The following is a 112,938-nucleotide window of genomic DNA, read 5'->3' as shown; positions in this document are numbered from 1 at the left end:
GAGCTGATCTCCGACAAGGACGAAACGGTGTGTTCGATTTTCGACGTCGTCAAGCTAAAAAAGATGTACGGCAAGGAGCACCTGGGGATCGAGCGCAGCACCTTCTTGATCGATAAAGACGGCGTACTGGCCAAGGAGTGGCGTGGTGTCAAGGTACCCGGCCACGTCGAAGAGGTGCTGGCCGAGGCCCAAGCCCTCGACCCGCAAAGCGCTTAACCCAAAGCGCCCGCCAGAGGCTCTGGCGGGCGCTTACTGTGGCGTTTTAGAGCGGCTTCTGGACTGGCTTATAGTCTGCTTTCGTCCGTCACCATGATGCCAGGCTCCTCGAGCGCTTGCCGGGTATTGACGCGCCTGGGCCAGGCGTAGACCAGCGCTTTTAAAAGCGTGGCCAGGGGGATCGCGAAGAAGATGCCCCAAAAGCCCCAGATACCGCCAAAGAACAGCACGGCGACGATGATCGACACCGGGTGGATGTTGTTGGTCTCCGAGAACAGAATCGGCGAAAGCACGTTGCCATCCAGCGCCTGAATGATGGCGTAGGCGAGCAGCACGTAGGCGAACTGCTCGCCGATACCGAACTGAAAGCCCGCCACTGCGGCTACCGGCAGCGTGACCACGGCGGCGCCGATAAACGGCACCAGCACCGAAAAGCCGACCAGCACCGATAAAAGCGCGGTATAAGGCAGGCCAAACAGCGTGAAGGTGAAAAACGCCACCGTGCCCACGATGATAATCTCGATGGATTTACCGCGGATATAGTTGGCGATCTGGACATCCATTTCCCGCCAGATGCGCGTCAAGAGCGTACGCTTTTGCGGCAATAAAGAAAGAATGAAGCCCACCAGCTTGTCGCGATCCTTGAGCATGAAAAGCACCAGAATCGGCACCAGCACCAGGTAGATGATGATCGACATCACGTTACCCAATGAGGCCAGCGACAGCGTCAGCGCGCGCTGGCCAAGCTGGCTGATCTCGCGGCTGGCCACGCCCACCCAGCTCTGCATCTGGTCCGGGGTGATCAGGTTGGGGTAGCGAGCCTGAAGATCGTCGAGCCACGCTTGGCTGCTGGCGAACATGCGCGGCGACTCCTGCACGAGCCCCACCAACTGATTCCAGATCAACGGCATCAAAATGAAGGCCAGGGTCAGCAGCACGCCGATAAACGCCAAAAAGACGATGATGACGGCCAACAGGTGCGGCACGCCGCGGCGGGTGAAAACGTTCACCACGCCCTGCAGCAGAAAGGCCAGCACCAGCGCGGTGAAAAACGGCGCCAGCATACGGCCAAACCAGATAATGGCGGCAAACCCGGCGATCAGCACTAACAGAAGCACCAGGGCTTCTTCGTCCGAGAAGTAGCGTTCCACCCAGCTTTTCAGGATGTTGCGCATGGTCATATAGGCGAACTCTCTGCTTTGCGTATCCAAAAATGGTACTTATCGTCGCGCTGCTCGCGCTTGATAAGCCGGTGAGCGCTCTGCTCGGTGAACGAGGTGATATCCCGCCATGACCCCTGGTCGCTTGCGACGATTTCCAGAAGCTGACCGCTTTCGAGCGCCGCCAGCCCCTGCTTGGCTTTCAAAAGCGGCAGCGGGCAGGCCAGACCACAGGCGTCCACGAACGCGTCCGGCGCGGGTGCTTCGGGCGTGTTTTGATCCAACTCGTCATCACTGGCCATGGCGCCTCCCTTAAAATGCCTGGGCAAAGCTGGCATTGTGGCATAAACCTGGTTATCACTAAGCTTCGATTGCGTTTGATTTAACGGCACTTCCCCGCTCGAATCAATGTCACATCCACGTCCCCGCTTCCCCGAGCAGGTCTTACTAGAAGAGGATGCCATGCCGCACGTTCGTTTTCTGCCACGCTGGGCCCTGGCGTTTACGCTGGTACTGGCAAGCGTTCTTTTGCCCTCGCAAGGTCGAGCCTTCGACAACAGCCAACTGCCAAGTCTTGGCGGCGCCGCGCCCTCGGTCAGCCAGGAAGAGTTTCGCCTTGGCCGCGCCTGGCTCAGGCAGTTTCGCGCCCAGGCGCCGCAGTGGCAGGATCCGATCGTCAACGACTATCTGGAGAGTCTAGTGGCCCGGCTCACGCCTTACAGCCAACTGGGCGCTTTGAACACCACGACGGTGATGGTGGATCACCGCGCGCTCAACGCCTTTGCGGTACCCGGTGGCGTGGTGGGGATCAATTCGGGGCTATTTGCCTTTGCCGACGATGAAGGCGCTTTCGTCTCGGTACTCGCCCACGAGCTTGGCCACCTGTCTCAGCGCCACTACGCCCGCGGCTCCGAACGCGCGGGGCAAACCCAGCTACCCGCCATGGCGGGCATGCTGGCCGGCATTCTGATCGCCGCTAGCGGCGGCGGCGATGCGGGTATCGCCGCGGCCATGGGCTCCCAGGCCGCGGTGATCCAGGACCAGCTCTCCTACTCGCGGCGCTTCGAGCAAGAGGCGGACCGAATCGGCCTACAGGCCATGGCCGACGCCGGTTATGAGCCGCAAGCGATGGTGCGCATGTTCGCCTCCATGCAGCGCATGGCGCGCCTGCAGGGCGGCACGCCGCCGGAGTTTTTGCTGACCCACCCGGTATCGGACAGCCGCTTGAGCGACGCCCAGGCCCGGGTGGCCCAGCTCACCGTGGCCGACAGCTACCAAAGCGACACCCTCTACGACATGATGCGCGCCCGGGCGCTTTTGAGCATTTACGCCAATACCCCAAGCCAAGCGACCACGCGCCTTGAACAAGGCGGTGTCGAGGAGCCCGCGCAGCGCTACCTGGCGGCGTTGATCGACGCCCGGCGCGGCCAGGTGGACACCGCCCTGCAGCGCCTCGACCAGCTCGCCGCCGAGTATCCAGACTACGCCATGATCCCCGCTTCCGCCGCCGAGGTGGCCTTACAGGCCAACCGTATCGACGAAGCGATCACGCGCAGCGAGCGCTGGCTGCGCTTTATGCCCAACTACCTGCCCACCCAGTTGATGCTTGCCGAGGCGCAGCTTCAGCGCGACCCCCAGGCGGCGTTTTCGCTGCTTAGGCGCGTGACCGAGCGCTATCCGGAAAATCCGCAGGGCTTTAACCTTTTGAGCACCGCCGCCGGGCGTAGCGGCCATAATGGCTGGGGGCACTTGGCCCAGGCCGAGTATCTTCAACTGACCGGCCGGGTGGACCGCGGCATTCAGCAACTCGCGATTGCCAAAAACGTGGCCCAGCAGGAAAACGAGCCTTCCCTGGTGGCGTTGATCGACCAGCGTCGGGAAGCCTTCCTGGAGTACCGAGAGGCGCTCTCATCGTTTAACTGACCCACTGCCAGCCCGGCGAACGGGTACACAACAAAACGCCCCTGGCAGATAACTGCCAGGGGCGCTGAATTTGGTGGGTCGTGCAGGATTCGAACCTGCGACCAATTGATTAAAAGTCAACTGCTCTACCAACTGAGCTAACGACCCAAACTGCCAAGGGCACGATGTGCGCTATAGGGCAAGGCGTTCGATACTTCTATTGAGACTTTTAAAAGTACTGATACTTTCAAAAGGGCCAGCGCAGAATAGATGCCTTTGCGCCGGTGGTGGGTCGTGCAGGATTCGAACCTGCGACCAATTGATTAAAAGTCAACTGCTCTACCAACTGAGCTAACGACCCCCTCGAACGGATGCATATAGTACGGATACCCCAACGCTTTCGCAAGTACTTTTTATACTTTACCGATCATTAATCGCCACTTGCACTCTATTGTTCCAATATGACTGTCCCAATAGGAGTCAACAAGGATGAGCCTGCCTTAGCCACGCTTGGGTTTGGGCTTGCGCATCGCCTGCACCGGGCGGCGCTTGTGCTTGTCGCGGCTCCAGCGGTTTTTCTCGTCCGGGGTGAGCTCGGGCACCTTGCGCGCTTCGAGCTGGGCGAGCGTTGCCAAATCGTCGATTTCGTCCTGGTTGAGTTCGATCCACTCGCCGGCCTTGGCGCGCTTGTCCAAAAAGATATTGCCGTAGCGCACGCGCTTCAAACGGCTCACGGTCAGGCTCTGGGACTCCCAAAGACGACGCACCTCGCGGTTGCGGCCTTCCATGATCACCACGTGAAACCAGGTATTGATGCCTTCGCCGCCGAACTCCTGCACGTCGGTAAAGCGCGCCGGGCCGTCTTCGAGCATCACGCCGTCGACCATTGCCTTGATGTTCTCTTGCTTGACCTCGCCCATCACGCGCACCGCGTACTCGCGCTCGACCTGGGTCGAGGGGTGCATCAAGCGGTTGGCAAGCTCGCCGTCGGTGGTGAACAGCAAAAGTCCGCTGGTGTTGATATCCAGTCGGCCAATCGCGATCCAGCGCTCGCCCTTGAGCCGCGGCAGGCGCTCGAAGACCGTACGCCGACCTTCCGGGTCCTTGCGCGTGCAAAGCTCGCCTTCGGGCTTGTTGTACATCAAAACGCGCCGGGGCACTTCGGCTTCGGGGCGCAGCGAGACCGGGCGGTCGTCGAGGCTGACCTTATCGCGCTCTTCGACCCGGTCGCCAAGTTTGGCAACGTGGCCGTTGACCTTGACGCGGCCGTCACTGATGACGTTTTCCATTTCCCGGCGCGAGCCAAAGCCTGCGCGGGCCAGCACTTTTTGCAGCTTTTCGCTGCCGGGGGGTGGGGTTTGGTTATTCTGGCTCATGGTCGTCGGACCTCTTCTTCTCTGTCGTCGTGGGCTCGTCACGCTTTTTGGCCGCACGCGCCGCTAGCCGTGCCTCTAAATCGGCGAAGCTAAGCGGCGGGGTTAACGCCGTCTCGGCGTGGTGTGGGGTGAGAGCGCTCGTATCCTGAGCGCTCTCACCCGTACTGGGTGGCGCATCCTGCACGGTTTCCGGCGCCTCGTCCAGAGACTCGGACGTTTTTTCTGGCGCGGGCTTTTCGCTCCCCGGTGCGCTCGAATCCAGCGGTGCGTTTTCCTGCTCGGCCGGGGCGCTGGCGTCATCGCCGATGGCAAGCTCTTCCTGCTGGGCCTCCTCCTGCCGGGCTTCTTCCTGATGGACCAGGGCGTGCATCGGCGGCAGCGCGTCCAGGGTCTTCAGACCGAAGTCGTCGAGAAAGCTGCGGGTGGTGGCGTAGACCGCCGGGCGGCCCGGCACGTCGCGGTGGCCGACCACGCGAATCCAGCCGCGCTCCATCAGCGTGCGCATGATCGAGCTCGACACGCTCACCCCGCGCACCTCTTCGATATCGCCGCGGGTGACCGGCTGGCGGTAGGCGATCAGCGCCAGCGTCTCTAAAAGCGCTCGGGAGTAACGCTGGGGGCGTTCATCCCAAAGCCTGGACACCCACCGGGAAAGCCGCGGGCGAATGCGCAGCTGAAAGCCCGAGGCGGTTTCGACCAGCTCCAGGGCGCCTGCTTCGTGGCGCTCACCCAGGCGGCCGAGCGCCTCGCGTAGCGCCCGGGGGCCGGGGCTTTCACCTTCCATAAAGAGCGTTTCGAGGCGCTCGACGGACAGCGGCTCGCCGGCCGCCAAAAGCCCCGCTTCGATGATTTCGTCGAGGGTGGTGGTGGTCACGATGGATCCTCTTCAAAAGCGTCCTGGGCGTCATCGCCTGGCTCGAAGGCGGTATTTTCCTGCGCGTCGGTCAGCGCCGCCTGGCGGGCGCGAACGTGAATGGGCGAAAGTGGCGCGTTCTGCACGATATCGATCATGGCCTCCTTGGCAAGCTCCAGAATCGCCATGAAGGTGACCACCACGCCGCCGCGCCCCTCCTCCAGAGTGAACAACGCCTCGAAAGGCGTATAGCGCCCTTGAGCGGCGTCCTCTCCCAGAATTTCCATGATTTTCAGCATGCGCTCGCGGGTGGATAGCACCTCGCGGCCGATCTGGTGACTCTGGGTCAGCTCCGCGCGTTTCAGAATATGAGTGAGCGCGCCCAACAGCTCGTCGAGCTCGACGTCCGGGTGGATGACCCGGGTTTCGATCGGCGGCAGCCCCGCCTGCACGCTGAACCAGTCGCGGCCCACCCGGGGCAGGGTATCGAGGGTTTCGGCGGCCTCCTTGAGCCGCTCGTACTCCTGAAGGCGGCGGATCAGCTCGGCACGCGGGTCCTCTTCTTCCTCGCCCTCCTCCTTGGGCGGGCGCGGCAGCAGCGTACGCGATTTGATCTCGGCAAGCATCGCGGCCATCAACAGATACTCTCCGGCAAGCTCGATCTGCATCGCCTTCATCAGCTCCACGTACTCGATGTACTGGTGGGTAATGGTCGCCACGTTGACGGTCAGAATATCCAGATTCTGGCGGCGGATAAGATAGAGCAGCAGATCAAGCGGCCCCTCGAAGGCCTCGAGAAACACCTTGAGCGCCTCGGGGGGAATATAGAGATCCTCGGGCATCTGGGTAATCGGCTCGTCGAAGAGCCGACCAAGCGCCTCGACCATGGGCTCGTCGACCAAGGGCTCGTCGACACTCGACTGCTCGGCGTAATGCTCGTCGCTGGGCTCTTGCGTTTCGCTCACGCGGGGGGACCTGCCAGGTTAATGAACGGTTGGCTGGGCGGTCTTATCAACCGCTTTCTAAACGCCTGCACGGATAGTCGTATGGACGGTTGCATAGAGAGATTCATGGACATGCGCACAGTGTAACAGCGCGTGGGCTAAGGGGCATCGCCACCGGCGTCGGCGGCCTTGCGAAAGCGCCCCTGGTAGTCGAACAGCTTTTCACGAATCTGCCAGTGGCGGCCCACCTTGCGCCCCACCACGAAATCCGGGCGACGCAGCCGTTGGGCATCAACCGCGACCTCCTCGGCGGTGGCAGGCTTCCACTCGATGCCCGGAGCGCGCAAATGCTCGCGCAGAAAGCGCTGGTAAAAAGCGTGGCGCTGACCGGCGGTTTCGAGTGCGAACCACTCGCTCAGACTCAAACCGTCCTCATCAAAGTAGGTGGCCTTCAAACGCGGCAGCCCCCGGCCGTTGGTGGTCGCCTCGACCTGCATGCCGCTCACTCTTAACACCTTGGCATCCTTGAGCTTCAGCGCATCCTTGAGCTTGTCGTCGGCGTCGACCAGCAGCGTCTGGCAGCCGTTGCAGCGCCTGGCGGCAATGTCGTTCTCGGCGCCGCACTGCTCGCACACCTTGAAGCGAAAGCGAAAATCGCACTGTTGGCGTCGGCCCTGGTCGTCCTCGACCAACCCCTGGCAGCGTCGCCCGAAGTGCTCGATGACCAGCTCGCCGTCGCGCTTGCCCCAAAAGAGATTGGCGTGCTCGCAGGCCGGGCAAATCACCTGCACCGGCTCGCTGTCGCTATCGGGTCTGGGCTCGCCGACCTCCGGGGCGTACAGGTTCCAGGGGTTGCCGGCATAGTCGAGCACCAGGCAATCCTCCTTGCCCGGTGAAAGGCGAAGCCCCCGCCCGACGATCTGCTGATAAAGACTCACCGACTCGGTAGGCCGCAAAATCGCGATCACATCGACGTGCGGCGCGTCGAAACCGGTAGTCAGCACCGAGACATTGACCAGGTACTTGAGCGCGCGCGCCTTGAACGCCGCGATCAGCCGCTCCCGCTCCTGGGCCGGGGTATCGCCGGTGATCAGCGCGGCTTGTCCTTCGGGCAGATACCCCGTTACCTCCTCGGCGTGGGCGACGGTAGCGGCGAAGATCATCACGCCCTGGCGCGTCTCGGCGCGCTCGACGATCTGCTCGACGATGCCCGGCGTAGCGCGGCTCGCCGCCACCACTTCGTTGAGTGCGCGCTCGGGGAACTGGCCGCCCTGGGCTGGCACCAAACGCGAGAAGTCGTAGCCCTGAACAGCCATGTCGAGGCGTTCGGGCGGAGTCAGGTAGCCCTTTTTGACCATTAGGCGAAGCGGCTGCTCGAACACGCAGTCGGTGAAAAAGCACGCCTCACTGCCGCGCACCATGCCATGGTAGTGGCGGTGGTAGATAAACCCCTGACCCAGCCGATAGGGCGTGGCGGTCAAGCCTAGAATCTTGAGGTTTGGGTTCTGGCGCTGAAGATGGTCGATCACCTTGCGGTAGCTTGAATCCTTCTCGAGCGAGACCCGATGGCACTCATCGATCACCAGCAGCGTGAAGTTTTCATCAACGAAGGATTCGAGGTTGCGCACCACCGACTGCACCGAGCCAAACACCACCTGGCGGCTCGCCTCCTTGCGCGAAAGCCCCGCGCTGAAGATATCCGCTTCGAGCCCGTAGGCCTGGTACTTGGCGTAATTTTGTTCGACCAGCTCGCGCACGTGGGCGAGCACCAGCACCCGCCCCCGGGCAAGCCTTGCAAGTTCGGCAATCACCAGGGACTTACCACTGCCGGTGGGCAGCACCACCACGCCTGGAGCGCTTGTCCCGCGAAAATGTTCGATGACCCGCTCTACCGCCTGGCGCTGATAACCACGCAGTGTAGGAAGGGTCGATGCCGGGTTTTCAACCAATTAGTTAGCCTGCTATTGAACTTTTTGCCAAGATGTGAATCACACCATCAGGGAGACAGGGATAACATTTTTTAATTTCTTGCGGATGTAAGACGTCATGAAGGAGTATGCCATGTCTACCAACCACTTTAGCGCCGATTGCCCCTCCTGCGGTAGCCGGCTAAAGCGTTTACCCGCCACCCGCCGCAACACGGTCCACGTTTACTGTATGGACTGTGGTCACGACTTTGGTCGCTACGAAGCGATGGTCGAGCGCTATCAAAAGAGCCTGAGCCATCTCGAAGACGAGCTAGACATTGCAGGTGTTACCCGGCGCCAACACGCCCCATCCCAGCCCCTTGAATAGATGAGAGCAACAGGTTGACCGCTATTATGAACCGTCACGCCAAAGCGGTGACAGGAACGCATCCTGTCACCGCTTTTTTTACGCCTGAAACACCTTAACGCTCATTGATCAACGAGGGTCTAGCCAAGCCAGGTGCGCGCGTTGCGAAACAGGCGTAGCCAGGCGCCGTCCTCGGTCCACTCGCTGGGCCGCCAGGAGTTGGTGACCGCGCGGGTCACTCGTTCCGGGTGCGGCATCATGATCGTTACCCGGCCATCCGGCGTGGTGAGGCCGGTAATACCCGACGGCGAGCCGTTGGGGTTGGCCGGATAGCGCGTAGTGGCCTGGCCGTAGTGGTCGATATAGCGCAGCGCGATCTGGCTCGACGACTGCATCTGGCGCAGGTGGGCGCTATCACGAAATTCCGCACGGCCTTCACCGTGGGCCACGGCGATGGGCAGTGTCGAGCCTTCCATACCTTTGAGTAGAATCGAGGGGCTTTTCTCGACACGCACCATGGAGACCCGCGCCTCGAACTGCTCGGATTCGTTGCGCGCGAAGGACGGCCAGCTCTCGGCCCCCGGAATCAGCGGTTTGAGCTGCGAAAGCATCTGACAGCCGTTGCACACGCCAAGGGTAAAGGTGTCGTCGCGGCCAAAGAAACCGGCGAACTGCTCCCGGGCGCGTTCGTTGAAGAGGATCGACTTCGCCCAGCCGCCGCCGGCACCGAGCACGTCACCAAACGAGAAGCCACCGCAGGCGACCAGACCCTTGAACTCGTCCAACGACACGCGGCCTTCGAGGATATCGCTCATGTGGACGTCGACGGCCTCAAACTTCGCCTTGTCGAACGCCCAGGCCATCTCGACCTGGCCGTTGACGCCCTGCTCGCGCAGCACCGCGACCGCGGGCCTGGCGGTGTTGACGAAAGGGGCACTGATGTCTTCGTTCACATCGAAGCTGGGCGCGGCGCTGAGACCAGGATCGCGCACGTCCATCAGGCTGTCGAACTCGTTCTTGGCGCACTCAGGGTTATCGCGCAGCGCCTGCATGCGGTAGCTGGTTTCCGACCAAGTGCGCTGGGTCAATTGCCGCGTGGTTTCCAGAAGCGGCTCTTCGAACAGCGTGACCCGCACCTGGTCGTCGTAGCGCGGCCTTGCGATCACACCGCAGGTTTCGATACCCGCTACGGCGAACTGGGTGAGCACTTCTTCGGTGTGCTGGCGGTTGACCTGAATCACCGCGCCCAGCTCCTCGGAAAACAGCGCGTTGAGCGCCTCTACCGGCTCGTCGACCATCCAATCGAGCTTGATCTCGAGCCCCGCGTGGGCGGCAAACGCCATCTCGAGCAGCGTGACGAGCAAACCACCGTCGCTTCTGTCGTGGTAGGCCAGCAGCTTGCCATCGCGATTGAGCCCCTGGATCACTTCAAAGAAGGCCTTGATGTCTTCCGGGTCGTCGACATCCGGGCAAGTGTCGCCCAGTTGGCCATACACTTGGGCCAGCGCCGAGCCGCCCAGGCGGTTCTGGCCGCCGCCCAGGTCGATCAGGATCAGATCCGACTCGTCCTGCTCCATGTTGATCTGCGGGGTCAGGGTCGCCAGCGCATCGGTGACCGGCGCGAAGCCCGTGACGACTAGCGAAAGCGGCGAGGTAATGCTCTTCTCCTCCGCTTCACCGCGGGCATTCTCGCCCTGCCAGGCGGTGTGCATGGACATCGAGTCCTTACCCACCGGCACGGCGATACCCAGCGCTGGGCAAAGCTCCATGCCGACCGCGTATACGGCATCGAACAGCGCCTGGTTTTCGCCGGGACGGTCCGCCGCACTCATCCAGTTGGCGGAGAGCTTGATGTCCGAGAGTTTGCCGATGGGGGCAGCGGCCAGATTGGTGATCGACTCCGCCACCGCCAAACGGGCGCTGGCCGCCGCGTCGATCAGCGCCACCGGCGGGCGCTCGCCCATCGCCATGGCCTCACCGGCGTGGGTGTCAAAGCTTGCGGTGGTCACGGCGACATCCGCCACCGGCACCTGCCAGGGGCCGACCATCTGGTCACGGGCGACCTGGCCTGTGATCGAGCGATCGCCAATGGTGATCAGAAAGCTTTTCGAAGCCACCGCGGGCAGGCGCAGCACCCGGTCCAGCGCTTCGCGCAGGTCCAGGTTGTCGAGCATCACCCCGGAGAGCTCCGGGGTCTGCCGGGTGAATTCGCGCTGCATTTTCGGCGCCTTGCCGAACAACACGCTCATGGGCAGATCGACGGGCTTGCTCTCGAAGTGGCCGTCGCGCACTTCCAGGTGGTGCTCTTCCAGCGCCTCGCCGACCACCGCATAAGGGCAGCGCTCGCGCTTACAGAACGCCTCGAAGGTATCGAGGTCTTCCGGCGCCACGGCCAGCACGTAGCGCTCCTGGGCTTCGTTGCACCAGATTTCCAGCGGGCTCATGCCCGGCTCCGCGTTGGGTACGGCGCGCAGGTCGAAAAGCCCGCCGCGGTTACCATCCTTGACCAGTTCCGGCAGGGCGTTGGAGAGCCCGCCGGCGCCGACATCGTGAATGAAGCGGATCGGGTTTTTATCCCCCATCGCCCAGCAGCGGTCGATCACTTCCTGAACGCGGCGCTCCATTTCCGGGTTTTCGCGCTGTACCGAGGCGAAATCAAGATCCGCGCTCGAGGTACCGGAGGTCACGCTCGACGCCGCCCCGCCGCCCAAACCGATCAACATGGAGGGCCCGCCCATGACGATCAGCTTGCCCCCGATGGGAATATCGCCTTTTTGAACGTGCTGAGCGCGAATGTTGCCGAAACCACCGGCGATCATGATCGGCTTGTGGAAACCGCGGCGCTTGATGGTGTCACCGCTGAGCGTGTCCTGCTCGTAGGTGCGAAAGTAGCCGGTCAAATTCGGACGGCCAAACTCGTTGTTGAACGCCGCCCCGCCGATCGGCCCGTCGAGCATGATCGAAAGCGCCGACTGCATGCGCTCGGGCTTGCCGTAATCGAAGGCCTCCCAGGGCTGGACGAATTCGGGAATACGCAGGTTGGACACGGTAAAACCGGCAAGCCCCGCCTTGGGTTTACCGCCGATGCCGGTGGCGCCCTCGTCGCGAATCTCGCCGCCGGAGCCGGTGGCCGCCCCTGGAAACGGCGCGATGGCCGTCGGGTGGTTATGGGTCTCCACCTTCATCAGAATGTGGATCGGCTCCTGATGGGCACCGTATTGAGCGCGCTCGCCCGCCGCCCCGGTCAAGGGCGTGGGGAAAAAGCGCCCGGCCTGGCTACCCTTGATCACCGCGGCGTTGTCGCTGTAAGCCGAGAGCACGTTGTCCGGCGAAGTAGCGAAGGTGTTCTTGATCATCTTGAAAAGCGACTGAGGCTGCTCTTCGCCGTCGATCAGCCAGTCGGCGTTGAAGATCTTGTGGCGGCAGTGCTCGGAGTTCGCCTGGGCGAACATCATCAGCTCGACGTCGCTTGGGTTGCGGTTGAGCTCACCGAAGGCATCGACCAGGTAGTCGATCTCGTCGTCGGTCAGCGCCAGGCCAAGTTCCTGATTGGCCACCGCCAGTGCCTCGCGCCCGCCGCCGAGGATGTCCACTGCGCCGAGCGGAGCCGGGTCCAGCCGCGTGAAGAGCTTTTGGGCCTCACTGGCCTCCCACAGCACGGTTTCGGTCATCCGGTCGTGAAGCGCCTCGGCGATCAACGCTTTGCTCTGCTCGTCGAGTCCCTCGCCCCCCACGTGATACTCGATACCCCGCTCGATACGACGCACGCTGGATAGCCCGCAGCTATGCGCGATATCCGTTGCCTTGGTGGACCAGGGAGACTGGGTACCCAGCCGCGGGACGACCCATAGTCGAAGCGCGTTTTGGACCTCCTCGCCGGCGCTGAAGCTTCCGTAGTCCAGAAGACTGGCCAGACGCGTTTGTGCAAAATCCGTCAACGGCTCGGCGCAATCGGCAAAGTGGACGTAGTGGGCGGCCAGGGCCGTTACCTCGGGAACGCGTTCACGCAGCGCTTTTAAAAGCCGGTCATGACGGAAGGCAGAAAGGGCGGGCGCGCCTCGCAGTTCGAGCATATCTGGGGGCCTCTAAAGCTAAGAGAGTTCGAGCGGGAAATCACCAAGCCGCAGTGCGACAATCCCGCCATGATACTGGAAAGCGGCTTTGATACGAAATCGACAAGGTGACAGTGACTACCAGGCTGGGTATGGTGACTGCCTGTTTTACATCGACCACGCCCCATGCCGACACTCTATTGCCGACACTTTCTCACCTACTATCGCCTCTACTGGGCACTGCTCAGTATTGTATGGCTGGTAATGGTGCCCGTGACCGCCGGCAAAACGCCCCAGGAACACCTAAACCGCGTGCTAGAAAAGGATTTCATCACCGCGCATACCCGCACCACGCCGACCACCTACTACGAGGGCCGCCAGGGGCCCACCGGCTTCGAGTACGAGCTGGTGCACGCCTTTGCCGAGCACCTGGGCGTAAGCCTCAACCTTGACGCCCGCCACGCACCGGAAGAGGTGCTCGACGCCGTACGCGAGCGTGGCGACATCGGCACCTCGGCGCTGCCGCTCTCGCCATCGACCCCCGGCGTTCACTACACCCGGGCGATCATCGACATGCAGCCGCTGGTGGTCTACCGCCGCGGGCTGTACGCGATCAACACGCCCCAAGACCTGGTCGGGCTCGAAGTGGGTACGCTCAGAGCCACCGGCACCGAACGGACCCTGCAGGTGCTCGAAGACTCGGTGCCAGGCCTTGAATGGCAGGTGATGGACGAGAGCGAAATTGCCGAGCTGCTGGCAAGCGTCGAGTCCGGGAAACTCGACGCCGCGGTGATTTTCGACCATCAGTTTCGCGTCAACCGGCTGTTCTTTCCCAACGTCGAGCGCGGTTTCGCCATTGGCGAGCCGCTGTCCCTCGCCTGGGCGCTGCCCGCGGGCCAAGGGCTTGGCCTGCTCGACGCCGCCAACCGCTTTTTGGACGAGCAGCGCGAAAACGGCGTGCTGGATCGCTTGATCGATCGTTACTTCGGCCACGACGACTACCTCGAGTACGTCGGCACGCGCACGTTTCTGGGCCACCTGGACGAGCGTTTGCCCGAGTTCGCGCCGCTGTTCAAGCAAGCCGCCGAAACCACCGGTTTCGACTGGAAACTGCTGGCCGCAGTGGGCTACCAGGAGTCTCACTGGGACGCGGAGGCGGTCTCGCCCACCGGCGTGCGGGGCGTGATGATGCTGACCCACCCGACCGCCAGCGACATGGGCGTGCAAAACCGCCGCGATCCGGCGCAGAGTATCGACGGCGGGGCACGCTATTTGAGAAGCCTGGAAGAGCGCCTGCCCGACGACATCACCGGCGAAGACCGCCTTTACATGGCAATGGCCGCCTACAACGTGGGGCTTGGCCACTTGTACGACGCCCGCGACATTACCCGCCGACGCGGCGACGACCCGGACCTTTGGGCAGACGTGCGCAAGTCACTGCCGCTTTTGCAGCAGCGCCGATGGCACAGCCAGACCCGCTACGGGTACGCTCGGGGCGGCGAGCCGGTGATCTACGTGCGCAACATCCGGCGTTACTACGAAATGCTGAGCTACGTCGAGCGCAGCCGTCAGCAATTTTTCCGGCTGGACCAGACAGGCCTTGCCAGCACCGGCGCGCTGCCTTGACCATACCCCCCTCCCCGTCATCAGCCCGGAGAAGAGCATGATGCGACCCTTTTTGAATGTCACCGCCGGCCGCTGGGCCTTTGCCGCCGCGCTATGGATAGGCAGCACCCTGGCGCCCGCCGCCGCGTTTGAACAGGGCGAACCGGTCACCCCAGTACGCGTGGCGGACCGCGGCGAGCTGGTATTGTCAGATGGCGCCCTCAGGTACCAGGCCTGGGACAGCGCCGAGCTTTCCGGCCACGTGGGCGTGGTGCTTCACGTCGCGGGGCGGCTCTCGGCCAAGGATCTGAACACGCCGATCATCGAGGCGATCGAAGCCGCCGATTTTCCCAATGAGCGCTTTCAGACCACCACGATCATCAACACCGACGACGCGGTATTCGGCAGCGCCATGTTCGTACGCCGTAGCGTCGAAAGCAGCAAACGCGATGTCCCCACCGTTCAGTTCGTGGTGGACGAGTCGAGCGCGGTACAAAACGCCTGGAACCTGGAGCGCGGCGGCTCGGCAGTCGTGGTACACGACGATGCCGGGCGCGTACGCTTTGCCAAGGACGGCCCGCTGACGCTTTACGAAGTCAACCACGTCATGGAGCTTCTCCACGCCATGCTCGAGTAAAGCGGCATTGACTTTCCCGCCTCGCCCCTTGATGTTAAAACTCTTTTTACAATCGCAGTGGCGCTGGAAAGCCCCTTTGACCGGCGAACAGCGCGGGCTTCGCCTTTCACGCCCGCCACTGCCATGAACAATGAAATACCAGGGACCGCTTCCATGAACGCCGACGCCGACCAACTGTTACGCCATGAAGACGAGATCCAGGCGCTGCGCGAGTCGCTGGAGAAGCGCCTGGATCACTGGCTGCCCGAAGGCCCCGGCCAAGACCTGGTCGCCAACGCCATGCGCGAGGCCACGCTTACGCCGGGCAAACGGGTGCGTCCGCTGCTGTTACTTCTGACCGCGAAGGATCTGGGGGTGCAGACCGAGCTCGACGGCCTGCTGGATCTCGCCTGCGCGGTGGAGATGGTTCACGCCGCCTCACTGATCCTCGATGACATTCCCTGTATGGACAACGCCAACCTGCGCCGCGGAAGGCCCACCATTCACCGCCAGTTCGGCGAAAGCGTGGCCATTTTGGCCGCCGTGGCGCTTTTGAGCCGCGCCTACGCCATGGTGGCCGAAGCCCCGGGGCTTGGCGGCGAGCGCCGCGCCGCCGCGGTGGCGGCCCTGGCCCGCGCCGTGGGTCTGCAAGGCCTGGTGCAGGGCCAGTTTCTCGATTTGAGCGAAGGGGACAAGGCGCGGGATGTCGATTCGATCCTGACCGCCAACGAGCTCAAAACCGGCATGTTGTTCAACGCGACGCTGTCGCTTGCCACGCTAGCCGCGGATGCCGACGAAAGCGCGACCCACACCCTCGAGCTTTTCGCCCAGGAGCTCGGCCAGGCCTTTCAACTGATCGACGACCTGGCCGATGGGCTGAGCGGCACCGGCAAGGACACCCACCAGGACGCCGGCAAATCGACCCTGGTGGCAACGCTTGGCGAACGCGCGGTACGCGAGCGCCTGGACGACCACCTGACCCGCGCCGATACACATCTTCGCAGAGCCTGCCCAGCGGGCAGTCGCACCCGGCAGTTCGTCCACGCCTGGTTCACCCAGCAGCTCGCCGTACTCGGCTAGCGCGAGAGGGGGCACGCACCCATGAGCCATTATGCGGTCGTGGCACCACCGCTTTACAGCCACGTCAAAGCCCTCGAGGCGCTCAGCGTCCGGCTGATAGAGCGCGGCCACCGGATTACCTTCGTTCATCAAGCGGACGCCCGGCCGCTGATTGGCGACGAACGCATCGGCTTCGCCGTGGTGGGCCGTGAAAGCCACCCGGAAGGGCGTATGGCGCAAACGCTCTCGCGGCTCGCAAACCCCGGAGGCGTTGGCCTTTTTGCCATGATCCGCGACCTGGCCGCTACCACGGACATGCTTTGCCGCGAGCTTCCCGCCGCGCTCGAACGCCTTGGCGTGGACGGCGTGATGGCCGACCAGATGGAGCCGGCAGGCGCCATCGTGGCCGAAGGGCTCGGGCTCCCCTTCGTCTCGATCGCCTGCGCGCTGCCGGTCAACCGCGAGGCGCATCTGCCGCTTCCCGTCATGCCCTTTCGTTTTGCCGAGACCGATCAGGCCCGCAGCATGTACGCCACAAGCGAGCGTATCTACGACCGGCTGATGGGCCGCCACGCAAGGGTAGTGGCGCGCCACGCCCAGGCGTTTGGCTTGACACCGCGCCACGCGCTCCACGAGTGTTTGTCGCCGCTTGCCCAAATCAGCCAAACGCCGCTGGCTTTCGACTTCCCGCGTCATCGACTGCCCCAGACCTTTCACGCCGTCGGGCCGCTGCGCCTGCCCTTTGGGCCTTCGACGAACCGGCGGCTGGAGACGCTGGATTTACCCGAGCGCTTCGTGTTTGCCTCGCTGGGCACGCTGCAGGGCCACCGCATCCAGCTTTTTAAAAAAATCGCCCGGGCCTGTAAGATGCAAAAGGCCCCGCTTTTGATCGCCCACTGCGGCAAGCTAAGCGCCGCGCAAGAAGCAGCGCTTGGCGCGGCGGGCGCCACGGCGGTGGTCGATTTCGTCGACCAGGGCGCCGCCCTTGCACGCGCTGAGGCGGTGATCACCCACGGCGGGCTCAATACCGTGGTGGATGCCATCGAGCACGCCACCCCGATCCTTGCGGTGCCGCTGGCGTTCGACCAGCCCGGTGTGGCGGCGCGGGTGCTCTACCACGGCCTGGGCGAGCGCGCGTTCAGCGTCTCGCGCCCGGCCACCTTTGCCCAAAAGCTCGCGGCGCTGAAGACGGACCCGGCGTACAAAACGCACCTTGGCCGACTCCAGGCGCCGCTACGCGCCGCGGGCGGGGCCGAGCGAGGCGCCGCCATCACCGAGCAGGCGCTGTCCACCGGGCAGCCGGTTTTCGCGGAGACGCCCCATGCAGCAGTATGACCTCATTCTCATCGGCGCGGGCCTGGCCAACGCCCTGATCGCCTGGCGCCTGACCCAGCGCCAGCCAGGCCTTAAGCTGCTGGTCATCGAAGCGGGGGATACCCCCGGGGGCAACCATACCTGGTCGTTTCACGCGGGGGATCTCTCGAGTGAGCAGCACGCCTGGCTTGCGCCCCTGGTGACGTACCGCTGGCCCAATTACGAAGTGCGCTTTCCCGCCTTCGAGCGCACCCTCGAAAGCGGCTACCTGAGCATTACCTCCGAGCACTTTGCCCAGGTAGTGACCGACGCCCTGGGCGAAAGGCTCTTAACCGGCACCAACGTCGCAAGCCTGACCCCGCAAAGCGTAACGCTGGAAGACGCCACCGTGCTCGAGGCCCTAGCGGTGATCGATGGCCGCGGCCAGGCCAAAAGTGCGCACCTGAGCGTCGGCTTTCAGTCCTTCGTGGGCCAGCAGTGGCGCCTTTCAAAGCCCCACGGCCTGGCGCGCCCGCGCATGATGGATGCCGCGGTGGATCAGGGCAGCGGCTACCGCTTCGTGTACAGCCTGCCGCTTTCCGACGACACGCTTTTGATCGAAGACACCCACTACGTGGATGATAAAGGCCTCGACGCCCCCCGCGCCCGGGAGAACATCGCCCGCTACGCCAAGGCCCAGGGCTGGGCGCTCGAGACGCTGGAGCGCGAAGAGCTCGGTCATTTACCGATTACGCTCGACGGCGATATCGATGCGTTCTGGAAAGCGCTCGACGGCCAGCCCGTCAGCGGTTTGCGGGCCGGGCTTTTTCACGCCACCACCGGCTATTCGCTGCCCCACGCGGTGGCGCTTGCCGACCTGATCGCCGCGCAGAAAGACCTGAGCGCCGAGGCGCTTTCAGGGCTAATCGAGCGCTACGCCAGAAGGCGCTGGCGCGAGCAGCGGTTTTTCCGCATGCTCAACCGTATGCTGTTTCTGGCCGGCCGGCCGGAGCGGCGCTGGCAGGTCATGCAGCGTTTTTACGGGCTCAATGGCGCCCTGATCGACCGGTTTTACGCGGGCACGACCACCCTTTTCGACAAGGCGCGCATCGTCTCCGGAAAGCCGCCGGTGCCCATTCGAGAGGCCATCCCGGCCGTGCTTAAACAAACTCCTCGGCTGCGAGCCTTCAAAGATGACTAAAACGATCGTAATTGGCGCGGGCTTTGGTGGCCTGGCGCTGGCCATCCGGCTGCAGGCGGCGGGCATTCCGACGCTGTTGCTCGAGCAACGCGACAAGCCCGGCGGGCGGGCCTACGTCTACGAGGACGAAGGGTTCGTGTTCGACGCCGGCCCCACGGTGATCACCGACCCCAGTGCCATCGAGGAGCTTTTTAAGCTTGCGGGGAAATCCATCGAGGCGTACGTCGAGCTTTTGCCGGTCACGCCCTTCTACCGGCTCTGCTGGGAGTCCGGCGAGGTCTTCAACTACGACAACGACCAGCAAAGCCTCGAGACCCAGATCGAACACTTCAACCCGGCGGATGTCGAGGGTTACCGGCGCTTTCTGACTTACTCCCAAGCGGTGTTCGACGAAGGCTACGTCAAACTCGGCACGGTGCCGTTTCTCCACTTTCGCGACATGCTGCGCGCCGCCCCTCAACTGGCAAAGCTCGAGGCCTGGAAGAGCGTCTACGCCAAGGTGTCGACCTTCATCGAGGACGAGCATCTGCGCCAGGCGTTTTCGTTTCACTCCTTGCTGGTCGGCGGCAACCCCTTCGCCACCTCGTCGATCTATACGCTGATCCACGCGCTGGAGCGCAAGTGGGGCGTGTGGTTTCCGCGCGGGGGCACCGGCGCTTTGGTGCAGGGCATGGCGAAGTTCTTCGAGGATCTGGGCGGTGAAATCGCGCTCAACGCGAAGGTCGAGCGCATCGAGGCGGACGGTAATCACATCAACGCCGTCAAACTTTCTGATGGCCGCGAGATACCCGCCCGCGCCGTGGCCTCCAACGCCGACGTAGTGCACACCTACGAAAAGCTATTGGGCCACCACCCGGTCGGCGCCTCCCGCGCTAAAAAACTCAAGCGCAAGCGCATGAGCAACTCGCTGTTCGTGCTCTATTTCGGGCTCGACCATAACCACACCCAGCTGGCCCACCACACGGTCTGCTTCGGGCCGCGCTACCGGGAGTTGATCGACGAAATTTTCTCAAGCGACGGCCTGGCCGAGGACTTCTCGCTCTACCTGCACGCGCCGTGTGTCACCGACCCCTCGCTTGCCCCCCAGGGCTCGGGTAGCTACTACGTGCTGGCCCCGGTGCCGCACCTGGGCACCGCCAATCTGGACTGGGACGAAGAAGGCCCGAAGCTTCGCGAGCGCATCTTCGATTATCTGGAAAAGCACTACATGCCCGGGCTCAAAAGCCAGCTGGTGACCCATCGCATGTTCACGCCGTTTGATTTTCGCGACACGCTCAGCGCCCATCAGGGCTCGGCGTTCTCGATCGAGCCGATTCTCACCCAGAGCGCCTGGTTTCGCCCGCATAATTTGGACAGCAAGATCGACAACCTGTACCTGGTCGGCGCGGGTACCCACCCGGGTGCGGGCATTCCCGGCGTAATCGGCTCGGCCAAGGCGACGGCAGGCTTGATGGTGGAGAGGCTATCACTAGAGAAACCAGGCAATGAGTGAAGCGCTTCTGGATCACGCCACCGTCACCATGGCGGCGGGCTCGAAAAGCTTTGCCAGCGCCTCCCGGCTGTTCGATCCGCAAACGCGCCGCAGTGCGCTGATGCTCTACGCCTGGTGTCGCCACTGCGATGACGTGATCGACGACCAGACCCTCGGGTTCAACAACCCGGCAAACCGAGCCCAGGATAGCGAAGCCGAAAAGGCCGCAAGTGAAGCGCGCCTGACCGAGCTCAAGGCGCAAACCGAGCGCTCCTTTGCAGGCTACCCCATGAGCGAGCCCGCCTTCGCTGCCTTTCAGGAGGTGGCGCTGGCCCACGAGATTCCGCCGCGCCAGGCCTTCGATCATCTGGAAGGCTACGCCATGGACGTGCGCGACGAGCGCTACGAGACCCTGGACGACACCCTGCGCTACTGTTATCACGTGGCCGGCGTGGTGGGCCTGATGATGGCGCGGGTGATGGGCGTGCGCGACGAAGCCGTGCTCGATCGCGCCTGCGATCTGGGCCTGGCGTTTCAGTTGACCAACATCGCCCGGGATATCGTCGAGGACGCCGAGGCCGGGCGCTGCTACGTGCCCGCCCAGTGGTTGCGCGATGAGGGCATGACCCAAGCGGATATTCTCGACCCGGCTTACCGGGAGGCGCTTGCCCGCGTGGCGACGCGACTGATTCAGGCCGCTGAGCCCTACTACGCTTCGGCGCGCATAGGCATCCAGGCGCTGCCGCTGCGCTCGGCCTGGGCGATTGCCACCGCGCTCGGGGTGTATCGTAAAATCGGCGTGAAGGTGACAAGCGCCGGGGCGGGCGCCTGGGACCGGCGCATGAGCACCGGCCGAGGCGAGAAAGCGTCGCTTTTGCTATGGGGCGGGACTAGCGCGCTTGGTTCTCGCGCTCGGAAGGCGTCGCCTGAGCGCCCTTTGAAGCTTTGGCAGCGCCCGCGCTAGCTTTTTGGCCGTGGCGGCGTTTCAGCGTTCGTTCGAGCTTGTCGACCGGCGGGGCATAAATGAAGCCGAAGGAGACGCAGTCGTGGCGCCCTTTCACCGCGTGGTGCAGCCGGTGCGCCTTGTAAAGGCGCTTTAGATAGCCGCGCCGCGGGATGAGACTAAACGGCCAGCGCTTGTGTACCAATCCATCGTGAAGCACGAAGTAAATCATGCCGTAGGCGGTCATGCCCGCGCCAATCCACTGTAGCGGCCAGGCCCCGGCGGTGCCGAAGGCGATGAGCGCGATGGCCAACGCCGCCGCGACCACCGCGTACAGGTCGTTGAGCTCGAACCAGCCCGTGCGCGGTTCGTGGTGAGAGCGGTGCCACCCCCACCCCCAGCCGTGCATGATGTACTTGTGCGAAAGCGTGGCCACCACTTCCATGGCGGCGATGGTCGCGAGCACGATCAAAACGTTGAGTAGCACGTACATCTTGTCTCCCGGGAGAATCGCCTTTTACGCCTGGCGGCGGCGGGCGAAAAACGCTTTCAACAGCTTTTTGGAGGCGCCGGCCAATACACCGGCATCAACATCGACCTGATGGTTGAACCAGGGCTGGGCGAGCAGGTTCGCCTTCGATTCCACCATGCCGGTGCGCGGCTCGGCGGCGGCGTAAACCAGCCGCGTGATGCGCGCGTGGACCATGGCACCAGCACACATCATACAAGGCTCTAATGTGACATACAGGGTACAGCCGTCAAGGCGATAATTTTCCAAAGTGCGGCCTGCCTCGCGCAGCGCGCGAATTTCGGCGTGCCCGCTGGGGTCATGGCTTGCCACCGGGTAATTGTGCGCCGCGCCGATGATGTCACCGTTTGGGCCGACCACCACCGCGCCGACGGGCACCTCCCCCGCCGCCGCCGCCCGATGCGCCTGGTCCAACGCCCGGTGCATGTAAAATTCGTCGCTGCGCATGAAGGCGAACTCCGTTAAGGTAACCCGCAAATTGTTTAAGCGGCTAAATGTCACAGGATACCGAGAATGAACGATGCGCTGAAGACGCTGATCAACTTGCTGGAGCTCGAAACTCTGGAGGAGACGCTGTTTCGCGGCCAGAGCCAGGATCTGGGCTTTCCCCAGCTTTACGGCGGGCAGGTACTCGGCCAGGCGCTGGCCGCCGCGTCCCGTACCGTCGACGAAGGCCGCCTGCCCCACTCCCAACACGGCTATTTTCTACGCCCCGGCGACCCGCACCGCCCAGTGGTCTACCAGGTGGACAACGTGCGTGACGGTGGCAGTTTCACCACTCGCCGCGTCACTGCCATTCAAAAGGGGCGGCCGATCTTTTTCTGCAGCGCCTCGTTTCAAGCCCCGGAGCCGGGCTTTAGCCACCAGATCAGCATGCCCGAGGTACCCGGCCCCGAGGCGCTGATCGAAGAGGGCAACGTCAAGCACGAGCGCTTTCCTGGCCACCCGATCGAGTTCGTCCACCTGGACCATAACCCTACCCCCGCCACCCCGGCCGGGCGCGGCATGTGGTTTCGCATCAACGGCGAGCTACCCGATGACCCGGCGCTCCACCGCCATCTTCTCTCCTACTCATCGGACTTCAACCTGTTGAGCACCGGATTGATCCCTCACGGCGTCGAATTCGGCGACCCGAAGCTGCGTATCGCAAGCCTAGATCACGCGCTCTGGCTGCACCAGGATACCCGTCTCAACGAGTGGCTTTTCTACTCGATCGACGCGCCCTGGTCCGGCGGCGCCCGCGGTCTGGCCCGCGGACATATTTTCAACCAGCGCGGCCAGCTGGTCGCCTCCACCGCCCAGGAAGGGCTGACGCGCTACCCGCAGGAGTAGTAGAAATAGCAGAGAACAAAAAAAGCCCTCGTTTGCGTAATGCAGATCAGTTAAGCCTGGCTATCACCTGTGGGACGGAGCTTTAGCTCGCGACGGGTGGCTTGGCCAGGGCGCCTGACGGCGCCATTCGCCGAATTGTCGGACCACCGCTGAAGCGGGCTCCCCAACAACGAAATCTTGCATCCATCCCTTGTAGGAGCAGGCTTCAGCCAGCGATGCAGCGCAACGCGCTGCTGGGGTTGGTGATGATGGCAACCAAAAGTGCCGTCGCCACCGAAGGGCGGCTATCGCCGCCATCGCCCAATGGAATTGGGCTCCTACAATGGAGTCGTGCCCCATCCCTCGTAAGAGCAGGCTTTAGCCAGCGACGCAGCGCAACGCGCTGCTACAATAGATTTACCGCTCGTTGTGGGTAGGCAAAAGCCTTAACTGATCGGCATTACTCGTTTGCGGGCTTTAAAAGTTTCAAGCAAGGTCTTCAGGATTAGGACTACCAAGGTCTCGAGTAACCCGTAGAGGGGGTCTTTCGCCAGGGCCGGAAATTGCTCCTGCATTTTCGGCATTCCCGCATCCCTGGCGGTCAGATGGCGAAAGTAGCCTACAGGGAAGTATTCATGGCGCCCCCGCGTAGGGTTGCTCGAGATCGTCCAGATTGATGCGCTCAGCCGCCGTAAACGTTGTTGATCGTTTTAAGCGGGTAGTGCGCCGGGTAGGGCTTGCGGGCCACCCCCGAGTCCACGGCGGCCTGGGCCACCGCGGAAGAGACACGCTCCAAAAGGCGCACATCGACCGGGGTGGGAATGATGTAGTCGCGACCAAAGCTCATTTCGGTGAGCTCGTAGGCATTCAACACCTCCTCCGGTACCGGCTCCCGGGCCAGGTCTTTCAGTGCGTGCACCGCGGCGATCTTCATCGCCTCGTTGATGCGCGTGGCGCGCACATCCAGAGCCCCGCGGAAAATGAACGGAAAGCCCAGCACGTTGTTGACCTGGTTGGGGAAGTCCGAGCGGCCGGTGGCCATGATCACGTCCGGGCGCGCCTCGCGGGCCACGTCCGGGTGAATCTCCGGGTCCGGGTTGGTGCAGGCGAAAATGATCGGGTCCGCGGCCATCTTCTTGACCTGGTCGGCGCTCAAAAGCCCCGGACCAGACAGGCCGATGAACACGTCAGCGCCATCGATGGCATCATCCAGGGTGCGCATATCGGTATCGCGGGCGAACTCTGCCTTGTACTCGTTGATGCCGTCGCGCTCGGTGTGAATCACCCCGCGCCGGTCGAGCATCACCAGGTTTTCCGCTTTGGCCCCGCAGGAGATCAGCAGGCGCATGCAAGCAATCGCCGCCGCCCCCGCGCCCATGCACACGATCTTGACGTCTTCGATACGCTTTTCGGCGATATCCAGGGCGTTGAGCATGCCCGCCGCGGTCACGATCGCCGTGCCGTGCTGGTCATCGTGGAACACCGGAATCGAGCAGCGCTCGATCAGCGCTTTTTCGATCTCGAAACACTCCGGCGCCTTGATATCCTCGAGGTTAATGCCGCCCCAGGTATTGGCGATGCGCGCGACGGTATCGATGAACGCTTGCGGGCTTTCGGCCTCGACCTCGATATCCACCGAGTTGATACCGGCAAAGCACTTGAACAGCACGCCCTTGCCTTCCATGACCGGCTTGCTGGCAAGCGGCCCCAGGTTGCCAAGGCCTAAAATGGCGCTGCCATCGGAGATCACCGCAACCAGATTGCCTTTACCTGTGTAACGGTAAGCGTTTTCGGCGTCGCGAGCGATCTCGCGCACCGGCTCCGCCACCCCCGGGCTATAGGCCAGCGACAGATCGCGGGCAGTCGCAGTGGACTTGGTTAACTCGACCGAAAGCTTTCCAGGAATGGGTTTGGCATGATAATCAAGCGCTGCCTGCCGATTAGCGTCTGTCATGATGGGATTCCGTCATTCTAAAGTAGATATGTAACTTTAGAGTATAGAAAAACCCCTGGCGCCTCAAGGCGCAGTCAACTTTAAAAACGAAACAGCTTTTTAGCCCCACATTGGCTCATGATCGGGCTTTTTTACAGCCATTTGCTGCAACTTATACTCAACCCTTTTAACCATAACGCTTTACTTATAGATGCAGCGCAGCAATTCTGGAAATTAATTTCATTTTATCGCTCCCATAAAAAAACCCACGCGTGAGCGTGGGCTTTTTAGCGCCCAGCACATATGTGCCGGTAAACGGGCATTTAGCCGCGTTTGACGGCAGCGCCGAAACGCTTGTTGAAGCGCTCTACGCGGCCACCGGTGGTCGCTTGCTTCTGCTTGCCCGTATAGAACGGGTGGCAGTTGGAGCACACATCCAAAGAGAAGTCCTGACCAGAGGTAGAACCCACCTGGAAGGCGTTGCCACAAGAACACGTCGCGGTGACCGTGTTGTAATTCGGGTGAATACCTTGTTTCATCGTGAACCTCGCACGCTTATGCCGCCACCTGATCCGTTGCCAGGCACCGCATATGGGGTTGAAATAACTGCTAACCGGATCGCCGCATCACGCGTAAACCGAGTTGGTAAAACGTGTAGCGGGCGCATATTCTAGCAACTTTTTAAGCCGGAGGCCAATTGCCCGAACCCTTTTCTTCTGCCCCCACTTCCCAGGCGCCCAAGGCCCCCGGCGCGCTTGCCGTGGCGCTGCCCTCCCCGCTCAGGCAGCTTTTCGATTATTTGCCAGCGCGCCAAACGCCGGCCGGCGGCTGGGTGCCCGGTCTTCGCGTGCGCGTGCCCTTTGGCCGACGCGACGTGGTGGGCGTGGTCATTCAGGCGATAGAGCAAAGCGCGTACCCAAGAGAGAAGCTAAAGCCGATTTCCGAGGTACTCGACGATGCGCCGCTACCCGCGGACTGGCTGTGGCTTTGCCACTTTACCGCGCGCTACTACCAGCACGGCCTTGGCGACACCATGCAACTGGCCATGCCGGCCAGGCTCCGTCAGGGCTACCCAATGGCCGGGCGCACCTACACCCAGTGGCAGGCAGCGGGCGAGTCAGATCCCCCAACGCTTAAAAACGCCCCTAAACAGGCCGCGCTCTACGCGCTTTTGCGCCAGCACGCCCAGGGCCTGCCCACCCAGGCGATCAGCGCCCACGGCTACGCCAAAGAGCAGCTAAACGCGCTGGAGCGCAAAGGGCTGGTAAGCTCCCGGGAAATCGCCCGTCAGGCCGGGGCCGGCGCCCCCCAGGGGCTTCTGGCAAGCCCGGCACTACCGCTCAACCGCGAGCAGGCCGTGGCCCTTTCCGCGCTGCACGAAAACCTGGCAGGCTATCACCCCTGCCTGCTCGAAGGCGTGACCGGCAGCGGCAAGACCGAGATCTACCTTCAACTGATCGAGGCGATAGCGGCGAAGGGCAAGCAGTCGCTGGTGCTGGTACCGGAGATCGGCCTGACGCCGCAAACGCTTGCGCGCTTTAAAAGCCGTTTCAAGGTGGCGGTGGTGGCGCTTCACTCCGGGCTCAACGACGCCGAGCGTATGGATGCCTGGGAGGCCGCCGCCGATGGCCGCGCGCTGATCGTAATCGGCACCCGCTCGGCGATTTTCACGCCGCTTGCCAAACCCGGCGCGATCATCGTCGACGAAGAGCACGACGGCTCCTACAAGCAGCACGACGGGCTTCGCTACCACGCCCGGGACCTGGCCGTGGCCCGCGCCCACCACCACCAGATACCGCTTTTGCTGGGCAGCGCCACGCCGTCGCTCGAGAGCCTTCAACAGGCACTCACCGGACACTACCGCCACCTGCGTCTGACCAAGCGACCCAGCCGCCACCCGCCGGCCAAGCTCGAGCTTTGTGATCTTCGCCACCAGCGCCGCCAGGGCGGGCTTCTGCCCGGTGCGATCAAGTCGATCAAATCGACCCTCGAGGCGGGCAAGCAGGTGCTGATTTTCATCAACCGGCGCGGCTTCGCGCCCCGGCTTGCCTGCCACGCCTGCGGCTGGATGGCGGATTGCCAGCAGTGCGATGCGCGCATGACGCTGCACCGCCAGCCGCCGCTTCTGGCCTGCCACCACTGCGACAGCCGCCGGGCACTGCCGGATGCCTGCCCGGATTGCGGCAGCGGCGACCTGCGCGCGCTGGGTTCCGGCACCGAGCGCACCGAAGAGACCCTGCAGGGGCTTTTCCCGGACACCACGGTGTACCGGATCGATCGTGACAGCACCCGGCGCAAGGACAGCTTCGACCAGGTCCTCAAAGAGGTTCATCGCGGCGAGCCGTGTATTCTGGTCGGCACCCAGATGCTCGCCAAGGGGCACCACCTGCCCCACGTCACCCTGGTGGTGGTGATCAACGCCGATGGCGGGCTCTACAGCGCCGACTTCCGGGCGCTCGAGCATAGCGCCCAGCTTCTCGAGCAGGTCGCGGGCCGGGCCGGGCGCGCCGCACACCCAGGCCGGGTGCTGGTGCAAACCCTGCACCCGGACGACCCGCACCTGGGCCAACTGGCCGAACACGGCTACGGGGCGCTGGCGCGCAATTTGCTCGAGGAGCGAAGGCTTGCCAAGCTGCCGCCCTTTGGTTTCATGGCGCTTTTGCGCCTGGAGAGCCCTAAAGAGCAGGCCGCCCTGGCGCTGGCCCAGCAAGCGGCCCAGGCGCTGCGCCAGTGGTTGAAGGAATCCGGCGTGCAGGCGAACTGCCTGGGCCCGGTGCCCGCGCCCATGGAGCGCCGTCAAAATCGCTACCACATTCACGTGCTACTGGCCGCGAACAAGCGCAGCCAGCGCCACGCAGCGGCCAACTACCTGGTACAGTGGCTGGACGCCCATCGCGAGGCGCGCGGCGTACGCTGGTCGATCGATATCGACCCGCAAACGCTTTCGTAAGCGCCCACTTTTCAAGCATGGCGTCCCTCAAACGCAATACGGCTTTGAAACTGGGCGCCAATTGCCGATAATGGTCGCTTTTACTTTTTTGCCTGTTCACGTTTTAACGTCAAGCAACCGTTTCACGACGCACACGCCGCCACCAAAATCCCGGATATTCAAATGAAAGAGACGATCACTTCTTTGCTCCAGGGCGCGATCGACGCGCTTAAGCACCAAGGCGTGCTGCCCGAGGATCTTGCCCCGACCATCAAGATCGACCCGACGAAAGACAAGGCCCACGGCGACTACGCCACCAACCTGGCGCTGATGCTGGCCAAGCCCGCGGGCATGAAGCCGCGCGATCTAGCCGAGAAACTGGTCCAGGCGCTGCCCGAAAGCGAGGCCATTGCCAAAACCGAGATCGCCGGCCCCGGTTTCATCAACTTCTTTGCCGCCGCCGATGCCGCCGCGCAAATCATCGCCCAGGTGCTGGACGCAGGCGACGCCTTCGGGCGAAGCCTTTTGGGCAAGGGTGAAAAGGTCCAGGTCGAGTTCGTCTCGGCCAACCCGACCGGCCCTTTGCACGTAGGCCACGGCCGGGGTGCTGCGATCGGCGACTGCCTGTGCCGGCTTTTAGAAGCCACCGGGTATGACGTGACCCGCGAGTTCTACTACAACGACGCCGGCGCTCAGATTCAGAACCTGGCGCTTTCCGTGCAGGCGCGCGCCAAGGGGCTGGGGCCGGACGACGGAAGTTGGCCCGCCGACGGCTACCGCGGCGACTACATTTTTGATGTCGCCAAGGATTATTTGGCGGGCAAGACCGTCAGCGCCGACGACCGCGAAGTCACCGGCCAGGCCGACCCGGAGGATCTCGCCGCCATTCAGGCATTTGCCGTGGCCTGGCTTCGCCGGGAGCAGGATCTCGATCTCAAGGCGTACGGCGTCGAGTTCGACATCTACTTTTTGGAGTCTTCGCTCTACGAAAAGGGCAACGTCGAGGCCACCGTCGAGCGACTGATCGCCAACGGCCACACCTATGAAGACGACGGCGCGATGTGGCTGCGCACCACCGACTTCGGTGACGACAAGGACCGCGTCATGCGTAAGCGCGATGGCGGCTACACCTACTTCTTGCCGGACGTAGCGTATCACTACAACAAGTGGCAGCGCGGCTTCAAAACCGTGATCAACGAGCAAGGCGCAGACCACCACTCCACCGTGACCCGAGTGCGCGCAGGCCTGCAGGCGCTGGAGCTGGGTATTCCCAAGGGCTACCCGGATTACGTGCTGCACCAGATGGTGTTGGTGACTCGAAGCGGTGTGGAGGTAAAACTCTCCAAGCGCGCGGGCAGCTACGTGACGCTTCGCGATTTGATCGACGAAGTGGGGCGCGACGCCACGCGCTTTTTCCTCGCCGCGCGTCGCGCGGACTCCCAGCTCACCTTCGATATCGACCTGGCCCGCTCCCAGTCCAACGACAACCCGGTCTACTACATTCAGTACGCCCACGCCCGGGTATGCAGCATGCTGCGTAAGGCACAAAACGAAGACAAGGCGTTCAACTACGACCAGGCGCTTACGCACCTGGCGAAGCTCGATAGCGACCAGGAAAAGGCCGTACTGAACCGGTTGGCGCGCTACCCGGAAGTAGTCGAACAGGCGGCGCGGGCACGCGAGCCCCAGCAGGTTTCCCAGTACCTTTTGGACCTGGCCGGCGATTTCCACACCTGCTACAACGCGGTCAAAGTCATGGTCGACGACGACGCGCTTAGAAACGCCCGGTTGGCCCTTGGCCTTGCCACCCGCCAGGTGCTGCGTAACGGACTCGATCTAATGGGGGTTAGCGCCCCAGAGGAGATGTAAATGGCAAGACCGCGCAAACGGCCTACCCGCCGCGGAGCGACCAGCCAGCGTAAGGCGTCCAAAACCGAAGGCTCGGGGTTTAGGCTACCGGGCTGGCTTTGGGCGCTTCTCGGTATCGTGGCGGGCTTCTTTCTGGCCCAGCACCAGCAAGGCACCGCGCCCTGGCAGGCTCAGGAAGACACCCCCCAGGCCACGGTGCTGCCCAAGCCCTCGGGAAGCGAGGAGCGAAGCGCGGCGCGCCAAACCGAGGGCGAGGCCGAGCCCTCCATGCCGACCTTCGAGTTCTACACCCTGCTGCCGGAAACCGAGGTGATTGCGCCAGGCGTGACGCTGCCCTCGACGGTCAATCGCCCGGAGGCGCCGGACCCCGGCGAGGCAAGCAGCACGGATAGCGACCAGGGGGGCGATCAGATCGCCCAGATCATCGCCGCCAACACCCGCCCCCAGGAGCAGGCCAGCACCGACGCCGCGCCATCGACGCCGGCGACGAGCGCATCGCCCAACCGCTACATGCTCCAGGCGGCCTCCTTCAAGGAGCTCGGTGACGCCGAGCAGCTGCGCTCAAAGCTTCGCAATCTTAGCCTTCTGGCCCAGATTACCGAGGTCCAGGCAAGCGGCGACGTGTGGCATCGCGTCCAGGTAGGGCCCTACGAGGATACCCGGGAGCTCAGCCGCGCCCAGGACCTGATGGCGACCCAGGGGATCGAGCCACTTTTGATTCAGTTGCAAAACTAGCGCCGCTGCCCAGTACGTGTGAATCGGTACGCGTACACATAATCCCCGGCAGAACCTGACGCGGGCGGTTGATTTTTTATCAGCCGCCCGCATTTTGTTGTGAATCACTCGGGTTCTAACGTGCTTTAGTTGCGGCCGCCACGCGGCCGGTAAGTTATCGGGAGCCTTTGCTCTCTTAAGGAGTCATCTCCATGACCACGATCGTATCCGTACGCCGCGGAAATCATGTCGCCCTGGCGGGCGATGGCCAGGTATCACTTGGCAACACCGTTATGAAAGGCAATGCCAGCAAGGTGCGCCGCCTCTATCGGGGCAAGGTGCTCGCGGGCTTCGCCGGCGGCACGGCCGACGCATTTACCCTCTTTGAGCGCTTCGAAGCGCAGCTCGAAAAATACCAGGGCCACCTGACCAAGGCCGCCGTCGAGCTTGCCAAGGACTGGCGCACCGACCGGGCGCTTCGCCGGCTAGAGGCGCTTTTGGCCGTGGCCGATCACAGCGCTTCATTGATCATTACCGGTAACGGTGACGTCGTCGAGCCCGAGCGCGGCATCATCGCCATCGGCTCCGGCGGTAACTTCGCCCAAGCCAGCGCCCGCGCGCTTTTGGAAAACACCGAGCTCGGCGCCCGGGAGATCACCGAGAAATCGCTGCAAATCGCCGGTGACATCTGCGTGTTTACCAACCATCACATCACGCTCGAAGAGCTTGATTCCAACGAACGCTGAGGCACCCCATGACCCAGATGACACCCCGCGAAATCGTTCACGCGCTCGACCAGTACATCATCGGGCAGCAGGATGCCAAACGCGCCGTGGCCATTGCCCTGCGCAACCGCTGGCGGCGCATGCAGCTCGATACCGACCTGCGCCCGGAAGTCACGCCGAAAAACATCCTGATGATCGGCCCCACCGGCGTGGGTAAAACCGAAATCGCCCGGCGACTTGCCAAACTGGCCCGCGCACCGTTCATCAAGGTCGAAGCGACCAAATTCACCGAAGTCGGTTATGTGGGCCGCGACGTCGAGTCGATCATTCGCGATTTGATGGAAGCTGCGATCAAGATGGTGCGCGAGCACGCCAAGGAAGAGGTTGGCCATCGCGCCGAAGACGCCGCGGAAGATCGCGTACTCGACGCGCTGCTGCCGCCACCCCGGGGTCAGGAAGACAAGCCGCGCGACGACAACGCCACGCGCCAGTCTTTCCGCAAGAAGCTTCGCGAAGGCCAGCTCGACGATAAAGAGGTCGACATCGAAGTCTCCGCCCAGGGCCAGGGCGTCGATATCATGACCCCGCCAGGCATGGAGGAGATGACCAACCAGCTGCAGAGCATGTTCTCCAACATGGGCCAGCAAAAGCGCGAACAGCGCCGAGTCACCGTCAAGGAAGCGCTGGTACTGCTGCGCGACGAAGAGGCCGGCAAGCTCGTCAACGAAGAAGAGATCAAGGCGCGGGCGGTCGAGTCCGTCGAGCAGCACGGCATCGTCTTTCTCGACGAGATCGATAAAGTCGCCAAGGGCAGCGGCCAGTCAAGCGGCGGCGAAGTCTCCCGGGAAGGCGTGCAGCGCGATTTGCTCCCGCTGATCGAAGGCTCCACCGTCTCGACCAAGTACGGCATGGTCAAGACCGACCATATCCTGTTCATCGCCTCCGGCGCGTTCCATCTGTCGCGGCCTTCCGATCTGATTCCGGAGCTTCAAGGCCGCTTGCCGATTCGCGTCGAGCTCGATGCGCTGACGCCGAACGACTTTAAGCGCATCCTGACCGAGCCTTCGGCCTCACTCACTCGGCAATATCAAGCGCTGCTGGCCACCGAAGGGCTCGACGTCGAGTTCACCGAGGATGGTATCGCGCGCATCGCCGAGATCTCCTGGCAGGTCAACGAAGGCACCGAGAACATCGGCGCGCGTCGTCTGCACACCGTGATGGAGCGCCTGCTGGAAGAGGCCTCGTTCAGGGGCGGCGATATGGATAGCCCCCTGGTGGTCGATGCCGACTACGTCAACGCCCAGCTTGGCGAACTTGCCGTCGACGAAGACCTGTCGCGCTATATCTTGTAAGCGGCTGCGTTGAAGCGCTGGCCCAGGCCGCGCGGTAACATGCTTTTCAGGCGGGCCACCACACCCGCCTGTTTGCTACTTCAAAGGGAGATTGCCAATGGATAGCCCGATTCCCACCCACGTTCACTACCATAAGAAAAACCGCCTGCTGGAGCTGACCTACCCAGGCGATCTGCACTACCGCGTGCCGATCGAGCTTCTGCGCGTTTACTCGCCCTCCGCGGAGGTGCGCGGCCATAGCGCCGACAGCGCGGTGCTGCAAACCGGTAAGCGCGACGTGGGCTTGATGGATATCAGCCAGGTCGGCAACTACGCGCTCAAACTTCACTTCGACGACGGCCACGACAGCGGCCTGTATAGCTACAACTACCTTTACGAGATCGCCACCCACCAGGACGCCTATTGGGCCGAGTATCTACAGCAGTTGAGCGATGCGGGGGCCTCCCGCGAGCCGGCGAGCATTCAGTTCAAGGAACTATAGGGGTGACACCGGCCGATTTGGAAAGCCCGGCCGCTTCGAAAAGCGCGTCGAGACCTGGCTTTGAAGCGGCAGGCGCAGACAAAACGACAGAGAGAAGGCTACAATACAGCCAACCTATCAAGCGATGACAGACGCGTCATCGATGTCCGCCTCGAACTCGGGAGCCCGTCGCCTCATGAGCCCCACGGAAAAGCGCACCACCCATTTTGGCTACCAGGAAGTACCGCTCGACGAGAAAGCCTCGCGCGTGGCGGATGTCTTTCACTCGGTCGCCGCGCGTTACGACGTGATGAACGACCTGATGTCCTTCGGCATTCACCGGGTATGGAAACGCCTCACCATCGAGCGAGCAGGCGTGCGCCCTGGCCACAAGGTGCTCGATATCGCCGGTGGCACCGGTGATCTGACGCTCAAGTTTTCGCGTATGGTGGGTCCCCGCGGCAAGGTCGTGTTGGCGGATATCAACGCCTCGATGCTTAACGTCGGCCGCGACAAGCTCATCGACAACGGTGTCGGCGGCAACGTCGAATACGTTCAGGCCAACGCCGAAACGCTGCCCTTCCCCGACAACCACTTCGACTGCATCACCATCGCTTTCGGGCTTCGCAACGTCACCGATAAGGACGCCGCACTGCGCTCCATGGCCCGCGTGCTCAAACCCGGCGGGCGCCTTTTGGTGCTGGAGTTCTCCAAGCCCGATAACGCGCTTTTGAGCAAGGCCTACGACGAATACTCGTTCCGCTTTTTGCCGCGCATCGGTGAGCTGGTGGCCAAGGACGGCGAGAGCTATCGCTACCTGGCGGAGTCGATCCGCATGCACCCGGACCAGAAAACCCTCAAGGCCATGATGGAAGACGCGGGGCTTGAGCGGGTGGAGTACACCAACCTGACCGGTGGGATCGTCGCGCTACATCGCGGCATCAAGCTATGACCCTCAATACCGCGAAATGCCACGCTATAAAGCAACGTGCTCTGATTCGACGAGCACTCGTTCAAAGAACGCTGAGGTGAGCATGCGATTGACCCCGCCCCTGTTACTGGCCGGATGTGAACGCACGCTAAACGCTCTGCTCGCCCGCGACCCGGCAGCCCCTGGCCGTCTCGAGGCGCTGGCGGGCAGCCGTTTGCTGATCAGGCTCGAAAAACCGCACCTGACGCTTTTGCTTGCCTACCACGCCACCGGGGTCGACCTGCTGCCCGGCGACGATGTGCTCGAGGCAAGCGTCGATGCCACCGTCGAGCTGACCCCGGAAACCTTCTCCGAGTGGCTGAGCGGCGCCTCGATCGAGCGATTGATGTTCGACGGCAAGCTCGCCGTACGCGGGCGTTTGGGGCTTTTGGAAGCGACCCGGGATCTGTTTTTCGACCTGGATCTCGACTGGGAAGGTGAGCTTGCCACCTGGATCGGCGCCGCCCCCGCCCACTCATTTGCCGAAGGCATTCGCCGGCTGAGCCGCTTCGGGCTACGCGCCCGGGACGAGCTTTTGCAGGATCTTTCCGAGTACGTGTTCGAAGAAGCCCGGATGCTGCCCGGGCGCCATCAGCGCGATGTGCTGCGCGACGCGCTCACCGAGCTCGACATGGCCACCGACCGCCTGGAGGCGCGCCTTGATCGCCTTACACGGCGCCTGAACGCGAGCATCGTTCAGGAGCCCTGCTCATGAGCCTACGGCTTTTCAAAATCCTCTGGGTCATCGCGCGCCACCGCCTGGATACGCTGGTGCCCAAGGAGCGCTTATCGCTTTGGCTGCGCGTTTTGATGTGGTTTTTGCCGCTACGTCTGGTGCCGGTCGGCAAGCGCTCCCGGGGCGAGCGCTTGCGCCTGGCGCTGGAATCTTTGGGGCCGATTTTCATCAAGTTCGGCCAGATGCTCTCGACCCGGCGCGATCTACTGCCCGACGATATCTCTAACGAGCTCAGAAGGCTTCAAGACCAGGTGCCGCCCTTCCCCGGTGATTTAGCCGTGGCCCGGGTGGAAAAAGAGCTCGAGATGTCGCTCGTCGAGGCGTTCGCCGAATTCGACCGCGCCCCGCTTGCTTCGGCGTCCATTGCCCAGGTTCACGCCGCCACGCTTCACACCGGCGAAGAGGTGGTAGTCAAGATCATCCGCCCAAGCATCGATGCGGTGATGCGCCAGGACATGGCGCTGATGTATCAGGTGGCAAAGCTTGTGGCGCGGGTGCCCGAGGCCAAGCGCCTGCGTCCGGTCGAGGTGATCCGCGACTACGAATCGACCCTGTTCGACGAGCTCGACCTTTATAAGGAGGCCGCCAACACCTCCCAGCTCAAGCGTAACTTCAAGGACTCAGCGCTTCTATTCGTCCCCACCATCTACTGGCCCTTCACCCGGCGCAACGTCATGGTGCAGGAGCGCATTCGCGGCGTGCCGGTGGCGGATATGGACACGCTGATCAAAAACGGCGTCAATCTTAGAAAGCTCGCCGAGCGCGGCGTCGAGCTCTTCTTCACCCAGGTGTTTCGCGATAACTTCTTTCACGCCGACATGCACCCGGGCAATATTTTCGTCAACTGCGACAATCCGGAAGACCCGCAGTACATCGCCATCGACTGCGGGATCGTAGGAAGCCTCACCCGGGAAGACCAGGATTATCTCGCGCGCAACCTGCTGGCGTTTTTCCATCAGGATTATTACGAGGTAGCAGCGCTTCATATCGAGTCCGGCTGGGTCGGCGAGAATACCCGGGCCAACGAGTTCGCCGCCGCCATTCGTACCGTGTGCGAGCCGATTTTAGAAAAACCGCTCAAGGATATCTCCTTTGGCCAAGTGCTTTTGGGGCTTTTCCAGACCGCCCGGCGCTTCAACATGGAAGTCCAGCCGCAGCTGGTGCTTTTGCAGAAAACGCTTTTGAACATCGAGGGCCTGGGCCGCCAGCTCTACCCGGAGCTCGATCTTTGGAGCACCGCCAAGCCCTATTTAGAGCAGTGGATGAAAGAGCGCGCCGGGATCGGCGGGCTTTGGGAGTCGCTCAAACGCCAGGCGCCGGAGCTTTCCCACCAGTTGCCGGAGCTTCCCGTGCTCGCCCACCAGGCGCTTAGCCGCATGGAGCAGGAGCACCGCCAGCGCCACCTTCAAGCCAGCGCCATTACTCAACTGGATGCCAAATTCACCCAGCAGAAAAAGCGCCACCACCGCCTGCGTATTGGCGTGGCGCTTCTCGCCATTGCGCTTGCCTGGCAGCCCTTGGGCGAATGGGCGCTGGCCCAACCCTGGCAGGTGCTGGCCGCCGCCGGTGCAGGGCTTTTACTGCTTTTATGGCAGTAAGCCAGGCGCGCCAGGCTACACTTGAATCATACCCAATCGATGCGAACGCAGCGCCCGCAGGATCTTTAATCAACGCCCAAGGATTTCGATGAGCACCGCCAACACCACGCCCGTTCTGGACCAGCTAGCAAAGGTGCTGGAGCAGCGACGCCACGCCGCCCCGGAGCACTCTTATGTCGCCGCCTTGCACGGCAAGGGGCTCAACAAGATACTCGAAAAAGTAGGCGAGGAAGCCTTCGAGACCGTGCTGGCCGCCAAGGACGTCGAGACTGGCGGTGACGAAGAGCGCCAAGCGGTTATCGCTGAAACCGCCGATCTGTGGTTTCATACGCTGGTGATGCTCTCGCACCTCGAGCTCGACCATCAGCGCGTGCTCGACGAGCTCGCACGGCGCTTCGGGGTCTCCGGCCACGATGAAAAAGCGTCCCGATAGCGCTTAATCAGCGCTCTTTTCCCGCGTTTTACGCCCCGGCTTAATGAGGAAACGACTATGTTAGGTGGCATCAGTATCTGGCAGCTCTTGATTGTACTGGGCATTATCATTTTGATTTTTGGAACCAAAAAACTGCGCAACGTCGGCACCGACCTGGGCGGCGCGGTCAAGGGTTTTAAAAGCGCCATGAGCGAGGAAGAGAAAGAAAAATCCGCCGAGCGCGACGAAGCCGCCAAGGTGGCTCACGAAGAGCCGGGCAACACCTATGACGTTCAGGCCGAAGAGAAGCGCAAGGCCGAGGCCGAGAAGCGCTCTGAGGAGCGTCCCTAAGCCATGCTGGATATCGGCTTTCTCGAGCTCATGCTCATTGGCATCGTGGCCCTTTTGGTACTCGGCCCCGAGCGCCTGCCGAAGGCGGCGCGCACCACCGGTATGTGGATCGGCAAGATCAAGCGAACGGTATCCGGTATGCAGCGCGAAATCAGCGCGCAGCTCGAGGCCGAAGAGCTTCGCCAGAAGATCAGCGATCAGCAGAAAAAACTCGATAGCAGCCTGAAGCAGGCCAAGCGCGACGTCGAAAGCATCGCGAGTACCCCAGGGGCGCCGTCTTCTTCCGGCGCCCCAGGAAATGATACGGACAAGCGCGTTGCCAAGGCCGCCGCGCGCCTGGACGATGCGCTGGAGGAAGTCCACGAGAGCCCCGAGCCCTCCTCCCAGGCGAGTGCCGATGAGTCCGCGCGTCCCGAATCCGATGAGCTGAAAAAGGATAGCAACCCGTCATGAGTAAGCCGGGCGATTCAAACCAGCCGCGCGAGGATCTAAGCCAGGCACCGCTAATCGAACACCTGATCGAGCTGCGCTCGCGGCTGGTCAAGGCGGTGGCGGTGGTGCTGGTGATGTTCCTGGCGCTTTACGCCTTTGCCAACGATATCTACAGCTTCGTCGCCGACCCCTTGATCGCGCTGCTCCCAGCCGGTTCCCAGATGATCGCCACCGAGGTGGCCTCGCCGTTCCTGGCGCCTTTCAAGCTAACGCTCGTGGTCGCGGTCTTTCTGGCGATTCCGTTCGTGCTACACCAGGCCTGGGCGTTCGTGGCGCCAGGGCTTTACGACAACGAAAAGGCGCTGGCGATCCCCATTCTGGTGTCGAGCATTGCGCTTTTTTATGCCGGGGCAGCATTTGCCTACTACGTCGTGTTTCCGCTGCTGTTCGAGTTCTTTACCCAGACCGGGCCAAGGGACGTGGCCGTCATGACTGACATCAACCAGTACCTGAACTTCGTACTGAAGCTCTTTTTCGCCTTTGGCGTGGCTTTCGAGATTCCCATTGCGACGTTTTTGCTGATTCTCTCCGGCGCCACGACGGTTCAGAGCCTTTCGCAAAAGCGCCCTTACATTTTGCTGGGCTGCTTCGTTATCGGCATGGTGCTCACGCCGCCGGACATCATCTCGCAAAGCCTGTTGGCCATTCCCATGTACCTGCTTTACGAGGTGGGCTTGCTGTTTGGCCGGCTGGTGCGCAAACGCCAGCTCAAGGCCGAAGAGGGTAGCGAGAGCGAATAAACCTTTTCTTGTAAGCCTAAAAAAACCTCTGCACCCGTGCAGAGGTTTTTTGTTGGTTACTCGAGCATTTCGACGGTCCCAAAGGACGCTATTACTTGGCCTGATCCATCATTTCGTTGATACGTTCGACCAGCTTGAAAATGCCGGTGGCGGCTTCGCTGATGCGGCTCGCCTGCATGTAGGCGGGAGTGGTCACCACCTGATGCTCCAAATCGACGACGATATCATCGACGTCGCAGCTTTTGTGCAGCCCGCCCATGGCGCTGATCGCTCCGGCAACGCTTGGATCGCGCCCGATGGTGACCGAAATACCGTCGCCCCAAAGCCTGGAAACCAGCACCGGGGCGATGCACATAAGGCCGATCGGCTTGGCGTCCTCCTTGAACGCGCCAAGCGCCGTTTTCAGGCTCTCGAGCACGGCCATGGCGTCGCCCTGTTCGGCAAAGTCGGAAAGGTTTTTAGCCACGCCGAAACCGCCAGGCACGATCACCGCGTCGAAGTCATCGGCGTCGAGCTCGGTAATGGGCTGGATCTCGCCGCGCATCAGCCGCGCCGATTCCTCCAGGACGTTGCGCGTCTCGCTTTCTTCCGCCTTTTGGGTCAGGTGGTTGACGACGTGGTGCTGATCGATATCCGGTGCAAAGGCGCGGTACGCGATACCCAGCTGATCGAGACGCAACAGTGTCAGCGTGGTTTCATAAATCTCCGAGCCATCATAAGCGCCGCAGCCGGCCAGTATCACTGCTACTTTTTTGCTCATGCCCTAACTCCCCTGGTTGTTTTCGTAGTCTCGACAGCGAGCGACATAGTAAAGCCGACACTCTAGTCACTCTTCATCGGCTCCACAAGACGGCTTTCGCCTTAGAGTACGGCGCGGGTATTCGCGGCTGCCAAGCACCCGCTGAGTCCTGAGCAAAACTAGAGCGCTTGAACGCCGACAGTATTAATTTAAATTAACTCAAAACCAGGACGACATCGAACTGTCATCTTTATCCTGCAAAATCGAGCCCAACACACTAAGATCCAGGTAGGCGCTTACAACGCGTGATGCCCAATCTGCGGGAGATGTATGGAGATGCAAACGTCGGACTCTACGCCGCTTCAAAGTATTGAAGCATCCAGCGGTGAAGGCGAGAGCTTGCCCCTTCGGATCAACCGTACCCCGACCGGCGTTCAAGCCAAAGGTGGAGACGGGCAAACCGACCTGGACGACCCGGAGCTCTATTTCAACCGCGAACTTTCGCACCTGCAGTTCAACATTCGCGTGTTGGAACAAGCGCTGGACGATGCCCACCCGCTATTGAACCGGCTGATGTTTTTGCTGATTTTCTCCTCCAACATGGACGAGTTTTTCGAGATTCGCGTGGCCGGACTCAAACACCAGATTGCGCTGAACGACAACGCCACCTCCGCCGACGGCCGCTTGCCAAGGGCAGTGCTGAGCGAAATATCCGACACCGCCCACCGCCAGATTCGCCGCCAGTATCAGATCCTCAACAACACCTTACTGCCCGCGCTCGAAGCTCAGGGGCTACGCTTTCGCCGCCGCGACCAATGGAACGAGGCGCAGCAAGCCTGGGTGAGGGCGTATTTCGATCGTGAAATCATGCCGGTGATCAGTCCGATCGGCCTCGACCCCTCGCATCCGTTTCCCCGGCTAGTGAACAAGAGCCTCAACTTTATCGTCGCCCTCGAAGGCAAGGATGCGTTCGGCCGGGCCGGCGGCATGGCGATTCTGCCCGCCCCGCGCTCGCTGCCCAGACTGATCGCGCTGCCCAAGAAGCTCTGCACCGAAGGCTTCTCCGAGTACGTATTCCTCTCCTCGATGATTCACGCCCACGCCGAAGAGCTTTTTCCCGGCATGCGCGTGCTCGGCTGCTACCAGTTCCGGCTGACCCGCAACGCGGATTTGAGCGTCGACCCGGAAGAGGTGTCGGATTTGGCCTCGGCGCTGCGCGGCGAGCTTCTGGCACGGCGCTACGGCAGCGGCGTTCGCCTGGAGGTGGCCGACAACTGCCCCGACGACTTGACCAATTTTCTGCTGCGCCAGTTCGATCTAACGCCCGACGATCTCTACCGGGTGGAAGGGCCGGTCAACCTGACCCGCATGATGGCCGTGCTCGACGATGTCGACCGCCCGGAGCTAATGTACCGCCCCTTCATCCCAAGCGTACCCAAGGCGCTCAAGGAAGGGAGTTTGTTCAGCGCGATCAGCCAGCAGGATATTCTGCTGCACCACCCCTTCCAGGCGTTTTCGCCCATCGAGGATTGGCTACGCGAGGCGGCGCGGGACCCGGACGTACTGGCAATCAAGCAGACGCTTTACCGCACCGGTGCGGACTCGTCGATCGTCAGCGCCCTGGTGGACGCGGCAAGCCAGGGCAAGGAAGTCACCGTCGTGATCGAGCTGCGCGCGCGTTTCGATGAGGCCGATAACCTGCAGCTCGCCTCGCGCCTGCAGGAGGCCGGCGCCATCGTGATCTACGGCATCATGGCCTATAAAACTCACGCCAAGATGATCCATATCGTGCGCCGCGAGAAGGGCGAGCTCAAACACTACGCCCACCTGGGCACTGGCAACTATCACGCCAAAACCGCCAAACTCTATACCGACTACAGCCTTTTGACCGCCAATCAGGCGCTGTGCGCCGACGTACACCGGGTGTTTCAGCAGCTCTCCGGCATGGGGCAGACGCGCAAGATCGATACCCTTCTCCACGCCCCCTTTACACTACATCAACGTTTGATCGAAATGATCGACCGCGAAGCGCAGTTTGCCACCAAGGGCAAGCGCGGCCATATCATCATCAAGTGCAACTCGCTCACCGAACCCAAATTGATCAAGGCGCTCTACCGCGCCTCCCAGGCGGGCGTGGAGTGCGACTTGATCATTCGTGGCATGTGCTGTTTGAAGCCTGGCGTCAAGGGTGTCTCGGAGAACATTCGCGTGCGCTCTATCATCGGACGCTTTCTGGAGCATACCCGGGTCTTCTACTTTCACAACAACGACAAGCCCGAAACCTGGTGCTCGAGCGCCGATTTCATGCCGCGCAACATGTTCCACCGGGTGGAAACCTGCTTTCTCCTCAAGGACAAAAAGCTCGCTAACCGGGTACGCAAGGACATGGAAACCTACCTGGTGGATAACTGCCAGAGCTGGCTTTTGGAAAGCGACGGCGGCTACCGCCTCCAGGGCCAGGGCACCAGTGACGCCATCAGCGCCCAGGAAACGCTGTTGTACGCCTACGCCTCGAAAAGCTAGCCTTCGCCCTCTCCTTCGACGCCGCGCGGCTCTTCCAGGCGCGGTGTCGGCGCAAATATGAGACACTGCGACGAGGGAATCTCGAACACCGGGGTTCTCGCTTTAAACACGTTCACTGTCTTTTATAACCGCGAACCGAACCGTCAATGCTTGAACTACGTCATCTGCGTACGCTGGCCGCCCTGCGCGAAACCGGCTCGCTGGTCGAGGCCGCCGAGCGCGTTCACCTTACCCAGTCGGCGCTTTCGCATCAGTTGAAAGATCTGGAAAGCCGCGTGGCGAGCCCGCTTTTCGTGCGTAAAACGCGCCCGGTGGAGTTCACCCGGGCCGGGCTTCGCCTGTTGGCGCTGGCCGACGAGCTCCTGCCGGCAGTGCGTCGTGCTGAGCGCGACCTGGCCAGGCTTTCGGGTGCCGAGCAGGGCCGCTTACACATGGCCATCGAGTGCCACAGCTGCTTTCAGTGGCTGATGCCTACCGTGGACTACTTCCGCGATCACTGGCCGGAAGTCGAGATCGATATCCCGAGCGGTCATCACTTCGACCCGCTACCGGCCCTTGCCCGCGAGCAGCTCGATCTGGTGATTACCGCCGACCCACAGCCCATTGAGGGCATTCACTACGCGCCGCTATTTCGCTACGAGGGGCTTTTGGCCGTGGCCCGCCAGCACCCTTTCGCGCAGAAAGGCTTTGTCAGCCCCTTAGAGCTCGCCGAACAGACGCTGATTACCTACCCGGTGGAGCAGTCTCGGTTGGATGTGTTCACCCAGTTTTTGACCCCGGCCCAGGTACGCCCGAAGGAGATTCGCACCGCGGAGCTCACCATCATGATGATGCAGCTGGTGGCCAGCGGCCGTGGCGTTTGCGCGCTGCCCAACTGGGCGTTGACCGAATATCTGGAGCGCGACTACGTAAGCGCGGTGAAACTTGGTGAGGCGGGGATTTGGGGCACGCTCTATGCGGCGATTCGCGATGAGACGCGCCACACCCCCTGGATGCAGGATTTTCTGCGCACCGCGCGGGAAACGTCCTTCGCGGTGCTCAGCGGCGTCAAGCCGGCGGGGGGCGGCGAGGAATCAATAGCGTAAAGCGCGCCCCGCCAAGACTCGGGCTTTCATCGATGGTGACGCTGCCACCGTGGCCGGTCATGACCTTGTGCACGATGGAAAGCCCAAGACCGTAGCCGCCGGAGCTTCGCGCCCGGCTGTCGTCCAACCTGGCAAAGGGTTTGAAGATATCACTGCGTGCCTCCAGCGGCACCCCCGGGCCGTCATCTTCGACATCGATACGTACCAGGTGTGGCTCGTCGCAAAGACGAATACTGACCTGGGTGCGGCCATAGCGGCAGGCGTTACTGACCAGGTTTTGCAGCGCACGCTGCAGATAGCGCGGCTCGGCCAGAAGCTCGATCTCCTCGTGCTCTGTCTCAAGCTTGAGGCTAAGCGTTTTGTGCAGCGGGGTGAGCGCGTCGATGACGCGATTGGCCATGGCACAGCACTCCACCGGCACCATCTCCAGCGGGTCACCGTGGCTTGGCCCGCCGCCCAGACGCGCGTAGGTCAAAATCTCGTCGACCAGATCGTCGAGCTCGGCGATGTCGGCGTCGATCCCCTGCAGTTGACGGCGAATCGACGGCTCCTCGGTCATATCCTCGACCATCTGCACGGCAAAGCGTATACGCGCCACCGGCGTACGTAGCTCGTGAGACACCGCGCGAATCATCTCCTGCTGGCCTCTCAAGAGCGTTTGCACCTGGCTTGCCATGGTGTTGAAGGCCATGCCGAGCCGGCCCAGAAAATCGCCGCTTTCCACCTTCACTCGGGTTTCCAGCCGGCCGCTTGCGATACGCGTGGCGGCGAGTTCCAGGCGCGCCATGCGCGCTTCGATACTGCGCATGATGAGGTAGATGATGAGGCTCAGCACCACCATGACGCCGATGAGAAGCGATAAATGCAGACTCAGCGGTAGTGTATCCCGCCGGGTAATGGGGCCGGCTTTCAACCACTGCTCACTGCCCGGTATTTGATAAAGAAACGTGAGGGAGAGGTGCTCGGTGACCAGCCGTGTCACGACCCCGCCCCGGGCCAGTTGCTGGCGCTGGGCCGGGGTGAGGCCTTCGGGCAGTGTCGAGACGAGCGCCAACGGCCACCCCGGCAGATGCACATCGGCAAGCACTGACTGGCGCTGGGGAGCGGGCGTTCGTGCCAGCCACTCGCCCAGGGCCACCATGCTGCCCTGCCACTGGCGCTCGCTCCAGCCAATGAAAGTAGCGCTCAAGAGGCTATCCGACTGTGGGCGCTCATCGGGAATGCGCTGGCGAAGCCGCCAGGGGTTGGTCTCGATCAAAATATTACCCCGCGCCAGGCGGGCTTTCTCGAAATAGCCGAGTTCGGCATCGTTGACCGGTACCAGCGCCAGCTGCATACCGAACTGATGCGAGAAAGCGTTCAAACGCGCTTCTCGATTTTCCGGGGCAAGCTCGGCCAACTGCCGGGTCATTAGTGTCATCGGCAGGCTCGCCATCTTTTCGCGAAACTCTTCGCGGCGTACCTGTTCGATGAAGGTGCGCCCGCCGATCGTAATGACGAACACCACACAAAGCGCCAGGGCCAGCAACACGTAAAATCTAAAAAAAGAGCCGTGGCTAAGCACGCGCGGCATGGCTCCACCTCGATGGCGCTTTTGACCGGGTCTCGCGACGCTGCGATTAGCTATCCTTGACAAAGAGGTAGCCTTTGCTGCGCACGGTCTTAATACGGTGAGGCTGATGGGGGTCATCGCCGATCTTGGGACGAATGCGTGACACGCGCACGTCGATAGAGCGGTCCTGGCCGTCGTACTTGATACCCCGCAGGTCGCTGAATATCTCCTCCCGGGTCAGCACGGTGCCCGCATTGCTCGCTAAAAGCCAAAGCAGATCGAACTCGGCGCTGGTCAAGTCGATACGCTCCCCCTCGAGCCACGCCTCGCGGGTGGCGCTATCGATATCCAGATTGGAAAACTGCAGGCGCACCTCGCCGTTGGGGGCCACCGGCGCGTCGGCGCGGCGCAACAGGGCCCGCATGCGTGCCAGCAGCACCCGGGGCTTGACGGGTTTGGGCACGTAATCATCGGCGCCCATTTCGAGCCCCAACACCTGGTCGAGGTCATCGGTACGCGCGGTCAACATCATGATGGGCCCGGTGAAATTGGGGCGTACGCGCCGGCAAATCGAAAGACCGTCCTCGCCTGGCAGCATCAAGTCCAAAATGACAAGGTCCGGCTGAAGCTCCAGAATCCGCTCGACCCCTTTCGCACCATCGGCTTCGACCGTTACTTTAAAGCCGTTGTTGTCCAGGTATTCTCGGGTTAGCTCGGCCAGACGCTGGTCATCTTCAATAATCAGCACATGGTCTTGATCGGGATAGTCAGACATGAGCGGCTCCCGCTTCCTTTATAATGGTCAATAGCCTCGGTAACTTCATGGTATCTGATTAACGTGGCGAAGTGCTTAATGGTAACACTAGCTTACTCTTTATTAACGTTTGAAGGGCAAATTGCAAGAATAAATCGGCACCCCCGGAGAACCTGCCAGGCTGCTTTTCACTATTTTTAAGCGACGCACGCCGCTTGATTGTTGATGCGTAGCGCGCTAATGTTGAACTCGCGAGTTGTCAACCATCTTTTGACATGACAGGAGAAGGCGATGGGCGATCAAAAAACCAAAAGCGTCATAAAACGCGTCTACGTACCCACTCAGGTGCGCGATTTACCCAACGGCGAAAAGCTGACGATCCCCGGGCATTACAAGGCGCCGCCCGCGAGTGACGAAAGCGGCGAAGACTAGCGAAGCGCTTTTAAGCGTTACAAGACACGCTTTTAGAATACAAAAAAAGCAGGCCCAAGGCCTGCTTTTTTATTTCGCTTAAACCGGCTATCCCTTGGGCCCCAACACGAACCAGATAATCAAACCGATTAGCGGGAAGAAGAGTAACACCAGAATCCAGATCAGCTTGGCAAGGCCGCCAGCCGAACTCTTGGCGACTTTAACAATGGCCCAAATGACAATGACAAGCCAGATAAGGCCTAACAGGCCGCCTACTTCAATTCCCATAACAACTCTCCTTGGTGTGCCGATATCCTTACATTACGCGCTCAGCATAGCACTTCCTGGACAACATGCGAGCGTTACTGAGGCGGCAATCGCAGCAGCATTTCGCCGTCCGCTATTTCGATACTAAGCAGATTCAAAAAGCTCATGCCCAACAGGACGGTATCGCGCTCCATACCGCGGCTGATCGAGCCCTGCACGTTACTGGCGCGTAGCCCGCCAAGGGACACTTCGTCGAGCTCGGTTAAATTACCCTGTACCCGGCCGTTGGCCGTGTTGAACCAGGCGCTGCGCCCGGGCTCAAGCGACAACCTATCGGCGAGCTCGTGGGGCACGGCCACATAGGTGGCGCCGGTATCGAGCAGGAAAGTCACCGGCTCGCCGTTGATCTGGCCGGGGGCCTCGAAATGGCCTGAGCGGTTGCGCTTGAGCCGCACCGGCGCCCCCTCTGTCGAGGTATCCATGATATGAGCGTTGGGAGTGGTGAGGTTTTTGAAACCGCCGTCGATAAGCCAGGTGCCCGCCCCGATCAAGGCTACCCAAAATAGCAGCATCATCACGATGCCGCCGCGCTGTGTGTTTAGCGATGTCATACACCCTCTCCGCCCGTTAGGTGCTTTCCCATGCAGTCGCCGCCTCGCGGCCGCGGCGCTCGTTCACGCCTGCACAAATCAGCATCGCCATGATGAACAACCCTACACATAATAGAATAGAGGCCTGCAAACCAATCAACGTTTGCAACACGCCCAGCAGCACGATGCCCAGCACCCCGGCCAGCTTGTTCGCCAGGCCCCAGAAGCCGAAAAATTCCGCCGACTTGGCAAGCGGCGAGAAAACCCCGACCAGCGCGCGGCTGGCGGACTGGCTCGACCCCAGGCTCAGCCCCGCCAAACAGCCCACGTATAAAAAGACGTATTGCGCCTGCCACTGCCAGCCAAAACGCGCGTTGGCCCATTGGGTAAGTTCTGGCGTCGCCCAAATCGCCAGAATGGCCAGGACCCAGAGCGCCAGGGTCATCTGGTAGGTGCGCTTGGCACCCAGCTTATCCTGAATAAAGCCGAACCCCAGCGCCCCCGCCGCCGCGGTGAGCTGCACGACGATGAACATGATGTTGCGTACCCCTTCGTCCCAGCCGATCACCTGGGCGCCATAGATGAACGCAAACGCGATGATGATGTAGACCCCGGCCATCGAGAAAAGCAGCGACACCAAAAAAATGGTCAGGTCCTTGAAATAGCGAAGCTCCTTGAAGGTAGACGTCAAGCGCCCCCGCGCGATCCGCCAGTACGATACGCCCTTCTCTCGGGGCTCACCCCGCTCTTTTAACCACAGGAAAGTAGGAATGGCGGCTACCAGGAAAAATCCGGCAGCGAACGGGCCGACCCAGCGAATACGCTCGAAATTCTCAAGTGTGGCTTCGCCCAGCACCAAAAGCGTAAATCCCGCGGCGAATAGCCCGCCAATATAGCCAAGCGCCCAGCCAACCCCGGAAATTTTACCCAGCGCCGAGGGCGGGCCGAGTTCGGGTAAAAACGCAGCAATGAACGATTCACCCATGGAGTAGGCGTAGTTGGAGAGTATGATCAGCAAAAGCCCCGCCACCACGTAGCCGGGTTCGACGAAATAGAGCATGGCGGTCGTGGCGATCGTCGCCAGGTAACTTACCAGCAGAAAGCGCTTTTTTTCGGCCCGATAATCCATGATGGCCCCGCTAAGCGGCGCGGTAATCACCACCATCAGGTAGCTGGTGGCAAGCGCCAGGCTCCATAAAAAATTGGCCAGTCGGAAGTTGTCACCGCGATCACCAACGATCACGGTAGTAAAAAGCTCGCCGAAAACCACCGTGATAATCAGCAGCGTATAGGCCTGGTTGGCAAAATCGAACATCGCCCAACCAAATATCTCGCGCCGGGAGGCGTAGGCCGCTGCGCTTTTTACGGGTTCAGAGGACATAGAAGCTCTCGTGCAGATAGTGCATCAAAGGGGCCAGCTCGACTACATTAACGCCTAAGCCAGTAAAAGGGGGATGACAGGGGGTGAAAGTTACTCTAAATTTTCCTGGGAGTTACGTTGGGGTATCTGCGCATGACGCATGAATTCGCCGTCAAAAAGCATTCAATAGCCAAGGGCGCATTGCGGGTCGCGGTGCTTATGGGGGTAAGCGCATCCTTTGCCGATACGTCCCCCTCCCTCGCTGCCTTTAGCTATATTACCGAAGAGTATCCCCCCTATAACTATGTCGAACAAGGTGTTGCAAAGGGTCAAACGGTCGATCTTTTAAAGCGGCTGTTCAACTACTCTCAAACACCCTTCGAATACGCCGATATTCACAGTTACCCGTGGATAAGAGGCTACAACATGGCGCTGCAAACGCCCAACACAGTGCTTTTCTCGACCAATCGGACGCCCTCGCGCGAGGCGCTTTTTCACTGGGCCGGGCCCATCGCCATCGACCAGGTCACGCTGATCGGCCATGCCAGCAAGCCACTACGCATCGAGGAACTGAGTGACGCCATCGCGCAAAGCCTCAGCGTCGTGGTAATCCGGGGCGATATCGGTGAATTGAGCCTGACGGAGGCGGGCTACCCGGAAACGCTCATTCACCATGCGCTGGATAACCAGAGTGCGCTCAATATGCTGATCAATGAACGGGTCGACCTGTGGGCCTATAGCGCAAACGTGGTCGACTGGATCGTCGATCACGAGGGCTACCGGCCTGCCACTTTGATCCCGGTTTATACCTTGAGTCGCTATCCGCTCTACTTCGCGATCAACAAGGAGAGCGACCCGGCGCTGACCGAATATTTTCAAACGATGCTGCTTGAGCTAAGTTCATTTGATATTCCGTCGCCGGTATATGAGGATGAGTAACCGCTGGCTCCCATATTTTTCACCTGTACTCGTTATGATCATTGTGATGTTTTCAAGCATGAAGGTGACGGCGAGCCCGGCGCCCTCCTACCTCTTGACGATTAATACCGAAGAATATCCGCCCTTCAACCATGGCCTGGGTGGCGACATCCAGGGTTACGCGACCGAGCGCTTACAGCAGGCGCTCGAACAAACCGGGATCGAGGCCCGGTTTTATCTGCTTCCCTGGGCGCGCGCCTATACCGAAGCGCGGCTTCGCCGCGACCACTGCGTTTACTCGACCACGCGCACCCCCCAGCGCGAGGCGCTTTTTCGCTGGGCGGGGCCGCTGGCGGCGAACGAGTGGGCGGCGTTCGCGCTCGAGGGCCATGCGGGCGAGTTAATCCGCCTTGAGGACCTGGCCGGCCTGCGCGTCGGAAGCTTTCGAGAAGATGCCGTGGGCGACTACGTCAAAAGCCAAGGTATCGACGTTATAAGAGCGCCCAGCGAGCGGGTCAACATCGCACGGTTGGAAGCCGGTTTTTTGGATGTGATCGTTTCCGGCCGGACACCGGGGGAGTTCATCGCCCAGGATGAAGGCATCCCGCTCGTTTACCTGTTTAGCTTTGCCCATGTGCCGCTTTATCTGGCCTGCAACCCAAGCGTCCCCCGCCAGGTAATGGACAAAATCCAGCACGCAATAAGGGCGCTGCCATGAACACCCAAAACCGGCTCATCAAAGGACGCTTGACCTTGAAGCAAGCGCTTTTGACGCTTCTCATCGCCACGCTGATCAGCCTGGTCGCGGGCAGCCTCGAGCTTTGGAGCCACGCTAAAGGTATGCGGGCCAGCATCGAACAACGCACCCAGCAGCAGCTTGCCATCATCAATGGCGCGGCGGCGGAGGCGGCGTTTCAGCTCAATCCCCAGCTTGCCGAGCAGATCGCACGGGGGCTTTTCAATGATAGCGATGTCGCTCGCGTGGTCATCGAGGATGATTTTGGCCGTAAGCTGGCCGAATTCGAATCGCCCACGCTGCCGTCCGGGCGCCTTGGGCAGGCGCTGTTTGGCGATATACTCAACTACCAAGAACCGCTTCGTTATCACATGGGCGAAACCGTGCCGGCCTCACAGGTCGGGGAAATCCGGCTATCGCTGGACCAGCATTATCTAACGGCCCAGTTTCTCGCCCGAGGCTATCGTGTGGTGGGTATCAGTATCGTCGAAGCCTTTTTACTCAGCTCGCTGTTTATCGCTTTTTTCCATATTTTCATCACCCGGCCGCTTTTGAAGGTTCACGCCGCCATCACCCTGACCGACCCGGCCTTTCCGGCCCAGTGGCCCAAGCCCACGCTGCGCGGCCATCGAAACGATGAGCTGGGCCACCTGGTCGAGAGCATGGATCACCTGCTGCGTGAGTTTCAGCGCGGTCTGGAGCAGCGCGACCACCTGCATCAGCTCTCCCGGCACGACGGCCTGACCGGTATCGCCAACCGACGCTACTTCGACACCTTTCTGGCCAGCCACTGGGAGAAATCCCTCAAGGCGGAAGAGCCTATTTCGGTGATATTTGTCGATATCGACCGTTTCAAGGCGTTCAACGACTACTACGGCCACACCATGGGCGACGATACACTCAAAAGCGTTGCCCGCGCGCTTAGCCGCTGCATCGATCAAGAAACCGACCTGCTGGCGCGCTACGGAGGCGAAGAGTTCGTTTGCGTACTGCCGGCCAAGGATATTTATCGCGCCCTGAGCATCGCCAATCACATGCGCCAAGCGGTACTGACGCTGGCCATTCCCCACGCCCGTGGCCAGGATAGCGTGCTCACCGTGAGCATCGGGGTGGCCTGCGCCCTGCCCACCAACGACAAAACCGCCAGTCAGCTGCTAAGCGAAGCCGACGATCGGCTTTACCATGCCAAAAACCGTGGCCGAAATCGCATAGAAGCCTTCGACCCGGTTTAGACACGGCGTTTGAAAGGTCAAGCATGCACTGAGTGAACGAGCCATCGGAATGCACGAGAAACTCACTGCGAGACATTAAAAAAGGGGCGCGTAATGCGCCCCTTTTGTTGGCTGAGTCTCGTCCTCGTCAGGTGAGCAGCCAGTGCGCCAAAACGGCGGACAAACCGATCACCAGCGCCGTCAGGACCGCCACGATGACGATCAAATCCAGCCAGCGGTCGAAGACAGCCCCACATCGACCGAGGCCAGCCCCTTTGGGCTGACGTCGCGTTGCGCCTTGGCGCGGTCGAGCCATTAGCGCTTACTCCCTCTTTAGACGGTTTACAAAATACCTGGGTAAAGTCTAGTCCTTGATGCGCCGATTGACCACGAGCGGTGCACGCCGCAAGCGTTCCTGCTCGGCATCGCTTAGCTCGCCGGCCTCGAAAGCGTCCGCGCCGACCGGGGTATCGCCGTGGCGACGATAGAGCTGGGTCAACATAGAGCGACGATCCGCCTGCAGCTCACGAACCAGCACGAACACCATCAGGTAAAGAATGAACGTAAAGGGAAGCGCTGCCAACACCGCTGCCGACTGCAAACCGGTCAAGCCCCCCGCCGCGATCAGCGTAAGGCAAATGGCAGCAATCAATACGCCCCAGATCACGCGCTTGTAAAGCGGCGGATTGATCGAACCGTTGTCGGTCATCTGCGCCACAATATAAGAGGCCGAGTCCGCCGAGGTCACCAAAAAGATAAAGATCAGCAAAATGGAAACGAGCGAGAGCACGCTGGTAAAGGGCATCAGCTCGTACATCTCGAAAAGCGCCACGGTGATGTTATCCTGGGTCGCCGCGGCCAGACCGATATTGTCGCCATTGATCTCCATGGTGAGCGCGGCGCCGCCAAACACACCGATCCACAAACACGCCAGCAGCGGCGGCATGATCAGCACGCCGAACACGTACTCTTTGATGGTGCGCCCGCGGGAAACGCGCGCCACGAAGGTGCCCACGAAGGGCGACCAGGCGATTACCCAGGCCCAGTAGAAGATCGTCCACTCGCTGGCCCACTCGTTGCTACTATAAGGTGAAATGCGCAGGCTCATGCCGATGAAGTTCTGCAGGTAGTCGCCAATGCCCAGCGTAATGGTTTCGAGGATCGCCACCGTCGGCCCGGTAATCAACACGTAGAGCATCAGGCCGATACAGATCGCCAGGTTCAAATTGGAAAGGCGCTTGATGCCTTTATCAAGCCCCGCCCAGGTCGAAAGCATGTAGGCGCAGAACATGACGGCAAGAATGATGAACTGCCAAAGCGTACCTTCGGGCACGCCAAACACCGCGTTCAACCCGCCGTTCATTTGCAGCACGCCAAGCCCCAGCGAGGTCGCCACGCCCATGACGGTCGCGACCACGGCGAACACATCGATCCAGGAAACATAGGAGCGCAGCCGCGGCTTTTTGGCCACCACCGATGAAAGCACCGACGATACCAGCCCCGCCTGGCCCTTACGAAACTGGAAATAAGCAATGATCAGCCCGACGACCGAAAACGCTGCCCACTGATGAATGCCCCAGTTGAAGTAGCTGTACTGGATCGCGTAGCGCGCGGCGGCCTCGGTCTCGGGCTCGAAATCGCCGTAGGGCACCTCGATGAAGTGACTCATGGGCTCGGCCATACCGTAAAACACCAGCCCAACGCCAAACCCCGCCGCCAGCAGCATGCTGATCCACGAGAAAAAGGTATAGTCGGGGCGGCTGTCCTGGGGGCCCAACCGCACCTTGCCATACTTGCTCAGCGCCAGCCCGAACAAAAAGATGACGAACCCGAACACCGAAATCAGATAGAACCAGCCCAGGTGCTCGGTCACCGCACCGAGCGCGGCCTCGGCGCCGTTACCAAAATTTTCCGGAAACGCCGCGCCGATTATCACCAGTGCAAAGATGATAACGGCGGAAGCGATGAATACCGTTTTGCCTTCTTTACGCGCCATTTGATCTCCTTATTCTCCCGGATTTGAATCATCCCCATTCAGTGTTTTAACCCTTGCAGCTAACAGGGTCTAAAGCAAGCGCCGCGCCAGAAGTGAACTCGCCCTACGCGCTGTGTTCCAATGTTTGCAAAAGATGGGTTGCAAAGACCGATAGCCAAAGACCGGTTGCCAAAGATCAAGGGAGTCCCTCATGCGCCACCCTCATCGTGATTCGCAAAACGCTGCCTGGCAGGCCGCCCATCAGTGGCGTGCCAAAGCGGCCAATACCCAACCCAACGGCCTTTTAGGCACCCTGAAGCTTGCCCTGGTATGGCTGGCCTTCGGCGCCTTGATGATCGTTGGCGTGGTGTTCGGGCTGGTCTTTTTACTGATCGGCTGGGCCTTGATGCCATTGATGCGCTACAAGATGAAAAAGCGTATGGATCAGATGCGCGCCGACCAGGCCCAGGATATTGGCGGCAGCGCTGGCGGTTCTTCTCACGCCCAGGACACGCGTCATGGCCACCAGGACGCGCTCGAAGGCACCTTCGAGGTCAAGGAGAAACGCTAAACCGGCGCATGGATGAAGGCGAAGGTAACGCCCAACACCACCGGCATCACGACCAGACTCCCGAGATTTCCGATCAGCACGATAGAGGCCACCTTTTGGGGTAACAGGTCGTACTGTTCTGCTACCAGGTAGTTCAGCACCGCCGGGGGGAGTGCGGCGAAGACTAAAAGCGTTGCCAGTTGAAGGGGCTCCAGGGGTAGCAGCCACATCAGCGGCAGCGCGATCACAAGTCCCGATAGCGGGCACAAGACCGCCCCTAAAAGCCCGGTGCGCCAGTCGCCAAGATCCACCTCCAGCAACCGCACGCCCAGCGCGAAGAGCATCAATGGAATGCACACCCCGCCCAGCATGTGCATGGCGTCCAGCAGCCAGCCCGGCAGCGCGATATCGCCCACGTTGATGAAAAGCCCCGCTACGCTGGCCGCCACGATCGGCATTTTGAGCATGCGCCAAAGTGACGTACGCGAATCGAGCATGTAGAGCCCCACCGAGAAGTGCAGCAGCATCTCGACGATGAACACCACCACCGCCGCCGGCAGCGCCGCCTCGCCAAAGGCGAACACCAGAAGCGGTACGCCCATGTTGCCCGAGTTATTGAACATCATCGACGGCAAGAACACCTTGCGGTCAAGATTTAGCCACCGGGCCAGTGGCCAGAGCACCACCCCCGAGCCAAGCACCACCAGCGCTGCCGCCCCGCCAAGCCAGGCGTACTCGGCCAGCGGCGCCTGGCGGTCCGCCAGCACGGCAAACACCAGAAGTGGCACGAACAGCTCCATATTGAGCGTGTTGAGTGTTGCGATATCCGGCGTGCGAAAGCGCCCGTAAAGCGCCCCCGCCGCGGCAATCAGGAAAACGGGTAATAGCGTGGCAAGGATATGGCCGGTCATGGATCGCTACTCAAGGTGCTAGCCCAAAAAGCGTTGCCAGAGCGCAGAAACCGCCTCGCGGTGCTGGGTAAACGGGTCAGGGTCGGCCACGGGTTTGTCGCCGGTCAGCGCGGCGCGGTGGGTGCGGCTTCGGTAGGCAAGGTAAGCCTCTCGAAGCGCGCCCGCCTCGTCGTTGCTGATATAACCGTGCTCGGCCAGCGTCTCCAACAGTCGAATATTGTCGCGGTAGGTGGCAAGCTCAGGCGTCTTGTTCGAGAGCGCCAGCACCCCGTACTGGCAGAGAAACTCGATATCCACCATGCCGCCGGCGTCCTGCTTCAGATTGAAGGTCGTGGCGGCCTCCTTCGGCCCGGGCCTTGTCGCCAGGTGATCGCGCATTTTCTGGCGCATGCCCACCACATCGCTTTTGAGCGCCTCGCCTTCGCGGGGCTGGGTCAAAAGGCCTGCGCGCAGCGTCTCGAACTTCTCTGCAAGGGCGGCGTGGCCCGCCACGACCCGGGCGCGCACCAGTGCCTGGTGCTCCCAGGTCCAGGCGTTTTGGCGCTGATACTCGCCGAAGGCGTCGATGGAGGTGACCAAAAGCCCGGCGTTGCCCGACGGGCGCAGGCGCATGTCCACCTCATAAAGGCTGCCAGCCGGGGTGGTGGCGGTCAAAAGGTGAATGATGCGCTGACCAAGGCGCGTGTAGAACACCGGCGTATCCAGCGGGCGGGCCCCGTTGGTGGCGCCGCTGGTGTCGCTGTCGTGGAGAAACACCAGGTCCAGGTCGGAGCCGTACCCCAGTTCGATGCCGCCGAGCTTGCCGTAGCCGATAATCAAAAACGCCGGTTCATGCTCACTCAGCCCAGCGGGCACGCCGTGCTTGCGCGCCACGTGCTTCCAGGCCATGGCCAGCACCGCCTCCAGAATCACCTCGGCGATGTAGGTCAGGTAGTCGCTCACCTTCATCAGGTGGCGGGTGCCGGCGATATCCGAGGCGGCGACGTGCAGCGTTTTGGCGTGCTTGAACACGCGCAGCGCCTCGAGCAGGGCCTCTTCGTCGTCCTCGGGCAACCGGTTCAGCGTTTGGCGAAGCTCATCGCTTAGCGCCGTCTTATCCGCCGGGGTGTAGAGCGTCTCCGGCGTTAGCAGCTCGTCGAGCAAAATCGGGTAGCGCGCCAGGTGCTGGGCGATCCAGGGACTGGGAGCGCAGAGGTGCATCAGGTGCTCGAGGGCGTGGGGGTTTTCCCTTAAAAGCGCCAGGTAGGCGGTGCGCCGCAGGACCGATTCGATCAACGGCTGCACCCGCTCGAGCGCCGTGTCTGGCGTGTCGTGCTCGGCCACGGCGTCGAGCAGCAGCGGCATCAGCGCGTTCAGGCGCTCGAAGCCGATACGCTGCATGCCCTGTACCTGGCGGGAGTGATAGAAGTTCTCCAAGCGTTTGAGCACTTGGGCCGGTTCGGCAAAGCCCGCCGTGTCCAGCTGCGCCAGGGCCTCGTCCTCCTCCAGCTCCCCGCGCCATAAAAGCCGCCACTGTTCGAGCTCGACACTGGTGCTGCTCTCGTCGTCCACCTCGCCTTCCGGGTCGGCGATGACCGCGTCGAAGTGGCGGCGCACTCGTTCCCGCGCCGCGTCCAGCGCCTCGACGAGTGCTGCCCAGTCTGGTTTCTTCAGGGCGTAGGCCACGCGGGTTCGCTCGTCGTCATCGTCGGGCAGCATCTGGGTCTGGCGGTCGTCGAGCGCCTGGATGGCGTGCTCGACGTCGCGTAAAAACGCGTAGTCGTGTAAAAGCTCTTCGACGACCGCTTCGGGCAGCAGGCCAAGCGGGGGCAGCTCGCTCAGCGCGCGGGCAAGCGAGGCGACCTGTAGTTCGGTATCGCGGCCACCGCGAATCAGTTGAAACGCCTGAACGACGAACTCCACCTCGCGAATGCCGCCAGGGCCGAGCTTGATATTGCTCTGCATGCCCTTGCGCTTCACTTCCCGGTTGATCATCGCTTTCAGCTCTCGAAGCGACTCGATCGCGCCGAAATCCAGGTAGCGCCGGTAAACGAAGGGACGCAGGCTTGCCAGCAGCGCCTTGCCGCCTTCGACATCCCCTGCGACCGGGCGCGCCTTGAGCATCGCGTAGCGCTCCCACTCGCGCCCCTGGTCCTGGTAGTAGCTCGACAGCATAGCGAAGCTCCCCACCAGCGGCCCGCCGTCACCCAGCGGGCGCAGGCGCATATCCACGCGAAAGGCGAAGCCGTCCCGGGTGAGTGCATCGAGCGCAGCGATCAGGCGCTGACCCAGCTTGGTGAAATACTCCTGGTGCTCCAGCGGCTTGCGCCCGCCCTGGGTCTCGCCCTTTTCCGGAAAAGCAAAAATCAGGTCGATATCCGAGGAGAGGTTGAGCTCGCCGGCCCCCAACTTGCCCATACCCAGCACTACCAGCCGCTGCGGGCGGCCATCGGTGCAGGGCGCGGGGGTTCCCCAGCGCGGGGCGTAGAAGGTTTCCAGCCAGCCAAGCGCCCCCTCCAGGCACACCTCGGCAAGCCAGGCAAGCGCCTGGGCGGTTTGCCACATGGCGTAATCCGCCGGCCGATTGAGATCGCGCCAGATAATCCCGAGCATGCGCGCGCGGCGAAAGCGGCGGATGACCCGGTGCATGGCTTCTTCGTCTTCGGCGCCGGCCAGCGCCTTTTCAAGCCAGGCCTGCTGGGTGGCTTTATCCGGCGTGGCGTCGAACTCGGCGTTGTCCATCAGCTCGCCCAACCATTCGGGGTAGCGGCCAAGGGTTTCACCGGCGAAGTGGGAGACGGTGATCACGCGATAAAGCGCGGCCAAAAGCGGCTCATCGAGCGCCTCGAAGGCGCGCGACGGGAGGGGTTTGTCGGTCATCGAGGCGACGTTGTCCGCCTTATCGAGCGCCTCCGTCAAACTCGCCAGCGCCTGCTCGGCAAGCGGGGTGAGCGCCTCGGGCGCCTGGGATAAAACCGCTGCGTTCCACTGCATAGCCACCTCGTTGCCTGTCCGGGTACACCCCGGCGCGTTGTTAAGTTTGCGCGTTAGCCGGCCAGTTTCACCCAGCCCAGCACCCCCCAGGTAAGCCCTGCCATGATCAGCGAGAGCATGACCGCCGCGGAGCCGATATCCTTTGCGCGGCCGGAGAGCTCATGATGCTCCGGGCCGATGCGGTCCACCACGTTCTCGACGGCGCTGTTCAAAAGCTCGACGATCAGCACCATGAAAAGGCTGCCCACCAACGTAAGCCAGGCCATGGCCGTATCCGCCAGCCACCAGGCAAGCGGTAGCAGGACAACGCAGATCACGACTTCCTGGCGAAAGGCCGCCTCGTTGGTAAAAGCCGCCCGCAGCCCCTTCCACGAATAGCGCGTGGAGTGGACCAAGTGAGTTATTCCGGTATGGCGTGGCTTCATGGCGTGAGTTTCACCTGCTAAGCGTTGTTAGTTTGCCATTATCATGGCATCCAAATCCTGGGAGAGCGGGTCGAGCACTGCCGACCAGCTTAAATAAGGCGTCGAGCCGGTGCCATTCACCAATACGCTAAACACGCCCCAGCGTCCCTGGGCGGTACGAAAGTAGCCTGCCGCTGCGCGTACCGCAAACGGCTCGTTCAGCGTGCCGGTCTTGAGCATCACGCTGTTCTGGAAGGCTGAAGAGCCCCGGCGTATAAAGCGCATCACACCGTTTTCCGGCGACTGAAATGCCGCCACGAAGCTTGGAAAGAGCGCGTTTTGATTGAACATCGCCTCGAGCATGACGGTCGCGCCGTGGGCGGAGATGCGATTGCCGGTAGTCAGGCCGCTGCCGCTGTCCATGGTCAGCGGGCCGTGGCCGGGAAGGCTTTGGGCAAAGACTTCGATCGCCTGCCCGGCCTGGCCAAGCTGCGCCTGGGGTGTTTCCACCAGGTTGAGCGCCAGCACATCGGCCATGTAGTTGTTGGAGTAGTTCATGGTGCGCAGCAAAAGCTCCTGCAACGGCTTGCTGTCCACCGCCGCCAGCCGGCTCGCCCCCGCCGGACGGCTAGAGGTCACCTGCCAGGGGTCGCGCACCGTCACGTCCGCCTGATTGAGCATACTCAAAAGTACCTGGGCGGTCTGCGCCGCCGGGTCGCCAGCCCCACGGTAGATATCCTGGGGCGAGGCGTTGGTGGAGATCTGCCCGGTCAGGCGCAGTACGTCGCCGCGCTCATCAGAAATACGCACGGCGCCAATTTCGGTGCCGCTATTGGCGGGCACGGTGCGTACCTGGTTGTCGATCGTGATCAGCGGTGCGGGGCTATCGCAAAGACCGGTGCGCGCCGGCGTATTGGCGCTTGCCCCGGGGGCCACGTTCACACACCAGGTGCCAAAATTGACCCCGGCCGAGGTGAGCGGCGCGCTATAGGCGTTGGTCACGCGGGTTTGCGCATTGCAGCGGTCGGTCGTGGCGCAGGTCACCGGCCCAAAGCGCCATTGGCTGACGACCAGCGCCCCATCGACCTCTTGAACCCCGGCCAGTTTCAAACGCTGCACCAGTCGCCACAGGTCTTCGCTGGTCAGCCCCGGGTCGCCGCCGCCTTCGAAAATCAGGTCGCCGCGCAGCACGCCGTTATCGATCACCCCGCTGCTGACCAGCGCCGAAGTAAAGCGGTGCTGGGGGCCAAAGCGACTAAGCAGTGCCGCGCTCATGTACGCCTTGGTGACCGAGGCCGGCGAGAGCTGGCGGTCCGGGTCGATACTGCCCAGCACCCGGTCGGCATCCGGCCCTAAAAGGCGTGCCTCGGCGCTGATCGAAAAGCCCTGCTCGCGAAGTTCGCTCAGGCGACTAAAGTCCGCCAGCAGCGGTTGACTGAACAAAAGGGCCGCAGCGGCAACGCCCGCGGCCCGCGTTAGGCACCGCCTCAATGGTTTGCAACGACTCACACTCACCTACCTTATTACTCGTTCGTTTGAAAAAGACCCGCTGTCACGCCCCGCCGGTCGAGGTATAGAGCGTCAAAGCGCCGTCATGCGCTTGCCTTCTGTCTTTCGAGTGCGCACTCGAGTCGCCAAAGCGGCTGGCCGCTCTGCGCGTACTTGGCTTCGAACGGCGTCAGGTACTCCTCGCCAAGTACGACCGGCTCGACCCGCGCCTGGCACCCGGTGGCCAGCATCACGCCACAAGCGAACTCCTCGATGTAAATCTGCCAGTTGGAGCGCACCTCCAGCCGTCCGCCCAGTGCAAGGGCGGTGGGAAACACCGGATGGCCGTGCCAGCGCATTTTCAAGTGCGCCGCCTTGGGGTAAGGGTTCGGGTAGAGCAGATAGTGGCGTGCCGGCGCCCACCCCGCCGCCAGCGCCAGCCGCCAGAAATCGACCAGGTCCGCGCGCACCAGCAGGGCGTTGGCGGGCAGCGCCCCGTGCTCGCGCCCCAGCCGGCTTTCGCTGCGATCCACACCGATCACGACGTGATCCGGGAACCGCGCCGCCAAACGCCGTGTCGAAAGCCCGACACCGCAGCCGGCATCGAGAATCAAGGGGGCATTGGCCCCCGCGTACCAAGCGTTGGCAGTCTCGAACGCCTGGCGGCTATGTTCGGCCACGGGCTTTTGAAGCGGATGCGCCAGGGCGCGCTCTACCCGGCGCTTTAGATCCTTGTGCGGTCCGGTTTGGTTGGATGTAACGACTCGAGACGCGTGCTGCATGCCAGCCTCTGATGGAAAAACCATGATTCTATCAGTCTCTGGCGCGCGCGGCATGACGCCATTGCACCCCCGGTGCTATGATCATGCCTTTAAATTGTATGGCGCTTGGCATGGGTGTGTTCGACTACCCCCGCTTACGCTAACGTTACCTAATTATCGCACCACGAGGAATCCGGCTTGTCACACTTACCGGTAATTGTCGGCATGGGCGGCATCAATCCTGCTGGCAGAACCTCGGGCCATCAGGCCTTTCGCCGCACCGTGCTTGATGCGCTACCCGCTGAACAAAAGCGTCACACGCTGGAAGGCCTGGCGGCGCTGATGCGCTTGGCGATTCACACCGAACAAGGCTGGCAGGACGCCCAGGGGGCCCCGCTCGAGGAGCCGGCCGAGGCGCTTGCCGAGCAGGTTCTGCGCCATACGCTGATTCGGCGTAACGAAGACCCGCGCTTTTTAGCCCCGGGCCTGCCCGCTGGCCGCCAAGCCGATATGGCCCTCGATGCCCCGTTACGTTTCACGCTGCGCCGCCGCCAGCTACCGGAGAACCTGCCCGCCGACTGGACACTCAGCCCCGCCGAAGATACCCGTCACGTCAAGGTGACCGTGCCCGGTGGCACACTGAGCGCCCTACTGCCCGATGCCCAGATACCTAAAGTCGTTGCCGCCGCGCAGCTACCGGCGGGGTTCGACCCGGCCAGCCTCTATCGTAGCGTGCACCACCCGCGCGGGCTCGCCATGGCCATTTTTGCCGCCAGCGACTGCTTGGGCGCAAGCGGGCTCGACTGGGAGAGCCTGCGCGCGCGCCTGGACCCGGATAACATCGCCGTTTACGCAGGCAACTCCATCGGCCAGCTGGACGACGAGGGCTGGGGCGGGCTAATGAAAAGCCTGGTGACCGGCAACCGTGCCACCTCCAAACAGATGCCTTTGGGTTACGGGCAGATGCCGGCGGACTTTTTGAACGCTTACGTGCTGGGCAGTGTCGGCAGTACCGGCGCCGCACTTGGCGCCTGCGCAAGCTTTTTGTACAACCTGCGATTGGGAATCCACGATATTCGCGCCGGGCGCGCCCGGGTGGTCATGGTCGGCACCTCGGATGCGCCGATCACCCCGGAAATCATCGAAGGGTTTCGCGCCATGGGGGCGCTGGCCGACGACGCCGGCCTCAAGGCGCTCGACGCGCTGACGCTTTTGACCGACGCCGACTACCAGCGCGCCTGCCGGCCCTTCGCGCAAAACTGCGGCTTCACCATGGCCGAGGCGAGCCAGTTCGTCATGTTGATGGACGATAGCCTCGCCCTCGAGGTCGGCGCCAATATTTTGGGCGCGGTGCCGGATGTATTCGTCAACGCCGACGGCTTCAAGCGCTCGATCTCCGCGCCGGGTATCGGCAACTACATTACCCTGGGCAAGGCGGCGGCGCTGGTGCGCGATATGCTGGGCGAAAAGTCGCTGGCGACGAGAAGTTTCATGCACGCCCACGGCACCAGCACGCCGAAAAACCGCACCACCGAGTCCCACGTGCTCCACGAGATCGCCCGGGCCCACGGTATAGAACAGTGGCCGGTGGTCGCGATCAAGGCGTTTATCGGTCACTCCCAGGGTTCGGCGGCCGGCGACCAGCTGGCAAGCGCGCTGGGCAGCTTCAGCCACGCCCTGCTGCCCGGCATCCCGACCCTTGACGCGGTGGCCGACGATGTCTTCGCCGAGCGGCTACGCTTTTTCAAGGAGCCGATCGCCTTCGAGGCGGACGCCAGCTTCATCAATGCCAAGGGCTTTGGCGGCAACAACGCCACCGGCGTGGTGCTTTCACCAGGCGTCACCGAGCGCCTGCTGACCCAGCGCCACGGCGAAGCCGCGATCAGCGCCTGGAAAAAGCGCCGCGAGGCGGTCAACGCCACGGCCCAAAGCTATCTCGACCGGGCCAGCCGCGGGCAGTTCGCGCCGCGCTACCAGTTTGGCGAAGCGGTGCTCGAAGGCCCGGAACTGGACATCAGCGCCGAGCGCATCCATATTCCAGGCTACGCGCAGCCGGTCTCCTTGAAAGCCGACAACCCCTTCGGCCGGCTCGACGACCAGGAGAGCTTTTAACATGAGCGCCGAGCACCCGACCATCGCCGTTTATCCGGGCACCTTCGACCCCATCACCAACGGCCATTTCGACCTGATCGAGCGCGCCGCGCGCATGTTCGACCAGGTCATCATCGCCGTGGCGGCAAGCCCGGGCAAGACGCCGGCGCTTTCGCTTGAAAAGCGCATCGAACTCAGCGAGGCGGCCTGCGCCGAGCTTGGCAATGTCTCGACGGTCGGGTTTTCGTCGCTTTTGACCACCTTGATGGGGGAGCTGGATGCGCGCATCATGCTGCGCGGCATTCGCGCCGCTTCCGACTTTGAGTACGAGCTGCAGCTTGCTAACATGAACCGCGCGCAGAACCCGGAACTCGAAAGCGTTTTTCTCACGCCGGCGGTGGAAAACTCCTATATTTCGTCGACCATCGTACGTGAAATCGCAAGGCTCGGCGGCGACGTCTCGGCTTTGGTGCCATCGGCGGTCGTCGACGCACTACGCGAGCGCTACGCCAACGCGCGCTGAAGCCCTCTGCTTCACCCTGATGCGCGGCAAGCGCGCCAGGGAATTCGCCATTCAAGAGGTAATAGCCATGGCCCTGATGATTACCGACGAATGCATCAACTGCGACGTCTGCGAACCGGAGTGCCCCAACGATGCGATTTCACCAGGTGACGAGATCTACGTGATCGACCCTGGCCTTTGCACCGAGTGCGTGGGCCATTTCGACGAGCCCCAGTGCCAGCAGGTCTGCCCCGTGGATTGCATTCCGCTCGACCCCGAACGCCCGGAATCCAAAGAGCAGCTTTTGAAGAAGTATCACATCATCACCGCCGCCTAAGCCGCCCGTGCGCATCTGGGCGCTTGCCTGGCCCATCATCCTTTCCAACCTCACCGTCCCGCTTTTGGGGCTGGTGGATACCGCCGTGGTCGGCCATCTGCCGGACTCGCGCTATCTGGCCGCGGTAACCTTGGGCGCGACACTTTTTAGTTTCCTTTATTGGGGCTTTGGCTTTCTGCGCATGGGCACCACGGGGCTCGTCGCCCAGGCCATCGGCCGCGAAAACCCCTCTGAGGTCAAAACCCTGCTCGGCCAGTCGCTTTTACTGGCGTTTTTTATTGGCGCCCTCCTGCTGCTGCTGGGCGCGCCCTTGATCGATTTAGGGCTTTGGCTTTTGGATGGCAGCGAGGACGCTCAGGCGCTGGCCCGGGAGTACGCCGAGATCCGGCTTTGGTCGGCGCCGGCGGTGCTCGCCAACTACACGCTGCTGGGCTGGTTTTTGGGCCAGCAAAATGCGCGCGTCACGCTGATGATGCTGGTGCTGACCAACAGCGTGAACATTGTGCTCGATCTCTATTTCGTGGTCGGGCTGGGCATGACCAGCAACGGAGTGGCGCTCGCTAGCGTCATCGCCGACTACAGCGCGCTGGCCTTCGGTAGCTGGCTGGTACTGCGCCAACTACGCCTTTTAAAAGGCGCCTTCGATCGCGCGCGCCTTTTAACGCTTCACGCCTACAAGGCGCTTTTTAGCGTTAACGCGCATCTGTTCGTGCGTACGCTTGGGCTTTTGTTCGCCACGGCGTTTTTTACCGCCCAGGGCGCCCGCCAGGGCGATACGGTCCTGGCGGCCAACGCCGTGCTTTTGCAGTTCATCATGATGACGAGCTACGCCCTGGACGGCTTCGCCCACGCCGCTGAATCGCTGGTGGGCCGGGCCTTCGGCAAGCGCGACTGGACGCAGTTTAGCGCCACGGTGGGCGCGGCGGCGCGCTTTTCGTTCTACACTGCCGCATTGGCAGCACTTGCCTTTGCGCTGTTTGGTAATGCGATCATTGCGCTGTTGACCGGCCTTGGCGAAGTGCGCGCCGCCGCTGCCGTGTATCTGCCCTGGATGGTCGTCATGCCGTTGATTGCGGTGTGGAGCTACCTGCTCGACGGCGTGTTCATCGGCACCACGGCGGTGCGCGAGATGCGCAACAGTATATTTATCGGCCTGTTGGTCTACCTGCCCGCCTGGTGGCTTTGTCAGGGGCTTGGCAACCACGGGCTATGGCTTGCCTTCACGCTGTTCATGCTCACCCGCTCGGCGGTGCTGATCGGCTACTACGTGCACTACCGCCAAACGCGCTGGCGAAGCGCCGACGCCTAACATTGATCCATTGGTGGGGATGAAAAAACCACCCCGGGCTCGTATATTGAGCACGCGTTCCCAATAACGAATAAAGCGAGCCTCCCATGCTAAGGTTTATCTCCAGACCCGCGGTCAAGCTGGTCGAGCGCTATTTGCCCGACCCCTATATCTTCGTTTTGCTGCTCACCTTGATCACCTGCGTCGCGGCCATCGCCGTAGAGCGCCAAACCCCGCTTGCCGTGCTGCGCATGTGGGGCGACGGCTTCTGGGGGCTTTTGACGTTCTCCATGCAGATGCTTTTGGTGCTGGTGACCGGCTTCATGCTGGCGAGCTCACCGCCGGTCAAACGCCTGCTTCAGCGTCTGGCGGGCACCGTCAAAAGCCCGGGCGGCGCCATCATCCTGGTCACGCTGGTATCGCTTGCGGCCAGCTGGATCAACTGGGGCTTCGGGCTGGTGGTCGGCGCTTTGTTCGCCAAGGAGCTCGCCCGACTGATCAAGGTCGATTACCGGCTGCTGGTGGCCAGCGCCTACTCGGGCTTCGTGGTATGGCACGGGGGCCTGGCGGGGTCGATTCCGCTGACCATCGCCACCGAAGGCCACTTCTCCTTTGAGCAGATCGGCGTGATCGGCACCGGTTCGACCATTTTCGCCCTCTTCAACCTGGCCATCGTCGTGTGCCTGTTCATCGCGATTCCGCTGATCAACCGGCTGATGCTGCCCGCCGACCAGGAGAGCGTGTACGTGGACCCGGCGCTTTTGGACGACGAGCCGGAAACGACCGCGCGCACCACCCGCCCCGCCGAGAAACTCGAAAACAGCACCTGGCTTGCCCTGCTGATGGGCGTGCCTGGCCTACTGTTTTTGCTGGATCATTTTCTGCTACGCGACGGCGGCCTCAACCTGAACGTGGTCAATTTCCTGTTTCTGTTTTTGGCGATCGTGCTGCACCGCACGCCGCGTAACTTGCTCACCAGCCTGAACGAGGCGATCAAGGGCGGCGCGGGGATCGTCATCCAGTTTCCGTTCTACGCCGGCATCATGGCGATCATGGTGGAGTCGGGGCTGGCCCAGAGCCTGTCGGAGTGGCTGGTGTCGTTTGCCAGTGCCACCTCGCTGCCGTTCTGGTCGTTTATCAGCGCCGGTATCGTGAACATTTTCGTGCCCTCCGGAGGCGGGCAGTGGGCGGTGCAGGCGCCGGTCATGCTGCCCGCCGCCGAGGCACTGGGCGCGGACGTTGCCCGGGTCGCCATGGCGGTCGCCTGGGGCGATGCCTGGACGAACCTGCTGCAGCCGTTCTGGGCGCTGCCGGTACTCGCCATTGCCGGGCTCAAAGCCAAGGACATTATGGGCTTTTGCCTGGTTCAGCTATTTTTAACCGGCGCGATCATCTCCATTGGGCTGGTGTGGTTTTAACCCGCTCCGTTCGATGCGCGGCCCACAGTCGAACGGGTACGCGCTTTTCAGATTTTAAAGAAGGCTTTTGTATGACGGATACCCAACGCGCCGACGCCACGGCCCTGCCCGGTCAGCGCGAGCTTTCCATGACGGTGCTAATGACGCCGGACATGGCCAATTTCAGCGGCAAGGTACACGGCGGTGCTATTCTCAAAAAGCTCGACGAGGTGGCCTACGCCTGCGCCAGCCGCTACTCCGGCCACTACGTCGTCACGCTCTCCGTCGACCAGGTGCTTTTCAAGCAGCCCATCCTGGTCGGCGAACTGGTGACGTTTTTGGCCACCGTCAACCACGTGGGCCGTTCCTCGATGGAGATCGGCGTGAAGGTGGTGGCGGAAGATATCCGCGAAAAGCTGATCCGCCACACCAATAGCTGCTACCTGACCATGGTGGCGGTCGACCCCCAGGGCCAGCCCGCCACAGTGCCCCCACTTTCGCTCGATACGCCGCTTCAGAAGCTGCGCTTCGAGAAGGCGGCACTGCGTAAAAAGCTGCGAAAACAGGCCGAGCAGGAAGAAAGGCTCGCCCAGCAACACCTAAGCGACGAGTCCTAGCCCGTTTTTGACCACTACTGAAAGGAGTCTTCATGCTGGCCAGAGAGCGCCACCCCCAACTACCCAAAGCCGTGGAGTACGCGCACATCGGCTGGGATTTTTTCATTCTGGCCGTGGTGATCGTCAACCTGGCGCTGCTGCTGTTCGACTCGCTTTTTTTGCTGGACTGGTTTCGCCAGGGCCTGGAAAGTACCGCCCCCGGCTTTCACGACGCTTACCAGCGCACCATCCATAGCCGGTTTTTCGCCATCGACCTGGTGTTCGTCACGATATTCGTGATCGACGTGCTGCTGGGTTGGATCGCCGCCGTCGTCGAGCGGCGCTACCACCGCTGGTTTTTCTACCCGTTCATCCACTGGTACGACGTGCTCGGCTGCATTCCGCTGGCGGGCTTTCGCTGGCTGCGCGCGCTCAGGCTTTTGTCGCTGATCAACCGCCTGCACCGGCTGGGTTTGATCAACGTGCGCAACTGGTCGAGCTTTCAGTTCGTGGCCAAGTACTACGACATCCTGCTCGAAGAGCTTTCCGATCGTATCGCGCTGCGCCTGATGGGCAACGTACAGCAGCAGATTTTGGCGGCGGATTCGCTCACCGAGCGGCTGGTGGACCGGGTGATCATGCCCCGCAAGGCCGAGCTGATTCACGAGATCTCCCAGCGGCTGGAATCGACCGTGGGCAAGGCCTACGAGCAAAACCGCGCGTCGATCATGAGCTCCATCGATGGTTTGATCACCCGCACGCTCAACGAAAGCCCGGAGATTCAGCGGCTCAACCGTCTGCCGATGGGCGAAGCCGCCTCCAGCGCCATGCAGGCCTCGTTAAGCGGCGTGGCCCAGCGGCTGGTCGACGAGCTGGCCCTCGGCATTCACTCGTCGGATTTCCGTCAGCTCGTCGAGCGCACCGCCGAAAGCGGGTTTGAGAGCTGGCTTACCGTGGACGAAACCAGCGCCTACGTCACCGAGCAGGTGCTCTACGACATGCTGGAAATGCTCAAGGAGCAGGTGCGCCGTCAGCGCTGGAAAGACCGCTACGACTAAACGAGCACATTCGAACTACCCGCTAAGCGCTTCACACGACAAGGCCCGAAGAGATGAACAGCGAACTACTTTTACTACTAGGGCCGGTGGCGGTTTTCATTGTGTCGATGACCCTGACGCCGGGGCCGAACAACTTGATGCTGACGGCCTCCGGGGCGAACTTCGGCGTTCGCCGAACCGTGCCCCATATGGGGGGAATTCTGGGAGGATGCTTCGCCCTTTATGTGGCCATTGCACTGGGCCTGGGCGTACTCTTCGAGCGTTTTCCGATTTTGCAGATCACACTGCGCTGGGTGGGGAGCGCCTACCTGCTCTACCTGGCTTTCAAAATTGCCACGGCGCCCCCGCCGGATTTAACGGACACGCGCACCAAAGGAGCGCCGCTGACGTTTTGGCAGGCGGCGCTGTTTCAACTGGCCAATCCCAAGGCCTGGGTACTGGGGCTTGCGCTGATTGCCGGATTTCTGCCCGACAGCGGCTCCACGTTGATTAATGCGGTAATACTGGTGGGCTTTGCCGAGTTCGTGGCCATGCCCTGCTTGCTGTTGTGGGCGGTCTTTGGCGTGGCCATCGGGCGCTTTATCAAAAGCGACGGCGCCTGGCGGGCGTTCAATATCACCATGGGGGTTCTAACCGCCGCCTGTGTGGTGCTGATTTTGCGCTAGGCGCTCATTAACCGCAGCGAAACGCGCTGATACGCCCGGCCTCATCGACTTCAATGTTGAGCCGGTCCGGACGATGATCCATCGTGGCCGAGCTGTCCGGCGTGAGCACGCGAACGTCGCTCGCGCCGCTTTCGGCCTGCAGTTCGCGGGTGCGCGCATCGGTTAACTGCTCGCCCGTTACCTGGTCGAGTCTGGCAATGTCGCACTCGCCCCTAGGGGCGGTTTCGCTTACCCGCGGCGGCGGCGGCGCGCTAACGTCCGGGCTTGTGGGCGCCTGGGCGACGCCGGTGCTGGTCGCGCAGCCACTGAGAAGTACCGCCAGCGCCAGCGCGGCGGAACCGGTTTTGCACAATCGATTAACGCTTAACATGCCACTTATCCTTGTGAGTGCGTGGTGAACGGGCCGCGGCGTTCGAGTTGCACAACGGCCTGACATAAAAAAGCAGGCGAGAGAGTATCTCGCCTGCTTTTCGAACCCCGCTCGATCTTATTCGGCGGCGTCTTGTACGGCCTGGCCGCCCGCTTGAACGTCCTGGCCTGCACCTGACATGGTGTTGCAGCCTGCCAGAGTGGCGGCGCTAACCAGTAGAATGAAGCTCATCGCGATTAGTTTTTTCATCGTGTTCTCCTTAACATTTATGGGCCGGGGAAGCCTTCGCTTTAATAGGTAACGCAGGCATTGTGTTAGCGTAACAGCGTTTGGGCCATCGTGCCCGTTTAACGCACCGCCGCTCACCCGAATTAGATAGCAGTTGCCATGCTAGTCGTCAACATTTGAACCTGGAGCCCGCCCATGAGCACCTTTACGCTAGACCCTCGCCTGGCCGCCGATACCCTGGCGTTGGCCGACCTGCCGCTTTGCCGCGCCCTGTTAATGAACGATGCCCGCTACCCTTGGGTGATTCTGGTGCCGCGCTACGAGAGCGCCTGTGAAGTCTTCGAGCTAAGCGCCGAGGACCAAACCCGGCTTTGGCAGGAAGCGACGGCGCTGGGCAAAGCGATGAATAGTGCGTTCAAGGGCGACAAGCTCAATATCGCAACGCTTGGCAACGTGGTAAGCCAACTGCACGTTCACCTGGTAGTGCGCTTTGAAAGCGATGAAAGCTGGCCAGCCCCGGTATGGGGCAGGGGTGAAGCCGTGCCCTACACCCCAACCCAGCAAAGCGAGCGCCGCGAGCTGATTTTGGCGCATATGGACAAGCTCACCTTCTAAATCAGGGCGAGGCGCCAAAGGGCGCGGCGCTGCGCGAGGCGGGTTCGCTAAAAAGCGGCGAGCTCGCCGGCTGGTTAAACCCGGCAACCGAAAGCGACACCCCCAGCAGGATAATCACCGCGCCCCCTGCAAAGGCCGCCCAGGCCGCGGTTTTTTCCAGCACGCTTTGGCGCGACTGACGCTTGAGCCGCCGCGTGGCCCAGCCGCGAGCGAAAACGCTTGCCAAGGCCAACGCCGATACCGTCATCCCGGTGCCGACGGACATCGCAACGACCGCCGTCACGCCCACGTAAAACTGCCCTAAAAGCCCCGCAGCGCCCAGCAAAAGCACCGCTCCGGAACACGGGCGCATGCCGATCGCGCCCACGGTCATCAGCGCGGTGCGCCAATCGAGCGCCTGGTCGGGTTCGATATGATGCGCCCCGCCACAGCAGTGGTGGTGGTGGTGATGCGCCGGATCAGGTGTCGAAGACGGTCTTAGGCTCAAGGGCGAGGCCGCGACTGGCGCAAACGTCGCGCGCGGTGGCGCTTGATAGGCGTGGCGCAGTTGGCGGAGTGCCCGAACGCACAGCCATAAGCCCAAAAGCGCCACCAGCGCAAAGCTTGCCTGCTCGACCCAGACCACGCTGCCCATCGCCTGACGGGTCACGAAGCCAAACCCCAACACCAGCACCCCCACCATCGCGATGGCGGTGACGCCTTGCAAAAGCGATGCGGCGAAGGAGAGCCCTAGTGCCCGACGGGTCGCCCCGCCGTGGGAGGCGAGATAGGTGGCCAACACCGCCTTGCCGTGGCCCGGGCCCGCGGCGTGGAACACGCCATAGCCGAAGCTTACGCTCAAGAGCGTAAACCACGCCGAGGGCGAAGGCGTACGAGCAAGCTCGGTGACCGCCAGGGTGAGCGAGCGGTGCAGACCGCGCTGCCAGGCAAGCACCTGCAGGCTCGCGCCCTGAAACCAGCCGTACGCTGCGTAGGCTGCCAGCGCCAGGCAGACGGCCAACACCGCCGCGCCGAGGATTTTTTTCTTCGAAGAGGGCTTTTGTACGGCGGGGCTTTTGAAGGTGACATCACGCATGGCTACGACTCGGTGCAGTTAACGTGGCCGGTTTCAGCAAAAAAGCGTCCCAGATCGGGCTCGCCCTGCTCGCCCTTGTCCAGCAACGCGGCCTGTAGCACAAGCTCCGGGTCCGGGTCGGCGGGGGTTACGCTCAAATCGCAGGAAAGCTCACCGGCGAGCGCGAGCGCGCTTTCTGCGGGGGCGCCGTTTTGCTCCTCATGGACCACTTCGATGTAATAGGTCGGATCGAAAATCTGATACTCGAGCAGCGCGCCGTCGAGCGCCACCGGCTCCGCCAGGGGCAGCGTGAACATGTACACCAGCCGCTCGTTGCGCTTGAGGGTGGTGTACTCGCTAACCTCGCCAAGCGCCTGAGGTTCGCCATCGACCCAAAGCTCGGTGAAGTACCCCTGGGCTTCGAGATTATCGCGTATGTCCTGGCCCAACTGATCCAGCCCCTCCTCGAAACTTGCATCCTCCACCCGAGAGAGCTCGTCGAACACGATCAGGCTATAGAACGGGTCCATCCGCCAGGTCTGGCTGAGCGCCGTGGCCCGGCCCTGCTCGTCGGTCAAAACGTTCACGCTCAGGTCGATCCACCCGTGGGGGTGCGCCTGGGCGCCGGGGCTGGCAAGCACGCTCAGCGTAAAGGCCAGGGCGCCAAGCCTCGCCGGGCGTGTCGCCCAGCCGCCCAGTCGGTGCAAAATGCTCAAGGGGCTTCTCCCAGCCGCTGCTGCAGCTCGACAAGCCAGGGGTCGAGCAGGTACGGCGCCAAGGGTGTGGCGCCGCGCAGTGCAGAAACACGTACCTGGCTTGCGGTCCCTAGCGGTTCGACCTGCAGCATCAGGCGATACTCCGGCCAGCGAGCCAACGCGCCTTCCGCCCGCCCCAAGGCCAAATCGGCGTGGCGGATCACGTAGCCCTGGGCCACCATCAAATCCACCGCCTCGCGGAAGGTGCGCTCCGGCGCGGCGTTAAAGCGAAGCTCGCGCGGGTCGACCGGCTGGGTAGTGGCGCACCCGGCAAGCGCCAGGGCGCAGAACATCAGGGCGGGCGCTGCGAAAGCACGGCGAAAAAGCATCATAAGCGGCTCCCGGAGCGCTCGAAGGCGGGCAGCGCCGACTGAAAGCGCCGGCAGAAGTCGTCGTTGCTGGCGGTGCGCGATTCGCGTACATCGCGCACATGATCGAAGCGGCGAATATCACGGGATATACGCACGTGGTCGTTGTGGACCAGCACGCTCACCCGCTCGCTTTCGATGGGCTGCTGACCGATACCGATACCGGTGCCCACCCCAAGGCCGACCGAGGAGCCGCGGCCGATCCCCAGGCCGCCAAACAGGCGCACGCCGGAGCCGTAACGGTAGCCATCGTAGGCGTCGTAATAGCCCACCAGCTCCCGCTCCTTGCTAGCGCTCACCAGGCCAAGGGTGGTATCCGTCGTATCGAGCTCGAAGTCCCAGTTTTCCAGAAGCGCCACGCTCTGGATCACGAGATCCTGCGCGTCGGCGCCCTGGGTTGGAAAGTAGCACGCCGGCGCCGGTGCCGGTTCGGCGCGGGGCAGCTGATCCGGCACGGTCTGACAGCCTGCCAGCGCCATTAAACAGACGACCCCGATCGGTAGTGACTTCATGGGTGCTCCCTCGGCGTTCAAACCGGCTCTTGTAGGGTTGATAACGCAAGCCCTGGTACCCAACCTAGTGCCACGTTAAGCTCAGGCCTTAATTTCTCTTCCAAGACAAACAATTCATCATAAGGTTTTATGGAGGCTGCGTCATGAAGGTTGTGCTCTGCCCCGATAGCTTCAAGGATGCGCTGAGTGCCGAAAAGGCCGCCCAGGCCATGGCAAAAGGCGTCCGCAAGGCGTGCCCCTCGGCGACCGTGCACGCTTGCCCGCTCGCCGACGGCGGTGAAGGAAGCCTCGACGCACTGATTGCCGCCACGAATGCCAGCCGCTGCCAAATCGAGGTACACGACGCCCTGGGCCGACCCCGCCTGGCCAGCTGGGGCTGGCTCGCTGGCGAGCGCACCGCATTTATAGAACTGGCCGAAGCCAGTGGCTTGCAGCACTTGACCCCCCAGGAGCGCCGCGCCCTGCACACCAGCACGTTTGGCGTGGGCGAGCTTTTTCGCGCCGCCCTGGACGCCGGCGCCGAAAAAGCTTTGCTACTGCTGGGCGGTAGCGCCACCAACGATGCAGGCGCAGGGATGCTCCAGGCGCTGGGGGCGGTCCTTAAAGATGCCAGCGGGAAAACGCTGGCGCCGGGCGGCGCCGCGCTCGCCTCGCTCGACACCCTGGATCTGTCCGGGCTCGACCCGCGCCTTGAAGCGCTCAGTGTCGAGGCGGCAGTAGACGTGGATAACCCGCTTTTAGGCAGCCGCGGGGCAAGCGCCGTTTTCGGCCCGCAAAAAGGCGCCACTGAGGCGGATGTGGCCAGCCTGGATAAAGCGCTCGAGCGCTTCGCCGACGTTAGCGCGGCGGCGCTGGGGGACGACCATCGGGCGCTTCCCGGCGCCGGGGCCGCGGGCGGCATGGGCTTTGCCGCGGCGAGCTTTTTGAAGGCCAACCTGAAGCCGGGTATCGAGATCATCATGGCCCAGGCGAACCTGTCCGCGCTGATCGAAGACGCGGATTGGGTGATCACCGGCGAAGGCCGCCTGGACGGCCAGAGCCTGGCGGGCAAAACGCCGATTGGCGTAGCCCGGGCCGCCCGGCCGTACGGCAAACCGGTGGTGGTGCTAGCGGGCAGCCTGGGTGAAGGCTGGCAGGCGTGCCTCGAGGAGGGTGTGACGGCGGCCTTCGCCCTGGCCGACGGCCCCATGACGTTAGAGGAGGCGCTGGCGCGCACCGCCGAGCTTTTGAGCGCGCGCTGCGAAAGTATCACCCGGCTCTACTGCGGCGCCCCGGCGGTTGAAAAATAGCCTGGCCGCCTGCACTTAACAGGGTAGAGGCGGCGGTGATATCGCCACGCTATGACCGCGATACACAAAACCCGTTTTATCGCGCCACTGGCCTTCGCTACTCTAAGTTCCAAGAAGGTAAGCGCCACGAAGGGCCGAGCGCCCAGGAACGGTTTCACAGTACGGTTTTACAGAAAGGAGTCTTTATGTCCGAGTTCAACAGCATTGGTCTACACGAAGGTAGTGCAAGCCAGCTGGCCGAGAAGCTTAATCATCTGCTCGCCAACTACCAGATCTTCTACATGAACGTGCGCGGCTACCACTGGAACGTCAAGGGCAGCGACTTTTTCCAGCTTCACGAGAAGTTCGAGGAGCTCTACACCGACCTGCTCACCAAAGTAGACGAAGTCGCCGAGCGTATTCTGACGCTGGGCCACAAGCCGGTCCACGCTTACAGCGACTACGCCAAGCTTTCGCGCCTGGAGGAAGACAAGGACGTACACGATGGCCAGGCCTGCGTTAAAGGCGTGCTGGACGGCTACCAGACGCTGATTGCCCTGCAGCGCGAAGTGCTGGCCCTGGCCTCCGATGCCGACGATGAAGGCACCGCCGCCCAGGCCGGCGACTACATCCGCGAGCAGGAAAAAACCGTGTGGATGTTAAACGCTTATTTGAGCAAGTAACCCGCACCGCATCACAAAAACGGCGCCTGTAGGCGCCGTTTTTGTGAGTACCACCAGCACTTCTGGAACACCGAAGTAGTTAGCGCTTTTCAGCCAACGCCTCGGTAAAGGCGCGCAGCATTTTCCAGAATTCCTCGACGGAGGCGAGTTCGACCCGCTCGTCCGGCGAGTGGGCGCCGCGAATCAGCGGTCCAAACGAGATCATGTCCAAATGCGGGTACTTGCTACCCAGGATGCCGCACTCGAGGCCTGCGTGAATGACCTTCACCGCGGGCTCGACGCCCAACAGCGCCTGGTGGCGCTCCTTGAACGTGGCCAGCAGTTCACTCTGGGGGTTGGGCGCCCAGCCGGGGTAGCCGTTTTCCACCCGGACACGCGCGCCCATGAGCCCGAACAGCGCACTGAAGCGATCCGCCAGCGCCGTTGTAGCGCTGTCGTGCAGCGAGCGCACCAGCGCACAAAGATGCAGCCGCCCATCTTCCAGGCTGAGTACGCCCAGGTTGTTCGAGGTCTCGACCACGCCCTGAACGTCCGCGCTCATGCGTTCTACCCCACAGGGGGCGGCGTAAAGCGCGGCCACCAGCATGGCGCTGGCATCGCGGGTCAGCGGCTCTTTAGCGCTATCGCCTTCGACCTGTTTGGCCTTTAGCGAAAGGCCAGGGTCACCGCTACCCAGCTCCGCTTTCAGAATGTCTGCGAGCTTTTCCACCTTACCAAGTGCGGCGTCCAGCTCATCGGCGGGCAATGCTACAGTGGCAAACGCCTCGCGGGGGATCGCGTTTCGCAGCGTGCCGCCGCGGTAGTCGATCAGCCGCGCATCGAGAATATCCAGCGCCCGCAGCGCGCGCACCAGCAAGCGGTTGGCGTTGCCCAGCGGCTTGTGAATGTCTATCCCCGAGTGGCCACCTTTAAGCCCGGTCAGCGAAAGCTCGATCACCGCTTCCTCTTCGCGCAGGGCGCTGCCGGGCAGCTTGGCATCCACCAGCACGTCCGCGCCGCCGGCGCAGCCGATATACGCTTCGCCGCGCTCTTCGCTGTCCAGGTTCAAAAGCAGCGAGCCTTCGAGCCAGTTCTCGTCCAGGTTCAGCGCGCCACCCATGGAGCTCTCTTCCTCCAGCGTGAACAGCGCCTCCAGCGGGCCGTGGGTCAGGGTGTCGTCTTCGAGCAGCGCCAGAATCGCCGCCACACCAAGCCCGTTATCCGCCCCCAGGGTGGTGCCATCGGCGTGTAGCCAGCCGCTTTCGACGTAGGTGCTGATCGGGTCTTTAGTGAAATCGTGCGGGGTGTCGGCGTTGGCCTGGGCGACCATGTCCAGGTGGCCCTGAAGGATCACGCCGGGGGCGCTTTCAAAGCCCTGGCTTGCCGGCTTTTTGATACGCAGATTACCGAAGCTGTCGCGATCGGACGTCAAGCCAAGCCCCGCCGCCCAGGCTTCGAGCTTTTCGACCAGTGCGGCCTCGAAACCGGAGGGTCTGGGCGTATTACACAGCGTACGGAAGTGGCGCCATACCAGCGTAGGTTCAAGCGAGTCCAGATGTGCGTTCATGATAGCTCTTTGTGATTCATAACCGTCCTACTCTACCGCTCCCGCTCGTCGGGGAAAAGAGCCCACTCGGCCAGACACCGAACCGCCGCCCGAAGCGCCCGGTTCGCCTCCCGCGGCGCGGGGGCGGGCAGGCGGTTTTGAAACGCCCACGCGGTCAGGGTTTCGAGGGCGTGGGTTGCATCCGAAGGCGCGCCCGGCTTTGCTTGCTCGGCGCTTGCCAAACGCGCCAGCAACGCAAGTGCGGGCCGGGCCAGCGCCGGGTCGCGGTGGGCGTAGGCCACGTCCCGCACGTCCTGGCGCTGCTGCGCATTCAAAGACGCAGGCTTTAGCGCACCGAGCAGTAGCACCACGACATCCGGGGCGAGCTTTGGTAGCTCAAACGCGAGCAGACTTTCAAGACCCGCGCTAAAGGAGGCGTCGAGCTCCTTTAGCACCGCTTCGCCTTCCGGGTTGAGCGCGCGCGCCACCATCACCGCGTACTCGCCGGTGGAGACTTCGCGGGTAACGCCCAGCCGCACCGGTTTGAACCCCAGCGCCCGCCAAAAGCGTAAAAGTGAGGCCTCGGCACCGAAGGTCGCCCCATAAAGTGCCAGGCCGCTTTCCCGCGCGGCCGCGATATCCGCCTCGATCAACGCCCGACCCAACCCCTCACGCCGGCGCTGCGGGTGAGTGGCAATACGCGCGACCCGGCGCCAGCGGGCGATGAGTGCGCCGCGGCTGCCGCTGTGGGCGGCCAGCGACTGCGCGAGCAGGTGCCCGCGCGGGCGACGCTCGCCCCGGGCGACCTGGTCGGCGAGCTCGGCCTCGAAGCCCCCTTCTTCCCGGGTCACCAGTACGGCCTGGGGCGCGGCGCCCTCGCCCATCATACGAAAGCCGGTGCCCGGGCCGTCCATTAGCTGACGTAAATCATTGGGCGTGGTGCGGTAGTGCGACTGAACCAGCAACCCGAAGAGGGTTTCCATCAGCACCGGGTCGCGGGAAAGCATTGGCTGGGTGAGCGCCTGGGTCGCGTCAGGGGCGCCACGCTGGAGCCTGGGAAGCGGCGCGTCCAGCAGCAGCAGTTTTTTCAGCACCGCTTCCAGCGGGTCCTGGGCGGCCCAGCGCACCGGCGCATCCAGGCGCACCTCGCGCCAGAGCGGGGTTTGGCGCTCGAGCACCTCGCGAAAGCGCAGCGCAAAGCCGCGCCCGGAACCTTCGTAGCCGTGCACGGTGGTGGCAAACGCAATGCGCGGAAACGCCTCGAGCCACTGGGCCAGCAGCCCGGCGGGGATCGCCGCCGCTTCATCCACGAGCAGGTAGCAGCCATCGCCGCCAAGCACACCGTCGCTTACCTGCTCGCCGAGTGCCTGGGGCGTCAAGTAGCGCACCGTTTGCCCGCCAGGTAGTTCGAAGTGCGCAGGCCCTTGCCAGCGCCCCGCGGGGCAGAGCGCGCCGAGCCGCTCGGTGAGGCTGACGATAGCACCAAGCGACGGCGCGGTAACGACGATGTCGTTTACGCCGCTTTGCAGCAGCCGCGCGCAGGCGATGCCCAGCGCCGCGCTCTTGCCCCGGCCGCGGTCGGCGGTAATCACCAGCGGTCGGCGGCGCTTCAAGCGGGTAATGAGAGAAGCCACCCGCGCCTGGTCCGGGGTTTGGCAGGCCGGGTCTTCCACATAGTGCGGGGCGGGTGGTACCGGGCCAAGCCGGGGCAGCCAGGGCCGGAGCGCTACCGGCCAGCGGACGACATCAGCAGAGGCCGTCAAAATGCCCGCCAGTCGCTGAAGGTAGTAGGCGCTCAGCCCCTGCCAATGCCAGGGGTGGTCGGTAAAGCGGGCGTAGTCCGGGTCCGGCGCGCGGCCCCAGTCCGACGGGGTAATCAGCACGCAAAGCCCGCCCACGGTTAACGTGCCCGCCAGCACGCCGAGCGCGTCCGGGTCGAAGCCCTGAGCTCCGCTTGCGTCAATCACCACCAGCTGGTGCTCGCCCCCCAGCCGGCTGCGCGCTTTTTTGTTGGATAGCGCCGCGACCGGGGCGTCTTCCGGGCTTGCCACCCAAAGCGGCGCGTGCCAAGCGTGGGCCTGCCAGAGCGCCAGCGCCGCTTCTCGGCACGCGCTAGTCTCGCCGTGAAGCCACACCAGCTGGCGCCAGCGGCGGCGCTTCAGGCGTGTGGCGTGGGCGGCCACGACCTGGGCGCAGCGCTTGGAAAAGGGGGCCGAAGCATTAGCGGAGCGCTCTATCATGGAAGTTCCTGAACAGGTGGGTCTGGGTCGTTAAGCGCCGGCGTAACCGGTTCTGCAACGTAAGTCCTAACGCGACGCCTGCCCCGGGAATACACTTTCAACGCGGCAAGACCGGCTTTGAGCGTCTACCACCAACGGCTATGGCGCGCGGGCCCGGGGAGTATGCTAGCTTATCGCTGTAGCGCACCCAAGTTGACGTATACGTAAGGCTGCGTTGGTTTTCCTGACCGTTTACCAATACCAACAACATCACACGCTAAGGAAACTCATCATGACGACGATCTCTCGTTTCGCCCTAAGCGCGCTTGCCACCGGCGTGCTCTTCGCCTCCACCGCCCAGGCCCAGGAGCAGTGGACCATGACCTCCACCTGGCCGGACAACCTGGACCTGATTCAGATCGACCGCCATTGGGTGGAGCTGGTCAATAGGCTTGCCGGCGAGGAACTACAAATCAATTTTCGCGCCGGCGGCACCCTGATGCCCGGCACCGAGGTGTTCGATGCCACCGAAACCGGCAGCATCGAGGCCGCCGGCGACTGGCCGGGCTACTGGGCAGGGCTCAACCCGGCGTTTTCACCGCTTGCCACCACTACGAGCCTGTTCAACGGCGTCGATTACCTGAACTGGATTCAGCAGTGGGGCGGGCGTGAGCTCTACGAGGAGATCTACGGCCAGTTCAACATGATGTACCTGCCCTACGGCATCACCAACAACGAATCCGGTTTCATGGGCCGCACGCCGATCGCGAGCATCGCGGACCTTGAAGGTAAGCGCCTGCGACTTTCCGGCCGCGACCAGGGGCGCGTGCTCGAACGCTTGGGCGGCTCCCAGGTGACCCTGGCCGGCGGCGAGGTGTACCAGGCCATCGAGCGCGGCGTGATCGACGCCGGCGAGTTCTCCACCCCCGGGGTGGACTACAAGGCGGGCTTTTCCGAGGTGGCGGACAACTGGGCAACGCCTGGCTGGCACCAGTCCGCGAGTGTGTTCGGCGTGATGATCAACATGGAGGCCTGGAACGCGCTCGATGAGACGACCCAGGAAAAGCTGCGCATCGCCGCCGACGCCACCATGGCCTGGTCGCTGGCCTGGTCCGAACGCGCGTCCAACGAGGCGACCCGCCAGTTCATCGAAGACGGCGTGACCATCAATCAGTTCTCCGAGGAGGACCTGGCGCGCATTCAGGAGGTCACCAACGAGGTGATCGTTCAGGGCGCCTGCGAGAACCCGGACCACGCCAAGGTCTACCAGTCGATGGTGAGCTATCTGGAGGACTACGCCACCTGGCGCGATGTGTCCGCGCCGTTCAACATGAGCCGGACCATGGAGAGCCTGCCGTCGCTTTCAGAGATCGAAGCCTGTCTATAAGACAAGCCGTATTCGCCGCCCCGCCCGGGGCGGCTTTCGAGCTGATTGCGGAGAATCATTATGCACGCCATTGCCAAGGCGATCGATGCGGTGAACGAGGTCTTCGGACGGCTTATCGCGCCGCTGATTGCCGTGATTACCTTGATCGTTCTTTATGATATCGCCTCGCGCTTTTTCCTGGGCCGGCCCAGCGACTGGGCGTTCGACGTCACCAAGATGCTGTTCGGCGCCCACTTCATGCTGATGGCCGCTTACGGCTTGAAACACCACGCCCACGTCGAAGTAGACGTACTCAAGCGCCTGCTCTCGCTAAAGCGCCAAGCGGTGCTGACCCTTCTGGGCTATGCGATCTTCTTCGTGCCATTCATCTGGATGCTGTTGAAATACGGCTGGCTGTTTTTCGAGCGCTCTTTCAGTCGCGGTGAGACGACCTACGGCATGGTGGCCATTCCCGTCTACCCCATCAAGGGCGTGATCGTGGTGGCCGCCGTACTGATACTGCTGCAGGCCATCGCCATCGTGCTGCGCGCTTTCATCGCCCTGCGTGAGGAGAGGCGCTATGAACCTGAGTCCTGAACTGTTGGCGCTTTCGATGTTCGGCGGGCTGTTGGTTGGGCTCTTCATGGGCCACCCGCTGGCCTTCGTGCTGGGCGGAGTCGCGGTGATCGGCGCCTTTCTGGGCCCCGGTGAGCGGGTGTTGGGCACGCTGATCAATAACATCTTCGGCAACGCCATGGACAACTACGTGCTGGTGGCCATTCCGCTGTTCGTGCTCATGGCGCGGTTTCTCAACGACTCCGGCGTCACCGAGCGCATGTTCGACGCCATGCGGCTGCTTCTAGCCAACCTGCGCGGGGGGCTTGCGCTAACCGTGGTGATCGTCTCGATATTGCTGGCGGCGACCACCGGCATCGTCGGCGCCTCGATTGCGGTGATGGGCATGATCGCACTGGTGCCGATGCTGAAATACGGCTACAACAAGGAACTCAGCGCAGGCGTCATCATGGCCAGCGGCTGCCTGGGGATTTTGATACCGCCGAGCATCATGCTGATTCTGATGGCGAGCTACTCGCCTGTCTCGGTCGGTGCGCTTTTCGCCGGCGCTATGGTGCCCGGCGTGATGCTCGGCGTGATGTACGCGCTCTATGTGTTGCTCGTTTGCCACTTCAAACCCTCTTACGGCCCGCCTGTGCCGAAGGAGGAGCGCGACGAGGTCAGCACGCCCGAACTTCTCAAGATGCTCGGCAAGTACGTGGTGCCGCCCATGGCGCTGATTCTGGGCGTGCTCGGGGCGCTTTTTACCGGTATTGCGACGGCCACGGAAGCCTCGGCGATTGGTGTCTTCATCGCCTTTCTGCTGTTTTTGATCTTCGGCGATCGCAAGCTCTCGACTTGCTATCGCACGCTGATCGACGCGGGCAAGACCACCACCATGGTGATGCTGGTGCTGGTGGGCGCCACCGCCTTTACCGGCGTGTTCTCCCGGGGCGGCGGCATGCAGGTGATACAGGACTTGCTGCTGGCGATGCCCGGCGGCACGACCGGGGCGCTGATCATGATGTTTTTGCTGGTGTTCGTGCTGGGCATGTTTCTGGACTGGACCGGCATCGTGCTGCTGAGCTTTCCCATCATGCTGCCGATCATCCAGCAAATGGGGATCGATCCGCTCTGGTTCGTGGTGATGGTCGCCGTGGTGCTACAAACCTCGTTTTTAACACCGCCTTTCGGCTACGCGCTGTTTTATCTTAAAGGCGTCGCCCCGCCCGGGGTGGAGATCGTCGATCTCTACAAGGCGGTGATTCCCTTCTGCGCGCTGATTCTAATCGCCTGCCTGCTGATGGCGTTCTTCCCGGTGCTGGTGACGGGGCTGCCGAGCGTAATGATCGGTTATTGAGCTACGTACCGCCGCCCAGGATAGGCGGCGGTAATTCGGGGTCAGTGGCTAGTGCGCCTCGTCCCAGTTGTCGCCGGTTTCGGCCTCGACGATCAGCGGTACTTTCAATTCCGCCGCGCCTTGCATGCGTTTTTGCACCTGTTGGATGAACGACTCTACCTGGGCCTCCTTCACCTCGAACACCAGCTCATCGTGTACCTGCATGACCATCAGCGCGTCGAATTCACCCTCGGCGAGCCAGGCGTCGACGTCGATCATCGCCTGCTTGATGATGTCCGCCGCGGTACCCTGCATGGGGGCGTTGATCGCGGTGCGCTCGGCGCCCTGGCGGCGGTTGCGGTTTTGCGAGTGGATCTCTGGCAGGTACAGGCGCCGCCCCAGTACGGTCTCGACGAAGCCGTCTTCACCGGCCTGGGTGCGAATGCGCTCCATATAGCGCGCCACGCCCGGGTAGCGGTCGAAATAGCGGTCGATGTAGGTCTGCGCCTGATTGCGCTCGATGTGTAGCTGCTTACCCAGCCCCCAGGCACTCATGCCGTAGATCAGCCCGAAGTTGATCGCCTTGGCGCTGCGGCGCTGCTCATTGCTGACTTTATCAAGCGCCGTGCCGAAGACCTCCGCGGCGGTGGCGGTGTGGATATCCCGGTTTTCGGCGAACGCTTCCAGAAGGCCCTTGTCCTCGGAGAGATGCGCCATGATGCGCAGCTCGATCTGTGAGTAGTCGGCGGCGACGATCTTGTAGCCGGGCCGGGCGACGAACGCCTGGCGAATCTTGCGCCCCTCTTCAGTGCGAATGGGAATGTTCTGCAGGTTCGGGTCGGAGGACGATAGCCGCCCGGTGGCGGTCACCGCTTGGTGGTAGCTGGTATGCACCCGCTTGCTCTGCTTGTTGATCAAGCGTGGAAGCTTATCCGTGTAGGTGGATTTGAGCTTGGAAAGCCCGCGGTGCTCCATGATCACCTTGGGCAGCGGGTAGTCCAGCGCCAGCTCCTCGAGCACGGCTTCCGCCGTAGACGGGGCGCCCTTCGGGGTTTTCTTGAGCACCGGGATTTTTTGCTCATCGAACAGGATCTCGCCGAGCTGCTTGGGCGAGCCCAGGTTGAACTCCCGACCGGCAAGCTCGAACGCCTTTTGCTCGAGCTCGCGAATGCGCGTGTCGAGCTGCTGGCTTTGCGTGTGAAGGCGCTCGTCATCGATGGCCACGCCGTTGCGCTCGATGCGCGAAATCACCTTGATCAGCGGAAGCTCCAGCCGGTCGAGCACCTCGGCCAGGCGGCCCTCTTTTTCGACCAGCGGGCGCAGGGTGTCGTGCAGGCGCAGGGTGATGTCCACGTCTTCGCAGGCGTAGGGCGCGGCTTCTTCCAGTGCGATCTGATTGAAGGTGAGCTGCTTGGCGCCCTTGCCGGCGATCTCCTCGAACGAGATGGTTTTCTCGCCGAGGTACTTGAGCGCCAGGGAATCCATGTCGTGGCGGGTGGCGGTGGAGTTCAGTACATAAGAAGCCAACATGGTGTCCGCCAAGGGGCCGGCAACTGAAATGTCGTAGTTGGCGAGCACGGAGATATCGTACTTCAGGTTCTGGCCGATCTTGACGGTTTGCGTACCTTCCAGAATCGGCTTCAACGCGGCGAGTACATCACCCCGGTCGAGCTGGGCCGGGGCATCGAGGTAGTCGTGGGCCAACGGTATATAGGCCGCCTCCCCCGCCTGCAGGCAAAGACCCACGCCGACGATCTCCGCCTCCATGTAGTTAAGGCTGGTGGTTTCCAGATCGAAACAGAACCGCTCGGCGCTTTTGAGCCGCTCGAGCCACGCATCGAACTCTTTTTGGTCGGTGATGACGTGGTCTTCCCGCGCCGCGCTGGGGGTGGGTTCGGCCTCACTCACCTCATGCGGGGCAGGCGAGCCGCCTTTCACGTCGTCGACGCCTTCATCCTTGCCCTCGAGCAGCTCCACCAGCCACTGCTTGAACTCCAGCATCTGATAGAGCTCGGTGAGCTTTTCCCGGTCCGGGTGGGCGATGTCCAGGTCATCGAGGCCCACCGGCAGCTCACAGTCGGTCTTGATAGTGGCGAGCTGGTAGGAAAGGTAGGCCTGGTCGCGGTGCTCCTCGAGCTTTTTGTGCAGCGTCTTGGCGCCGCGAAAGCTCAGCGTCTTGATCTTATCCAGATCACCATAAATGGTGTCGAGCCCGCCTTCCATACCCTGCAAAAGGCCGATGGCGGTTTTCTCGCCCACCCCGGGTACGCCTGGGATGTTATCCACCTTGTCGCCCATCAGCGCGAGAAAATCGATGATCAAGGACGGCGGCAAGCCGAACTTGTCTTCCACGCCCGCCACATCCAGCGTTTCGTCCTTCATTGTGTTGACCAGGGTGATGTGGCCGTTGACCAGCTGGGCCATATCCTTGTCGCCGGTGGAGATCACCGCGTCGCGCCCGGCTTGTGTTGCGTGAAAGGCGAGCGTGCCGATCACGTCGTCCGCCTCCACACCTTCGATGCACAAAAGCGGCAGACCCAGCGCTTTGACGCAGTCGTGCAGCGGCTGGATTTGGCCGCGCAGGTCGTCCGGCATGGGCGGGCGGTGGGCCTTGTACTCGCTGTACATCTCGTCGCGAAAAGTCTTGCCGGGCGCATCGAACACCACCGCCATGGGGCTTTGGGGGTAGTCCTTGATGAGCCGCTTGAGCATGTTCAAAACGCCCTTCACGGCGCCGGTGGGCTGGCCGTTAGAGGCATTGAGCGGAGGCAGCGCGTGAAAGGCGCGGTACAAATACGAAGAGCCATCGACGAGCACGATTGGAGCGCGGGCCATAACCAGTCCCTATTGCAGATCGGGTGAAATGAGCGGTATCGCTTGAGCGTTAATGGTGGTCACTATAGGCCAAAACGCAAGCTGTGGGCGGCCATGATACGCGTTCGTGGGCCAGGGTGCAGAATGGGTACGGCGAGGAAATCACCATAACGCTGCCAACTGGCGAGTCGAGTCGCTACAATGAGCCAACCAAACCCCGGGCGAGAAAACGATGGCTGTATTCACCCCGCTTAGCGACGCGCAGGTCGCCACTTTTCTGGAACGATTCGACGTGGGCCGGCTGGTCGCGCTGGAGGGCGTGGCCGGCGGCACGGAGAATTCGACGTTTTTCGTCACGACCGACCAGCGGGAGCTGGTATTGACCCTTTTCGAGCAAGGCGAGCACGAAGAGCTTCCGTTTTTCGTCGACCTGATGGATTACCTGGACGAGCACCGCATTCCGGTACCCGGCCCGGTGCACGACCATCACGGTACGGCGCTACAAAGCCTGGCGGGCAAGCCGGCGCTTTTATTCCCCCGTATGCCGGGGCGCCACCCCGCCAGCCCCAATTTGGCGCAGTGCCGGGCGCTGGGCGAGGCGCTGGGCCAATTGCACGTGGTCTCCCAACATTTTCCGGGGCAGCGCCCCAACCCGCGGGATCTGAACTGGCTGGAAGCGGTACACCACAAGGTGTTGGCGTATTTGAGCCCCGCCGATCAGGCGCTGATGAAAGACGAGGTCGACGACTTTCAAAGCGCGTTTGGCCAAGTGGATGCGTTGCCCACCGGGGCGCTTCACGGCGACCTGTTTCGTGATAACACGCTGTTCGAGGGCGACCGGCTTGGCGGTATTATCGATCTTTACAACGGCTGCACCGGCGAGCTCTTATTCGACGTCGCCATCGTGATCAACGACTGGGCAACCGATGAAGACGGCACGCTCAATGCCGAGCGTTACGACACCCTTTTATCGGCGTACATGGCGCGGCGGCCCTTCACCGCGCAAGAGCGTGCGCTGTGGCCGACGATGCTGCGCATGACCGCGCTTCGTTACTGGCTCTCGCGGCTTCTGGTCGTTTATGTCGACCCGCCGGCCCACGATTTGACGCCCCACGACCCGGAGCGTTTTCGCACCATCTTGAAGGCACGCATCGCCCACGGGGCCTTGCCGCTGCCTGAGGCCAATGATGAATGAGTGACTCTTCAAGCTCCCAAAGCGCCGCCCAGCGCGCGCGCCGCACCTGGAACATCGACCAGTGGGGCAGCGGCTATTTCGACGTCAACGAGCAGGGCCAGGCGCTGGTGCGCCCGCTGGGCAGCGACGCCGAGGGCCCGGCACTTGCGCTCAGTACGCTGACCCGGGAGCTGCAAAACGCCGGGCTTCGTCTACCGGTACTGGTGCGCTTTAGCGATATTCTTCACGACCGGGTCGAGCAGCTGTGTAGCGCCTTTGACAGTGCCATGCAGGAAGCGGACTACGCCGGCGGCTATACCGCGGTGTATCCCATCAAGGTGAACCAGCAGCGCCGCGTGGTGGAGGAAATACTCGCCACCGCCGAGCGCGGCAGCGGCCGCGTGGGCCTGGAAGCGGGCAGCAAGCCCGAGCTTATCGCCGTGATGGCGCTCTCGGATGCCGGCTCTTCGCTGATCGTCTGCAACGGCTACAAAGACCGTGAGTACGTGCGCCTGGCGCTGCTGGGCGAAAAGCTCGGTCACAAGGTGTACCTCGTGGTCGAAAAGCTCTCCGAGCTTTCGATGATTCTCGAAGAGGCCCGCGCGCTCGAGGTGACCCCGCGTATCGGCCTGCGCGCCCGACTCGCCTCGGTGGGCAAAGGCAAATGGCAAAACACCGGCGGCGAGAAATCCAAGTTCGGTCTCACCGCCAGCCAGATTCTGCAGGTGGTCGACACCCTGCGAAGCCAAAATGCTCTGGAAAGCCTGCAGCTGGTGCACTTCCACCTGGGCTCGCAGATCGCCAACATTCGCGATATTCAGCGGGGGCTGCGCGAGTGCGCCCGCTTCTACCAGAACCTGATCGCCCTGGGCGCGCCGGTGGATACGGTGGACGTGGGCGGCGGCCTGGGGATCGATTACGAAGGCACGCGCTCAAGAAGCGACTGCTCGGTGAACTACTCGATGCGCGAGTACGCCCGCAACGTGGTCAACGCCTTCGCCCAGCTTTGCCAGGAGGCGAACCTGCCCGCCCCGCACCTAATCAGTGAATCCGGCCGGGCGCTGACCGCCCACCACGCGGTGCTGATTACCAACGTGATCGGCGAGGAGCGCATCGACGACACCCCGCCGGCGCGCGAACAACAGGACGACCCCCAGGTGGAAGCGCTTTGGCGCGTTTTCGACCAGCTCGAGAGCGCTCAGGAGCCCCGCGTACTGGTGGAAGCCTGGCACGACGTGCTACAGGCGGTCAGCGAGCTGCACGAACGCTTCGTAATGGGGCTTTCCAACATCGACGCTCGCGCCCAGGGCGAGCGCCTCTACATGGCGACCTGCGCGCGCCTGCGCGGCCAGCTGGATACCCGCAACCGCGCCCACCGCGAGATCATGGACGAGCTGGCCGAGAAACTCGCCGACAAGCTTTTCGTGAACTTCTCGCTGTTCCAGTCGGTGCCGGACGTGTGGGGGATCGAGCAGATTTTCCCGGTGCTGCCACTGACCGGGCTGAACGAGGCGCCCACCCGCCGCGCAGTGATTCAGGACATTACCTGCGACTCCGACGGGCGTATCGACAGCTACGTGGACGGCCAGGGCGTTGAAAGCACCCTGCCGCTACCCGAGTGGCCCGAAAACGAAGAGCGCTGGCTCGGCTTTTTCCTGGTGGGCGCCTATCAGGAGATTCTGGGCGACTTGCACAACCTGTTCGGCGACACCGACTCCGTCGACGCCGCCCTGGGCCAGAACGGCGAGTGGGTGCTCTCCAACCCGCAAGCCGGCGATACGGTGGCCAACGTGCTGGGCTACGTGAACTTTGACGCCGCGGCCCTCAAGCGCAAACTGTTCGACCAACTCACCAGAAGTGGTTTCTCCGAGGCCGAACAAGAGAGCTTCGCCGCGAGCCTCAACGAAGGGCTGGAAGGCTACACCTATCTTGAATGATGGGCCTCTAGCTTGAATGACGCTCGAACGGCAAACATGTAGCGCAGACGCAAAAACGCCGCCGGCCCCAAGGGCCGGCGGCGTTTTTAATGCCTGCTTTTATTCGACGACGGTGGTATTCACCTCGAGCCCGCCGGTCAGCGTCAGTTTGAGCGCCGCGCCCCGGGGCAGCTCGCCGACACCCGCCGGCGTGCCGGTCAAGATCACATCCCCAGGCTCCAGGGTGAAGTGGCGGCTCATTTCCGCCACCAGCGTCGGGATCGCAAACAGCATATCCGCGCCTTCGCCGTACTGGCGCTGCTCGCCGTTGATATCGAGCGTAAACGTCAGCGCGTTCCAGTTGGGCACGCGGCTAAGCGGCAAAAACGCCGAGAGCGGGCATGCCCCATCAAAGGCCTTGGCGGTTTCCCAGGGGTGGCCCTTCTCTTTGAGTTGGGTTTGCACGTCGCGAAGGGTTAGATCCATCGCCAGGCCAATGCCGACAATAGCGCGCTCGGCCTGTTCGTGGGTCGCGTGGGTCAGCGTTTCGCCGATCAGCAGCGCAAGCTCGGCTTCATAGTGCACATCACCGCGGGAGAAGGGAGGATCCAACGGTTTGGTAATATCGACCACGCTGGTCGCCGGCTTGATAAACAGCAACGGCTCGCTCGGAACCGGATTTTGCAGCTCTTTGGCGTGGTCGGCGTAGTTACGGCCAACGCACACGACCTTACCCAGCGCGTGGGGAAATTCCTGGCCATCGGTAAACTGTGGAACAAAACGCATGGCGGGTACTCTCCTTCTCATTATACGTGCCGCATACTCAACGACAGGCGCATTAGTCTACCCCACCCGACTACCTGTACGACAACCCTCCCCCGTTTTTTTGAAGAGCACGCGCCTAGCTACGCTTCATGCTACATACACATGCCCATAAATCAGCCGCTCGTCAAAGCCCGTTGCCTCGATCAAACGCTCGGGTTCGAGCAGTTTTATGGCGGCACGATTTTTTCGAATCAGCTTTTTCTGCTCCAGCGTGGTCATACAGCGGCTAACGTGCACGCTGGTCATTCCTAAAAGCTCACCAATGACCTCTTGAGTAATGGGAAGCGTGAAAAAGTCTGTATCGCTCGCCTGCTTGAACCGGTAGCGGGAATATACTTCGAGCAGGTAGTGGGCGACTCGCTCTTCCGCCTTGTGGTGGGTGCAGCTTCTTAACCGTGCAATGGCGATATTGTCATTGACCATGACATAAGAAATAATCGCCTTTCTTATGTCATCGTGTATTTCAAACAGTGCGTGAACCTCTTCAGCGGACACACGCTCCAGCTCGCAGTTTTGTAGCGCCACTATGGCAACATCGTTAGTGTCGAAAAAACTTTCACGCAGACCTACAATATCGCCAGGCATATAAACGTTACATATATCCTGCCCGTGATTTTTAACTGATTGGCAAATACTGACCCATCCCTTTTTAATGATAAAAAGTTTGGGCTTCCCTTCCTGTAGAAAAAACAGCTTCTGGTGGCGCTTTAGCTCGACTTTTTTGACAGCAATTCGAGTCAACAGCTCATTGGATTTCTCGCTAACAACGCCATAAAGGCTTAGCGCTTTCGCAAGCGAGATATTTTTCTCATGCTTTACAATAGTGTTTGGCGACGAAGTATAACTACTATCTTTCATCAAATCCTGTCCATCAGCGCCATACCTGCTACGCATTCTCAACACTCCATTACCGCTATGCAAAAGTTATGCTTCTAAAAGACAAAATACAGGGCGCGTACACATATATAACGGAACAACCAAATGGACGAAAAATATAGCAACACTCATAACCAAGTCTAACCCTGACCAAAGAGAATATTATTAACAAATGTTAATAAAATGCACCGACTACTCAGCCTGTATTTATAAAGTCCTTGTATCTTTCGATCGCGGCTAAATGATTAAACAAAAAGGCTTTTTTTGTCAAAGAATAAAGCACGCAAAAGTCATAACCTATGTTATTGAAAAGAAAGGATTTAATAAAAGATAAATAACTCGATTCAACCCCTAAAACATTATAAAAGGTTAATAAAAACCACATAATCCAATAATGAATTATAAAAAAACCCGGCGGCAAGCCGGGGTGGTCGTTTCAATGCCACTAGCGTTATAGGCCACTTCCAAGGCTACGTTTTAGAGCGCAGGCTCTCGCTGTCCGAACGCTCTAAAAATTCACGCGTAGTATCTTCCAGGTGTTTATTCAGCCACTGCGCCATAGCGACTTCCTCTTCGAGGATCTCATGACAAATTTGCGATATTTCCGCTTCTCCTGCCATATCCGCCGCTGCGATGAGCGCCTTATAGCAGGCGATCTCGAAATGCTCGAAAGCGTAAGAAGCAATACTGCCTTTGATCACTTCGTCCTCAGCCATCATTCCGCCAATGGCTTGGCCGAACGCCGTCATCTGCGCGCCAATATCCTTGATGGTAGACGTGTTGGCATCCAAAAGCCCAATACAGTGCTCGAGTTTTCGGGCCTGACCTTGCGTTTCATCTATATGTTGCTCGATGCGCTTTTGAAGTTCAGGGTAGCTTTCAAGCCGCCGCGCCTGAGCGCTTAGCATTTGCTCGGCCTGCTTTTCCATCGCGTGTGCATCCCGAAGCCAATCCAAAAGATGTCTGTTTTCCATGGTGCTTACTCCTCGATTAAAAAGCGTTATACGTATTAATCACTACGCATGTCTTAACAACATTCTAGTAAAAACGGTTTCCGCTCAATCGCCAGCCACTTCAGTATAAAAAAAGACTCCTCCATACCCATTGAGCGCTTATCTATCTCAACTGAGACCTTTCTATCGAATACCTTTTATAAAAATCGACAAGCATTATCAACCAACCATATTTAGAAAATTAAATTTAGAAAAGTATCCTTAGAAAAACACGCCTAGAAAAATAAGCGCCAACTTAAAGCTAAGAGCTGATAAACGACGAGATAGTTCAATAATTATCATTAAAAACTGTCAATACTCAGCAATAAGATAACCTATATTAAGATTTTTATTTTAGAATATTCCTAAACCGCTAAATAACGATTGATAAATAAAAAGAAGATACTACCTTTTAAATTGCTTCTCATCCGTAATGGAGTATTCCGATGAACGATCAACGCAGCGATCAAAAACGTGGTGACGTTAAAGAAGCCGAACGGCTCATGGAGAGAGACGTGCCCAATAGCGAGGAGGCGCCGCAAGAAGGCTCGCACACTCAAAAGCCAAAGCCTTATCGGCCTGACGAAAACGTAGATGGCCAAAAGAGCCATTCAACGTCGCCGGCACATAACACCTCCATGAAGAATGCGCCTTTTTCCGGTGCTCAGGTCGTCAAGGAGAAGAAGGCACACAAGAAAAACATTGATCAGGAGAATGACAAGGCAGCTCCCAAAAGCAGTGAATAGTCACTCGTCATCCGCCCCATCCTGAGTCAACGACCTTTGTCTCAATAAAAAAACCGCCCGAACCAGCCGTGAAGCCTGGTTCGGGCGGTGCTATTTAGACCCGAGCGTTTCTTTTAAATGAACGCCCTGGCAGTCAAGGCATTCAACCTTGCTCCGGCGACCAGCCGCCATCAGGGCCATGGGCCAAAAAGCCGGGGCGCTGCTTGGGTGCCGCAAAGGGCTCGCCGCAACGGTTATCCGGACGGTTGAAGACAAAGAACACGTTGCTGCGCGGGTCCGGCGACAGGTTCGCGTTGGAGGCGTGAAGGGTGTTGCAATCGAACAACAATAAGCCCCCTGCCTTGCCCTTGGGCGCCTCGATACCGTATTTGTCTACAAGCTCTGTCAGCGCCTCGGCGCTGGGAACGCCCACTTCCTGCGCTTTCAATGAGCTCTTGTGGTTATCCTCCGGGGTTTCACCCAAGCACGGTACGAACTCATTGTGCGAACCGGGGATCAGCATCAGCGGGCCATTGAACTCATGATTATCGGTCAGGATCAGCGAGGCACTCACGGCATGCATGTTCGGCATGCCGTCTTCCGCGTGCCAGGTTTCGAAATCCGAGTGCCAATCAAAACCTTTACCGGCAAAGCCCGGCTTGTAATTGATACGCGACTGATGCACGTAGGGGTCGTCACCGATGATCTGGCGGGCGGCGCCTGCCACGCGCTCGTCATTGGCAAGCTGGCCCAGCCGCTCAGAGAGCTTATGCACCGCAAAGAGCGAGCGGATCTCGTTACTTTCCGGCTCGGTAATACTGAATTCCCGGTTGCGGAATTCGTCTGTGTTCATAAGCTCGGTGATGTCATCGCAAAGCTCGTCGAGCTCGTCGCCGCTAATCAGGTTGGGGATAAACAAAAACCCCTTACGCTCGAACTCATCGAGCTGCGCTTTGGATAGCGGCCCGCTTAGCTCACCGCCTTTCACCACCGCATCACGGCGCGGCTGGGTGAGCGAGGCGGGCTTTTTGGAAAGACGCGTAGGATATAAATCCTGCTCTTTCACGCTTTGGGTAGAGGCCATATCGCCCATCTCGCTATACTGTTTATGAGCGGTCACAACGTTAAGAGGTGTGTTGGTGACTGTCATCTAATCCACTCCTTGTATGATTAAACTTCAGATCTAGAAGCTTTTTAAAACGTTACTAACTGTGTAATAACAAAAGTAGCCAATACAGGCAGGCTTGCAACCCTTGAAACACTAATTACTAACGCACGTTATAATGACAGCCTCAACTTCCTCATTTTCCCCAGCTTATTGATTTTGACGTCTTTTTAAAATAAATTTATTATAAAAATCAATTGCTTATAAAATTAAAATAAAAATACAATATGCTTACTCCACTAAACGACCTCCTCACATTACTAAACTATCAGGAGAAAATCGCTTAAAGCTGAACTTACTACTTGATATAAGTTAAAACAATAAATCAGCAAAACATATCAGGAGAGGCGGTCCTTTCGTATCAAAACGCCCGTGAGCCTCCCCGAATAGCGTTAAAGCCAAAAAATCAGCCGTATATTTTAAAAAATATTGATCTATATCATGGATTTTTTTAACGGCTTTTTTCTCTTCTCAAGAGTGCGGACCTAAAGCCGATACCATTGAAAGGACTGTGCGCATCTTCCCTTGCCACCTTCCTGTCAGCCTCGGTAGGCCACCTTTTTTCAGACGAGAAACCGCCATGCAAAAGGCACTACATCGTATATCCATGGGGCGTAAATTTGCCATGACCCTAGCGTTACCCTTGCTCGCCATGGCTTGGCTGGCGGTAACGGGCATTTTAGAACGTGAGGACATAGCCTCCGAAATGGGCCATCTTCAAGAAATGACAGAGCTTAGTCAGCAGGCCGGCGTTCTGGTTCACGAGCTTCAACGCGAACGAGGAATGTCAGCGGCTTTTCTAGGCAGTGAGGGCCAAAACTTTCGTGCGGAGCTGCCAGAACAGCGGCGTCAAACCGACGCGAAGTTTGAGGACTTCAACCACTATTCGAATACCCTGACTTTTACCAACGATGATACGGCAGTGAGAGCGCAAGTAGATCAGGCGAGCGCCCTGCTGAGTGAGTTGGCGTCGTATCGCCAGCGTATCGATCAGCTGGCCATTGCGGGTGAACAATCGACTGCCTACTACACGAACATCAATACCCTGTTGATCGATATCGTTAGCGCATTGACCTTTAGTGTCGAGCGTGGCGAGATCGTCCGGCAACTCAACGCCTATTACAGCCTCCTGAATATTAAGGAACTGGCCGGGATCGAGCGCGCGGTGCTGACCACCGCGTTCAGTGTCGATACCCTGCTGCCCGCCACGTACGCCAACCTGCTTTCGCTAACCGGCCGCTCTCAGGCATACGTAAGCACGTTCAACAAACTCTCCAACGCCGAGCTTCAACGCGAACTCGATGAGATACTGACAAGCCCCCTAGCCCAAACCTTGAGCGACATGCGCGGTATCGCCATAGCGCAAGGAACCGCCGGTAACTTCAATGTGGATCACCAGCAGTGGTTCGAACAGCAAACCCGTTTGATCGACCAGTTGGCCGGGGTCGGACAAAGCGCGGCCGAACAGCTGCTCGAAACCGCCAGGGGGCTTCGCGACGATGCGGTGAGCGAGCTGACGTCTTATCTGATTTTAACGCTGGCCGCCGCGGTGCTGGCCATCGTGCTTTCCATCCTGATCGTGCGCAGCATCGTAAGGCCTTTAAATGCTGCGCTTCACAACATTCAAACCCGAGGCGGCGATCTCACCCAGCGTTTGACCGTTCCCGGCAGCGATGAACTTTCAAAGCTTTACCTGGCGTTCAATGAATCGACGGCCAAAACAGAAGAACTCGTTGCCAGTATCAAACAGGGCGCACAGTCCGTCGAGGTCGCCAGTAAAGAGATCGCCAAGGGCAATGCGGATCTGGCGCAGCGCACCGAAGAACAGTCCTCCTCACTGGTGGAAACGGCGACCAGCATGGAGCAAATCACGGCAACCGTTAAGCAAAGCGCGAGCACCGCGCAACAGGCAAGCCACTCCACCCAGGACATGGCCGAGCAGGCCAACGCGGCCAACGATATCGCCGAGCGGGCCCGCCTGGCCATGGAACAAATCCACCAGGCCAACCAGCAGGTCACCGCGATCATCGAAGCGATCGACGGCATCGCCTTCCAAACCAACATTCTGGCGCTGAATGCTTCTGTGGAAGCGGCGCGGGCGGGCGAGCAGGGCCGCGGCTTCGCCGTGGTCGCAGCGGAAGTACGCAACCTGGCCAGCCGTAGCGCCGAAGAAGCCAAACGGATTCGCCAGCTCATTCACCATAACGTCGAAAGCATTCAGGAAGGCGAAAACCTGGTGACCTCGACCAGCGACACGCTCAAAACCATTGCCGAACGCGCCCAACACACCGCCGCGCTGGTCGCGGAAATCTCCGCCGCCACGGCGGAACAGTCCTCCGGGATCGAGCAGATCAATCAGGCATTGACCCAGCTGGACGAAGTCACCCAGCAAAACGCGGCGTTGGTAGAACAGGTCGCCACGGCGAGCAGTGCACTGGATGACCAGGCCAGCGACATGGCCAGTATGGTCAGCCGCTTCAAGGTAACCGGTGAACACCAGCCGCTTACATTGGCGCACTAAGGGACTGCTTTATCGGGGGCGTTCATAGCGCCTCCCTATTGCACTCCCAAGGAAAAGCAGCAACGAAAAAGGCAGCCACAGGCTGCCTTTTTCGTTGAAGCCCAGATCCGCCTGCCTCAGCAAACCGGGGAGCGGCCAACAGCACGATTGAAGCGACGCGGCTACATTCTGGCCTTACCGGCAATCACGGCCTTGAAACCCGCTTTAGTAATCGGCGCTTTCTGGGCATCCACCACGGTCCCCCCCACTCGGGTCACCGCTTTGGCGATTTTGACCAAGCGCGCTAGCTGCAGCTTGCCGGGTTTCATCACCTCGCTATTCGCGCGTATCTGAACGCTTACGCCCTTTACTATATAGGGGCTATCGACATCGTCTGGCGCCGGTAGCGGCGCAGGGGCCGCGGCGTTTTCAACCACGATGGGCGTGCGCGACGTCTCTCCCGAGACTGTATAGACCTTAGTGGCACTCTCATACTCGGCCCCTAGAGAAGCCAGTACGTTGATCAGCCGCTGATTGGTAGCGGTCGATGGGTCTTCGAAGAGCACCTGCACTCCCCAGGCGACGCCGCTATCATTCACCAGCACAGGGGCGTTTTTATCGGGTTCGCTTCCCCTATTACTGTCTTCTCCCGCCGCATTGCCAGAAGAGGCCGCCCCGGCGGGCGGGCCGCTGAGCAGCAAATACACCACGACCAGTGCGCAGGTAAAGCTAAGCCACATCGCCAGAATGGCAAAAACGAGGGTTAGGGTAACGGTGTCCATTGAGTACGGCCTTGGCTTATAAACTGAACCAACTGCTTATTATCATAGGTTAAGCCAGTAAAGCATATCAGAATAGACTTATGAGATATAACAACAATGAACGAAGGGTCTTCGGCCTATATCACAGGCGGCGCTGCTTTCCATGAGCGGGCCCTAATGGACGTTGAACGTTTTCAAATGCGCGCATACCCACAGCCCTTTGAGGTGTCTCCCCTACCGCCCACTTATTGAATATCGGTTTCTGCTTAACGCTTTGAACTACTCCAACAGAGTGAGAATAGTTTGAGGCGTTTGATTGGCTTGGGCCAGCATGGCGGTACCCGCCTGCTGGAGTATTTGAGTTTTTACCATATTGGAGGCCTCGCTCGCGTAATCGGTATCTTCAATACGTGAGCGAGCGGCCAAGAGGTTGATATTGGCATTCAGGTTATTCTCGATCACTGATCCTAGCCGGTTCTCGAAAGCCCCTAAATAGCTCCGCTTACTATCCACCATGGCAATGGCCTGATCCAACGCTGCCAGCGGGTTGGGCGGAGTGCGCAGCCGGATATCCCGATCCACCTCGGTCAAATTCACCGTGCTGTGAGGCACGCCATCGTCGGCGCCGCCGTTAGCATCCGTGACGACATTGACCGATAACGGCGCTACATTCAGAGGATGATAGATAATCACCTCCCCCGTACCGTTGATCGTTTTGATCAGCGTATCGTTACCATCGACATCGACCAAGCTTGCGACTTTAGAATTGCCGTAGCTTGAATGGCTATTAGGCAAATCGAAGTAGTAGTTCCCATCCTCACGCTGGCGAAGCACATCGCTAAAGGTGTCACCATTGGAATCCGTATAGTTAACCGTCACGTTACGCGGGTCGAGTGTAATCGTTGAGGTGCCGTCTACTTTTTCGACTCGCTCATTGAGATCAAACGTATTTACCGCCGTCGACTGCGCCTGGGCATCGACCTGTACGTCTCCATTAGGCCCCAGCGAGAAAGCGACGTTAGCTTCATGGTAGCTGTAACGGCCACCGCCATCGCTGATTTCAACAATGTACTGGCCCGATTCACTCTGCATTAGCCGCGCATTGTCATTTATAACGCTTCCGCTGGCATCGGTAATGTTCATGGCGGGCGAAGCGGAAAAATCAATTGCTGGTAACGTCGTGACTTCTTCGCTGTCGGCGAAATCATCACTTAAAAAGGCGCGGGTAGTATCCGTTTGAAAAACCAACGTCGTCTCTTCGACGCCACTTTCCGTCGTGGTCGTGGCACTAACCTCATCCACGCGATAGTAAACGGTTTCTCCGTCCAACTGGCTGCGAATATAGTAGTTATCACCTTGTTCGAGGGCACCTGCGCTGGACAAGGTTTCACCATCGCGGCTTTGAAATACGAGCTCTGCGTCGCCAATCGAGTAATTTGCCCCGTCGACTTCGATATCCGAAGCCATAAAATATGCTTGCTCAGCGGTACGCGCATTGCTTACCGCACTGGCAGTAGCCGCTCGCTGACCGGGTGCGAAATCAAGCTCGGCATCAAAGTAACTTACGCTACCGCTATCGGATGTTTGCTCGATCAAATAACGTCCATCCGACTGCAGCAGGCGTGCCGAGCCTTCCATGGTATTACCGTTGGCATCGTTGAAGGTAATGCTGGAAATTTCTTGCTCGGGCTCGTTGGATAGTGCGTCGGTATAAAGCAGCCCGGTACTCGCAACGCGTACCGTACTACTATCAGTGGCCGTCGTGTGGTTGGCCACTGGCGTGCGGGTATCGTAAAAACGCGGATTGCCGTTATTGTCTAACGTACTGATATAGTAATTCAGCCCGCCATCGGTCGCATTTTGTTGACGCAAGGTCGGCTCATTGCCCGTTACGCTGGTATAAGTGACCCGCGTTTGATTCGGGTTCTGCGGATAGAGCTCGATATCGAAGGCGCGTCCATTGAGCGTATTCCTTGGGGCAACGTCGCCGTCTATCCCCCTCACCGTAAAGTCTTCGAGCCCTAACGCCTCGACACTAAACCCCGGTGGCAAAAGGTCTATATCCAGGGTGTCGCTAGTGTTCGCACCAACCTGTAGATTGACCAGGCCTTTCTGGCCATCCAGTAGCGGTATGCCGTTGTACTGAGCGGATTCCGCCAGACGGTCGATCTCCTTGAGGTTCATATTGATTTCATTTTGAATCGAGTCGCTATCGCTCCAACTGAGCGTGCCATTCAACCCCTGGACCGTCAGCTCGCGGATACGCTGGAGCTTGTCGTTGATTTGATCAAGCGCCCCTTGAGCGGTTTGTGATAGCGACACACCGTCATTCGCGTTACGCATGGCCATGGCCCGCCCATTGATCTGGCTGGTCATACGGTTGCTGATCGCCTGACCGGCAGCGTCATCCTTGGCGCTATTGATACGCAGCCCTGATGACAAGCGCTCGAGGCTGGTCGCTAGCGATGAGTGCGATTTCTGCAGGTTTTGCTGCGAGGTTAGGGCCGTAATGTTGGTGTTGACGACGGGCATAGGCTCTTTACTCTAAAGCGTTACCATGGTTATCAGCAGAAGCGGATAAAACCTGAGTACGATTACTTAATACCTCAAACACCTAGCCGAGACGACCTTGGCAACCTGTCGATACTCGGCGAATTCCGACCGGACTTGCCGCTTGGGGCTGTGCGGGCGCATAACCATTGGCTAACCCGTTGCGCTTAATCGTGCTGCCATGAACTCCAATGGCCTTGGCGATCTGTTTCAAGCTAATGCCGATCTCAAGATAGGCAAAAATTTGGTATCGCTGGCCCTGGGTCAGTTTTCGGTATCACATGCCCTGTCTCACTTTGGACCACAAGGTAGAGGCAGAGAGGGTACCGGCGCTAGCCCTCCTACCTCTATCTTTTGATCCAAAGTGCTGCGCATATTCTATGAATTTAGGGCGCCAACAGATCCGGAATTACCCCGAAAGCACAAAGATGACGATTCTCAATCCAAAAAATAAAGCAAAGGCCAGCAAAATAAAACCTATTATCGTTTGGAAGAAACTTCCTGCTTGAACTTTCATTTCTTTTTGGCCACTGCCAGCTACCTTGGACACAAGGCATGAAACCAAAAGCGCAAAGAATGCAAATACAAAAAGCTTAATCACTTTAAACCACCTTTAATACAGCTAAACGTCATCGCTAACTTTGACTTCCTGGCCAGCATCGCTGCTAGGAGCTTCAACGAGCAATATATGCCGTTTTTCATAGCACCACTGCACAAAAAACTCTTCCCCCACCACAAACCTGACTGGCATGGGGAGCACTTTATAAACGCTGCCCGCCAACGCCTTAAAACGCCCCTCATCGTTGACAACGGCTGAGGTCAGGGGCCCGGCCGTCTGATACCAGATGCCCTGAATTCTGGGTATCATGTTGCTGAGCACGCTTTTCTTGCCCGTTTCGTCCTCTATTTCAGCCAGTTCGATACCCTCTAATGCCGTTACCCGAAGCCCTTCCTGAGCTCCAACGTCTTCTTTTTTCTTTCGATTAAAAAACCCAAACCTGGAAGGCTCAGTAGTCGCCGGTTTTCTGATTTTGCTATCAAAAACCAAAAAAGCACCTTCTTCTCTTAAAAAGACGTATTTATCCTTGGTATCGAAATAGCAAATACTACCGTTATTAATATTTTCGGATTTTTTCTCCGCGCCTTCTGATGAGACGACGGTCACACTCCCCTTGACCACCAAAATCGCCTCGACCGCTTCCTTCTTGATGTCGACGAAGCGCTCCGTGTCCACCATGCTCGCTCCTTCAGGCAGCTCCAGAGTCTCTTCACCCGCCAGCAGAGCAAGAACGTCCAGGTTTTTCATTTATCCCCCTAATAATAAAAAGGGCCGATATAGACTATCGGCCCTTTGTTACTTATCTTAAATCGATTAACCCAGCAGAGACAGTACGGACTGCGGGGTCTGGTTCGCCTGGGCCAGCATGGACGTACCTGCCTGCTGCAGGATGTTGGCACGGGTCATGTTGGACACTTCCACCGCGTAGTCGGCGTCTTCGATGCGTGAACGCGCTTCGGACAGGTTGGTGGTGGTGGTCGCCAGGTTATCGATGACCGAGTCGAAACGGTTCAGCGTGGCACCCAAAGTAGCGCGGTTTTCATCGAGCGTTCCGATGGCGCTATCCACGGAATTAATCAACGCTTGAAATTCGTCATTGCCGATTGATTCGCCTTCATCAGGGGTAAGTGCTTCGGCTGCTGCTTTTACGCTAATAGTTGCATTTGCAGGGACGTCGCCACCATCAAATACACCTAAACTCTCACTGGATGCATTAATGGTAGTGACCGTGATTGTATCGTTACCGGTAGTGCCAGCACCCACCTGAATGTTCAGGTCTGTGCCAGCACCTTCTGCAGACAAGAGACTTGTGCCGTTAAAGTTGTTGCTACCCGCAACACGGTCAATCTCGGCAATACGCTCAGTGATCTCGGTGGCGATCGCCTTACGGTCGTCAGCGGTGTTGGTATCGTTGGCGCCCTGTACCGCCAGTTCACGGATACGCTGAAGGTTGTCGTTGATTTGATCCAGACCGCCTTCCATGGTTTGTACCAGTGAGATACCGTCGCTGGCGTTACGGCTCGCCTGATCCATGCCCTTGATCTGGGCAGTCATCTTGTTGGCGATGGCCTGACCGGCCGCGTCGTCGGAAGCGCTGTTGATGCGCAGACCAGAAGAGAGACGCTCTTGCGCCTGAGCCAGCATGCCCTGAGATTTGTTCAGGTTGTTCTGGCCAATCATGGAGGTGACGTTGGTGTTGATAACGGACATGGAAGTGCTCCCTTAAAGTTTGGCTGGCCGAAGGGCCTGCTATTCGGCGCTTGTGTCGCCGTTACTATAATTAACGACCATTTAGACGATTACTTTAGAAAATAAACGACTGCGGAATGAAAAAAGTGTTTTCAAACCTCCATGAGGACGGCTCCGCCACGACATGAGAAATACGGTTGAGAACTCAATAAAACGGGGCCTTTCGGCCCCGTCATGGTGTAACGCTACCTATAGCGTGCTATTAACCCAGCAGAGACAGTACGGACTGCGGCGTCTGGTTCGCCTGCGCCAGCATGGAGGTACCGGCCTGCTGAAGAATGTTGGCACGGGTCATGTTGGACACTTCCACTGCGTAGTCAGCATCTTCGATACGTGAACGCGCTTCGGACAAGTTGGTGGTGGTGGTCGCCAAGTTGTCGATGACCGAGTCAAAGCGGTTCAGCGTGGCACCCAAGGTAGCGCGCTCTTCATCAAGTGTTCCGATGGCACTGTCTACCGAGTTAATCAAGCTTTGAAAACCCGCATTAGTGGCGCCTTCACCCGTGATGGCAGTAGCCGCTTCGCTCAGACTAGCAACCGCAACAATTCCTGCATCTGTATCTGCATCAACAGTACCTAGAGCCGTACTGGATGCATCAATTGTAGCGACCGTGATAGTGTCGTTAGTGCTAGTACCAGCACCCACCTGAATGTTTAGAGGGCCATCACCCGCACCAGACAAAAGGTTTGTGCCGTTGAAGTTGTTGCTACCCGCAACACGATCGATTTCGGCAATGCGCTCAGTGATCTCGGTGGCAATCGCGGCGCGGTCATCGGCGGTGTTGGTGTCGTTAGCGCCCTGTACGGCCAACTCACGAATACGCTGCAGGTTGTCGTTGATCTGATCTAGACCGCCTTCCATGGTTTGTACCAGTGAAATACCATCACTGGCGTTACGGCTCGCCTGATCCATACCCTTAATCTGGGCAGTCATCTTGTTGGCGATGGCCTGGCCAGCCGCGTCATCAGAGGCACTGTTAATACGCAGACCTGAAGAGAGACGCTCTTGTGCCTGTGCCAGCATGCCCTGAGATTTGTTCAGGTTGTTCTGGCCGATCATGGAAGTGACGTTGGTGTTGATAACGGACATGGATGTAACCCTCGGTATTTAGTGGCCTGGGAAGGGCCGGGAAATCGGCGCTTGCATCGCCGTTATTATAATTAACGGCCGTGGTGGCCATTCCTTTAGCTTTTTACCCAACTTTTTCTAGGAAAAATGACCTGTTTCACCCTCTAGCCGTAAAACTAATAGCCTGCACGAAAAGTCTGTGAAAAACGCCTTGGTCAGAACGTAAAACGGGGCCTTGCGGCCCCGTGCTAAACATCTTCCCCGTGTAATGGCTGAGAAGATTAGCCCAGCAGAGAGAGTACAGACTGCGGCGTTTGGTTGGCCTGGGCCAGCATGGAGGTCCCCGCCTGCTGAAGGATATTGGCGCGGGTCATGTTGGAGACTTCTTCGGCGTAGTCAGCATCTTCGATACGCGAGCGCGCTTCGGAGAGGTTGGTTTCGGTTGTGGCCAGGTTATCGATCACTGAATCGAAACGGTTAAGGGTGGCACCCAACGTGGCACGTTCCTCGTCGAGTTCTCCAATTGCACTATCCACCGAGTTGATCAAACTTTGAAAATCGCCATTACCAACGTCTTCACCAGAGATAGCGTCGGCTGCGGCACTTAAATTAGCAACCCCATCGTTCCCACCCTCGGCTGCAACTTCACCCAAGCTTTCGCTAGACGCATTAACGGTAGTTACCGTGATAGTGTCATTGCCGGTAGTACCAGCACCAACCTGAATTTGCAGATCCGTGTTGTTACCATCATCGCCACCAGACAAAAGGCTTGTACCGTTAAAGTTGTTGCTACCTGCAACGCGATCGATTTCGGCGATACGCTCGTTAATCTCGGTAGCAATCGCTTCGCGGTCTTCAGCTGTGTTGGTATCGTTGGCGCCTTGTACCGCCAGCTCACGAATACGCTGAAGATTATCGTTAACCTGGTCGAGACCGCCTTCCATGGTCTGCACCATGGAAATGCCGTCGCTCGCGTTACGGCTTGCTTGGCTCATGCCGTCGATTTGCGCGGTCATTTTGTTGGCGATGGCCTGACCAGCGGCATCGTCAGAAGCGCTGTTGATGCGCAGACCAGAGGAGAGACGTTCTTGCGCCTGAGCCAGCATGCTCTGCGAAGAGCTCAGGTTGTTCTGGCCGATCATGGAGGTGATATTCGTATTGATTACAGACATGAGTATTTTCTCCTGGAAGTATAACTGGCCAGCGGGCCAACTTTGCGACGTTTGTCATGCCGCTACCCCTTGGTAACGGCTGCTCGTGCAAACTCTTTAGAAAACAATACGTTTTTTATGTAAGGGAAAGTAACATTAGCTACTCAACACCCAAGACACCGCGCTTAAGCTCCCGCCATGCGGCGATTTTCAAAAAACTCAATTAACAAAAATTGCGGGTTAAAAAACCAAAAAAACGGGGCCTATTGGCCCCGTCATGGTTTGGCACTAGCGTACTATTAGCCCAGCAGAGACAGTACGGACTGCGGGGTCTGGTTGGCCTGGGCCAGCATGGAGGTACCGGCCTGCTGCAGGATGTTGGCACGGGTCATGTTGGACACTTCCACCGCGTAGTCGGCGTCTTCAATGCGTGAACGCGCTTCAGACAGGTTGGTAGTAGTGGTCGCCAGGTTGTCGATGACCGAGTCGAAACGGTTCAGCGTGGCACCCAGGGTGGCGCGGTTTTCATCGAGGGTTCCAATGGCGCTATCTACTGAGTTAATCAAACTCTGGAAGTTCGCATTAGAGGCGCCGCCATTCGCGATAGCAGCAGCTGCTTCACTTAAATTATTAGCCCCAGGAACCCCGTCCTCCTCTGTTCCAACTGCATCAACTTGACCTAGCCCAGTACTGGACGCATCAATTGTAGCGACCGTGATAGTGTCGTTAGTGCTAGTACCAGCACCCACCTGAATGTTTAGAGGGCCATCACCCGCACCAGACAAGAGGTTTGTGCCATTGAAGTTGTTGCTACCCGCAACACGATCGATCTCAGCAATACGCTCAGTGATCTCGGTGGCAATCGCTGCACGATCATCAGCGGTGTTGGTATCGTTGGCGCCCTGAACCGCCAGTTCACGAATACGCTGAAGGTTGTCGTTGATCTGATCCAGACCGCCTTCCATGGTCTGAACGAGCGAGATACCGTCGCTGGCGTTACGGCTCGCCTGATCCATGCCCTTGATTTGGGCGGTCATTTTGTTGGCAATGGCCTGGCCAGCCGCATCGTCAGAAGCGCTGTTGATACGAAGGCCGGAAGAGAGACGCTCTTGCGCCTGAGCCAGCATGCCCTGGGACTTGCTCAGGTTGTTCTGGCCGATCATGGAAGTGATGTTGGTGTTGATAACAGACATGAATTTAATCCTCGGTGTTTAGTGGCCTGGGAGAGGCCCATGAATCGGCACTTGCATCGCCGTTATTATAATTAACGGCCTGTCGCCCCACTTCTTTAGCTCTTTTGCACTTTTTTATAAAAAAGTCGTTGCATCCACAAACGGCAAACGGGGCCTTTCGGCCCCGTCACTTGCGTTGATGGCTGTTACGTCAAAAGCGTTCTGACCCAGCCAGGAAAATACGACCTACTTCTTCTGCATAGCGCTCATCATATCGAACTGCTGAGAGAGGTAGCTGCTCATGGAGTTCATCTGGGCGAGCATGCCGTCAAGCACCGCAAACTGCTTACGGTAGCGCTCAGTGCTTCGCTCGATGCTGGCTTCCATACGCAGCTTGCGCTGGTCCAGGCTCTCTATTCGCAGCTCAGCACTGCCGATGGAGCTTTTAATGATGCCGTCATCTGCCGTTATATCCTTGAGTGTCGAACTTATGCGCCCTGCAAAACCATCTTCTTTCGTATCACCTGCGAAAAAGGCAGCCAAACCTTCGGAGTTATTGGCAATTGCTTCATCCAGTTTGGCTTCATCGACCTGGAGGCGGCCCTGCTTGTCGATGTCGATACCCATTTGAGCAAGCCGCGTTATATCGCTCGTTCCAAAGTTGCCCGTTACATCCTGACGCAGACGGTTTTCGATAGTGCGAACGGTGCGGTCGCCCACTAAATCGCCCGATGTCTTACCTTCGCCCTTGAATTCGGTCATACGGCCAACGGTGGACTTCATTTCGTTATAGTTGCTAACGAAGGCATTGATGGCTTCTTTCAGTGACGCCTCATCACGCTCGATTACAAGCGTGGATGGGGTCAGGGAGGCAGCGGTCAGGTTGAGCGTTACTCCCTGGATAGCCTCTTCTACCCGATTGCTTTTACTCGTAATCGCGATGCCGTTGACATTCAACTCGGCATCCTGGCCAGCACGTAGCGTGGTGGGGTCCATCGAAAGGGAGGTCAGCCCTGAAAACCCTGCCAGCGAAGCCTCTTTGCCCGTTTCCTTGGAGCTCAACGCCAGGCGATACCCTTTGCCATCATTGATGAGCGAAGCCGTAACGCCAGACTCTTTATCCGCATTGATCTGATCACGAACCTCAGCCAGGGTACTGCCTGCTTTAATATCGACGCCGTAGCTTGTTTGCGTATCGCCAGCCCCAAAATTAAGCGTCAACTTCGTATCGGTTGCCGTAAGCTCCTGGTCCAGTGCCACGCTATTGGACGCAGCGCTGCCGCCGCGCGCCAGTTGGGAAACCGTCACCTCATAGCGACCCGGATTGGCTTTTTCGCTCGCCGTCGCCAGTACGCCTTCTCCCGTTACCGTACTTTTTTGCTGATTGAAAGTAGCGGCATCGTTCAACGCCGTAATAGAGTTCTGCACCCTATCCATTGCGGATTCCAGGCGCCCATAAGCAGAAATTTTGGTTTGCTGAGCACTTTTCTGCTCAAGGATGGGAACGAGCTTTTGGCGTTCGGCCGCATTAAGCTGATCCACCAATCCCGACAAATCCAATCCAGACCCCACACCCAATGCCGTAATAGACGCCATGAGGTTAGTCCTCTAGTAAGTAGTAGAGAAGTACAGTTAAATACTCTATCGGCTGATAAACGACAAACTTTAGCGGTTAAGATTCTTAAAATCCTGTAAAAATGCCCGGCAAACGCCGGGCATTTCCTGTCTCACGAGTAGCGCTTGGCGATCACGACTGGTTGTTCTGGCCAAGCATTCCCAACTGCTCGCTCAGGTAACTGCTGGTCTGGTTCATCTGCGCCACCATGCTATCCATTGCCTGAAACTGGGCGCGAAAGCGCGCGATAGTCTGATCGATGCGCTCCTCGGTGCGGGCGAAACGATTTTCTAACGTTCCAACACGGCTTTCAGCGTTGCTTTCAGCCGTATCCAGACGTCCTCCGTCGCCCACGATGCGCTCGAGAGAAACATTGATTTGCCCGGCCATACCCGTTTCATCGCTACTGCCGGCAAAAAAGCTGGCAAGCGTATCGGGCTGCGTCGCGATGACGTTGTCCAACTTGTCATCGTCGATTTCAAGCTTACCATCGGTTTGCAGTGAAATGCCGATGTCAGAAAGCACGCTAAAGCCATCGCCATCCACTACGCTAGTAATGGCCTGACGTAGATCACGCTCGACCGCCCGAGTAGTGGCGTCGGCGTTCAGACCTGCTGATTGACCGGTTTCGGCGTCAAAACTGGTCAAGCGCGTCAAGGTATCCTTGAGCGAGTTGAAGCCTTCAACGAAGGCATCAACGTTTTTCCGCAACGCTTCGTCATCCTGTTCGACGCTAATGGTACTCGAGGCGCCCGCTTCAGTGAGATTCAGGGTCATGCCCTGAATGGCTTCTTCGACCTGATTGGAGCTGCTTACGATGTCGATGCCATTCACATTGAAGGCCGCATCCTGCCCTGCCTGAATCACCTGGGTGTCCGACGTCACTGCTGCTTCGGATAGAATGGAGGAGAAGTTGGAGCTTTCGATGCTGGCGTCGGCTCCCGTTTCACTCGCCATGACCGATAGCCGATACCCTTTGCCGTCATCGATGATAGAAGCCGTTACCTGACCATCGCCTTGTTCATTGATGGCGTCGCGAATGTCTTGCAGCGAACTGCCGTCGGCAATGGTTATGGGGGCCATATCGCCTTTAGCCATATCGAAAGTTAGTGTTTGCTCACCACTGACGATGCTTTCATCGGAGGAACTCAAACGCTCCGTGACGAAACTTCCAGCCGTTGCTAACTGATCGACCTCAACTTCGTACCTGCCGGCTTGTGCTTCGTTACTAACTACCGCCGTCACGGCATCGCCGTCGACGTTGGTCGTAAGGCTCTCGAACGTGGCTGTGTCGTTGAGCGCCTCAGTGGCATCCTGAAAAGTGGCCACCGCACTCTTGAGTGTCCCGTAAGCCGAAACCGTCGCTTGTTCAGATTGTACCTGTTGCGCGATGGGCGTGAGCTTGGCTCGCTCAGCAGTCTCAAGCTGGCCCAGCAGCCCGTTCAAATCGAGCCCGGAGCCGATGCCCAGTGATGTAATAGCAGCCATGAGTTAGTGCCTCTTGGAAGTAGTGTCGCTCATTCGACAGCGCGACCTGAAAATTTGCCTGCGTTGATGCATTGAATATCGGCACCCGGCGCTTTTTCTTTAGCTCTTGACCTGTTTTAACTCATTAAAAGGTTATTTTCTGTAATGTTTGGAAAGTTTTGGGCTACGCCGCTTCCCAATGAATCCGCTAAAAAGCGTCCGTTGAACCACCGTCTTATTTAGACCTTGGTCTAATACTCGGGAGTGACTTACACTGGCCTGCGTATTCCGTGTTCACTGTTGGAGAGCCTCATGTTTGCCCAGGGCAACACCCTTACTGCCAACCCCGCCCCGTTTAGCCGAGAGCAACTGCGCAGGTGCCTTTTTAACGTGGCGGAGCTTCTCTATGTGAACGGATACGTGCTGGAAACCATTACGCTACCCGGCTGCGGACTGGCGAAGCGGGAGATGGCCGTATTGGATCAGCAGGACGCTGGCTGGGCCAGGTGTCGCAAAACGCTCGAGGCAAGCGAGGCGGGCACCACCAACGCAGCGGGGCGCTTTGTGCTAACGACGCTGGGCCGCGAGATCATGTTCGATATGTTTGGCCAAGGGGCGGCGGACTGCGCCTAGGGATAGCCCAAACCTCTTAAAATAGGCGCTCTAAACGCAAAAACGCCCGCGAATGCGGGCGTTTGTGTTTGGCACGGCGTTATAATTAACGAAGGCCAAGCATCGAAAGAATAAACAGTACGACGACTATCAGACCCACGATGTAGATGATATTACGCATAACGGCGCTCCTTGCTTTTTTGCGTTTAGAAAAATCAACGGGTTGCTTTCCCCATCGGGGCAACACCCACATCCTAGCAGGCTTTTGGGTTCTTTGCGTAATTTACGTGCGCTAGCGTGTCGAAGACTCTACGCTTTTTAGCAGTCAAGCCATCATCGAAAGGGGTGCCAATGCGCGCAATGTTAATGGGATTAGGGGTGGTGATGGCTATGGGGCTACCTTTTACCGCTCAGGCCGAAGCGCCTTCGAGAGAGGCATTTAACGTGCTGGATGAGCAAGCCAGCGCGCTTGGCCGCCTGCACACGGTCGTGGTCGCGATCGAGGGGGAGATCGTTCACGAATTTCAGCAGGGCGGGCCGGGGGTCGCCACCCCGGCGAACGTGAAGTCGCTCTCCAAAACCGTACTGGCGGCGATTACCGGCGCCGCTATCCAGGCCGGTGTGATCGACTCGATCGACCAGCCGCTGGTCGAGCTTTTAGGCAGCCACGTGCCCCAAGGTGTGGACCCGAAGGTTAGCGAGATTAGCATCGAGAACCTGCTCGCCATGCAGGCGGGGCTCGAGCGCACCTCGGGCGGCAACTACAGCGGCTGGGTGGCGAGCTCCAACTGGGTAGAGGATGCCCTGAGCCGGCCGTTCGTGGATGAACCCGGCGGACGTATGCTCTACTCCACCGGCTCCAGCCACCTGGTATCCGCCGCGCTCACCTACGCAAGCGGTGAGTCGACCTACCAGCTTGCCCAGCGGCTTCTGGCCGAGCCGCTGAACATTGCCATCCCCCGCTGGTTGCAGGACCCGCAGGGCATCTACTTTGGCGGCAACGACATGCAGCTCTCGCCCCGGGCGCTGGTGGAAATCGGCGAGCTTTACCGCAATGATGGCGTGGTGGACGGCGAACGCATTCTGCCCGAAGGCTGGGTGGAGGACTCCTGGACACCGCGAGGTAGTTCTCAGTGGACCGGGGATGGCTATGGACTTGGCTGGTTCGTCACCACCCTTGGCACCACGCCGGTGTATTACGGGCGCGGCTACGGCGGCCAGGCGCTGTTCGTCATTCCCGAGCGTGACATGACCGTGGTGATCACCTCCGACCCCACGCCCCCCTCGCCGGGCGGGCAGTTTCAGCAGCAGTTGAACCGGCTGGTGATGAACCTGCTGACCTACCGCTAACGCTCCCTTCAACTCTCGAGCGCAACGCGGTGTTTAAAGCAGATACATGAGAATGGCGGCGAAGGTGGCGCCGGTGATCAGAAACCCCAGCGCCAATACCAGGCCGTCCTTCGCAACCAAGCCCAAGCCGAAGAGCGTCAGCGCAAGGCCGGCGCCGTTGGCGGTGAAGGGGATGAATTCCATGGGGGGCACGGCCAGTGCGATCAGCACACAGGCCAAGGCAGTTGCGCGCATGCCTAGGTAGCCACTCAACCAGGTCAAGCGCACGCCCAGCAGGCCATCGACCCACTTACCCGGTTTTTTCATCAGCTGGATCGATTTATCGAACCCCTTGCGCGACACCGAGCGGTTGAGAATCAACCCCGGTAGCCAGAAGGTCTTGCGCCCCAGCAGCAGCTGGCCAGAGGTTAACAGCACCACTGCCGCCATCAGCGTGGGCACGCCGGGAATATCGCCCACGATGGGGGCAAGCACGATCAAGCCAGCGACCAGCAGAAGCGGGCCGAAGGAGCGCCGCCCCACAGCGTCGAGTATGTCCTCGACGCTGACACGGGTTTTCTCTTCTTCCATCTGCTCCATGGCATGGAGAAGTTCGGTCACGCTTTCCGCCTGAGGTTCGTTACTCATGGGAGTTTTGACGCTCCTCTGCCTTGAGTTTGCTACGGATGAAATCGCTGTGGCTAACGTGTAAAAGATCCGCCAGCCGACGAATGCGGTGCTCTTCCTGCGGGTCGATACTGCCATCCGCCCACGCCAGTTGCCACATCAGCGCCACTAGTTCGCAGCGCTTTGCGTAGTCGTAGTGCTCCTTGATGAGGCTTACGAACTGGTAGTGGTCCACCGCCTCCTCCACTTCGGCATCCGCCAGCGCCATCAGCTCGGTAACTTCCGCATCTCCCAGCCGATAGCGGGCCATGAGTATCTGCTTGAGCGTTTGGCGCTCGGCATCGGTTTGCTCGAAGTCCGCGCGCATCACTTCGCAAAGTAGCGCCGCCGAGGCAAGTTCCAGTGTCAGGTGTTGGTTTTCGCGCCGCTCGGGCTCGGCGAGCGCGTCCTGAAAAAAATCACGAATCGCGTCGAGCATGGCTCACTCCTTACGCTTGGCAAGCTGTTCTTTGAGCTGTTTGGGCACTTGCTTGATGATCAGCCGATCCTGGCCCTCGTCGTACTCGATGCTGGAGCCTAGTAGGTGCGAATCGAAGCTGATGGAGACACCACCGGCGCGGCCGGTAAAGCGGCGAAACTGGCTCAGCGTTTTCTTGTCCGGCGGAATCTCCGGCGAAAGGCCGTAGTCGGCGTTGCGAATGTGCTCATAAAACGCCTTGGGCTGCTGCTCGTCGACGAGCCCGGAGAGTTCTTCCAGGGTCATCGGCTCGCCGCGGCGCATCTGCTCGTTGGCGTAGTCCACCAGCGTATCGGTCTTTTCGCGGCTGGCCTCTTCGTCGAATTCTTCCTGCTCGACGAAGTCACTAAAGGCCTTGAGCAGCGTGCGCGTCTCGGCGGGCGCGTCGATGCCCTCCTCCATGCCGAGCACCGCCGCCACGCCATCGGCCAGCTTCTTCGCGCCACGATCCTTTAGAAACGAGACGTACTGTTGGCTGGCGGTCTCATCGCCCTGCCACTGGGTAATGTTGACCCGCGCGGCCAGGGTGAGCTGCTGGGTATTGAGCTGGGCGGCGGGCACGGCCTGATGGGATTCACTAATACCGATGCCCTCGCGCTGATGTACGAGCGCAAAGAAGAGCGTTTCGGTATCGCCCTGGCGCTGGTGGGCGATCACCAGATACCCGCTCACCGAAAGCGCCTCCTGCAGCTCGCGCGCCAGGCGCTCGGTCAAGGCGGTGGAGAATGCCATGAAGTCCTGATCACCTTTAAGGTATGCGGCAAGCCAGGCCACCAGCGGCCCGGCCTGCTCGCCCTCGAGAGCGAAGCGCCCCCACCCCTTGGCCTTGGTGTTGTAGGTATCATTCAATTTACCCACCAGGTTTGCCATCACCGGGTCGTCACTTTCGCCAACGGCCGGCGCGGTGGTCACGGTCAGGCGCTCGCCGTCCAGGGTGGGTTCCAGGCGGTGCACGATGCTTTGCAAAAGCGGCATAGGGGAATCTTGCCTTTTAAATGATCAAAAATTGAGACGCTTAGGGTTTTAGCCGGTAGCCGGTATGGAAAATCCAGCCGATCATGGCCAGGCTTGCCGCGAGAAAGAGCGTAATCATACCCACGCTTGCTCCAAGACTTACGTCGCTGATGCCGTAAAAGCTCCAGCGAAAGCCGCTGACCAGATAGACCACCGGGTTTGCCAGCGTCACGCTTTGCCAAAACGGCGGCAGCATGTCGATAGAGTAAAAACTTCCGCCCAAAAAGGTCAGCGGGGTGATCACCAAAAGCGGCACCAGCTGGAGCTTGTCGAACCCATCGGCCCAGATGCCGATGATGAACCCCAGCAGGCTGAAGGTGACGGCGGTGAGCACCAAAAAGGTCAGCATCCAGAACGGGTGGGCGATCTGAAGCGGCACGAAAAAGCTCGAGGTGCCCAAAATGATCAGCCCCAGCAGTATCGACTTGGACGCCGCGGCCCCCACGTAGCCCACCACCACTTCCAGGTACGAAATGGGCGCGGAAAGAATCTCGTAAATACTGCCGGAGAACTTGGGAAAGAAGATGCCGAAGGACGCATTGGAAACGCTTTGCGTCAGTAGCATCAACATGATCAACCCGGGCACGATGAAGGCGCCGTAGCTGACCCCGTTGATTTCATTAATGCGCGAGCCGATCGCCGCGCCAAACACCACGAAGTAGAGCGAAGTGGAAATGACCGGTGAGACGATACTTTGCAAAAGCGTGCGCCGGGTGCGCGCCATCTCCGCCATGTAGATCGAACGGACGGGGTAGAGATTCATGAGCGCTCCTTGACCAAATCGACGAAAATATCTTCAAGCGAACTCTGCCGGGTGTGCAGGTCCTTCACCCGAATGCCCTCTTCGCTCAGGGCGGCCAACAAGCCGGACACGCCGCGGCCTTCTTCTTCCTGATGCCCATCGTAGGTATACACCAGCGTCTGGCCGGCGTCGGTCAAACTCAGCGTATCGCCCTCGAGTCTGGGCGGCAGCGTATCCAGTGGGGTGTGCAGCTCTAAAGTAAGCTGCTTGCTGCCGAGCTTTTTCATCAGTGCCGCTTTCTCTTCCACCAGCACCACTTCGCCATGATTGATCACGCCGATGCGATCGGCCATCTCTTCGGCTTCTTCGATGTAGTGGGTGGTGAGAATGATGGTCACGCCGTTATCGCGCAGCCCGCGCACCACCTCCCACATGTCGCGGCGAAGCTCGACATCCACACCGGCGGTGGGTTCATCGAGAAACAGAATGCGCGGCTCGTGAGAGAGCGCCTTGGCGATGAGTACGCGGCGCTTCATACCGCCGGAAAGGGTAATCAAGCGGTTGTTGCGCTTATCCCATAGCGCTAGCGACTTGAGCACTTTTTCGATATGCGCCGGGCTTGGCGGCTTACCGAACAGGCCGCGGCTGAAACTGACCGTGTTCCAGACCGTCTCGAAGGCCTCGTTGGTGAGTTCCTGAGGCACCAGCCCGATGCGCTGACGCGCCTGGCGGTACTGCTTGACGTTATCGAAACCGTCGACGGTCACGTGGCCTTCACTTGGGTTGACCAGCCCGCACACCAGGCTGATGAGCGTAGTCTTGCCCGCGCCATTGGGGCCGAGCAGAGCAAAAATTTCGCCACGTTGGATAGTGAGATCCACGTGCTTGAGCGCTTGAAAGCCACCGCTGTAGGTTTTGTTCAAGCCCTCGATAGAGATAATGGGGTCGTTCAAGGCGTGCTCCTCACACCGCGGCCGGGCCGCGGTGCTTGACTGCCAAGGGCGACTGGCAAGCACGAGGAAGAGAACCGCCAGCGCCCAAGGGCAGATTAACTGCGGCTGGTGACTTCGAGCAGATGGTAGCCAAACTGGGTTTGAACCGGACCATGGACTTGATTGAGCTCGCCGCTGAAGACGACCTTATCGAACTCCGGCACCATTTGACCCGGGCCGAACGTGCCCAGGTCGCCGCCCTGGCGACCGGACGGGCAGCTCGAATGCTCCTTGGCAACGTCAGCAAAATCGCGGCCGTTTTCGATCTCTTGTTTGAGGGCAAGGCACTGCTCTTCGCTATTTACCAGAATATGACGGGCGCTGGCACTGGCCATATAAGCCTCCTGAACATCGGTTTTAAGGGGTCACTAGTTTATCACGGCTGTGCTTGGGTGGGTGGCGTTAACCCGGTTGTTCGCGCTGGGCTCGACACCCGCTTCGAGCACGTTACACATCGCTAAGGCGTACCCAGCGCGCCGGTCACCCTAAGCGCCTCGCCCACGCCGGCCAGGGCCTGTTCGTGCTGGCTGCGCGAAAGCGGCCCCCGGGCGCAGGCAACGACCACCCAAGGGCCCTGCTCGGCCGAGCCCAAAGAGCCCCGCCAGGCCAGCCCGGCATCGCAACTACGCCGGTGCTGAGTGCCGGTTTTATGGGCGAACGTGATGGCATCCCCCATGCCCCGCTTCAAGCGCGCCTCGCCGGACTGAGTACGCGTCATCAGGGCGATCAGCGCCTGGCGCTGGTCGGAAGCCAGGTCGCTTACGCCCCCCTGGTGGAGCGCGGCGAGCAGGTCGCCGTAGGCTTTGAGCGTACCGGTGTTTTCACCGGTTTGCTCGTAGGCATCGAACGCGCGATCGTAATCGGGCTCGCGTAAATCGCTACTGGCAACGCCTAAAAGGCGCGCAAGCGCCGCCGGACGCTGACCGATACCGTTTTGGCGAAGCGCCATGAAATCGCTGCCGCCCAGCGCTTTTGCTTGTGGATGCAGCGCGCCATACACCCCCTGGCGCACCCCCACCAGCCGGGTAATCGGGCCCAGCTCATTGGGGTCACCGCCACTGGCCGCCACCATTTGCCTAGCGCGCGCATTGACCGCCTCGAGCCCGACCCGGTCGATCAGCATGTCCGAGGCGGTGTTGTCGCTGACAGTGATCATCTGCTCCAGCAGATACGTAATCGAGATCGGCGTGCCGGGGTCGTGCCAATTCACCGGCCCGGCGCCATCCACGTAGTCGCTCTGGTTGAGCGTGATGCGCTCATCGAGCGTCAGCCCGCCGGCCTGACGCTTTGCGAAGACCTCGGCGGCTACCGGCACCTTGATCAGCGAGGCCAGATACCACGGGGTGTCGGCTTGCCAGGAGAAGGCTTCGCCGCTTTGCAGGTTTTGAACGTAAACGCCGAGCGCTCCGCCAAAGGCGTCCTCGATAGCGGCCAGACGAGTGCTCAGGCTCCCCTGCCAATAGCTCTGCTTGTCGGTCTCGTAGTACCAATCCGCCTGTACCGGCAGCGCTATACAAAGCGCCGCGACAATCAGCGTACATTTAAACCATCGCAAATCGTCACCTCGATCGTTTGTCCTGTGGTTATCGGTGCGCCGCTATCCAGCGTGTTACCCAAATCCACAGCGCGGCCCCGAGAATCAAAAGCCCACCGACGCCCAGCGCCTGCGTGTAGGTATAGGTGCCGTTAAGCTCCAGCAGAAAACGAAGCACTAAAAAAATCAGCACGATATGGAAAATGAACGCCTTGAGCGCGTCGCTTCCGACAATGGTCAGCGGCAAAAGTGCCTTGGCCGCCGCCGCGCCGCCGGCCAACGCAAGCCCTAGAACAACCAGCGCCCCACCCACACTGAACAGCATGAAGGCAAGCTGTGGCGGGTGCTTACCGGCATTGTTCGCCACCGCCACCATGGCCGCATAGGGGCCATCCCCCAGGGCCGC

106 protein-coding genes, 2 tRNA genes and 1 pseudogene (2 of these 109 running past the window's edge) are annotated in these 112,938 nt (G+C 60.4%); 51 read left to right on the top strand and 58 right to left on the bottom strand.

Annotated elements, in window-relative coordinates; translation table 11 throughout:
- Nucleotides 1-216: the 3' end of a peroxiredoxin gene (locus ACWHRL_RS03025; protein ID WP_447527805.1), read on the top strand. 264 nt of this gene lie to the left of the window's left edge; only the last 216 of its 480 coding nucleotides appear in the window; its start codon lies off the left edge, out of view; the stop codon is at nt 214-216.
- Between the two features lie 68 nt (nt 217-284).
- Here ACWHRL_RS03025 and ACWHRL_RS03020 read toward each other — a convergent pair whose 3' ends face one another.
- Both ACWHRL_RS03020 and ACWHRL_RS03015 read right to left on the bottom strand, forming a co-directional pair.
- Complete coding sequence (locus ACWHRL_RS03020) at nt 285-1,397, bottom strand: AI-2E family transporter (protein WP_447527804.1); 1,113 nt, start codon at nt 1,395-1,397, stop codon at nt 285-287.
- Nucleotides 1,394-1,678 (bottom strand): sulfurtransferase TusA family protein, encoded by a 285-nt coding sequence (locus tag ACWHRL_RS03015; RefSeq protein ID WP_447527803.1) that lies wholly within the window; start codon nt 1,676-1,678, stop codon nt 1,394-1,396. The genes ACWHRL_RS03020 and ACWHRL_RS03015 overlap by 4 nt, the downstream gene beginning before the upstream one ends.
- A 160-nt stretch (nt 1,679-1,838) precedes the next feature.
- Here ACWHRL_RS03015 and ACWHRL_RS03010 point away from each other — a divergent pair, with 160 nt between their 5' ends.
- Nucleotides 1,839-3,299 (top strand): M48 family metalloprotease, encoded by a 1,461-nt coding sequence (locus ACWHRL_RS03010; protein ID WP_447895171.1) that lies wholly within the window; start codon nt 1,839-1,841, stop codon nt 3,297-3,299.
- Between the two features lie 71 nt (nt 3,300-3,370).
- Here the strand turns inward: ACWHRL_RS03010 and ACWHRL_RS03005 are convergent.
- The 6 genes from ACWHRL_RS03005 to ACWHRL_RS02980 all read right to left on the bottom strand — a co-directional run bounded on the left by ACWHRL_RS03005 (nt 3,371) and on the right by ACWHRL_RS02980 (nt 8,400).
- Nucleotides 3,371-3,446, bottom strand: a tRNA-Lys gene (locus ACWHRL_RS03005).
- 117 nt (nt 3,447-3,563) lie between these two features.
- Nucleotides 3,564-3,639, bottom strand: a tRNA-Lys gene (locus ACWHRL_RS03000).
- A gap of 139 nt (nt 3,640-3,778) precedes the next feature.
- The gene (gene rluB, locus ACWHRL_RS02995) at nt 3,779-4,654 is read right to left on the bottom strand and encodes a 23S rRNA pseudouridine(2605) synthase RluB (protein ID WP_447527801.1); all 876 of its coding nucleotides are present in this window, start codon (nt 4,652-4,654) and stop codon (nt 3,779-3,781) included.
- Entirely contained in the window at nt 4,641-5,528 is an 888-nt protein-coding gene (scpB, locus tag ACWHRL_RS02990; RefSeq protein WP_447527800.1) for an SMC-Scp complex subunit ScpB, read from the bottom strand. The genes rluB and scpB overlap by 14 nt, the downstream gene beginning before the upstream one ends.
- Nucleotides 5,525-6,472: a segregation and condensation protein A gene (locus tag ACWHRL_RS02985; RefSeq protein ID WP_447895169.1), complete on the bottom strand. Its 948-nt coding sequence runs from the start codon at nt 6,470-6,472 to the stop codon at nt 5,525-5,527. Before ACWHRL_RS02985 ends, scpB begins: the two co-directional genes overlap by 4 nt.
- Before the next feature lie 137 nt (nt 6,473-6,609).
- Nucleotides 6,610-8,400 carry a DEAD/DEAH box helicase gene (locus tag ACWHRL_RS02980; protein WP_447895168.1) on the bottom strand — a complete coding sequence of 597 codons (1,791 nt, stop codon included), beginning with the start codon at nt 8,398-8,400 and terminating at the stop codon, nt 6,610-6,612.
- A gap of 112 nt (nt 8,401-8,512) precedes the next feature.
- Between ACWHRL_RS02980 and ACWHRL_RS02975 the strand changes: the two genes are divergently transcribed.
- On the top strand, nt 8,513-8,746 hold the full coding sequence (locus ACWHRL_RS02975; protein ID WP_447895167.1) for a hypothetical protein: 234 nt from the start codon (nt 8,513-8,515) through the stop codon (nt 8,744-8,746).
- Nucleotides 8,747-8,865: 119 nt separating this feature from the next.
- Here ACWHRL_RS02975 and purL read toward each other — a convergent pair whose 3' ends face one another.
- Nucleotides 8,866-12,798, bottom strand: a complete 3,933-nt coding sequence (gene purL / locus ACWHRL_RS02970) for a phosphoribosylformylglycinamidine synthase (protein ID WP_447895166.1) — start codon at nt 12,796-12,798, stop codon at nt 8,866-8,868.
- Between the two features lie 165 nt (nt 12,799-12,963).
- Here purL and mltF point away from each other — a divergent pair, with 165 nt between their 5' ends.
- The 7 genes from mltF to crtB all read left to right on the top strand — a co-directional run bounded on the left by mltF (nt 12,964) and on the right by crtB (nt 20,986).
- Entirely contained in the window at nt 12,964-14,403 is a 1,440-nt protein-coding gene (gene mltF / locus ACWHRL_RS02965; protein ID WP_447527795.1) for a membrane-bound lytic murein transglycosylase MltF, read from the top strand.
- A 37-nt stretch (nt 14,404-14,440) separates the two neighbouring features.
- Nucleotides 14,441-15,019: a YtfJ family protein gene (locus ACWHRL_RS02960; protein WP_447527794.1), complete on the top strand. Its 579-nt coding sequence runs from the start codon at nt 14,441-14,443 to the stop codon at nt 15,017-15,019.
- Between the two features lie 153 nt (nt 15,020-15,172).
- Complete coding sequence (locus ACWHRL_RS02955) at nt 15,173-16,078, top strand: polyprenyl synthetase family protein (protein WP_447895165.1); 906 nt, start codon at nt 15,173-15,175, stop codon at nt 16,076-16,078.
- Between the two features lie 21 nt (nt 16,079-16,099).
- The gene (locus tag ACWHRL_RS02950) at nt 16,100-17,392 is read left to right on the top strand and encodes a glycosyltransferase (protein ID WP_447895164.1); all 1,293 of its coding nucleotides are present in this window, start codon (nt 16,100-16,102) and stop codon (nt 17,390-17,392) included.
- Nucleotides 17,379-18,551: a lycopene beta-cyclase CrtY gene (gene crtY, locus ACWHRL_RS02945; protein ID WP_447895163.1), complete on the top strand. Its 1,173-nt coding sequence runs from the start codon at nt 17,379-17,381 to the stop codon at nt 18,549-18,551. The genes ACWHRL_RS02950 and crtY overlap by 14 nt, the downstream gene beginning before the upstream one ends.
- Nucleotides 18,544-20,043, top strand: a complete 1,500-nt coding sequence (locus tag ACWHRL_RS02940) for a phytoene desaturase (protein WP_447895162.1) — start codon at nt 18,544-18,546, stop codon at nt 20,041-20,043. The genes crtY and ACWHRL_RS02940 overlap by 8 nt, the downstream gene beginning before the upstream one ends.
- Nucleotides 20,036-20,986 carry a 15-cis-phytoene synthase CrtB gene (gene crtB / locus ACWHRL_RS02935; RefSeq protein ID WP_447895161.1) on the top strand — a complete coding sequence of 317 codons (951 nt, stop codon included), beginning with the start codon at nt 20,036-20,038 and terminating at the stop codon, nt 20,984-20,986. Before ACWHRL_RS02940 ends, crtB begins: the two co-directional genes overlap by 8 nt.
- Here the strand turns inward: crtB and ACWHRL_RS02930 are convergent.
- Together ACWHRL_RS02930 and tadA are read right to left on the bottom strand one after the other, a co-directional pair.
- Nucleotides 20,913-21,458 (bottom strand): sterol desaturase family protein, encoded by a 546-nt coding sequence (locus ACWHRL_RS02930; protein WP_447527788.1) that lies wholly within the window; start codon nt 21,456-21,458, stop codon nt 20,913-20,915. The two genes, crtB and ACWHRL_RS02930, sit on opposite strands and share 74 nt — an antisense overlap.
- A gap of 24 nt (nt 21,459-21,482) precedes the next feature.
- Nucleotides 21,483-21,941 carry a tRNA adenosine(34) deaminase TadA gene (gene tadA, locus ACWHRL_RS02925; protein ID WP_447527787.1) on the bottom strand — a complete coding sequence of 153 codons (459 nt, stop codon included), beginning with the start codon at nt 21,939-21,941 and terminating at the stop codon, nt 21,483-21,485.
- Nucleotides 21,942-22,007: 66 nt separating this feature from the next.
- Between tadA and ACWHRL_RS02920 the strand changes: the two genes are divergently transcribed.
- Entirely contained in the window at nt 22,008-22,826 is an 819-nt protein-coding gene (locus ACWHRL_RS02920; protein ID WP_447527786.1) for an acyl-CoA thioesterase, read from the top strand.
- 661 nt (nt 22,827-23,487) lie between these two features.
- Here ACWHRL_RS02920 and ACWHRL_RS02915 read toward each other — a convergent pair.
- Both ACWHRL_RS02915 and rpmE read right to left on the bottom strand, forming a co-directional pair.
- Nucleotides 23,488-24,759, bottom strand: a complete 1,272-nt coding sequence (locus tag ACWHRL_RS02915; RefSeq protein WP_447895160.1) for a malic enzyme-like NAD(P)-binding protein — start codon at nt 24,757-24,759, stop codon at nt 23,488-23,490.
- Between the two features lie 302 nt (nt 24,760-25,061).
- Nucleotides 25,062-25,277 carry a 50S ribosomal protein L31 gene (rpmE, locus tag ACWHRL_RS02910; protein WP_447527784.1) on the bottom strand — a complete coding sequence of 72 codons (216 nt, stop codon included), beginning with the start codon at nt 25,275-25,277 and terminating at the stop codon, nt 25,062-25,064.
- 158 nt (nt 25,278-25,435) lie between these two features.
- On the opposite strand from rpmE, the gene ACWHRL_RS02905 reads away from it, so the two are divergent.
- The 13 genes from ACWHRL_RS02905 (at nt 25,436) to tatC (ending at nt 38,086) form a co-directional block, all read left to right on the top strand.
- Nucleotides 25,436-27,688 carry a primosomal protein N' gene (locus ACWHRL_RS02905; RefSeq protein WP_447895158.1) on the top strand — a complete coding sequence of 751 codons (2,253 nt, stop codon included), beginning with the start codon at nt 25,436-25,438 and terminating at the stop codon, nt 27,686-27,688.
- Between the two features lie 162 nt (nt 27,689-27,850).
- Nucleotides 27,851-29,536 (top strand): arginine--tRNA ligase, encoded by a 1,686-nt coding sequence (gene argS / locus ACWHRL_RS02900; RefSeq protein ID WP_447895157.1) that lies wholly within the window; start codon nt 27,851-27,853, stop codon nt 29,534-29,536.
- Nucleotides 29,537-30,271, top strand: a complete 735-nt coding sequence (locus ACWHRL_RS02895; RefSeq protein WP_447895156.1) for an SPOR domain-containing protein — start codon at nt 29,537-29,539, stop codon at nt 30,269-30,271.
- Nucleotides 30,272-30,462: 191 nt separating this feature from the next.
- Nucleotides 30,463-30,996 carry an ATP-dependent protease subunit HslV gene (gene hslV, locus ACWHRL_RS02890; protein WP_447527780.1) on the top strand — a complete coding sequence of 178 codons (534 nt, stop codon included), beginning with the start codon at nt 30,463-30,465 and terminating at the stop codon, nt 30,994-30,996.
- Between the two features lie 8 nt (nt 30,997-31,004).
- Nucleotides 31,005-32,327, top strand: a complete 1,323-nt coding sequence (gene hslU, locus ACWHRL_RS02885; protein ID WP_447895155.1) for an ATP-dependent protease ATPase subunit HslU — start codon at nt 31,005-31,007, stop codon at nt 32,325-32,327.
- Between the two features lie 97 nt (nt 32,328-32,424).
- On the top strand, nt 32,425-32,808 hold the full coding sequence (locus ACWHRL_RS02880; protein ID WP_447895154.1) for a gamma-butyrobetaine hydroxylase-like domain-containing protein: 384 nt from the start codon (nt 32,425-32,427) through the stop codon (nt 32,806-32,808).
- Nucleotides 32,809-32,983: 175 nt separating this feature from the next.
- On the top strand, nt 32,984-33,739 hold the full coding sequence (ubiE, locus tag ACWHRL_RS02875) for a bifunctional demethylmenaquinone methyltransferase/2-methoxy-6-polyprenyl-1,4-benzoquinol methylase UbiE (RefSeq protein ID WP_447527777.1): 756 nt from the start codon (nt 32,984-32,986) through the stop codon (nt 33,737-33,739).
- Between the two features lie 82 nt (nt 33,740-33,821).
- Entirely contained in the window at nt 33,822-34,472 is a 651-nt protein-coding gene (locus ACWHRL_RS02870; protein WP_447895153.1) for a ubiquinone biosynthesis accessory factor UbiJ, read from the top strand.
- Nucleotides 34,469-36,091, top strand: coding sequence for a ubiquinone biosynthesis regulatory protein kinase UbiB (gene ubiB / locus ACWHRL_RS02865; protein WP_447895152.1), 1,623 nt, complete (start codon nt 34,469-34,471; stop codon nt 36,089-36,091). Before ACWHRL_RS02870 ends, ubiB begins: the two co-directional genes overlap by 4 nt.
- A gap of 88 nt (nt 36,092-36,179) precedes the next feature.
- Nucleotides 36,180-36,524 (top strand): phosphoribosyl-ATP diphosphatase, encoded by a 345-nt coding sequence (locus ACWHRL_RS02860; protein WP_447895151.1) that lies wholly within the window; start codon nt 36,180-36,182, stop codon nt 36,522-36,524.
- A gap of 57 nt (nt 36,525-36,581) precedes the next feature.
- On the top strand, nt 36,582-36,854 hold the full coding sequence (gene tatA, locus ACWHRL_RS02855; RefSeq protein WP_447527774.1) for a Sec-independent protein translocase subunit TatA: 273 nt from the start codon (nt 36,582-36,584) through the stop codon (nt 36,852-36,854).
- A 3-nt stretch (nt 36,855-36,857) separates the two neighbouring features.
- A complete protein-coding gene (gene tatB / locus ACWHRL_RS02850; protein WP_447895150.1) occupies nt 36,858-37,307 on the top strand; it encodes a Sec-independent protein translocase protein TatB in 450 nt (149 codons plus the stop codon).
- Nucleotides 37,304-38,086 carry a twin-arginine translocase subunit TatC gene (tatC, locus tag ACWHRL_RS02845; protein ID WP_447895149.1) on the top strand — a complete coding sequence of 261 codons (783 nt, stop codon included), beginning with the start codon at nt 37,304-37,306 and terminating at the stop codon, nt 38,084-38,086. The genes tatB and tatC overlap by 4 nt, the downstream gene beginning before the upstream one ends.
- Nucleotides 38,087-38,177: 91 nt before the next feature.
- Here tatC and elbB read toward each other — a convergent pair whose 3' ends face one another.
- Complete coding sequence (gene elbB / locus ACWHRL_RS02840) at nt 38,178-38,846, bottom strand: isoprenoid biosynthesis glyoxalase ElbB (RefSeq protein ID WP_447895148.1); 669 nt, start codon at nt 38,844-38,846, stop codon at nt 38,178-38,180.
- Between the two features lie 309 nt (nt 38,847-39,155).
- Here elbB and ppk1 point away from each other — a divergent pair, with 309 nt between their 5' ends.
- Nucleotides 39,156-41,348, top strand: coding sequence for a polyphosphate kinase 1 (ppk1, locus tag ACWHRL_RS02835; protein ID WP_447895147.1), 2,193 nt, complete (start codon nt 39,156-39,158; stop codon nt 41,346-41,348).
- A gap of 146 nt (nt 41,349-41,494) precedes the next feature.
- Complete coding sequence (locus ACWHRL_RS02830) at nt 41,495-42,433, top strand: LysR family transcriptional regulator (RefSeq protein WP_447895146.1); 939 nt, start codon at nt 41,495-41,497, stop codon at nt 42,431-42,433.
- Here ACWHRL_RS02830 and ACWHRL_RS02825 read toward each other — a convergent pair.
- Complete coding sequence (locus ACWHRL_RS02825; protein ID WP_447895145.1) at nt 42,396-44,006, bottom strand: ATP-binding protein; 1,611 nt, start codon at nt 44,004-44,006, stop codon at nt 42,396-42,398. The two genes, ACWHRL_RS02830 and ACWHRL_RS02825, sit on opposite strands and share 38 nt — an antisense overlap.
- A gap of 46 nt (nt 44,007-44,052) precedes the next feature.
- Nucleotides 44,053-44,760: a response regulator gene (locus tag ACWHRL_RS02820; RefSeq protein WP_447527767.1), complete on the bottom strand. Its 708-nt coding sequence runs from the start codon at nt 44,758-44,760 to the stop codon at nt 44,053-44,055.
- A gap of 270 nt (nt 44,761-45,030) precedes the next feature.
- On the opposite strand from ACWHRL_RS02820, the gene ACWHRL_RS02815 reads away from it, so the two are divergent.
- Entirely contained in the window at nt 45,031-45,171 is a 141-nt protein-coding gene (locus ACWHRL_RS02815) for a hypothetical protein (RefSeq protein ID WP_447527766.1), read from the top strand.
- An 87-nt stretch (nt 45,172-45,258) separates the two neighbouring features.
- Here ACWHRL_RS02815 and ACWHRL_RS02810 read toward each other — a convergent pair whose 3' ends face one another.
- The 3 genes from ACWHRL_RS02810 to ACWHRL_RS02800 all read right to left on the bottom strand — a co-directional run bounded on the left by ACWHRL_RS02810 (nt 45,259) and on the right by ACWHRL_RS02800 (nt 47,388).
- Nucleotides 45,259-45,438, bottom strand: a complete 180-nt coding sequence (locus ACWHRL_RS02810) for a PLDc N-terminal domain-containing protein (RefSeq protein WP_447527765.1) — start codon at nt 45,436-45,438, stop codon at nt 45,259-45,261.
- 74 nt (nt 45,439-45,512) lie between these two features.
- Nucleotides 45,513-46,028, bottom strand: coding sequence for a retropepsin-like aspartic protease family protein (locus ACWHRL_RS02805; protein WP_447895144.1), 516 nt, complete (start codon nt 46,026-46,028; stop codon nt 45,513-45,515).
- A 16-nt stretch (nt 46,029-46,044) separates the two neighbouring features.
- Entirely contained in the window at nt 46,045-47,388 is a 1,344-nt protein-coding gene (locus ACWHRL_RS02800; RefSeq protein ID WP_447527763.1) for an MFS transporter, read from the bottom strand.
- A 132-nt stretch (nt 47,389-47,520) separates the two neighbouring features.
- Here ACWHRL_RS02800 and ACWHRL_RS02795 point away from each other — a divergent pair, with 132 nt between their 5' ends.
- The 3 genes from ACWHRL_RS02795 to ACWHRL_RS02785 are packed head-to-tail and all read left to right on the top strand — an operon-like array spanning nt 47,521 to nt 50,253.
- Nucleotides 47,521-48,306: a substrate-binding periplasmic protein gene (locus tag ACWHRL_RS02795; protein WP_447527762.1), complete on the top strand. Its 786-nt coding sequence runs from the start codon at nt 47,521-47,523 to the stop codon at nt 48,304-48,306.
- A 46-nt stretch (nt 48,307-48,352) separates the two neighbouring features.
- Nucleotides 48,353-49,003, top strand: a complete 651-nt coding sequence (locus tag ACWHRL_RS02790) for a substrate-binding periplasmic protein (RefSeq protein ID WP_447527761.1) — start codon at nt 48,353-48,355, stop codon at nt 49,001-49,003.
- Nucleotides 49,000-50,253 (top strand): GGDEF domain-containing protein, encoded by a 1,254-nt coding sequence (locus tag ACWHRL_RS02785; protein ID WP_447895143.1) that lies wholly within the window; start codon nt 49,000-49,002, stop codon nt 50,251-50,253. Before ACWHRL_RS02790 ends, ACWHRL_RS02785 begins: the two co-directional genes overlap by 4 nt.
- A 127-nt stretch (nt 50,254-50,380) precedes the next feature.
- Here the strand turns inward: ACWHRL_RS02785 and ACWHRL_RS02780 are convergent, their stop codons facing one another.
- The gene (locus ACWHRL_RS02780) at nt 50,381-50,548 is read right to left on the bottom strand and encodes a hypothetical protein (protein WP_447527759.1); all 168 of its coding nucleotides are present in this window, start codon (nt 50,546-50,548) and stop codon (nt 50,381-50,383) included.
- A gap of 48 nt (nt 50,549-50,596) precedes the next feature.
- A complete protein-coding gene (locus ACWHRL_RS02775; RefSeq protein WP_447895142.1) occupies nt 50,597-52,228 on the bottom strand; it encodes a BCCT family transporter in 1,632 nt (543 codons plus the stop codon).
- Nucleotides 52,229-52,418: 190 nt separating this feature from the next.
- Here ACWHRL_RS02775 and ACWHRL_RS02770 point away from each other — a divergent pair, with 190 nt between their 5' ends.
- Complete coding sequence (locus ACWHRL_RS02770; RefSeq protein WP_447895141.1) at nt 52,419-52,778, top strand: hypothetical protein; 360 nt, start codon at nt 52,419-52,421, stop codon at nt 52,776-52,778.
- Here the strand turns inward: ACWHRL_RS02770 and ACWHRL_RS02765 are convergent.
- From ACWHRL_RS02765 to trmB, 5 genes are all read right to left on the bottom strand, one after another.
- On the bottom strand, nt 52,775-53,668 hold the full coding sequence (locus ACWHRL_RS02765) for an AEC family transporter (protein WP_447895140.1): 894 nt from the start codon (nt 53,666-53,668) through the stop codon (nt 52,775-52,777). The two genes, ACWHRL_RS02770 and ACWHRL_RS02765, sit on opposite strands and share 4 nt — an antisense overlap.
- An 18-nt stretch (nt 53,669-53,686) precedes the next feature.
- Nucleotides 53,687-56,641, bottom strand: coding sequence for a bifunctional [glutamate--ammonia ligase]-adenylyl-L-tyrosine phosphorylase/[glutamate--ammonia-ligase] adenylyltransferase (gene glnE / locus ACWHRL_RS02760; protein WP_447895139.1), 2,955 nt, complete (start codon nt 56,639-56,641; stop codon nt 53,687-53,689).
- A 53-nt stretch (nt 56,642-56,694) separates the two neighbouring features.
- Entirely contained in the window at nt 56,695-57,066 is a 372-nt protein-coding gene (locus ACWHRL_RS02755; RefSeq protein WP_447527754.1) for a diacylglycerol kinase, read from the bottom strand.
- A gap of 27 nt (nt 57,067-57,093) precedes the next feature.
- Nucleotides 57,094-58,488, bottom strand: coding sequence for a D-alanyl-D-alanine carboxypeptidase/D-alanyl-D-alanine endopeptidase (gene dacB, locus ACWHRL_RS02750; protein ID WP_447895138.1), 1,395 nt, complete (start codon nt 58,486-58,488; stop codon nt 57,094-57,096).
- Nucleotides 58,489-58,637: 149 nt separating this feature from the next.
- The gene (trmB, locus tag ACWHRL_RS02745; protein WP_447895137.1) at nt 58,638-59,315 is read right to left on the bottom strand and encodes a tRNA (guanine(46)-N(7))-methyltransferase TrmB; all 678 of its coding nucleotides are present in this window, start codon (nt 59,313-59,315) and stop codon (nt 58,638-58,640) included.
- Nucleotides 59,316-59,519: 204 nt separating this feature from the next.
- Between trmB and ACWHRL_RS02740 the strand changes: the two genes are divergently transcribed.
- The 8 genes from ACWHRL_RS02740 (at nt 59,520) to ACWHRL_RS02705 (ending at nt 67,228) form a co-directional block, all read left to right on the top strand.
- A complete protein-coding gene (locus ACWHRL_RS02740; RefSeq protein WP_447530492.1) occupies nt 59,520-61,406 on the top strand; it encodes a beta-ketoacyl synthase in 1,887 nt (628 codons plus the stop codon).
- Nucleotide 61,407: 1 nt separating this feature from the next.
- Nucleotides 61,408-61,908: a pantetheine-phosphate adenylyltransferase gene (gene coaD / locus ACWHRL_RS02735; protein WP_447527751.1), complete on the top strand. Its 501-nt coding sequence runs from the start codon at nt 61,408-61,410 to the stop codon at nt 61,906-61,908.
- Between the two features lie 67 nt (nt 61,909-61,975).
- A complete protein-coding gene (locus ACWHRL_RS02730; RefSeq protein ID WP_447527750.1) occupies nt 61,976-62,224 on the top strand; it encodes a YfhL family 4Fe-4S dicluster ferredoxin in 249 nt (82 codons plus the stop codon).
- A gap of 7 nt (nt 62,225-62,231) precedes the next feature.
- Nucleotides 62,232-63,533, top strand: coding sequence for an MATE family efflux transporter (locus tag ACWHRL_RS02725; protein ID WP_447895136.1), 1,302 nt, complete (start codon nt 62,232-62,234; stop codon nt 63,531-63,533).
- Between the two features lie 86 nt (nt 63,534-63,619).
- Complete coding sequence (locus ACWHRL_RS02720; protein ID WP_447895135.1) at nt 63,620-64,930, top strand: short-chain fatty acid transporter; 1,311 nt, start codon at nt 63,620-63,622, stop codon at nt 64,928-64,930.
- Nucleotides 64,931-65,001: 71 nt separating this feature from the next.
- The gene (locus ACWHRL_RS02715) at nt 65,002-65,526 is read left to right on the top strand and encodes an acyl-CoA thioesterase (RefSeq protein WP_447895134.1); all 525 of its coding nucleotides are present in this window, start codon (nt 65,002-65,004) and stop codon (nt 65,524-65,526) included.
- Nucleotides 65,527-65,558: 32 nt separating this feature from the next.
- Nucleotides 65,559-66,563, top strand: coding sequence for an ion transporter (locus ACWHRL_RS02710; RefSeq protein WP_447895133.1), 1,005 nt, complete (start codon nt 65,559-65,561; stop codon nt 66,561-66,563).
- 53 nt (nt 66,564-66,616) lie between these two features.
- Nucleotides 66,617-67,228, top strand: a complete 612-nt coding sequence (locus tag ACWHRL_RS02705) for a LysE family translocator (RefSeq protein WP_447895132.1) — start codon at nt 66,617-66,619, stop codon at nt 67,226-67,228.
- A 7-nt stretch (nt 67,229-67,235) separates the two neighbouring features.
- Here ACWHRL_RS02705 and ACWHRL_RS02700 read toward each other — a convergent pair whose 3' ends face one another.
- Both ACWHRL_RS02700 and ACWHRL_RS02695 read right to left on the bottom strand, forming a co-directional pair.
- Nucleotides 67,236-67,598, bottom strand: coding sequence for an I78 family peptidase inhibitor (locus ACWHRL_RS02700; protein WP_447895131.1), 363 nt, complete (start codon nt 67,596-67,598; stop codon nt 67,236-67,238).
- A 117-nt stretch (nt 67,599-67,715) separates the two neighbouring features.
- Nucleotides 67,716-67,847 carry an entericidin A/B family lipoprotein gene (locus tag ACWHRL_RS02695; RefSeq protein WP_447527743.1) on the bottom strand — a complete coding sequence of 44 codons (132 nt, stop codon included), beginning with the start codon at nt 67,845-67,847 and terminating at the stop codon, nt 67,716-67,718.
- 174 nt (nt 67,848-68,021) lie between these two features.
- Here ACWHRL_RS02695 and ACWHRL_RS02690 point away from each other — a divergent pair, with 174 nt between their 5' ends.
- The gene (locus ACWHRL_RS02690; RefSeq protein WP_447527742.1) at nt 68,022-68,441 is read left to right on the top strand and encodes an HIT domain-containing protein; all 420 of its coding nucleotides are present in this window, start codon (nt 68,022-68,024) and stop codon (nt 68,439-68,441) included.
- Nucleotide 68,442: 1 nt separating this feature from the next.
- Here ACWHRL_RS02690 and ACWHRL_RS02685 read toward each other — a convergent pair whose 3' ends face one another.
- Genes ACWHRL_RS02685 through ACWHRL_RS02670 form a run of 4 tightly spaced genes read right to left on the bottom strand, consistent with a single transcriptional unit; the run spans nt 68,443 to nt 71,130 of the window.
- The gene (locus ACWHRL_RS02685) at nt 68,443-69,516 is read right to left on the bottom strand and encodes a nickel/cobalt transporter (RefSeq protein WP_447895130.1); all 1,074 of its coding nucleotides are present in this window, start codon (nt 69,514-69,516) and stop codon (nt 68,443-68,445) included.
- Nucleotides 69,517-69,518: 2 nt separating this feature from the next.
- Nucleotides 69,519-70,211 carry a DUF1007 family protein gene (locus tag ACWHRL_RS02680; RefSeq protein ID WP_447895129.1) on the bottom strand — a complete coding sequence of 231 codons (693 nt, stop codon included), beginning with the start codon at nt 70,209-70,211 and terminating at the stop codon, nt 69,519-69,521.
- Complete coding sequence (locus ACWHRL_RS02675; RefSeq protein WP_447895128.1) at nt 70,208-70,582, bottom strand: hypothetical protein; 375 nt, start codon at nt 70,580-70,582, stop codon at nt 70,208-70,210. The genes ACWHRL_RS02680 and ACWHRL_RS02675 overlap by 4 nt, the downstream gene beginning before the upstream one ends.
- Nucleotides 70,579-71,130, bottom strand: coding sequence for a hypothetical protein (locus ACWHRL_RS02670; protein WP_447895127.1), 552 nt, complete (start codon nt 71,128-71,130; stop codon nt 70,579-70,581). Before ACWHRL_RS02670 ends, ACWHRL_RS02675 begins: the two co-directional genes overlap by 4 nt.
- 143 nt (nt 71,131-71,273) lie before the next feature.
- Here ACWHRL_RS02670 and ACWHRL_RS02665 point away from each other — a divergent pair, with 143 nt between their 5' ends.
- A complete protein-coding gene (locus ACWHRL_RS02665) occupies nt 71,274-72,419 on the top strand; it encodes a glycerate kinase (RefSeq protein ID WP_447895126.1) in 1,146 nt (381 codons plus the stop codon).
- 185 nt (nt 72,420-72,604) lie between these two features.
- Nucleotides 72,605-73,081 carry a Dps family protein gene (locus tag ACWHRL_RS02660; RefSeq protein ID WP_447527736.1) on the top strand — a complete coding sequence of 159 codons (477 nt, stop codon included), beginning with the start codon at nt 72,605-72,607 and terminating at the stop codon, nt 73,079-73,081.
- 79 nt (nt 73,082-73,160) lie between these two features.
- Here the strand turns inward: ACWHRL_RS02660 and ACWHRL_RS02655 are convergent, their stop codons facing one another.
- Both ACWHRL_RS02655 and ACWHRL_RS02650 read right to left on the bottom strand, forming a co-directional pair.
- Nucleotides 73,161-74,627, bottom strand: coding sequence for an aminoacyl-histidine dipeptidase (locus ACWHRL_RS02655; RefSeq protein ID WP_447895125.1), 1,467 nt, complete (start codon nt 74,625-74,627; stop codon nt 73,161-73,163).
- Between the two features lie 32 nt (nt 74,628-74,659).
- Nucleotides 74,660-76,846, bottom strand: a complete 2,187-nt coding sequence (locus ACWHRL_RS02650; RefSeq protein ID WP_447895124.1) for a tRNA(Met) cytidine acetyltransferase TmcA — start codon at nt 76,844-76,846, stop codon at nt 74,660-74,662.
- Nucleotides 76,847-77,117: 271 nt separating this feature from the next.
- Between ACWHRL_RS02650 and dctP the strand changes: the two genes are divergently transcribed.
- From dctP to ACWHRL_RS02635, 3 genes are read left to right on the top strand one after another with little or no spacing between them, the layout of a single operon-like run.
- Nucleotides 77,118-78,212 (top strand): TRAP transporter substrate-binding protein DctP, encoded by a 1,095-nt coding sequence (gene dctP / locus ACWHRL_RS02645; protein ID WP_447895123.1) that lies wholly within the window; start codon nt 77,118-77,120, stop codon nt 78,210-78,212.
- Nucleotides 78,213-78,272: 60 nt separating this feature from the next.
- Nucleotides 78,273-78,788 carry a TRAP transporter small permease subunit gene (locus ACWHRL_RS02640; protein WP_447895122.1) on the top strand — a complete coding sequence of 172 codons (516 nt, stop codon included), beginning with the start codon at nt 78,273-78,275 and terminating at the stop codon, nt 78,786-78,788.
- The gene (locus tag ACWHRL_RS02635; protein ID WP_447895121.1) at nt 78,772-80,106 is read left to right on the top strand and encodes a TRAP transporter large permease; all 1,335 of its coding nucleotides are present in this window, start codon (nt 78,772-78,774) and stop codon (nt 80,104-80,106) included. Before ACWHRL_RS02640 ends, ACWHRL_RS02635 begins: the two co-directional genes overlap by 17 nt.
- A gap of 48 nt (nt 80,107-80,154) precedes the next feature.
- Here ACWHRL_RS02635 and polA read toward each other — a convergent pair whose 3' ends face one another.
- Nucleotides 80,155-82,920, bottom strand: coding sequence for a DNA polymerase I (polA, locus tag ACWHRL_RS02630; protein WP_447895120.1), 2,766 nt, complete (start codon nt 82,918-82,920; stop codon nt 80,155-80,157).
- Between the two features lie 211 nt (nt 82,921-83,131).
- Between polA and ACWHRL_RS02625 the strand changes: the two genes are divergently transcribed.
- A complete protein-coding gene (locus ACWHRL_RS02625) occupies nt 83,132-84,094 on the top strand; it encodes a homoserine kinase (RefSeq protein ID WP_447895119.1) in 963 nt (320 codons plus the stop codon).
- On the top strand, nt 84,091-86,010 hold the full coding sequence (gene speA, locus ACWHRL_RS02620; RefSeq protein WP_447895118.1) for a biosynthetic arginine decarboxylase: 1,920 nt from the start codon (nt 84,091-84,093) through the stop codon (nt 86,008-86,010). Before ACWHRL_RS02625 ends, speA begins: the two co-directional genes overlap by 4 nt.
- Nucleotides 86,011-86,109: 99 nt before the next feature.
- On the opposite strand, the gene ACWHRL_RS02615 is transcribed toward speA, so the two are convergent.
- The 3 genes from ACWHRL_RS02615 to ACWHRL_RS02605 all read right to left on the bottom strand — a co-directional run bounded on the left by ACWHRL_RS02615 (nt 86,110) and on the right by ACWHRL_RS02605 (nt 88,664).
- Nucleotides 86,110-86,775 (bottom strand): fumarylacetoacetate hydrolase family protein, encoded by a 666-nt coding sequence (locus ACWHRL_RS02615; protein ID WP_447527727.1) that lies wholly within the window; start codon nt 86,773-86,775, stop codon nt 86,110-86,112.
- Nucleotides 86,776-86,901: 126 nt separating this feature from the next.
- Entirely contained in the window at nt 86,902-87,708 is an 807-nt protein-coding gene (locus ACWHRL_RS02610) for a Crp/Fnr family transcriptional regulator (protein WP_447895117.1), read from the bottom strand.
- A gap of 452 nt (nt 87,709-88,160) precedes the next feature.
- Nucleotides 88,161-88,664, bottom strand: a complete 504-nt coding sequence (locus ACWHRL_RS02605; RefSeq protein ID WP_447895116.1) for a ferritin-like domain-containing protein — start codon at nt 88,662-88,664, stop codon at nt 88,161-88,163.
- Between the two features lie 464 nt (nt 88,665-89,128).
- On the opposite strand from ACWHRL_RS02605, the gene ACWHRL_RS02600 reads away from it, so the two are divergent.
- Nucleotides 89,129-89,428: a hypothetical protein gene (locus ACWHRL_RS02600; RefSeq protein ID WP_447895115.1), complete on the top strand. Its 300-nt coding sequence runs from the start codon at nt 89,129-89,131 to the stop codon at nt 89,426-89,428.
- Nucleotides 89,429-89,570: 142 nt separating this feature from the next.
- Here ACWHRL_RS02600 and thpD read toward each other — a convergent pair whose 3' ends face one another.
- Nucleotides 89,571-90,557: an ectoine hydroxylase gene (gene thpD / locus ACWHRL_RS02595; protein ID WP_447895114.1), complete on the bottom strand. Its 987-nt coding sequence runs from the start codon at nt 90,555-90,557 to the stop codon at nt 89,571-89,573.
- Nucleotides 90,558-91,197: 640 nt separating this feature from the next.
- Here thpD and ACWHRL_RS02590 point away from each other — a divergent pair.
- The gene (locus ACWHRL_RS02590) at nt 91,198-93,093 is read left to right on the top strand and encodes a methyl-accepting chemotaxis protein (protein WP_447895113.1); all 1,896 of its coding nucleotides are present in this window, start codon (nt 91,198-91,200) and stop codon (nt 93,091-93,093) included.
- A 161-nt stretch (nt 93,094-93,254) separates the two neighbouring features.
- On the opposite strand, the gene ACWHRL_RS02585 is transcribed toward ACWHRL_RS02590, so the two are convergent.
- From ACWHRL_RS02585 to fliD (ACWHRL_RS02535), 11 genes and pseudogenes are all read right to left on the bottom strand, one after another.
- On the bottom strand, nt 93,255-93,854 hold the full coding sequence (locus ACWHRL_RS02585; protein WP_447895112.1) for a hypothetical protein: 600 nt from the start codon (nt 93,852-93,854) through the stop codon (nt 93,255-93,257).
- A 258-nt stretch (nt 93,855-94,112) separates the two neighbouring features.
- Entirely contained in the window at nt 94,113-96,365 is a 2,253-nt protein-coding gene (locus tag ACWHRL_RS02580) for a flagellin N-terminal helical domain-containing protein (RefSeq protein ID WP_447895111.1), read from the bottom strand.
- 181 nt (nt 96,366-96,546) lie between these two features.
- Nucleotides 96,547-96,651, bottom strand: a pseudogene (locus tag ACWHRL_RS02575) (helix-turn-helix domain-containing protein); the annotation flags it as partial.
- A gap of 141 nt (nt 96,652-96,792) precedes the next feature.
- Nucleotides 96,793-96,984, bottom strand: coding sequence for a hypothetical protein (locus ACWHRL_RS02570; protein ID WP_447895110.1), 192 nt, complete (start codon nt 96,982-96,984; stop codon nt 96,793-96,795).
- 21 nt (nt 96,985-97,005) lie between these two features.
- The gene (locus ACWHRL_RS02565; protein WP_447895109.1) at nt 97,006-97,689 is read right to left on the bottom strand and encodes a hypothetical protein; all 684 of its coding nucleotides are present in this window, start codon (nt 97,687-97,689) and stop codon (nt 97,006-97,008) included.
- A 66-nt stretch (nt 97,690-97,755) separates the two neighbouring features.
- The gene (locus ACWHRL_RS02560; protein WP_447895108.1) at nt 97,756-98,652 is read right to left on the bottom strand and encodes a flagellin N-terminal helical domain-containing protein; all 897 of its coding nucleotides are present in this window, start codon (nt 98,650-98,652) and stop codon (nt 97,756-97,758) included.
- Nucleotides 98,653-98,893: 241 nt separating this feature from the next.
- Entirely contained in the window at nt 98,894-99,781 is an 888-nt protein-coding gene (locus ACWHRL_RS02555; RefSeq protein WP_447895107.1) for a flagellin N-terminal helical domain-containing protein, read from the bottom strand.
- Between the two features lie 260 nt (nt 99,782-100,041).
- Nucleotides 100,042-100,932, bottom strand: a complete 891-nt coding sequence (locus ACWHRL_RS02550) for a flagellin N-terminal helical domain-containing protein (RefSeq protein WP_447895106.1) — start codon at nt 100,930-100,932, stop codon at nt 100,042-100,044.
- A 278-nt stretch (nt 100,933-101,210) separates the two neighbouring features.
- Nucleotides 101,211-102,104: a flagellin N-terminal helical domain-containing protein gene (locus ACWHRL_RS02545; protein ID WP_447895105.1), complete on the bottom strand. Its 894-nt coding sequence runs from the start codon at nt 102,102-102,104 to the stop codon at nt 101,211-101,213.
- A 225-nt stretch (nt 102,105-102,329) separates the two neighbouring features.
- Nucleotides 102,330-103,679 (bottom strand): flagellar filament capping protein FliD, encoded by a 1,350-nt coding sequence (gene fliD / locus ACWHRL_RS02540; RefSeq protein WP_447895104.1) that lies wholly within the window; start codon nt 103,677-103,679, stop codon nt 102,330-102,332.
- A gap of 151 nt (nt 103,680-103,830) precedes the next feature.
- Nucleotides 103,831-105,186, bottom strand: a complete 1,356-nt coding sequence (fliD, locus tag ACWHRL_RS02535) for a flagellar filament capping protein FliD (protein ID WP_447895103.1) — start codon at nt 105,184-105,186, stop codon at nt 103,831-103,833.
- A gap of 291 nt (nt 105,187-105,477) precedes the next feature.
- Between fliD (ACWHRL_RS02535) and ACWHRL_RS02530 the strand changes: the two genes are divergently transcribed.
- Complete coding sequence (locus ACWHRL_RS02530) at nt 105,478-105,798, top strand: hypothetical protein (protein ID WP_447895102.1); 321 nt, start codon at nt 105,478-105,480, stop codon at nt 105,796-105,798.
- Nucleotides 105,799-106,128: 330 nt separating this feature from the next.
- Nucleotides 106,129-107,127, top strand: a complete 999-nt coding sequence (locus ACWHRL_RS02525) for a serine hydrolase domain-containing protein (protein ID WP_447895101.1) — start codon at nt 106,129-106,131, stop codon at nt 107,125-107,127.
- 33 nt (nt 107,128-107,160) lie between these two features.
- Here ACWHRL_RS02525 and ACWHRL_RS02520 read toward each other — a convergent pair whose 3' ends face one another.
- The 8 genes from ACWHRL_RS02520 to ACWHRL_RS02485 all read right to left on the bottom strand — a co-directional run.
- Entirely contained in the window at nt 107,161-107,754 is a 594-nt protein-coding gene (locus ACWHRL_RS02520; RefSeq protein WP_447895100.1) for an exopolysaccharide biosynthesis protein, read from the bottom strand.
- Nucleotides 107,747-108,211: a tellurite resistance TerB family protein gene (locus ACWHRL_RS02515; RefSeq protein WP_447895099.1), complete on the bottom strand. Its 465-nt coding sequence runs from the start codon at nt 108,209-108,211 to the stop codon at nt 107,747-107,749. The genes ACWHRL_RS02520 and ACWHRL_RS02515 overlap by 8 nt, the downstream gene beginning before the upstream one ends.
- Before the next feature lie 3 nt (nt 108,212-108,214).
- A complete protein-coding gene (locus ACWHRL_RS02510; RefSeq protein ID WP_447527707.1) occupies nt 108,215-109,225 on the bottom strand; it encodes a nucleoid-associated protein in 1,011 nt (336 codons plus the stop codon).
- A 40-nt stretch (nt 109,226-109,265) separates the two neighbouring features.
- Nucleotides 109,266-110,027 carry an ABC transporter permease gene (locus tag ACWHRL_RS02505; RefSeq protein ID WP_447527706.1) on the bottom strand — a complete coding sequence of 254 codons (762 nt, stop codon included), beginning with the start codon at nt 110,025-110,027 and terminating at the stop codon, nt 109,266-109,268.
- Nucleotides 110,024-110,959: an ABC transporter ATP-binding protein gene (locus ACWHRL_RS02500; protein ID WP_447527705.1), complete on the bottom strand. Its 936-nt coding sequence runs from the start codon at nt 110,957-110,959 to the stop codon at nt 110,024-110,026. Before ACWHRL_RS02500 ends, ACWHRL_RS02505 begins: the two co-directional genes overlap by 4 nt.
- Nucleotides 110,960-111,054: 95 nt before the next feature.
- On the bottom strand, nt 111,055-111,333 hold the full coding sequence (locus tag ACWHRL_RS02495) for a peptidylprolyl isomerase (protein ID WP_447895098.1): 279 nt from the start codon (nt 111,331-111,333) through the stop codon (nt 111,055-111,057).
- A gap of 122 nt (nt 111,334-111,455) precedes the next feature.
- On the bottom strand, nt 111,456-112,553 hold the full coding sequence (locus ACWHRL_RS02490) for a serine hydrolase (protein ID WP_447895097.1): 1,098 nt from the start codon (nt 112,551-112,553) through the stop codon (nt 111,456-111,458).
- Between the two features lie 28 nt (nt 112,554-112,581).
- On the bottom strand, nt 112,582-112,938 hold the 3' portion of the coding sequence (locus ACWHRL_RS02485; protein WP_447895096.1) for an acyltransferase family protein. Its footprint extends 762 nt past the window's final position; 357 of the gene's 1,119 nt are visible here — the last part of the coding sequence; its start codon lies beyond the right edge, outside the window; it ends in the stop codon at nt 112,582-112,584.

This window comes from Vreelandella sp. GE22 (genome assembly GCF_968212445.1).
This window is presented reverse-complemented; position numbering and strand designations above follow the sequence as displayed.

Excerpts from the sequence above, each read along its gene's own strand:
- ACWHRL_RS03020 (WP_447527804.1), bottom strand. The coding sequence starts at position 1,397 with ATGACCATGCGCAACATCCTGAAAAGCTGGGTGGAACGCTACTTCTCG.
- ACWHRL_RS03015 (WP_447527803.1), bottom strand. The coding sequence starts at position 1,678 with ATGGCCAGTGATGACGAGTTGGATCAAAACACGCCCGAAGCACCCGCG.
- ACWHRL_RS03010 (WP_447895171.1), top strand. The coding sequence starts at position 1,839 with ATGCCGCACGTTCGTTTTCTGCCACGCTGGGCCCTGGCGTTTACGCTG.
- rluB (WP_447527801.1), bottom strand. The coding sequence starts at position 4,654 with ATGAGCCAGAATAACCAAACCCCACCCCCCGGCAGCGAAAAGCTGCAA.
- ACWHRL_RS02975 (WP_447895167.1), top strand. The coding sequence starts at position 8,513 with ATGTCTACCAACCACTTTAGCGCCGATTGCCCCTCCTGCGGTAGCCGG.
- purL (WP_447895166.1), bottom strand. The coding sequence starts at position 12,798 with ATGCTCGAACTGCGAGGCGCGCCCGCCCTTTCTGCCTTCCGTCATGAC.
- mltF (WP_447527795.1), top strand. The coding sequence starts at position 12,964 with ATGCCGACACTCTATTGCCGACACTTTCTCACCTACTATCGCCTCTAC.
- ACWHRL_RS02960 (WP_447527794.1), top strand. The coding sequence starts at position 14,441 with ATGATGCGACCCTTTTTGAATGTCACCGCCGGCCGCTGGGCCTTTGCC.
- ACWHRL_RS02955 (WP_447895165.1), top strand. The coding sequence starts at position 15,173 with ATGAACGCCGACGCCGACCAACTGTTACGCCATGAAGACGAGATCCAG.
- ACWHRL_RS02950 (WP_447895164.1), top strand. The coding sequence starts at position 16,100 with ATGAGCCATTATGCGGTCGTGGCACCACCGCTTTACAGCCACGTCAAA.
- crtY (WP_447895163.1), top strand. The coding sequence starts at position 17,379 with ATGCAGCAGTATGACCTCATTCTCATCGGCGCGGGCCTGGCCAACGCC.
- ACWHRL_RS02940 (WP_447895162.1), top strand. The coding sequence starts at position 18,544 with ATGACTAAAACGATCGTAATTGGCGCGGGCTTTGGTGGCCTGGCGCTG.
- crtB (WP_447895161.1), top strand. The coding sequence starts at position 20,036 with ATGAGTGAAGCGCTTCTGGATCACGCCACCGTCACCATGGCGGCGGGC.
- ACWHRL_RS02930 (WP_447527788.1), bottom strand. The coding sequence starts at position 21,458 with ATGTACGTGCTACTCAACGTTTTGATCGTGCTCGCGACCATCGCCGCC.
- tadA (WP_447527787.1), bottom strand. The coding sequence starts at position 21,941 with ATGCGCAGCGACGAATTTTACATGCACCGGGCGTTGGACCAGGCGCAT.
- ACWHRL_RS02920 (WP_447527786.1), top strand. The coding sequence starts at position 22,008 with ATGAACGATGCGCTGAAGACGCTGATCAACTTGCTGGAGCTCGAAACT.
- ACWHRL_RS02915 (WP_447895160.1), bottom strand. The coding sequence starts at position 24,759 with ATGACAGACGCTAATCGGCAGGCAGCGCTTGATTATCATGCCAAACCC.
- rpmE (WP_447527784.1), bottom strand. The coding sequence starts at position 25,277 with ATGAAACAAGGTATTCACCCGAATTACAACACGGTCACCGCGACGTGT.
- argS (WP_447895157.1), top strand. The coding sequence starts at position 27,851 with ATGAAAGAGACGATCACTTCTTTGCTCCAGGGCGCGATCGACGCGCTT.
- ACWHRL_RS02895 (WP_447895156.1), top strand. The coding sequence starts at position 29,537 with ATGGCAAGACCGCGCAAACGGCCTACCCGCCGCGGAGCGACCAGCCAG.
- hslV (WP_447527780.1), top strand. The coding sequence starts at position 30,463 with ATGACCACGATCGTATCCGTACGCCGCGGAAATCATGTCGCCCTGGCG.
- hslU (WP_447895155.1), top strand. The coding sequence starts at position 31,005 with ATGACCCAGATGACACCCCGCGAAATCGTTCACGCGCTCGACCAGTAC.
- ACWHRL_RS02880 (WP_447895154.1), top strand. The coding sequence starts at position 32,425 with ATGGATAGCCCGATTCCCACCCACGTTCACTACCATAAGAAAAACCGC.
- ubiE (WP_447527777.1), top strand. The coding sequence starts at position 32,984 with ATGAGCCCCACGGAAAAGCGCACCACCCATTTTGGCTACCAGGAAGTA.
- ACWHRL_RS02870 (WP_447895153.1), top strand. The coding sequence starts at position 33,822 with ATGCGATTGACCCCGCCCCTGTTACTGGCCGGATGTGAACGCACGCTA.
- ubiB (WP_447895152.1), top strand. The coding sequence starts at position 34,469 with ATGAGCCTACGGCTTTTCAAAATCCTCTGGGTCATCGCGCGCCACCGC.
- ACWHRL_RS02860 (WP_447895151.1), top strand. The coding sequence starts at position 36,180 with ATGAGCACCGCCAACACCACGCCCGTTCTGGACCAGCTAGCAAAGGTG.
- tatA (WP_447527774.1), top strand. The coding sequence starts at position 36,582 with ATGTTAGGTGGCATCAGTATCTGGCAGCTCTTGATTGTACTGGGCATT.
- tatB (WP_447895150.1), top strand. The coding sequence starts at position 36,858 with ATGCTGGATATCGGCTTTCTCGAGCTCATGCTCATTGGCATCGTGGCC.
- tatC (WP_447895149.1), top strand. The coding sequence starts at position 37,304 with ATGAGTAAGCCGGGCGATTCAAACCAGCCGCGCGAGGATCTAAGCCAG.
- elbB (WP_447895148.1), bottom strand. The coding sequence starts at position 38,846 with ATGAGCAAAAAAGTAGCAGTGATACTGGCCGGCTGCGGCGCTTATGAT.
- ppk1 (WP_447895147.1), top strand. The coding sequence starts at position 39,156 with ATGGAGATGCAAACGTCGGACTCTACGCCGCTTCAAAGTATTGAAGCA.
- ACWHRL_RS02830 (WP_447895146.1), top strand. The coding sequence starts at position 41,495 with ATGCTTGAACTACGTCATCTGCGTACGCTGGCCGCCCTGCGCGAAACC.
- ACWHRL_RS02825 (WP_447895145.1), bottom strand. The coding sequence starts at position 44,006 with ATGCCGCGCGTGCTTAGCCACGGCTCTTTTTTTAGATTTTACGTGTTG.
- ACWHRL_RS02820 (WP_447527767.1), bottom strand. The coding sequence starts at position 44,760 with ATGTCTGACTATCCCGATCAAGACCATGTGCTGATTATTGAAGATGAC.
- ACWHRL_RS02815 (WP_447527766.1), top strand. The coding sequence starts at position 45,031 with ATGGGCGATCAAAAAACCAAAAGCGTCATAAAACGCGTCTACGTACCC.
- ACWHRL_RS02810 (WP_447527765.1), bottom strand. The coding sequence starts at position 45,438 with ATGGGAATTGAAGTAGGCGGCCTGTTAGGCCTTATCTGGCTTGTCATT.
- ACWHRL_RS02805 (WP_447895144.1), bottom strand. The coding sequence starts at position 46,028 with ATGACATCGCTAAACACACAGCGCGGCGGCATCGTGATGATGCTGCTA.
- ACWHRL_RS02800 (WP_447527763.1), bottom strand. The coding sequence starts at position 47,388 with ATGTCCTCTGAACCCGTAAAAAGCGCAGCGGCCTACGCCTCCCGGCGC.
- ACWHRL_RS02795 (WP_447527762.1), top strand. The coding sequence starts at position 47,521 with ATGACGCATGAATTCGCCGTCAAAAAGCATTCAATAGCCAAGGGCGCA.
- ACWHRL_RS02790 (WP_447527761.1), top strand. The coding sequence starts at position 48,353 with ATGTTTTCAAGCATGAAGGTGACGGCGAGCCCGGCGCCCTCCTACCTC.
- ACWHRL_RS02785 (WP_447895143.1), top strand. The coding sequence starts at position 49,000 with ATGAACACCCAAAACCGGCTCATCAAAGGACGCTTGACCTTGAAGCAA.
- ACWHRL_RS02780 (WP_447527759.1), bottom strand. The coding sequence starts at position 50,548 with ATGGCTCGACCGCGCCAAGGCGCAACGCGACGTCAGCCCAAAGGGGCT.
- ACWHRL_RS02775 (WP_447895142.1), bottom strand. The coding sequence starts at position 52,228 with ATGGCGCGTAAAGAAGGCAAAACGGTATTCATCGCTTCCGCCGTTATC.
- ACWHRL_RS02770 (WP_447895141.1), top strand. The coding sequence starts at position 52,419 with ATGCGCCACCCTCATCGTGATTCGCAAAACGCTGCCTGGCAGGCCGCC.
- ACWHRL_RS02765 (WP_447895140.1), bottom strand. The coding sequence starts at position 53,668 with ATGACCGGCCATATCCTTGCCACGCTATTACCCGTTTTCCTGATTGCC.
- glnE (WP_447895139.1), bottom strand. The coding sequence starts at position 56,641 with ATGCAGTGGAACGCAGCGGTTTTATCCCAGGCGCCCGAGGCGCTCACC.
- ACWHRL_RS02755 (WP_447527754.1), bottom strand. The coding sequence starts at position 57,066 with ATGAAGCCACGCCATACCGGAATAACTCACTTGGTCCACTCCACGCGC.
- trmB (WP_447895137.1), bottom strand. The coding sequence starts at position 59,315 with ATGCAGCACGCGTCTCGAGTCGTTACATCCAACCAAACCGGACCGCAC.
- ACWHRL_RS02740 (WP_447530492.1), top strand. The coding sequence starts at position 59,520 with ATGGGCGGCATCAATCCTGCTGGCAGAACCTCGGGCCATCAGGCCTTT.
- coaD (WP_447527751.1), top strand. The coding sequence starts at position 61,408 with ATGAGCGCCGAGCACCCGACCATCGCCGTTTATCCGGGCACCTTCGAC.
- ACWHRL_RS02730 (WP_447527750.1), top strand. The coding sequence starts at position 61,976 with ATGGCCCTGATGATTACCGACGAATGCATCAACTGCGACGTCTGCGAA.
- ACWHRL_RS02720 (WP_447895135.1), top strand. The coding sequence starts at position 63,620 with ATGCTAAGGTTTATCTCCAGACCCGCGGTCAAGCTGGTCGAGCGCTAT.
- ACWHRL_RS02715 (WP_447895134.1), top strand. The coding sequence starts at position 65,002 with ATGACGGATACCCAACGCGCCGACGCCACGGCCCTGCCCGGTCAGCGC.
- ACWHRL_RS02710 (WP_447895133.1), top strand. The coding sequence starts at position 65,559 with ATGCTGGCCAGAGAGCGCCACCCCCAACTACCCAAAGCCGTGGAGTAC.
- ACWHRL_RS02705 (WP_447895132.1), top strand. The coding sequence starts at position 66,617 with ATGAACAGCGAACTACTTTTACTACTAGGGCCGGTGGCGGTTTTCATT.
- ACWHRL_RS02700 (WP_447895131.1), bottom strand. The coding sequence starts at position 67,598 with ATGTTAAGCGTTAATCGATTGTGCAAAACCGGTTCCGCCGCGCTGGCG.
- ACWHRL_RS02695 (WP_447527743.1), bottom strand. The coding sequence starts at position 67,847 with ATGAAAAAACTAATCGCGATGAGCTTCATTCTACTGGTTAGCGCCGCC.
- ACWHRL_RS02690 (WP_447527742.1), top strand. The coding sequence starts at position 68,022 with ATGAGCACCTTTACGCTAGACCCTCGCCTGGCCGCCGATACCCTGGCG.
- ACWHRL_RS02685 (WP_447895130.1), bottom strand. The coding sequence starts at position 69,516 with ATGCGTGATGTCACCTTCAAAAGCCCCGCCGTACAAAAGCCCTCTTCG.
- ACWHRL_RS02675 (WP_447895128.1), bottom strand. The coding sequence starts at position 70,582 with ATGATGCTTTTTCGCCGTGCTTTCGCAGCGCCCGCCCTGATGTTCTGC.
- ACWHRL_RS02670 (WP_447895127.1), bottom strand. The coding sequence starts at position 71,130 with ATGAAGTCACTACCGATCGGGGTCGTCTGTTTAATGGCGCTGGCAGGC.
- ACWHRL_RS02665 (WP_447895126.1), top strand. The coding sequence starts at position 71,274 with ATGAAGGTTGTGCTCTGCCCCGATAGCTTCAAGGATGCGCTGAGTGCC.
- ACWHRL_RS02660 (WP_447527736.1), top strand. The coding sequence starts at position 72,605 with ATGTCCGAGTTCAACAGCATTGGTCTACACGAAGGTAGTGCAAGCCAG.
- ACWHRL_RS02655 (WP_447895125.1), bottom strand. The coding sequence starts at position 74,627 with ATGAACGCACATCTGGACTCGCTTGAACCTACGCTGGTATGGCGCCAC.
- ACWHRL_RS02650 (WP_447895124.1), bottom strand. The coding sequence starts at position 76,846 with ATGATAGAGCGCTCCGCTAATGCTTCGGCCCCCTTTTCCAAGCGCTGC.
- dctP (WP_447895123.1), top strand. The coding sequence starts at position 77,118 with ATGACGACGATCTCTCGTTTCGCCCTAAGCGCGCTTGCCACCGGCGTG.
- ACWHRL_RS02640 (WP_447895122.1), top strand. The coding sequence starts at position 78,273 with ATGCACGCCATTGCCAAGGCGATCGATGCGGTGAACGAGGTCTTCGGA.
- ACWHRL_RS02635 (WP_447895121.1), top strand. The coding sequence starts at position 78,772 with ATGAACCTGAGTCCTGAACTGTTGGCGCTTTCGATGTTCGGCGGGCTG.
- polA (WP_447895120.1), bottom strand. The coding sequence starts at position 82,920 with ATGGCCCGCGCTCCAATCGTGCTCGTCGATGGCTCTTCGTATTTGTAC.
- ACWHRL_RS02625 (WP_447895119.1), top strand. The coding sequence starts at position 83,132 with ATGGCTGTATTCACCCCGCTTAGCGACGCGCAGGTCGCCACTTTTCTG.
- speA (WP_447895118.1), top strand. The coding sequence starts at position 84,091 with ATGAGTGACTCTTCAAGCTCCCAAAGCGCCGCCCAGCGCGCGCGCCGC.
- ACWHRL_RS02615 (WP_447527727.1), bottom strand. The coding sequence starts at position 86,775 with ATGCGTTTTGTTCCACAGTTTACCGATGGCCAGGAATTTCCCCACGCG.
- ACWHRL_RS02610 (WP_447895117.1), bottom strand. The coding sequence starts at position 87,708 with ATGCGTAGCAGGTATGGCGCTGATGGACAGGATTTGATGAAAGATAGT.
- ACWHRL_RS02605 (WP_447895116.1), bottom strand. The coding sequence starts at position 88,664 with ATGGAAAACAGACATCTTTTGGATTGGCTTCGGGATGCACACGCGATG.
- ACWHRL_RS02600 (WP_447895115.1), top strand. The coding sequence starts at position 89,129 with ATGAACGATCAACGCAGCGATCAAAAACGTGGTGACGTTAAAGAAGCC.
- thpD (WP_447895114.1), bottom strand. The coding sequence starts at position 90,557 with ATGACAGTCACCAACACACCTCTTAACGTTGTGACCGCTCATAAACAG.
- ACWHRL_RS02590 (WP_447895113.1), top strand. The coding sequence starts at position 91,198 with ATGACCCTAGCGTTACCCTTGCTCGCCATGGCTTGGCTGGCGGTAACG.
- ACWHRL_RS02585 (WP_447895112.1), bottom strand. The coding sequence starts at position 93,854 with ATGGACACCGTTACCCTAACCCTCGTTTTTGCCATTCTGGCGATGTGG.
- ACWHRL_RS02580 (WP_447895111.1), bottom strand. The coding sequence starts at position 96,365 with ATGCCCGTCGTCAACACCAACATTACGGCCCTAACCTCGCAGCAAAAC.
- ACWHRL_RS02565 (WP_447895109.1), bottom strand. The coding sequence starts at position 97,689 with ATGAAAAACCTGGACGTTCTTGCTCTGCTGGCGGGTGAAGAGACTCTG.
- ACWHRL_RS02560 (WP_447895108.1), bottom strand. The coding sequence starts at position 98,652 with ATGTCCGTTATCAACACCAACGTCACCTCCATGATTGGCCAGAACAAC.
- ACWHRL_RS02555 (WP_447895107.1), bottom strand. The coding sequence starts at position 99,781 with ATGTCCGTTATCAACACCAACGTCACTTCCATGATCGGCCAGAACAAC.
- ACWHRL_RS02550 (WP_447895106.1), bottom strand. The coding sequence starts at position 100,932 with ATGTCTGTAATCAATACGAATATCACCTCCATGATCGGCCAGAACAAC.
- ACWHRL_RS02545 (WP_447895105.1), bottom strand. The coding sequence starts at position 102,104 with ATGTCTGTTATCAACACCAACATCACTTCCATGATCGGCCAGAACAAC.
- fliD (WP_447895104.1), bottom strand. The coding sequence starts at position 103,679 with ATGGCGTCTATTACGGCATTGGGTGTGGGGTCTGGATTGGATTTGTCG.
- fliD (WP_447895103.1), bottom strand. The coding sequence starts at position 105,186 with ATGGCTGCTATTACATCACTGGGCATCGGCTCCGGGCTCGATTTGAAC.
- ACWHRL_RS02530 (WP_447895102.1), top strand. The coding sequence starts at position 105,478 with ATGTTTGCCCAGGGCAACACCCTTACTGCCAACCCCGCCCCGTTTAGC.
- ACWHRL_RS02525 (WP_447895101.1), top strand. The coding sequence starts at position 106,129 with ATGCGCGCAATGTTAATGGGATTAGGGGTGGTGATGGCTATGGGGCTA.
- ACWHRL_RS02520 (WP_447895100.1), bottom strand. The coding sequence starts at position 107,754 with ATGAGTAACGAACCTCAGGCGGAAAGCGTGACCGAACTTCTCCATGCC.
- ACWHRL_RS02515 (WP_447895099.1), bottom strand. The coding sequence starts at position 108,211 with ATGCTCGACGCGATTCGTGATTTTTTTCAGGACGCGCTCGCCGAGCCC.
- ACWHRL_RS02510 (WP_447527707.1), bottom strand. The coding sequence starts at position 109,225 with ATGCCGCTTTTGCAAAGCATCGTGCACCGCCTGGAACCCACCCTGGAC.
- ACWHRL_RS02505 (WP_447527706.1), bottom strand. The coding sequence starts at position 110,027 with ATGAATCTCTACCCCGTCCGTTCGATCTACATGGCGGAGATGGCGCGC.
- ACWHRL_RS02495 (WP_447895098.1), bottom strand. The coding sequence starts at position 111,333 with ATGGCCAGTGCCAGCGCCCGTCATATTCTGGTAAATAGCGAAGAGCAG.